Here is a 98955-nt window from a genome sequence, read left to right as displayed (position 1 = left end):
CATTATTTTTATGCCAATTATTATGAGGGTATCCCGAAATATCTGGATTAATATGTTTGTGGATTACGATAAGGACTGGGATAAAAAGTAAGTTACCATTTTACTTTTTTGAATCGCAGGATATCTGCAGAATTGTCTATCGGTTTTCCAAGTTCAATACTTTCAAATAATTGTTTTGCCATATCAGGCCCAATCATAACGCCCCTTGTGCCAAGCCCGTTCAGCAGGTGAAGGTTTGGATATTTTGGATGTGTTCCTACCAACGGCCTTCTGTCTGCCACTGTAGGCCTTATTCCGGCCAGATGTTCAACAATTTCAAAATCGCATTGCAGAATTTCTTTACTGTTCTCTAAAAGCTGCTTTTTGGCTTCTTCGGTCGGTTCATTGGTTTTATCCGCCCAATTGTATGTCGCACCTACTTTATACAAATCATTACCCAAAGGCAGCACAAATACCGATGCTTTGATTATGGCATCCAGATCTAAATTTTTAGCTTTAATAATCAGCAATTCACCTTTTGTTCCTTTTAAAGGTAAGTGTCCAAAATAAGGATTGGCTGTCATTCCATAACCTTCGGCAAAAACAATATTTTTGGCCGCAATATCCTTATATTGAATATAGCCTTCTTTAAATTCTATAGCCGAATAATCAAAAATTTCTTCCCTTAGCAAGTTATTTTCTTTCACATAATTGCGATAGCTTGACAATAGTATATCCGTATCGACATAGCCAGACTGCAAAACTTCGCCAAAATTAAATGGCGAATCAATTGCCTTATATTTTTTGGAAACCAATTTTGAAGAAAGAAAAGGTGTTAATCCAACCTTATCTGTTGCCAGAAACCAATCATTTTGTTCTTCTACAGAAAAGAATTTTCTGTAGACCGGAGTAGTGAAGTTAAATCGGGTATTCAGCTTTTTTTCCAGATTTCCATAAAAAACCTGAAGCAGGTCCAGTTGTTCCTGAGCCCTCCATACTCCGCTAAATCTTTTCAGAATAACCGGATTATACAATCCGCCTGCAACTTTAGAAGAACGTTGCGAATTATTCTCAAAAAACAAAATGGATTTATTATGCTGTGAGGCCGTTTCGCCAAACGCAATTCCGGCCAATCCGCAACCGACAATTAAATAATCAACCATGATGCAAAAATAAAAAACTCTTGCCTTTGAAAGGCAAGAGTTTTATTTGTATTGGAGAAATTTTTATTAATAATTCCACATATCCTGTTCGAAGTTGCGGATCTTATCTTTTACTCTTTCTGATTCTAACAATTGCATCTGTGCATTGTCTTTCATATATTCTTCAATCTTTCTGTCACCCATAACGTTTTCTTCCTGATAAATCACTCCATTAAAACGGCGCGAATTCAATAAGTGGTCAAATGTAATAGGAAGTGCAGAGTTTTTGTCGTTGAAAGCTTTTGCTTCATGAAGAACGTCACGTACTGCCGGGAAGTATACCCAAAACAATTCGATTGGATCTTCTTGCTCGGTTCCCATTGTATAAACGTCTGGAACTACAGGACAGATACCTTGCAAACGGTATTTCAATTCACCTTGACGCTTGTCAAAATACCAGTAACCTTTGATTTTGTAACCCATTACGTCAGCAGGCATAATATCTGTTTTAACGATATTATCTTCAGTAATTTTCTCACCTGCATTATATTGCTCACGACCTGCATCTGTTGTATCAATTTTTGACAATGATGATTCAATGTCTTTAAGTGATTTCTTAGTCGTAAAATAGCTGTCGTCATATACTTCGGCGATTTTTCCTGACTTCATATTATCCACAAGAACTGCATACAATGATTTTCTGTCTGGCCCAAGGTTACCCTCAACCGGAAAATACATTGGAAAATTGATTCTCTCATCAAGATCAATAAATTCCCAAACCATTTTGCCCATCAATACGTCACGATCGTGAACATATCCATAAGGTAGTGGTTTATCATTATCGGACTTAAGCTGAGCTTCTGTTTTCTTTCCGATTTCTTGAGGAGTTTTCGCATTCAAAAGATTAGACTGTGCAAAAGACACACCAGAAACTAAGCTTAATGCTACTACTAATGAAAAATTTCTCCAATTCATTTTCTTGTAATTTATTAGTTTGTTAAGTTTAAAAACTCAAACTTTCAATAATTATTGTGTTATTTCGTAAGCAACAGGTGCTGTTTTAGGAAGCATGATTGAACTACCTTCCAATTTAGTCTTAATTTCAGAAATAATGACTACATCACCTCTACCCGCTTTTTGGATTGCAGCTTTCGCTCTTCCATCCATTTTGTTACCAGAAACAACAATTGTAGGTTGTCCAGGAACTTTAATATTGAAACCAACTACATTCAAAGTAACATCAAAATCAAAGTCTTCAAGAATAGCATTAACAGTCTGAACTTCAAGGTTTGATTTAGGACCTTTAACAGTACCTGTTTCTCTTCCTCTCAAAGCACCTGTTGGCCCTGGAATATTTTTAATTCTGAATACTTTCTTAGAATTTACAGATGTTCCATCAGGTAATTTACCTGAAACATTGATAACCAATTCACGTCCAGCTCCAGGACTCATATTATAAGCACCAGCTTTACCAGCTTTTGTTAGACCAGGAGCAGATGCTGTAACATTATTATCAGATATACCAGCAAACGAAATTGTCATTGGGTTTACAACACCACGATAAACAACGTTCATTTTATCAGCAGAAATGGTAGCTTCGTTAGGTCTTGGAACTACAACGTAAGTACCTTTAAATGGTAAATTAATTTTCTTACCGTCTTCAATGAAGTTGAATGAACCTCCAATGTTTTGTTCACCAACTCCACCAGCAGTCAAATTAATTTTAGCCTGTCCGGTTGCATTATCTAAAACTGCACCTGTAACACTTTCAGGTTTTGTATTTTCGTCATAACGACCCAAAACTACTTTACCAGTAACTTTTTCACCTTGGAAATATGCATTTTTATCAAGAACAACAATCGCTTGGTAGTTGCTATATGAAGCTGCTTGTACAGCCGCTTTTCCTAAAGCAGCACTGTATACATCAGATTCCGCTTTTTTAACATCACTCTGCCATGCTGACAATTTAGCCAAAGAAGCGATTGCAGGAAAACCTTTAAAGTGGTAGTTCAAGAATTTATCTTTCAAACCATCTTTTGTAGTAACATCAGAAACATCAAATGATTTGTTTACCTGATTTAAGATAGCTGAGTATTTTTTCTCATTACCAAGTGCATTTTTCATCTCTGCCTTATAGGTTTCGATAGCACTCATAACTTCTTTACCTCTTTTAGTGTATCCATCACCAATAAACCAACTGTTATCAAGGTTATCACCTTTATCCATGGATTCATATGGTAACTTACCGTTTTCTGGCTGAACACCTTTAAGTGTTTCATTTTTCAAAGTACCGATAAAATCGTAAAATTTCTTCGTTGCAGCCTGAACTTTATGAGCTGTTTCTGCCGCTACAGCAAATTCTCCTTTAGCTTCAGCAGCTTTAGTATCTAATGATTGCAGCATCTGCTCGTTAGTTAATTTTGCCGCTTCGTTCGCTGTTTCAAATTTTTCATTCATTAGTCCAAAAGCAGATAAAACTTCTTTGGACATGTTTAGTGCCAACATCGCGATGAAAACCAGATACATCAGGTTAATCATCTTCTGTCTAGGGGTTAATTTTCCTCCTGCCATTTTTTCTAATTAGTTTATTTTTATTTTGTTAATGAAAAAATATAGTCTTAAACTAATTATCCTTTGTTACTCATTGCAGAAAGCATACCACCGTAAACATTGTTCAATGAAGCGATGTTTGCAGTCATAGATTGCATTTGTTCTTTTAATTTAGCAGCGTTGTCAGCGATTTCTTTGTTAGCCTCAGCATTTCTAGAAGCACTTTCCAATTGTACTTTGTACAAGCTGTTTAATGACTCCATTTGAGCTGCAGCCATAGATAATTCTTCGCTGTATTTTTTAGTAGCCGCAATTCCGTCAGCAGCCGGAGAAATTCCTTTAGCAGCAGATTCGAAATTTTTGATGCTGTTTCCTAAGCTAGCCATCAATTCACCATCGATTTTAGCTTCTTTCAACAGGTTATCTAATTTTTGAGACAATAGACCTTGAGCTTCTGTTGGGTTTTCTTTTTTAGCTTCTTTCTTTTTAGCTTCACCTCCTGCTAATTCAGGATATACAAGAGTCCAATCAATTTCGTTATCTACAGGCTCGAACGCAGACAAAGCAAAGATAATCGCTTCTGTTACAAGACCAATAGTTAACATTACGTTTCCTGTTAGTGGTCCTATTTCGAAGTGGATAATCTTAAATAATGCTCCTACGATTACAACTGCCGCTCCCATACCGTAAGCGAAATTCATTGCTTTTTTGCTTAAAATTGCCATAATAATAAATAGTTTTTAGTTAGTTAAGTAAATATAATAATTATAAAGTTGGTTAAATTTTCTTATTTAGGTGTGTTTCCTGTATTTTGAACACCCATGTAATCCTGTACGGTTCTGAAACCGATAAAGCTTCTTGCAGAATCAGCATATTCGAAGTCTCTTGTACTTACCTGCAAGAAATAAGCAACATCTTTCCAGGAACCTCCACGTGTTACTTTACGCTCATTTTTAGCATCCGGCACGTTAGGGTTCATTGTAGATACATATTCGTAAGATGATGCATCATAAGAAGAGTTTGTCCACTCCGCTACGTTACCTGACATATTATAAAGGTTATAATCGTTAGGCTCGTATGATTTCGCTTCTACAGTATACAAAGCTCCGTCAGCAGCGTAGTCACCACGGTTAGGCTTGAAGTTTGCCAGGAAACAACCTCTGTCGTTTTTAGCATAAGGACCACCCCAAGGGAAAGTTCCTGACTCAAGACCTCCTCTAGCAGCGTATTCCCACTCTGCCTCTGTTGGAAGACGGAAAGAGTTGATTTGGTTTCTTCCTTTTTTCTTCGCCTTGATGTATGCGTTTTTGTATAATGTTCTCCAAGCACAGAAAGCTTTAGCCTGTTTCCAGGTAACACCTACTACAGGATAATCATCATAAGCCTGGTGCCAGAAGTAATCATTATGCATTGGCTCATTATAAGAGTAAGCAAAGTCTTTAATCCATACTGTAGTATCAGGATAGATTTCAATTGGCTCCGTCTTTTTATAGAAATCTTTTCTTCCTTTTTTCTTAACCGCATCGTTTAGATTCGCTTCAGAGTAACGGAATTTCAATTTTGAAACATCAATAGTTCTTAATCCGTTGTATGATTCAGCAGCCGGCAAGTACATGGAGTCCATAACCTCAACATAATATTCATCCGGATATTTCTGAGGATCTGTAATCAATTTTACTTTTTTATTCAGCTTTCTTCCTGCATACGGATCATCTCCTGTACCAACACTATAGTAATTCTCATACATATATTTGTCATAAGGAGACATTGTAGCCGGATCTGTATCATCAAACGCAAACTCACCGATACCACCAGTTCCTTTGGTCTGACCTACTTCTTCAGCAAGAATAGCCAAACGCATTCTGATAGTTGAGTCTTTCACCCAATTCACAAATTGCTTGTACTCGCTATTCGTAATTTCTGTTTCATCCATATAAAAGGATCGAACGGTAACCGTTTTTGTCGGAGCGTCCTGTACGTTGGCTAAATCATCATCTGATTTACCCATAATAAAAGCACCACCTGGAACCAGAGTCATACCGTATGGTTTTTCTGGATGCCATTTTCTGCCTTTCACACCTACTAACTCCCCTTTATCGCTCGAACCACAGCTTGTCAATATTGATGCTAATGCTGCTAATGCAATGAACTTCTTCATATAAATTTGGGTTATGATATATTCTTATTTTTTAAGGGCGTAAACCTATTTATTATTTTTCTAAAAAACAATTTTTTTATTAAAAATCCTTAAATAAAGTATAACATTGACCTAAGGATGTGTTAAAAAAAATAGGAACGTGCCGTCTATACTATATTTTTCCTTTGTGCCTTCCACCATCTTTCCGGGATTTCGTTGGCACAAGCACCTAAATAATCTTCATAAGTGCAAGGTAATAACGTATTTCTTTTTAATTTATTATTAACATTTGAAATAAAAGGTATTTCTATCCACCAACGCTCTGTTTTGTGGCTTTTAAAAAATACCAGTTCCTCGTCTTCTAAAGGCACAATGTATTTTAAATAGTTATCTCTGCTTCCAAACGGATACTCGTTCGAACGATAATGATAACCTTCAATAAAATACCACACAATTTGGGCGATCAGAACTGCCTCCTGTTTTGAATTATTGTGATTAAAAATGCCAAAAATTGAAACTTTATCGCTGATTCCTGCATATCTTGATAAAGAACAGATTTCTTTCCCGTTAAATCCGTTGGGTGTAAAAGTAATAAAATTACCGGAATCAGAAGATTTCACACATGTTAAATCTACACTCACAATATCCGCATCTCTGAAAACCGGCTCGGCTATTGAGATATTATTGGAAACTTCACCCAAACGATAGGCATCAAAGAATAATTTTTCTATTAAATCAATCTCTTCCTGTGAGTTATAATAGGTTTGATAACCCAGGTTACTGTAATTAAAAAGATTGTTAGGTTCTTCAACAATCATTTTAGTAAGATAGGAATTTGCAGAAAGTGGTCTATCGGCTGCTCCAAAGTCAAATCTACTATCGATAGACGCAACATTTACCATTTGTTCCAATTCATCAAAGGCTCTGTATAGCGGATAAGTCAAATCCTGTGAACCGCCAATAACTATCGGAATGATTTTGTTTTTCAACAAATAGGCTGTCACTTTTTTTAAGGCGAAATAGGTATCTTCTATATCATTACCTGCCAAAATATTTCCCAGGTCTGCAATTGATGCTTCCCAGTTTCCCGGAAACAATCCATACAGTTCCTTACGGATATGCGACAGCTTTGTATTTTCAATTTCAATATGGGCACCTCTGTTTTCCTTCACTCCGACAATTGCGAGTCTGATTTTGCTTAAATCAGGAAAGTCTTCTCTGGTATGCAGTACTACCTTACTCCCTAAGTTCTGGGAAGACAGTCCGTTAATAAACTCCAGTATCTCTTCGTCTAAAGGAGTCAGAAAATCAAATTCCATATATTATTTCTTTTTTACAGTAGTTTTTTTAGCAGCCGGCTTTTTCGTAGCGGTTGTCTTTTTTGCCGCGGTCTTTTTTGCAGGAGCCTTCTTCTCAATCATATCTTTTACTTCGTCCAAAGTAAGCTTGGATGCATCAACATCTTTACTCAATTCTATCTTGACCTTTCCTTTGGTAATGACTGAACGTCCCCAACGCGCTTTTTCAACACGGATTCCGTCTTCTTTCCAATCATGGATTACCTTATCAATTTCTTTTTGAAGTTTATCCTCTATCAATTCAGTAATGTCGGATTGGGAAAGATTGTCGAAATTGTATTTTTTGCTGACATTAATAAACATGCCATTCCATTTGATAAAAGGTCCGAAACGACCCACTCCTTTTTGTACAGGCTCATTTTTATACGTTCCGATTGGAGCATCCGCCTGTTCTTTTTCGGCTATTAATTCTTTGGCACGGTCAAAAGTAACGTCCAAAGGATCTTCTCCTTTTGGAAGCGAAATGAACATTTTTCCAAATCGCACGTAAGGCCCGAAACGACCATTGTTAACTTCTACCTCTTCTCCTTTATAATCTCCTAATTTTTTAGGCAGCAGGAACAAATTCAAAGCTTCTTCCAGAGTGATATTTCCAATATTCTGGTCGGCCATCAGACTTGCAAATTGCTTTTCATCATCTTCTGCATCACCTATCTGGGCCATTGGACCAAATTTACCCAAACGAACACTTACAGGTTTTCCTGTTTTCGGGTCCGTTCCCAGAATTCTCTCTCCCGATTCTCTCTCTGCATTGGCTTCTACATCTTTTACATTAGGATGGAACTGGTCATAAAATTCCTGCATCATCTTTGCCCAGTTTACATTTCCTTCTGCAATTTCATCAAAATCCTGCTCAACTTTTGCAGTAAAATTATAATCTAATATTTTTTCAAAATTCTTTACTAAGAAATCGGTCACAATAACACCAATATCAGTTGGAACGAGTTTTCCTTTATCAGAACCTGTATTTTCCTTTAGTAGCTTTTCATCAACTTTTCCGGACTGTAAGGTCAATTGCGTATATTTTCTTTCCTGCCCGTCCAGATTTCCTTTTTCAACATAATTTCTATTAATAATTGTCGAAATGGTTGGAGCATAAGTCGACGGACGGCCAATTCCAAGCTCTTCCAGTTTTTTAACCAAAGAAGCTTCCGTATACCTTGCCGGCGGTCTGGAATAACGTTCTGTTGCAGTGATATAATTGTTCTGAAGTTTTTCATTCACTTTTAAAGCCGGAAGCATTCCTTCCTGTTCTTCGTCTTCATCATCATGCCCTTCCAGATATACTTTAAGAAATCCTTCAAAAAGCAAAACTTCTCCGGTTGCCGCAAACACCTCTGAATGGTTATTGGCTTCAATTTTTACATTGGTTCTTTCCAATTCGGCATCACTCATCTGCGAAGCCAATGTTCTTTTCCAAATCAGATCATAAAGTCGGGCCTGGTCTCTATCAATATTCACCGTATGTCTTGACATATCTGTCGGACGGATGGCCTCGTGTGCTTCCTGAGCACCTTTGCTCTTATTGGCAAAAGTTCTGGGCTTTGAAAACTCCTTACCATACGATTTGATGATTTCTGCCTCAGCAGCATTTATGGCTTCATTCGACAGATTGACACTGTCTGTTCTCATATAGGTAATCAATCCCGCTTCATAAAGCCTTTGGGCCAATTGCATCGTCACCCCAACCGGAAGGTATAATTTTCTTGCTGCTTCCTGTTGCAAAGTGGAAGTAGTGAAAGGCGCTGCCGGTGATTTTTTGGTAGGTTTCGTTTCTAAATCTGATACCTTATATGTAGAACCTATATTTTTATTCAGGAAATCTTCGGCTTCTTTTTTTGTATTGAAATTCTTTGGCAGTTTTGCCTTAAATGTTTTTCCGGCTTCATTTGAAAATTCTGCTACTATAGAGTATGAAGCTACGGCTTTAAAATTTTGGATTTCTCTTTCTCTTTCTACAATTAATCTTACCGAAACCGATTGCACTCTTCCGGCAGAAAGCCCGCCTTTTACTTTTCTCCATAAAACCGGAGAAAGCTCATAACCCACCAATCTGTCCAGGACTCTTCTTGCCTGCTGCGCATTTACCAAATCGTAATTAATTCCTCTTGGATTCTCAATCGCTTTTTGAATTGCCGTTTTGGTAATTTCATGAAAAACGATTCTTTTGGTTTTAGATGGCTCTAATTTCAATTCTTCTGACAAATGCCACGAAATGGCTTCTCCTTCACGATCCTCATCACTCGCCAGCCAAACCGTATCTGCTTTTTTAGAAAGATCCTTGAGTTTTTTCACCAATGCTTTTTTATCAGGAGAAACTTCATATTTTGGAAGAAAGCCATTTTCAACATCTACTCCTATTTCTTTAGAAGGCAAATCTGCTATATGTCCGTAACTGGACTCTACCTGATATTCGCTCCCTAAAAACTTCTCAATGGTTTTTGCCTTCGCAGGCGACTCAACGATCACTAAATTCTTTGCCATAATGCTTTTGTTTGTGTCGCAAAAGTATATGAATTTTTTAAATATTGCATTTCAGAAAATTTTAAAAGTAAAATTATTAACTCATAGCTGACTTCTGAAACAGAACAAAACACTGATTTTTAAAAGATTGAAAATACAATATGAATTTTAAGACTCCCTACCTTATATAGACATCCTTTACCTCCTATCGACATCCTTTTTATGTTAAACATTCGGATTTCATAACCGATTTTCATTTCTTATTTATAAATTTATGCAAACATATTACAAGATTTTTCCTACCATGAATCCAAACTAAAACGAAAACATCGTGATTTCAGTCCTTAAGAAATACCTAGAACAGAATCGGCATAGCAATCTGAATGAGGAATTTAAAGATATTTATCTCTCACACCCCAACTACCCAAGCTTGTTTTCCGTCACAGACACTTTGGAAGTATTGCGCATTGAAAACATGGCTGCCAATGTTCCTAAAAATCAGCTTGAAAATCTTCCGGAACATTTTATTGCAGCTATAGAAGTCAAGGATGCCCTAAACTTTGTCTTTGTCAGTAAGAACCATGACACTATTATTTATGAGACCGAAAACAATGAAAAACATACCGTAACCCTGGAAGAATTTCGGGAATTATGGAAAGGTTTGATTCTGGCAATTGAGAAAAACGAAAAACCATCTGATATAAAAAAATCAGAACACAAAATAGCCATTACTTTAGCACTATTGGCCACTGTTTATCTGGTTTCTAATTTTGCTTACGGATTTGAAATTTACGGCTTCCTGTTCAGAACCCTATCATTTATAGGATTGCTTGCCGGTATTTTTATACTTTTAGAAAAAAATGAGAACGGCAACGAACTCGTTTCTAAAATCTGTAGCTTTAATTCCAATACCTCCTGTGATTCTGTAATTAAGTCAAAAAACAGCCGGATTACCCAATGGCTTGATTTTACAGACTTGCCCATTTTATTTTTCTCCATCAATTTTATAGCCGGTTCATTAGCGGGGTTTGCTTTTGGCATTATCGGGTTACTTAGCCTGCTGTCATTACCAGTCTGTCTTTATTCAGTATACCTGCAACAGACAAAGCTTAAAAAATGGTGCATGCTCTGCCTTGTTGTGTCGTCTTTGGTTTTGGCACAATCATTATTGTACATTTTATACTTTGATAATTTCAAGATAAATCTAACAGCTGCCATCCATTACACTATTATAACTGTAATTTGTTCTGCCTTGTGGTTTCCGTTAAAAAAAATTATATCCGAAAGAAAAGACCTGGCAGACAAAAACAAGGAACTTTCCAGATTCAAAAGAAATTTCAAGCTATTCGAATTTCTTTCTTCAGATGTACAGGAGTTGCCGGAATTGACAAGCCTAAAACCTATTCTTTTTGGAAATCCGGAAGCTTCATTAACCTTAAGGCTTTTCCTTAGCCCTAGTTGTGGTCATTGCCATACAGCTTATCAAAAAGGGAAAGACTTTATGGAAAAATATCCCGAAAAAATCAGGTTGGCGGTTTATTTTAACCTGAATATAGACAATCTTGGAAATCCTTATGTGCCTGTCGCAACAAATCTGCAGCAGATCTATTTCAGCAATGGTAATATCAGGCAGGCTATTGAAGACTGGCATGTCCAAAATCTCAATATCGAAGACTGGTTAAAAAAATGGAAACAGCAAACCATCAGCGAGGAAGTAGCGACAGAACTCAATAGACAATACCAATGGTGTATCAAAAACGAATTCAATTATACGCCGGTAAAAATAGTAGACCATAAATTATTGCCTAAAGAATATGAATTGGAAGAAATAAAATATTTCCTGTCGGAACTGGAAGACCTAAAAGCCGCAATCGTTTAGACGTAAATTACAGACTAGTTGTTCATCCTAAGGAAATAAGAAATATATTTGACTAAATTCTGAAAAAATTAATGCAGAAATTCCCTTTTTTCAAACAAGCCGACCAAAAAGACTGTGGCCCTACCAGCTTGAAGATTATTGCCAAATACCATGGCAAAAATATCAACATACAAAAGCTTCGCAGTCTAAGCGAAACCACCAGAGAGGGAAGCAATTTGCTATCGCTAAGTGAAGCGGCAGAAAAAATAGGATTCCGGACACTGGGTGTACGGCTCAGTTTAGAAAAACTGGAAGAAGCCCCTTTACCGTGCATATTGCATTGGAATAACAATCACTATGTCGTACTGTATAAAATCAAAAAAGGAATTTATTATGTTTCTGACCCTGCCTTTGGGCTGCTCCAATACAATAAAGAGGATTTTTTAAAATCCTGGATTGGAAATAATGCAACCGAAGCAACCCAGGAAGGAATAGCCCTTCTTTTTGATACTACACCCAAATTCTACGAAAACGAATTTGAAAAAGAAAACAAAAGCGTTTTTGGTTTCGGACTGCTTTCAAGATATGTATTCCGGTACAAATCGTTTATTATTCAATTAGCGATTGGACTTCTGGCAAGCAGTTTATTACAACTGATTTTTCCATTCCTTACGCAAAGCATCGTCGATATTGGAATCCAAAACCAGAATATTCACTTCGTTTATCTGGTCTTGTTTGCCCAGCTTTTTTTGTTTGCCGGAAAAACAGCTTTGGAACTTATCAGAAGTTGGATATCACTCCATCTTTCGGCAAGAATAAACATTTCGCTTATTTCTGATTTCTTTATCAAACTGATGAACCTGCCAATTTCCTTTTTTGACGTCAGGATGACCGGAGACATCATGCAGCGAATCAACGACCATAACAGAATTGAGCGACTGTTAACAACCTCGTCTCTGGATGTGCTGTTCTCTATAATCAACATGATTATAATGGGAGGTGTTCTGGCCTATTATAATCTGAAAATCTTTTTGGTTTTCTTTGCCGGAAGCCTGCTCTATTTTCTTTGGATTATACTGTTTCTTAAACGAAGAGAAGCCTTGGATTACAAACGTTTTTCAGAAATCAGCCAGGAGCAAAGCAAGGTCATCGAACTCATAAACGGGATGCAGGAAATTAAGCTCCACAATGCCGAAAAGCAAAAACGCTGGAGCTGGGAATACATTCAGGCCCGCCTTTTTAAAGTTTCCATGAAAGGATTGGTATTGGAACAAACACAAAACATTGGTTCCTCAACCATCAACCAACTTAAAAACATCTTCATTATTTTCCTTTCTGCCAAATTGGTTATTGATGGAGAAATTACGCTGGGTATGATGATGGCAATTACCAGTATTGTAGGAAGTCTCGATGGCCCGATTACACAACTCATCCAATTCATCCGGGAAGTACAGGACGCAAAAATATCACTTTCCCGATTATCTGAAATCCATGAAAAAGAAGACGAAAGCCAACAGGAAGAAAATCAGATTCATGAATTTCCTGTTGATTCCGACATTGTGCTTAAAGACGTCAGCTTTAGATATACAGGAACAGACACTCCTGTTTTAGAAAATCTGAATCTTGTCATCCCTGCCAATAAGATAACGGCAATTGTAGGAACCAGCGGCAGTGGTAAGACAACGCTGATGAAGCTCCTGTTGAAATTTTACGATTGCGACAAAGGAGAAATTACGGTTGGAAACACGCTCCTTAAAAACATTGCCCAAAAAGCATGGCGTGCCAATATTGGCGCTGTGATGCAGGAAGGCTATATTTTTAATGATACAATAGCCAACAACATTGCGATTGGTGTTGACATTATAAACAAGGAAAGACTCGCCTATGCCAGCGATGTGGCAAATATCAAAGGATATATTTCAGGCTTGCCTTTGGGATATAACACCAAAATTGGCATGGAAGGCATTGGCATGAGTACCGGGCAAAAGCAACGATTATTGATTGCCAGGGCGGTTTACAAAAACCCGGAAATGTTGTTTTTTGACGAGGCTACATCGGCACTTGATGCCAACAATGAAAAAGAAATCATGGAAAAACTGGATGTTTTCTTCAAAAATAAAACTGTTGTGGTAATTGCACACCGACTAAGCACCGTGATGAACGCTGACCAGATAGTAGTTCTCGATAATGGAAAAATAATAGAACAGGGCAATCACGAAGCATTAGTAAAATTAAAAGGAAGCTACTACCAGCTTGTTAAAAACCAACTGCAACTCGGAACATAATATGCCAGACGATAAACACATAGAACTGCGAAGTGAAGAGGTTCAGGAAATCCTGACCAAAGTACCGCATTGGATGATACGATGGGGAAATGTGGTTATTTTAACCGTACTGTTATCCTTACTGGTCATGTCGTGGGTTGTAAAATATCCTGACATTGTCTCTTCAGAAATTACCATAACCACGCAAATCCCTCCACAAAGACTCATTACCAAAAGTTCGGGGCGTATTGAGAAAATTTTTATCAAAAACGGAGAAACTGTTTCGGCAAATACAGCTTTGGCCGTAATTGAAAACACGGCCCGATATCAGGATGTGTTTTTGCTAAAAAGCATTATCGACACCCTTAAAATAGATAAGGGTTTTATCCGGTTTCCGTTTGAATCGCTCCCTTCCATGCAGCTGGGTGAAATTGAAGGGCCGTTTGCCGTATTTGAAAAAGATTTTATTGCTTACAGCCTTAACAGAAAATTACAGCCTTATAAAGTAGAAGGCGCTGCACAAAATTATGAAGTCATTGAAATCAAAGAAAGGCTAAACCTTTTGCAACAGCAAAAACAAATAAGCGAAACAGAAATTCAACTTAAAAAGAAAGAGCTTGACCGTTATAAAAAACTTTATGATAAGGGCATTATATCCACACAGGAATGGGAAACTAAAAATTTAGATTATCTCCAGACAGAAAAAAACCTGCGTGGACTTAGTTCCTCTATTTCGCAAATGAAATCGTCGTTGAATGATTTGAACAAAAACAGCAAATCGACAAAAATTAACGAGACTAAAGACGATGTAAGTCTGTTCAGGAATGCCATCCAATCCTATAACCAGTTGAAAAAAGCCATTGCCGATTGGGAATTAGCCTATGTGCTCCGGTCATCAATTTCAGGCGAAGTCTCTTTCATGCAAGTATGGACAGAAAACCAAACCATTACGGCAGGCGATAATGTTTTTTCTATTATCCCGAAAGAATCTGACAATTACATCGGAAAGATAAAAGCCAAGGCTCAAAATTCAGGAAAAATCAAAATTGGCCAGAATGTAAATATCCGTCTCGCAAATTATCCTGACCGGGAATTTGGAGTCATCAGAGGGAAAATACAATCCATCTCTTTAACCCCTGATAAAGAAGGCAACATTCTTATTGATGTATCATTGCCAAACAAACTGGAAACTTCCTATCACAAAAAGATTGCATTTCGTCAGGAAATGAGCGGAACTGCCGATATTATCACCCAGGATTTGCGATTAATGGAGCGACTGCTTTACCAATTTCGGGATTTATTCCGAAGAACCTAAAAACGGTAAAAAACATTCCAAAAACATTGTTAAATCTAAATATGACATCTTGTCATATTACTTCAAATAATTGTATCTTTGCAAACTGATTAAATTTCTCTTTGGGAGACTATGGAAAAGATAATAGAAGAAAACAAGCAAGGAGAAAGCCTTGTATTAGAACATAAAACAGGAAACACCAAAAAGCTTTTTATTGAAAGTTATGGTTGTGCCATGAACTTTTCAGATAGTGAGGTTGTAGCCTCTATTTTATCTGAAAATGGTTTCAATACCACCCAAATTCTGGAAGAGGCCGATTTGGTATTGGTCAACACCTGTTCCATTCGGGACAAAGCAGAACAAACTGTACGAAAAAGACTGGAAAAATACAATGCTGTAAAACGCAGCGTGAATCCAAAAATGAAGGTGGGTGTATTGGGCTGCATGGCAGAACGCCTTAAAAGTCAGTTTTTAGAAGAAGAAAAAATTGTCGATTTGGTTGTCGGCCCGGATGCTTATAAAGACCTTCCAAATCTTTTGCAGGAAGTAGAAGCCGGAAACGATGCCATTAATGTTATTCTTTCCAAAGATGAAACTTATGGCGATATTTCTCCGGTTCGTTTGCACAGTAATGGCGTTACTGCATTTGTTTCCATAACAAGAGGATGCGACAATATGTGTACCTTTTGCGTAGTTCCTTTTACCCGTGGCCGTGAAAGAAGTCGTGAGCCGCAAAGCATTATGGAAGAAATCGCCGACTTGTCTAACAGAGGTTTTAAAGAAATTACTTTATTAGGACAGAATGTCGACAGCTATCTTTGGTATGGTGGTGGTTTGAAAAAAGATTTTGTCAAGGCAACCGAATTCCAAAAAGCTACGGCTGTTGATTTTGCCCAGTTACTGGAAATGGTCGCTACAGGATTTCCAAAAATGCGTATCCGTTTTTCAACATCGAATCCGCAGGACATGCACGAAAGCGTATTGCATGTTATTGCAAAATATCCAAACGTATGCAAACACATCCACCTTCCTGTACAATCCGGAAGTGACAGGATATTGGCAGCAATGAACCGACTGCATACCAGAGAAGAATATATCCAACTGATTGATAAGATAAACCGTATCATTCCGGGTTGTGGCATCACTCAGGATATGATTTCAGGATTTCCTACCGAAACGGAAGAAGACCACCAAGATACATTGAGCTTAATGGAACATGTCAAATACGGTTTCGGATATATGTATGCCTATTCTGAACGTCCGGGAACACTGGCCGGAAGGAAAATGGAAGATGATGTGCCGGAAGAAACAAAACTAAGAAGGCTTCAGGAAATAGTTGATTTACAAAGAAAACACAGCGCTTTCAGAACCCAGGAATTCTTAGGACAAACTGTAGAAGTGCTGATAGAAAAGACTTCAAAAAAATCTGAAGAGCAATTCTCAGGCAGAAATTCACAAAGCATAACAGTTGTTTTTCCTAGAGAAAATTATAAAATAGGTGATTTCGTAAATGTAAAAATCAATAGTTGTACCAGCGGCACTTTAATTGGAGAAGCCGTTGGGTATAGTGATATGAATTAATTTTTAGATTTATGATTTAAGATTGCAGATTTAAGATTGCAGATTTAAGATTGCAGATTTAAGATTTGAGAAGGCAGTTAAAAGAAAAAAAACATCATTTAAAATAATTTAAATGGAATCAGTTCAAGCCATAAAACAGCGATTTGAGATTATCGGGAATGACCCGAAACTGAATCGTGCAATAGAAAAAGCAATTCAGGTTGCACCGACAGACATTTCCGTCTTAGTGGCAGGAGAAAGTGGTGTCGGAAAAGAAAGCATTCCTAAAATCATCCACTCGCTTTCACACAGAAAGCATGGAAAATATATAGCCGTAAACTGCGGTGCGATTCCGGAAGGAACTATTGACAGTGAATTATTTGGCCACGAAAAAGGTGCTTTTACCGGAGCAACTTCAACCCGTGAAGGCTATTTTGAAGTCGCTGACGGAGGTACTATTTTCTTAGATGAAGTTGGTGAACTTCCTTTAACCACACAGGTACGTCTGTTACGTGTTTTGGAAAACGGAGAATTTATAAAAGTAGGTTCCTCTCAAGTCCAAAAAACAGATGTAAGGATTGTGGCGGCTACCAATGTCAATATGTTTGATGCCATCGAAAAAGGAAAATTCAGGGAAGACCTTTATTACAGATTAAGTACTGTCGATATTACGCTTCCGCCTTTAAGAGAAAGAAAAGATGATATCCACCTGCTGTTCCGGAAATTTGCAGCCGATTTTGCACACAAATATAAAATGCCTCCAATCAAGCTTGATGACAATGCAGTCCATTTCTTGTTGCAATTCCGTTGGAGCGGTAACATCCGTCAGCTTCGAAACGTGGCAGAGCAGATTTCTGTTTTGGAAACCAACAGGGATATTTCGGTGGCAACATTACAATCTTACCTTCCATCAGAAGGCAGTCAGTTACCGTCTGTAATCAAGGACAAAAAAAGCGAAAGTGATTTCAGTAACGAAAGGGAGATTTTATACAAAGTGCTTTTTGACATGAAAAGCGACCTGAATGACCTGAAAAAACTGACATTGGAATTGATGCAGAATGGAAATACAAAAGTTCAGGAAAACAACAAAAACCTGATTCAGAAAATTTACGGAAGCAACCCTTCAGACAGCGAAATTGCTTTTGAAGAACAGCCTAGTGTGGCCTTAATCACAAAGCCAAAAGCGGAAGAACATTTTGAAGAAAACGATGACAATTTCACATTTGCTGAAACCGTTGAAGAAGAAGAAATCCTGAAACTGGAAGAAAAGGAAATCGAACTTATCAAAAAATCATTGGAAAAAAACAAAGGAAAAAGAAAGGCAGCGGCAGATGAGCTTGGAATTTCCGAAAGGACACTATACCGAAAAATAAAGCAATTTGATTTGTAAAAACTGTCTATATTTGACAAACTAAAGCATGAAATACATTAAATACATCATCCTTCCGGTCTTATTCCTTGCCTTCAATGGCTGTTCTGTATATAATTTTACAGGAGCGAAACCCATTAACGCCAAGACCTTCCAGGTTAATTATTTTCAGAATAATGCCGACCTTATCGAACCCGGAATTGAACGTAAATTTACTCAGGATTTGCAAAACCTGATTCAAAACCAAACGAATCTGAGCCTGACAAATTCAGGAGGCGAATTGGTTTATGAAGGCGAAATTGTGGATTACAGGGTTTCTCCAATGACTGCCACGGCCGACCAAAGAGCTGCCCAAAACCGTTTGACAATCTCTGTAAACGTACGTTTTACAAATAAGAATAAAGAAGAAGATGATTTTGAAAAAAGATTTTCTTTCTTCTATGATTTCCCCGGAACAAGCCAGCTTGTAGGGTCACAACTGACTACTGCACTGGATGTAATTTTTGAAAGGATTACACAAGACATCTTTAACGAATCATTAGCCAAGTGGTAACAAAATAAACTATTGAATTTGAACCTTACTGAATTTACAACCTTACTAAGCCACCCAAATGCCGTCAGTGAAAGACAGGTATCTGCTTTGGAAAAAATAGTCGAAGAATTTCCCTATTTCCAAAGCGCAAGAGCTTTACGCCTAAAAGGATTGTACAATCAGGACAGTTTTAAATACAATGGCGAATTAAAAGTCACTGCCGCACATACAACAGACAGGAGCGTATTGTTCGAATACATCACCTCTGAAAATTTCATGGCCATCAACAAAGCTTTTTTTGCAGAAAAAGAAGCCCGAATCAATGCCATTAAAGTTCATGAGATTGAGATTCTGAATCCGGAGAAAAAAGAGGAGCCTGTGAAAATCGACCCTCTCGAACAATCTATTCTGACTTCAATACGCGAAGCTTCTGCCTCAAAACCGCAACAGGTTGAAGAAGAAAAAGCCATAGAAATTCCGCAGCAAGAAACAAAGCCGGAAATCCCGGAAGAAAGCATAGAAGAAAAACTGGAAATTGGGAAACCATTGGAATTTTCCCGTGGAGAGAAACATTCTTTTCAGGAATGGCTTCAATTATCGACTTTTAAGCCAATCCAGAGAGAAGAAACTCCAATCGAATCTGAAAAAACAGCTAATACGGAAGAAATTTCAGAAATAGATTCAGAAAAAAAGAAAAAATTAGAAATAATTGACCGGTTTATCGAAGCCAATCCAAAAATTTCTCCTGTTAAAAACACTACTCCTATTTCATTGGTTTCTGAGCGGAACTCCCAAGATAATTCATATCTGATGACAGAAACCCTGGCAAAAGTTTATCTCGAACAAAAGAAATATCAAAAGGCAATTCAAGCTTATGAAATATTAATTTTGAAATATCCAGAAAAAAGTCATTTCTTTGCAGACCGAATTTTGGATATTAAGACATTACAACAAAATAACAATAATTAAAACAATGAGCACATTTACAATTTTTTTGGTTTTAATCACAATCGTTTGTTTTCTACTAGTCGTAGTTATTATGGTACAAAACCCTAAAGGTGGCGGTTTGTCATCTACACTGGGCGGTGGCGGACAAATGGGTGGAGTTCAGAAAACTACTGATTTCTTAGACAAAAGTACCTGGACACTAGCCGGATTGTTAATTGTTTTGATTTTATTGTCTAGTTTGAGCTTCACAGGAACTTTTGGTGGCAATACATTAAAAACAATCGACCCAAAAGCAGCTCCGGCTCCAAAAACGGCTGCAGCTCCGGCAAAAACCAATGCAGCAGAAACTCCGGCTACAGCGCAACCAGCAGCTACAGCACAGGACACAGCAAAATAATTTTTTTGAAAAAATACATTCAAAATGCCAACACGTCAGATGTTGGCATTTTTTTTTGACCAAAATGTCATAAATAGCGATTGGCACAATTTCTGTCTAGTAGAAGAAAACTTCAAAAACACATATAAATATAAAATTTTATAATTATGGCTTTAAACATTAAACCTCTTGCAGACCGTGTATTGGTTGAACCGGCAGCAGCAGAAACAAAAACTGCTTCTGGAATTTTTATCCCTGACACAGCAAAAGAAAAACCTCAAAAAGGAACCGTTGTAGCTGTAGGAAACGGAACAAAAGACCACAATATGACCGTGAAAGTCGGTGATTCTGTACTTTACGGAAAATATGCCGGAACAGAATTAAAATTAGAAGGTAAAGACTACCTGATTATGAGAGAAGATGATATTCTTGCAATAATTTAAAGGCTATAAGCTATAAGCTATAGGCTGTAAGCCTTAAAAAACATATTCAATATACGCCAAAAAAACATGAGAGATTTTAAAAAGTATGATATTTGGCAATCAAGTCATTCTTTCACGTTAGAAGTTTATAAAATCACTTCACATTTTCCGAAAGAAGAAATTTATAATTTGACAAGCCAAATCCGAAGAGCTTCTTCTTCTATTCCAACTAATATCAGTGAAGGTTGTGGAAGAAATAGCGATAAGGAATTTAATCAATTTCTCAATATTGCATTGGGATCAGCTAATGAAACAGAATATCTTTTGATCTTGTCCAGAGATTTGCATTATATCAATACTGAAATTGCATTAGACTTTCTTGATAAAATCAATTCTATAAAAAGCAAAATATACAATTTAAAACAAAAATTAATTTCACCAACGGCCTAAAGCGTAAAGCTTAAAGCCTAAAAAACAAATACAAAAATGGCAAAAGAAATAAAATTTGATATCGAAGCACGCGACGGTTTAAGACGTGGTGTTGACGCTTTAGCAAATGCAGTAAAAGTAACCCTGGGACCTAAAGGACGTAATGTAATTATAGGGAAATCATTTGGCGGACCTACTGTCACTAAAGATGGTGTTTCTGTGGCCAAAGAAATAGAACTACAGGATACGCTTGAAAATATGGGAGCCCAAATGGTTAAAGAAGTAGCTTCTAAAACCAATGACCTTGCCGGTGACGGTACTACAACTGCAACGGTTTTGGCACAGGCTATCGTAAAAGAAGGCTTGAAAAACGTAGCTGCCGGAGCAAACCCGATGGACTTGAAAAGAGGTATCGATAAGGCTGTAGAAGCTATTGTAGCCGATTTGGCAAAACAAGCTACGGAAGTAGGTACAAATACAGACAAAATCAAACAGGTTGCCTCTATTTCGGCTAACAATGACGATGTAATAGGAGAATTGATTGCTACGGCATTCGGCAAAGTGGGTAAAGAAGGTGTAATTACTGTTGAAGAAGCTAAAGGAACAGACACTTATGTTGATGTAGTTGAAGGTATGCAATTTGACAGAGGTTATCTTTCTCCATATTTCGTAACGAACTCTGAAAAGATGGAAGCGGAATTGGAAAACCCTTACATCCTGCTTTACGATAAAAAAGTTTCTTCATTGAAAGAATTGCTTCCAATCCTGGAGCCAGTGGCACAATCCGGAAAACCATTACTGATTATTGCAGAAGATGTTGACGGTGAAGCATTATCTACTTTGGTTGTAAACAAACTAAGAGGTGCCCTGAGAATTGCTGCTGTAAAAGCACCTGGTTTTGGAGACAGAAGAAAAGCAATGTTAGAAGACATCGCAATCCTAACCGGAGGTACAGTCATTGCTGAAGAACAAGGCTATACTTTAGAAAATGCAACGCTTGAAATGCTTGGAACTGCAAAACGTGCAACTATTAATAAAGACAATACTACATTGGTTAGCGGAGCCGGTGACATCGAAATCATTAAAAACCGTGTCAACCAAATCAAGAGCCAGATGGAAACTACAACTTCTGACTATGACAGAGAAAAACTTCAGGAGCGTTTGGCTAAATTAGCCGGTGGTGTTGCTGTACTTTATGTAGGAGCTGCTTCAGAAGTAGAAATGAAAGAGAAAAAAGACAGAGTTGACGATGCTTTACACGCTACCCGTGCGGCAGTTGAAGAAGGAATCGTTGCTGGTGGAGGTGTTGCCCTTTTAAGAGCTAAAAGTGTTTTGAAAGACATCAAAGCTGACAATGCTGATGAAGCTACTGGAATCCAGATTGTTTCCCGTGCAATTGAATCTCCTTTGAGAACAATTGTTGAAAATGCCGGACTTGAAGGCTCTGTAGTTGTTGCTAAAGTAGCTGAAGGTTCAGGAGATTTTGGTTACAATGCTAAAACCGATGAATACGTTGACATGCTAAAAGCAGGAATCATCGACCCTAAAAAAGTAACCCGTGTTGCTTTGGAAAATGCGGCTTCAGTTTCAGGAATGATTCTGACTACAGAATGCGCTTTGGTTGAAATCAAAGAAGAAAATGCCGGAGCAAGCCCAATGGGTGGCGGCATGCCGGGAATGATGTAAAAATAAATTTTTTTTTTAAAAGGACGCTAAATAGCGTCCTTTTTTATTTCTGATAAACAAAATCATTAATTTAATACATATATTGCATCTATTAACTATTATACAACATTATTATGCAATCCATCTTTCGCCTCCATGTAGTTTTTATTTTTTTCGCTGCCACATTTTCCTGCTACTCCCAGGAAACAGATTCCCAAAAAAACTTTATTTCAAAAACCATTGAAGATTATTTCTTTTTGGAAAGAGAAAATATCCATCTTCAGCTTGACAAATCGGTGTTTCTTTCAGACGAAGACGTCTGGTTTAAAGGCTACGTATACCACAGAAAAGAAGAAGTTCCTTTTTTTACCACTACCAATGTCTATGCTTCCCTCTATGACGAAAACGGAAACAGGATAAAAGACAAATTATTATTCAGCAGCATGGGCAGCTTCTCCGGGAAATTTGAACTGGGAGATAGTTTCAAAAGCGGCAACTACTATATCCAGGTTTTTACCAACTGGATGAACAACTTCAAAGAAGACGAATCTTCTGTTTTTAAATTCAGTGTCATAAATAAAAACGACAGGACTGCCAGTATTAAAAGCTCACCCGATTATTCCAAAATAAACATTGAGTTTTTCCCCGAAGGCGGCTCTATCATTCAAGGCACTCAAAATACAGTAGGCATAAAAGTAAGCGATTGTCACGGTAATCCTTTGCCATCAATTGAAGGTGAGATTATCGGTCCGGAAGGCAAAAGCATTCAAAAAGTCAGCCTGAACAGATTCGGATTGGGGAAATTCCAGATTTTTGGTGATGGCAAAATCTCAAAAGCCTCTTTTCAGGTCAATGGCAAAAAAGTAGAAGAAAATCTGCCATTTGCAATACCAAATGGTCTGGCTCTTGAAATCAACAACTTTGCATTAAAGGATAAGACGATTGTCAAAATCAGAACCAACGAAAAAAACATTGCTTCCTTTAAATCAAAAAAACATTATCTGGTAGTACATCAGGACAACAAATCCACAATCTTCGACATCGATTTTAAGAACGCTTTCGAGCAGACTATCACTTTCACCAAAGACAACCTCTCCGAAGGCGTCAATACCGTCAGAATAATCGATTCTGATATGAAGCAACTTGCTGAAAGGTTTATTTTCAAATACCCCGAAGAATCCTTAAAGCTTGATATAAAGCTTTTGAAAAAAGGAAAAGATTCCATCCATTTTTCCGGAAACCTGAACTACGCCAACACTAGCATCAGTATTTCAGCCGTTCCGGAACAATCAATCGCAATAAACCAGGATTATTCAATCCGTGCTTCCTTTCTGCTAAATCCGTATTTATCTAAAAACCAGTCCAACACCAACTATTACTTTGAAGAAGTATCAAAAGCAAAAGAGTTTGAACTTGACCTTCTTCTTTTAACCCAAAGTGCCGGAAAATACAAATGGGAAAACATTGTGACTACACCTCCAAAAGACAACAACATCTTTGATTTTGGACTTACGATCAAAGGAACGATAAATCAGACCCTGGCTGACCGTAAAAAATTCAAGGTAAAGTTATTTTCATTACAATCCAGCATTAGCGAATCCACAGGAATCAATGATAAGAATGAATTTTATTTCAACAACATGGTTCTGGCCGATTCAACCTGGGTAAACTTCACACTAACCGACGACAAGAACAAGCCAATTGTTTTAAAATTATATCCGCAGATTTTAAACGGACGAAGAACATTCAACAAGCCCTTCAAAATAGAAAAAAAGGAATGTGCCTCCATTGAAGAAAAGGTAGAATATGAAACCCCAAGTTTTGTAAACGGAACAATTATGCTTGAAGACGTTGAAATTGCTGTAGAAAAGAAAAAGAAACTTAAATATTCGAATAGTTTAGGAAACGGAAATCTTAGAGGTTACAAAGTGGCAGAAAATGACCAGACAGACGTATTGAACTTTATTAGAAACAATGGCTTTGAAGTTCCAACGATTAACGGTTTTTCCAATACGGTAGAAATCTACAGCCGTTCCGTAACAACCATAAACGGGGCAAGAAGTACTCCGATACTTTTTATTGACGGACTTCAGCAAATGAGCTTTGATTTACTTCTGAATATGAGAATGAATGAAGTAGATGAAATTTACATCAATGCACACGCTATCGTTCCATCTGTAAACAACAATATCGGAATTATAAAAATTTACATGAAAAAAGGCGGTAGCGGTTTGCCACAAAAAAACAACGCTATTCCTTTTGAAATAAAAAATGCTTTTTCAAAGATTGAACCTTTTAAGAATAAGTTGTATACTTCAACTGAAAACAGAGGCTTTCAAAATTTTGGATTAATTCATTGGATTCCTGCCATATATACCCATGACAGCAAAGAATTTAAATTCCAGATTCCGAACATGGGACAAAAGAAGGTAAAACTACTTATTGAAGGTTTTTCTGCCGAGGGGCAATTAATTTCAGAAACCAGAACAATCACTTTGGAATAAAAAAATCCGAAGCCTAAACTTCGGATTTTACCAACTAAAAAAACCAACCAACTATTAAATAGAAACTTGATACTGTGCGATAAAAGCTCCTTTATGGTCTGTCAGATTACCCGATGTATTATATATCGGGCGATTCTGATAGGATACCGTAAACTTTGAAGTCTGTCCGTTTAACAGCCAATTCACGCCTATATCATAAAAACTCATATCCTTATTCAATCTTTCATAATGGGCATGCTGGATTGCAACATACGGCATCAGAGTTGTCATTCCAATCAGGTTATCTTTAAGTTTGTAGCCTAACTGTGCATACAAAACATTTCCGGTTCCATAGGCCGGGAAACCATTTCCGCTACCATTCAAAACAGTTGAATCACTACTTCCATTGGCAGGATTCATTGGCGCGGCATTACGGATGTAATTGGTTCCGAAATCATAATGCGTAAAATTTCCGTAGAAACTTATGGCTTCACCTCTTGAACCTATTGGCGCATCATAAAAAACATCTGCTGCCAAATGAAGCATATCTGTATAAATAGTATCATTGACCGCATTTCTATGCCACATGGCATCTTGCTGGTATACAATCCCGGCTCCTATATTGAAGACTTTCTTTTTCCCTAAATAACTTCCGGTAGCGTAAGGTGTCAGATTGGATTCCTGTTCCTTAAACTGGTACTGGAAATAACCATTGAATTGCATCTGTGGCGGCTTCGGAGAAAAATTAGATCTTTCACTTATTGCCGCAACATAGCCGGAACTTTTCTGTATGGCCAGTGGCTGTGCAAAAGCCATCCTATAGTCTAACTTACCCAGCTTGCCTTTTGCATAAAACGAAAGCTTTCTGACGAACTGGTCTGTTACATCGTTTGTTGATTCAAGAAATAACGGTATATCAATACCCATAATAGAACCTACGGAAGAAGCAGAAAATCTTGACAATCCTGTCCATGAAGACAAACCCGCTCCTAAAGACAGCTTTTCTTTATCAATGGCATATTCACCCAATGCATCATGAATAAAAAAACCCTGTTTCCTGTCGGAAACATTATTGAAGTTATTCTGGCCAATTTGCCCATAAAGAAAAACACGGTCTGCAACCTGTCCGTACATCTGAATCCTGAATCTTCGGATACCGATATCTGTTCCGGCCGTTTTAGGGGAATCAAAAATTGTAGTCCCCGGATTATACTCCTGATTTCTAATCCAAACCTGGGAAAGCATTGCAAACTTCAGATAGTTGGAACCGTCTTCATTCAGATATAATTTCTTATCGTGCCAAAATTCATGTTTCGGTTTTTCCGGTGCAGGCTGTTGTTCCTGTGCAATCGTTTTTTGCGACAGGAAAAGGACTGATAGTCCGCAAAAAGCCAGTGAATACTTCAATGATTTCATTCTATGTAATTATTTATTTCCAATCCTCAATATCTCAATCCCGACAACATTTTTCCAATCCGTCTGGCATTTGTTAATCCCACGTTATTTTGTCAGACCATTGATGTAAAAATACCTTGAAAAAATTCAAGGTATTTTTTTACTGTTTTTAGTTTCTTTCGTAAGCACAACAAGTATGAAGCTTGGCATAGTCTTCATCTGTCGCCTTTACTTTTTCAGTATCGTGCCCCACTTTGGCAATGGCTTTCTGCACTTCCTCTTCCGATGTTTTTTCTTCATTCAGAATAAGGTGTAGTTGCTTATCTCCAATATCCCAGCTGGCCGATTTTACACCTGCAACTGAAAAAGCAGCTTTTTCGATTCGTTTTTTACACATCTCGCAGTTGCCTTTAACTTCAACGGTATGTTTTGCATTTTTATTCTTTTTCTCTTGTGCCTGTACTGCAAATCCTATTAGGGAAACAAAAAGCACTATCATTAATTTTTTCATATTTTCTGTTTTTAATTATTTATCCTTAGTTTATTTTATCTTAAATCGCAATCCTGCATAATACATCTGTCCAAAAATTGGCGCATAGATTATGGAACTATCAAAATTTGGTCCAAACGGATTATCACTTCCTAAAATGGCCTTATCCTGTTTATAATTCCCTATGTTTTCACCACCAACATACACTTCAAAGGTAGAAGAAAAAGTTCTTGTGATTTGGGCATTCATCAGAGAAAAAGATGGCGAATAGTCTGGAAGCCTGTCAGATGCAGGATTTGATGCCGTATTTGGCAGCTGTTGTTTCCCAAGCCAATTGTATGTAAAATCGAATTTCCATTGCCGCCCTTTATCCGTGATATGTGTCTCATACTCTAAGTTACCAAAGAAACGATGCTTGGCCTGTAACGGTCTTTGTGCGCTTCCGCTTAGGTAATCGGTTTCAATTTCATAAAACTTATAAGCCGTTCTTAAATTAAAATGTGTTGCCAGTTCATAATTAAAATCAAGCTGTAAACTGTTGGCAAATGATTTTCCGTCCAGGTTATAAAACAAAGCCTGCTGTGGACTAGCATACAAATCTACAACAGCCTGATTTTGGAAATCAGTTCTGTAAAAATCAAAAGTAACTTCTGCCGGCCTGTTGAAAAGCGTAAAACCCTGCATAAAGCTGACTCCGTAATTCCATGCAATTTCCGCATCCAATCCGTAGATTTTGCCTCCCGTATTCAGAATATCAAAAACCCTTGAACTGGCAAAAAGCTGTTGGTTCTCTGCAAAAATATTCGCAGAACGTTTTCCTCTTCCTGCAGAAGCCCTCAATACTGCCCTATCCCACGGATTGTATCTTGCATGGATTCTTGGCGTAATAAAAGTTCCTAATCGGTTGTGATTATCAACTCTGGCACCGGCAACCAAACTGAAGTTTGTGGTATTATCATAAGTATATTCAAAAAAGGCACCAACAGAATTATCAATTCGGTTGAAGTCTCTTGCAATATTTGGTACGCCCACAAACTCATCGTATTTGTCATAGGTAAAATTCAACCCGGTTGCAAACTTATTCAGCGTATTGCTGATAATGGAATTAAAAATCAGGTTGGAATAAAAACTTTTCTGATTGATATCATACCTGTTCAGACCAAAATACGATTCCTGGTCATGACCATTAAAAGAAGTCTGGAACCCGATACTCTGGTAAGGCATATCAGGAAAAACATAACCCAATTTTGCCGAAACATCATAACGCTGTGTTTTGATTTCAGAACCCCAGTAATTTGTTGTGAATTTATCGCGGTCTTTATCAAAATCAACCTCTCCGGTCTGCTTTGCATCATTCATGTATCTGAAATTCAAAAAGCTTACCCAGCCTTTTTCCATGTCGGTATATTGCCATCTGTTCAATACGTTGATTTGTTTTGAAAGCGGATTATCCAAAAATCCGTCATCATTCATGTCGTTCTTTCCCAATCTGGCATTACCATGAAGAAATAAACTTGTACTCCATTTATCAGATACCTTTTTGTTGAAGTGGGTATTTAGTTCAAAACGGCTGTCTGTAGAACCATAGGCATTCAGGAAAAAAGGAATATCGTTTACAGGTTTGATAAGCTCTGTATTGATCTGTCCCGAAATACTTTCAAAACCGTTAACAACAGACCCCGCACCTTTTGTAATCTGGATGCTTTCCACCCAGGTTCCGGGCGTAAAAGAAAGGCCATAAGCCTGTGAAGCTCCTCTTACCGAAGGAAGATTTTCTTCCGTAATCATCAAATAAGGGCTTGTTAACCCTAACATCTTAATCTGCTTTGTTCCTGTCAAAGCATCAGAAAAGTTGACATCGATTGACGGATTCGTCTCAAAGCTTTCAGCCAGGTTACAGCAAGCCGCTTTCAGCAATTCTTTGCTGGACATTGTAGTAACGTTGGCCGTTTTCATATACGATTTCTGAAGGCTTTTTCGCTCTTTGTTAATCGTAACTTCTTCCAGCTCGTTATTCTGAACAAGGGAATGGTGAATAAAATTTGGAGAATTTACAGTAATCGTGTCTGTTGTGAATCCCACATAACTAATCACCAATTTTGTAAATTCCGGCTTATAAGAAATGGAAAAGTCTCCATTTACATCAGTAGTTGTACCTATCTGGGTGTTGAGCCATTGTATACTGGCTCCAATGATTGGCTGTCCTGTAGCAGTTCCTTCTGTTATTTTCCCTTTCAACTCTTGCGAAAAAGAAGCGGCAGAAACGATAAGACATAACAGCAGTATGAATTGTTTTTGCATAAAAAAAAGATTTAATAGTATAATTATAGTTAAGCCATCGAAGGCTTTACGGAATTATCTATCAAATCACGCGTAGAAAATATACTGGGAATATAGCTTGAATAAGGGCGGTGCATTCGCATCACAATAGTATTCAATATTTTCCTGCTTTGGAGCCTGAAGTGGCTTTCCAAAAACTTCCGGTTTCCAATCCTGGAATATAACAGCAGGTCCTGAATGAAATGAAAAGGTTTTTACAACAACCTGTTCTGATTTTTTCTTAAGTTCAACTTTCTTATCAGAGCAGCATTTTTTTCCTTCTTCTGCTTTTTTGGCACAACACTTCTTTTCAGTAGTTTCCTTTTTAGGCAGGGCACATACTTCAGAAGTTTTATAAGCCGCTGAAATGGAAGAAACTTTTCCGCCACAGAAATGCACATTGAAAGCAAATCCCATATTGGAAACCAACAGGAAAAGTGCTAAAATCAAACTTGTGCTTTTTCTTAAATTCATTAACTTATAAATTGTCTGGTGCAAAACTATTAAAATTGCCAACACAAAACTATTTAAGAATTGTTATTTTTTTTCGAAATCTTATTCTGATAAAAAAAGGCCGGAACAAATAACAACAAAAACAGCGGTTGGATTAAAAACCTTCGGACATAAAAAAGCAAAAGGTTGTTTTCCTGGTCGGAAAAATTGAGAATGGAAAAAAAGACCGCTATCAGCAGGATGAAAAAAACCAGATATAGTATACCTGCAAATTTTGACAACCCTAAATCTTTAAACAAAACCTGTATGATAGCAATTGAAATCAGACTATTTAATGCATATCTTAAAAAAAGGCTGAAAAACAACTTAAAGGAATCATACTGCGGAAAAGGCTTTTCCATATAATCACTTCTGAAATAAGCCAGAAACGGATCGTAAAAATATTCTTCAAACAGCCTGATTAAGGCCAGAAAAAAAACCAGCATTAGCGATAAAGCGATTTCTTTTTTATAATTAAGAAGCTTTTCCATGCAATGAAAATTTTTGAACCCACAATACCCAAAGACCAAATACTACTCCATAAATAAAGAGTGGAAAAACAACGCCGTGCAAAATATGCTCATATTCCGGATAATGATACAACGCAATGGCAAGCAATGCAATTCTAAGAATATTTAATATGTGGATAACCAGAATACTTATCAGGACAAACACTACTGTTTGCTTCATTCTCCCTTTAAAAGCAACAACAAATGCCACGAAAAGAATCATAACACTCATGGCATTGCAGCCTTCCACTACTCTTGCTATAAATTTGCCGTTAAGAAAAAGTTTTACAGAGGGCTGGGAGTCATGTGGAGCAATTGAAGTATCCTGCCCGAAAAGATGGAGTACATCATTAGTCTGTGAAGCTACAAGTTCTGTAAAACTGTCCGTTTCAAATTTTTCAGCATCAAAACTATTGAGATACAACTGATATGCAAACATCAGCACTCCATAAGTCAGAAAAAACTTTAGGAGAAATATAAAAAACGGCCGGTATTGGACGAAGTAACTTTTCAAAAAAATATTTTTAACAAAACTATACAATTTTAGCTTTCCGTAATTAAATACTTTTGTATAGTAAAAACCATCATTATGACTTTTGAAGAATTAAAACCTAAGGTTGAGGACATCCTCCACCACAAAGACATTTTAAGAGAAGACAAATTAATGCAGATTTGCCATCTCTTAAGAGACAACATTGACTATTATGACTGGGTTGGATTCTATTTCAGGAATGGTGATAAAGAAGAATTGATCTTGGGCCCTTATGCCGGCGAACCAACAGACCACACAGTTATTCCTTTCGGAAAAGGAATTTGCGGACAGGTGGCCGTTTCCAACCAAAACTTTGTAGTACCTGATGTAAAAGCACAGGACAATTACATTGCCTGCAGCTTTACGGTAAAATCTGAAATCGTAATTCCGCTTTTTGTCGAAGGAAAAAACATAGGCCAGATTGATATCGATTCCAACGTATTGGATCCTTTTACTGAAATGGACGAACGCTTCCTTGAATTTGTAAATGCTGAAGTAGCCAAATTATTTTAGGAACTCCAATCCCTAAGCAGATTCAAAAACAAGCTAACTGTCAGCCGTTTAAACAAAATAAACTCTACAAACCGTATTTTTTAAAATCTTTTTTCTGAAAATTATTTTTTCTGAAAATAAATATTACCTTTGCACTCGAATAAGAAAAACTTATTCATTACATAATAATCATTTAAACAAATATTGGCATGTACTTAACTAAAGAAGTTAAAGAGCAAATCTTCGCTAAACACGGAGGATCAGCTAAAAACACAGGTTCAGCTGAAGGACAAATCGCGTTATTCACGCACAGAATTGGTCACTTGACTGAACACTTGAAGAAAAATCGTCACGATTACAACACGGAGCGTTCGCTTGTCCTACTAGTAGGTAAAAGAAGAAGCTTGCTTGATTATCTTAAGAAAAAAGATATCAACAGATATCGTGAGATTATCAAAGAATTGAATATTAGAAAATAATTCAATAGAAAAGAGGTGCTCACGCGCCTCTTTTTGTTTTTACATATTGCCGAAAAAAAGTTTGGTTTTTCATTGGGTTTTAGATAACTACACACAACAACAACTACAACACAACTAAAACCCATTGTTTAATCAAAAGAGGAAAAATTTTATGATTCCAAAAGTTTCAAAAGAAATTATCGATTTAGGAGATGGAAGAAGCATCTCGATCGAAACAGGAAAACTGGCAAAGCAAGCCGACGGATCTGTAGTAGTAAGAATGGGAGATTCAATGTTGCTTGCTACCGTAGTATCTGCAAAAAAAGCAACTCCCGGAGTTGACTTTTTGCCTTTAACAGTTGACTATCGCGAAAAGTTCGCAGCTGCAGGTCGTTTCCCTGGCGGGTTTTTCAAACGTGAAGCACGTCCAAGCGACAGCGAAATTCTTACCATGAGATTAGTTGACCGCGTTTTGCGTCCGCTTTTCCCGGATGATTACCATGCAGAAACACAGGTAATGATCCAGTTGATGTCTCATGACGAAACCGTAATGCCTGATGCTTTGGCAGGTTTGGCTGCATCTGCAGCATTAGCCGTTTCAGACGTACCTTTCTCAACCCTGATTTCAGAAGTACGTGTGGCCCGAATCGACGGTAAACTCGTAATCAACCCAAGCCGTGCTCAATTGGAATTATCTGACATCGACATGATGATTGGAGCTTCAAAAGATTCTATCGCAATGGTAGAAGGTGAAATGAAGGAGATTTCAGAAAAAGAAATGGTTGAGGCTATCAAATTTGCACACGAAGCTATCAAAATCCAGATTGAAGCACAGGAAAGACTGCAAAATCTTGTTGGCAAAAAAGAGGTTCGTACTTATGAAGAAGAGCGCAATGATGAAGCTATCTACGAAAAAGTAAGAGAATTGGCTTATGACAGATGTTTTGCTATTGCTCAGGAAGGAACAGCCAAGCACGAGCGTTCTGAAAAATTTGCCGAAGTAAAAGAAGATGTAAAAGCTGCTTTTACTGAAGAAGAATTATTAGAAAACGGAGACCTGATCTCTAAATACTATTCAAAAGTTAATAAAGAAGCCGTTAGAGAAGTTATTCTTCAATTAGGATTGCGTCTTGACGGAAGAAAAACTACCGAAATCAGACCAATCTGGTGTGAAATCGACTATCTTCCATCTGTTCACGGATCTTCTTTGTTTACAAGAGGAGAAACTCAGGCGTTGGCCACTGTAACTTTGGGAACTTCAAGAGAATCCAACCAAATTGACACTCCATCAGAACAAGGTGAAGAGAAATTCTACCTGCACTATAACTTCCCTCCTTTCTCAACAGGTGAAGCAAAACCGCTAAGAGGAACTTCAAGAAGAGAGGTTGGACACGGAAACCTGGCGCAACGTGCCTTGAAAAATATGATTCCTGCAGACTGCCCATACACTGTAAGAGTAGTTTCAGAAGTTTTGGAATCTAACGGTTCTTCATCTATGGCTACCGTATGTGCCGGAACTCTGGCTTTAATGGATGCCGGTATCCAAATGACAAAACCTGTTTCAGGTATTGCAATGGGATTGATTTCTGATGATAAAACCGGAAGATGGGCTGTATTGTCTGACATCTTAGGTGATGAAGACCACCTGGGTGATATGGACTTTAAAGTTACCGGAACTGCTGACGGAATCACGGCTTGCCAAATGGACATCAAAATTGAAGGTCTTGCCTATGACATCATGGAAAAAGCCCTTGAACAGGCTCGCGACGGACGTTTGCATATTCTGGGAAAACTGACTGAAGTTATCGCTACTCCAAAAGCAGAAGTGAAGAAACATGCACCAAAAATCGTTACCAGAATCATTCCTGGCAACTTCATTGGAGCTTTGATCGGACCTGGTGGAAAAGTAATTCAGGAACTACAAAAAGCTACCGGCACAACTATCGTTATCAACGAGGTTGACGAGCAAGGCGTTGTAGAAATTCTTGGTACTGATCCGGACGGAATGGCAGCAGTATTGGCAAAAATCGATTCTATCGTTTTCAAACCTGAAGTAGGCGAAACATACGAAGTGAAAGTAATCAAGATGCTTGATTTTGGTGCGGTAGTAGAATATACTGCTGCTCCGGGTAATGAGGTATTGCTTCACGTATCCGAACTGGCATGGGAAAGAACTGAAAATGTTGCTGATGTGGTAAAAATGGGTGATGTATTCCAGGTAAAATACCTTGGGGTTGATCCTAAAACCAGAAAAGAAAAAGTTTCGAAAAAAGCTTTATTGCCAAGACCTCCTAGAGACGAAACAAAAAGACCTCCAAGAGAAGAGGATAAAAAATAATTAATTCTTATATAAGGTTAATTCAACTGAAGCCCCGTTTCATTTATTTGAAATGGGGCTTTTAAATTACTGATATTTTATTTCAAATGCCTCATACAGCAAACCCGACATCCCTAAGTGTGGGGTTTATTTTATAGCCATACCTCCTTTTTCTTGCTCCCATGACATGAATTCTCCTGCTCGTGCCTTTTCCTTCTAAAAAAAACCGGATTGCTTTTACTTTTACAAAGCAAAATAAGCAACAACGGCGGACACCGAAAAGCCATATGAGTAGGGACAACCACTAAATCTTAGAATCATGTCACAATTCAATTTAAAAATCGCATTTACACCGGAGCAATTAGGAATCCTATATGCAACAGGCACTAACGTTATCATTGCAAAACAATCTGAAGGGCGTTCCCCGGCTGTCGCATGGCAGGTTTTCAGGCCTATGCAATCAAACACTGTATCATGGAAAGAAGAATATGGAATTTATGCGTCAACTGCCGACATTAAAAATGGTGCAGTTTTACGCCAATTATCTAGCACTCCTACAGGAATCGAAACGGGAAAACAATACATACTTCAAAGTCATGGAGCAATATCCGGACCTCTGAATGGCGGATATCCAAATACATTTATTTTATCAAATCAATATTCAGGCAAACAATATATAGTAGCCGGACTCTATCAAAATGCTATTGTTAATGAAAACAGCGCTATTGGCAACGCGGTTTCAGCAACTCCTGTGCTCATGCAAAGCAATGCTTTTATGAATCCAAACACAACTATTCAAATCTGGCTGCAATCTCAAGTTATCAGCAATTCTATCGTTACGAATATAACATCGCCGGTAACTGAATTAAAATTTGGAGGTAGCGTCGCAGATATTTCCGTAATCTATGATTCGGCTAGTGGAAAATTTGTACCGGCAAAAAGCGGCGCCTTAAAAAGTTCTTCTGATCAACCCTTCAATTACATTGAGCCGTCTCTATAATTAAAAATCAAAAAAGTGGCTGCCGGGGCAGCCACTTTTAAATAAATTTATTCCTGATTAAAAATTCCAACTTCCGGACAAACCAATATTTAAGGAAGACCCTCCAAAATTTCGCTCTGCTTTTGAATTGAACAAACCGTAAGGTGCGTAATTATAATTGCAATGAACGCCAAATCCGTAGAACATGATTTTCACGCCTTGCGAGAAGGCAATTGTGTGAAGCGTAGGCTTAATATCCTTTTTGTCAAAATCTTCTCCTTCAGGCTTACTGTAATGCAGGTATTTCCAACCTATTCCGGAATTTGATTCAATGTGGAAATTTTCATTTGGAGATTGGTACAAAAACCATGTATATCTGAAACCTAATAAAAACGAAGATTTACTTCCTTACAGCGTTATATTTTCATTATTCCATTTATACGAAACACTTTTCCCTTTTACAATGCCGCTAAGTTCAGCACCAAAATCGATAAACTGGCGTCTTGCAATTTTTGTTCTCATATAATACGCCGTATTAATTGAACTTTCATATTTATCAGCCAAGTCACCTAGTGGAGTTCCGTAACTCACTTCCACAATATTTCTTTTATACAAGTCTACCTTTGGAAAAACAATAGTGTCTTGTGCACTCATCTGGAATGCAATCAAAACTAAAAAAAGCATTTTATTCATTTGGCAAAAGTTTAAATTTATTATCTGATCCGTGAGAGTTACCCCCTCCAAAAAACAGCACTGCTGCTTCATTTACACTGTACATTTCAAAGATTATTTCTTTGTCACCAGGCAAATAAATAGAATATTTTGTCATCTCTTTGGATATAAAAATGATTGGAAATGAAATCGTTTCATAGTTGGTATAAAAAACAAATTTGTTTTTATATCGCTTTCCATAAAATTTCAAGACATGCCGTTTTGCCTGGGCATCATCATAGCTTAAAAACAGCTCATTATCTTTTATATCGATCTGAATAGGCTTTGAATAATCGACATTACTAATATTGGATATCTTCTTCATCAAACTCGAGGTAGAAATCCGATTATCACACCGAACCTGAAGCGTATCCAATTGGCCATAGAATTTACCCGAAAATTTTGGGGGAATACTTTTATAACCATCTCTATTAATTTGGTTTTGTATCGAACAGGAAGTAATACAAAACACAAATAAAACTGGCCAATTTTGCTTCAAACAACTAAAGAGTCGTTTTTGGAAGCCGTAAAAATTTTCAATTCTTTTTTTCATGATTACACATTTTAATGATCCAAAATTCTTTTGTTTATCGCAAACAACATTGTGCTAAACAATATTTTGTACTTTAGCATTTGTGATAATCGCAAAAATTATGGACAACCAAACGATTTTATTAGGAAATATCAGGAAGCGTTTAGAGAAGAATTCTTCTCTGATTGAAGAAATAGCAGCAGTTTTACAAATAAGCTACGATGCTTCACACCGCAGGGTTTCTTCAAAAAGCAAATTTTCAATTGAAGAAACCGTAAAACTTTGCCAGCATTTTTCCATTTCTATGGATAAAATATTTGGCGGAAAAGAAAACCAGGTCATTGCAGAAAAGACAAAAGAAATACGCTCATCAGAAGATTTGGCACTTTATTTTAAACAGTCGGCACAAAACCTGAAATCATATGCCACCGACTCGAAAATGTATTATTCTTCGAAAGACATCCCTCTTTTTTATACTATTGGAGGAACATTGCTTTCAAAGTTTAAATTATACGTCTGGCTCAACTTACTTATAGGCATCGAAAATCAAGAACCTTTTGAAAAGTTTATTTTAGACCAGTCACTTTTGGCTTATAGTTCACAGCTTCAAAACGTATATGACAATACTGAAGTTCATGAGATATGGAACGACACAACTATCAACAGTACGCTGCAGCAGATCTTATACTTTTTTGAATCGGGATTGCTTTCTCAAACTAATGCGCAGCTACTGTATGAAGATGTGAGAAAGATTTTGCAGAAGGCAGAAGAAAAATCCAGCAAAAACACTTCAGGATATCATCTTTATTACAACGAGCTATTAATACTGAACAATAACGTGCTTTTATCTAATGCAGAAAAAAGATCATTGTTTATTCCTTACACTATGCTCGGGTATTTTATTACCGATGACGAATCGACTTGCCGCAATGCTTCTGAATATTTTCTACACCAAATCAAAAATTCAAAGTCTCTCAACCTTTCAGGAACCCGTGACCGAAAAATTTTCTTTGAAAAAGGACATCAAAAAATAGATTTTTATTTACAGAAAATCAATAAGTTAGACTTAGAAATATAACATCCCGATAAAAATAAAAATATTTTATTTACCTTTTTGTAACTTTTTTGCAACTCAATACGTATAACTACCTGAATACATAAATTAAGGAAAAACCAGAATGAGACAGCTCAAAATTACCAAGCAGGTAACTAACCGTGAAACTGCTTCCTTAGACAAATACCTACAAGAAATTGGAAAAGTTGACCTTATTACCGCTGATGAAGAGGTAGAATTGGCTCAGAAAATAAAAGCCGGAGACCAGAGAGCATTAGAAAAATTGACAAAAGCCAATTTGCGTTTCGTGGTTTCTGTAGCAAAACAATATCAAAACCAAGGACTTACACTTCCCGACTTAATTAACGAAGGAAATCTGGGTCTTATTAAAGCCGCACAACGTTTCGATGAAACACGTGGTTTTAAATTTATCTCTTATGCAGTTTGGTGGATTCGTCAATCTATCTTGCAGGCTTTGGCAGAACAGTCACGTATTGTTCGTCTGCCATTGAACAAAATCGGTTCTATCAATAAAATCAATAAGATGTATGCGTTATTGGAGCAATCTAATGAGCGCCCGCCATCTGCTGAAGAAATTGCAAAAGAGCTTGATATGACAGTAAACGACGTAAAGGAATCTATGAAAAATTCCGGACGTCACCTTTCAATGGATGCTCCTCTTGTTGAAGGAGAAGATTCTAACCTTTATGACGTTTTGCGTTCTGGCGAATCTCCAAATCCGGACAGAGAGCTAATTCATGAATCGTTGCGTACGGAAATCGAACGTTCATTAGAAACATTGACTCCAAGAGAAGCAGATGTTGTCCGTTTATACTTCGGTTTGGGCGACCAGCACCCTATGACTTTGGAAGAAATAGGTGAAACTTTTGACCTGACACGTGAGCGTGTTCGTCAAATTAAGGAGAAAGCAATCCGCAGGTTGAAACACACTTCGAGAAGCAAAATCCTGAAAACCTATCTGGGATAACAAATTGCAAAGTTTTCTAAAATCATTTTGATTCTTAGATTTTATTTGTATCTTGTTTTCCCAAAAAATTGACACCCTTATATTATAATATTTAACGTAACAACAGTTCAAAACTGTTCGTTTTTTGATTGATGATTGAAACTCCGGCTGATTACCGGAGTTTTGTTTTTTTATCAAACAAAACTGCCGGTCTGTTCGCTTCCGCTCGGGTTTCCGGAGTTTTGTTTTTTTATCAACCAAAACTGCCGGTCTGTTCGCTCCGCTCGGGTTTCCGGAGTTTTGTTTATATCTAACAAAGAACACAAAAAAACTATTTTTAATAGCTCTTTCACACAAAGTGCACAACCTTAACTACTCAGAACCCTAGAACCCCTTTACGCAGCCTTTGCTAAGATTCTCATTTTTAGCCACAGATTGAATGATTACACAGATTAAAAACAATTTCAATTACCCTCCATTCTTACACAAGAACAGAACCTTAGCACCTCAGAACCTTAATTCCTTAGCCCCATTAAAAAAATCTTGTATGCTTAGCTGTTTAACTGTACTTTTGCACAAAACAACACAACAACATGAAAAATACCCTGATTGCACCTTCTGTGCTGGCTGCTGACTTTGGAAACCTGCAGCGTGACCTTGAAATGATTAACAACAGTGATGCCGATTGGTTCCATGTCGATATTATGGACGGTGTTTTTGTACCTAATATTTCTTTTGGGATGCCTGTACTGGAAACAATACAGAAACATGCCAAAAAAACAATTGATGTACATTTGATGATTGTTGACCCTGATCGTTATATCAAGACTTTTGCTTCTCTTGGTGCTAACGTATTGAGCGTTCATTATGAAGCCTGCACGCACCTTCACAGAACGTTACAGACTATCAAAGCTGAAGGAATGAAAACCGGAGTTGCTTTGAATCCCCATACCAGTGTTACCGTATTGGAAGATATTATTAATGATATTGATGTGGTTTGTATCATGAGCGTGAATCCAGGTTTTGGAGGACAGTCATTTATTGAATCGACCTATAAAAAACTAAGACAATTAAAAGAAATTATTTCCCGCAATAAAGCGGAAACCCTGATTGAGGTAGACGGCGGTGTAACAGACAAGAATGCCAAACAACTGGCTGAAGCCGGTGCTGATGTTTTAGTAGCCGGAAACTATGTTTTCAAGTCTGCCAATCCAACCGAAACCATTTCCCATTTAAAGAAGACTGCCTCGCTTTAAAAGGCATTTCTATAACAAAAAACCTGTTCTGCGAACAGGTTTTTTTATGCAATTAATTCAGATATTCCTCTTTAAAATTAATCATCTTTTTTACCCTTTCATATAATTCAGGGTGTTCTTTCCTGAAAACCTGTGGAGACTCAAAAAAGTGTTCCAGCAATACGGCCAGGAACTCAAATTTATTTTCATACGCATATTCGCGAAAATAGCCTCTCTGAACCAATTCTAACGATAATGCGGCATCATCATAGTATTTTACAATTTCGTTGAACTCATCGTAAAATATGGACGCATTAGGGTCGCCATTTGTCTTTTTAGAATGGAAATGGAGTACATGCGCAAATTCGTGCAATCCTAAATTTACATTATCGTTTGTTGTATTGTGTCCTGAAAGAAAATCTTCCCAAGAAAAAACTACTGCTTTCAGCCGCAGGTTAAATTCCCCTTTATGGTTTTGCTGTGTTATGACAGACGTATATTGGCCAGGATAAATAATGATTTTTCTAAACAGCGGTGTAAGATAAAACCGCATTCCGAACGTCAGCATAACATAGGTTCCGGCAATCATGGCTTTCATTTCTTCTGTAACAGAAATGTCTTTGCCATGAAATTGGTAATTCATCAGGAATGACTTGACACGGTGCTCAAAATAGACTTTTCTCTTATCAGAAAGCTTTCTGTAAAAAGAAAATTCTCTTTCCAGAATCTGTCTTTGAAATGGTATTACTTTTTTAGGAACGGGATACCAATGAATATATAAAGGCTTATTAAAAATCAGCACGTAAGCCGGCTCAACAAATAGCCTTATAAAGCCTGCAATTACTAAAAGGATTACGATTGCCGCAAGCAAAAAAGTTAAAACAGTAAAAATGGCTTCACTCATGTCCTGAATTTATTTTTTGGAAATAAAAAAGGGACTAAATCAGTCCCTTTAAAAAATCTGTGACCCTGGAGGGGTTCGAACCCCCAACCCTCAGAGCCGAAATCTGATATTCTATCCAGTTGAACTACAGGGTCAGTTTAGATTTTAAGTTTTATGACAATAATTTCTTCACGATTGTAGAAATGGTCTTACCGTCAGCCTTGCCTGCCAATTCAGCAGAAGCCTGCCCCATAACCTTACCCATTGAAGCCATTCCTGAAGCACCTGTTTCAGCAATAATTTTAGCTACAACAGCCTCTACTTCTTCTTCGCTTAATTGGGCCGGAAGAAATTTCTCAATTACAGCAGCCTGCTGCAATTCCGGTTCTGCCAAATCAGGTCTGCCTTGCTCAGTAAAGATATTGGCACTGTCTTTTCTCTGTTTTACCAAACGTTGCAAAAGCTTGATTTCATCATCCTGAGTAATTTCTTTTGCTCCTGAGTCTGTTTGCAGAAGCAACAATGCAGACTTTACAGCTCTTAACGATTCAAGGCTTACTGTATCTTTGGCTCTCATCGCCGTTTTGATTTCTTCGTTGATTTTATCTTGTAAGCTCATTAGTATGATTCTTTTCTATTTACAAATTATCTAAAAATCAGGCAGATAAACTTTTCAGATTACAAAACATTATTATTTCACGCTCTAAATGCTTAAATGCTTCTTTTAAACTTGTTGCGAAGATAAAAAAAATAACCCGAAAATCAATTGAATTTTCGGGTTATCGGGTTTTGGTTTGAGTTAGTTAATCTACATTGTCGTGAAGAAAGGAGTTATTTGAACGCAATTGTAAATCGTCGTTACTGTCCGTTCCTAGTGACATCCTAGATTTGCTATTATCAGCCTGGGTATGATTCAAATCAATTCCCATTCTTTTGTAAGCTGGTTCTTTTTCGAACTCATCAACTCTTGATGGATTGTTATGGAATTTATAGTTAAATTCTTTCATCTTCAATCTTCTTTCATCAGCTCTCTTTTTCAAAGTCTGCTCGATAGTCATTTCAAGAGGCGATATTTCTTCAAAGGCAGTATTGTTGAATTTAGGCTCTTCTACCTTCATTTTCAAATCCAATTCTTTATCTACCGGCTCCTCAACTTTAGCTACCGGTTTTGACTGAATCAGTTCGTTTTCAACTTCCATATATTCTTCCAAAGAATATTTCACAATACCTTTTTCGTTCAATTCTGTTACAGGAACCACCTGAACCGGCTGGTTTACCTTAATATCCTTAGTCTCGTTTGACAATTCGAAAAGAATTCTGTCTTCTTTTGGCTCTTCTGCTTTTTTAATTGGCAGGTCAAAAGAGAAAGTAATCTGCTCTTCTTCTTTGTAGGCCACAAATTCCGGCTCACGAACTTCCATTTCTCTCACTTCCGGAGTCGTAATATAAAATTCATGCTCACTGATAGGTGATACTATTTGAAATTCAACATCGATATTTTTGATGAATTCAGTCGTTTTTATCAAATCAGAAACAATTTCCGGCTCTTCAACTTTTGCATCTGCTACTTCAAAATCTTCCAATGCAAAAACAATCTTTTCTTCAGTCTCTTTTTTTTCTTCTACTGGAGCCGGCGAAAAATTGAATGATGGCACTACTTGTTTTTGTGACAGGTCTCGCCCCATTTTTTGCTCATCCTCTAAAGCGTGGATAATTTTTTTTGGTTCCGTATTAACGATTTCGTTTTGCTGTTCTACATTAAATCCCGTAGCGATAATCGTTACAGCAATAGAATCTCCAAGTGCTTCATCTTCACCAACCCCCATAATTATGTTAGCATTAAAGCCTGCTTCCGTCTGGATATGGTCGTTGATTTCTCCGATTTCGTCAATAGTAATTTCATTGGTTCCAGAAACGATAAGCAACAATACGTTTTTGGCTCCGGTGATTTTATTATCATTCAACAATGGAGAATCTAAAGCCGCGATAATCGCTTCTTTGGCACGATTTTCACCAATTGCTGTAGCAGACCCCATAATTGCAGTACCGCTATTTGACAATACTGTTTTGGCATCTTTTAAGTCAATATTTTGAGTATAGTGGTGCGTAATTACTTCGGCAATACCTCTTGAGGCTGTTGCTAAAACTTCATCCGCTTTAGAGAAACCCGCTTTAAAGCCCAGGTTTCCGTATACTTCTCTTAATTTATTATTGTTGATTACGATAAGCGAATCTACTTGTTTTCTCAATCGTTCAACACCAACCAAAGCTTGTTCAGAACGGACTTTTCCTTCAAACTGGAACGGAATGGTAACGATTCCAACTGTAAGAATGTCTCTCTCTTTAGCCAACTGAGCAATTACCGGTGCGGCTCCTGTTCCGGTTCCGCCTCCCATACCAGCCGTGATGAAAACCATCTTGGTATTGCTGTCCAACATTTTTTCAATATCGGCAATACTTTCTATAGCTGACTGCTGCCCAACTTCAGGATTTGCCCCTGCTCCAAGACCTTCTGTAAGGTTCACACCTAACTGAATCTTGTTTGGAACGGCGCTATTTTGCAATGCTTGAGAATCTGTATTGCAAACGATAAAATCCACTCCTTTAATCCCTTGCTGAAACATGTGGTTGATTGCGTTGCTTCCGCCTCCTCCAACACCAATTACCTTAATTACATTTGATTGATTTTTAGGTAAATCAAATGAAATGCTTCCAAAATCTGAGTTGCTCATCATAATATTTGGTTTTAATTTCTTTTCCTTTTCTTTTTAATTTCTGTCTGGCAATTACGCCCTATTCTGCATTGTCTAAAAACTCTTTTATCTTGTCGATGTATTTGTCAAAGAATGACTTTTTCATCCTGCCTTCTGTAGAAACAGATTTGGCCTGTTCTACTTTTTTAGGCTGCTCTTCGATTACTTCTTCTTCATAATGGTTAGAAGTTTCTACAACCACTTCTTTATGAACCTGAACCGGAGGCGCTTTTTCAACTTCTACCTGATTCAACGGAACCGCGCTTCTGGTATTGTTTCTGATACTGTTCATCACCAATCCAACAGCAGTAGCATACAACGGACTTGAAATTTCCTCATCTGAATTTCCTGCCAGATGTTCATTTGGATAACCGATTCTTGTATCCATTCCGGTAATATATTCTACCAATTGCTTGATATGCTTTAATTGGGCTCCTCCACCTGTCAGAACGATTCCTGCTATTAGTTTCTTACGAGGGTCTTCGTGTCCGTAGGATTTGATTTCTGTAAAAACCTGGTCAATAATCTCCACCACACGGGCATGGATAATCTTTGATAAATTCTTCAAAGAGATTTCTTTCGGTTCTCTTCCTCTCAAGCCCGGAATCGAGACAATTTCATTGTCTTTATTTTCGCCCGGCCATGCTGAACCAAACTTCACTTTTAAAAGCTCTGCCTGTTTTTCTATAATGGAACATCCTTCTTTGATATCATCGGTAATTACATTTCCGCCAAAAGGAATTACTGCCGTGTGGCGAATAATTCCGTCTTTGAAAATAGCAAGATCTGTAGTTCCACCTCCAATATCAATCAGGGCAACGCCCGCTTCTTTTTCTTCCTGGCTCAATACCGCATCTGCAGAAGCCAATGGTTCTAATGTCAAACCTGACAAATCAAGACCTGAACTCTTAATGCAGCGCCCAACGTTTCTGATAGAAGAAGCCTGTCCAACCACAACATGGAAGCTCGATTCAAGTCTTCCTCCATACATTCCGATTGGTTCTTTGATTTCCGCCTGTCCGTCAATTTTAAATTCCTGCGGCAGGACATGGATGATTTCTTCACCCGGAAGCATAGCCAGCTTGTGAACCTGATTGATTAACAAATCAATATCATTTTCACTGATTACTTCTTCAGGATTGCTTCTGCTGATGTAGTCACTGTGCTGAATACTTCTGATGTGCTGGCCGGCTATACCCACCACCACATCTTTTATTTTATAACCCGAATCCACTTCAGCTTCATGCACAGCCTGTTGGATGGATTGAATTGTCTGTGTAATATTGTTAACAACACCTCTTGCAACACCCAGGCTCTTGGATTTTCCAACACCCAAAATTTCAAGTTTTCCGTATTCATTTTTCTTGCCAATCATAGCGACAATCTTGGTTGTCCCAATGTCTAAACCTACTGCAATGCTCTCTTTTTCCATATCCTAATTTTTGGTGCACACTACCTGTTGCGTAAACTTCAGATTTACTGTCTTGTATTTATTTATCAAACTGTCCTGAATTGCCTTTTGAAAAAAGGCTTTATAATTCTTGAACTTCCTATCTACATTGATGGTTCTTCCGAAATCGATAACATAATCAAAATTTCTGTTCATCATTTTCAGGCTTCCATTCGGCAAAACCTGTATGGCAATGATATTTTTATGCAAAAACTCATCGTCATAGATGTAACGAAAAACTTTGTTCAGTTCTTCTTTATTTTTACTGCTAATCACCCCCGTAACCATTGGAACTCTGGCAGTGAAATTATCAGATAACGGCATCTCATGTCCTTCATAATCAATATAAAAAGAACCGTTATCGTCAAACACCCGGGCTACCGGCGTCTTTTGTTTCACCACTGCTTTTAGGACACCATCAACACTCACAAATACGTCACACTTTTCGATCATATTGTGATTATTGAGGTTTTTCTCCAACTTATTCAAATCTAACTCATCTTTTTGAATGCTCGTAGGGGCTGCATTATTTTCTATTAACAATTTATTAACCGCTTCTTGTGTAATAAAAGGGCTGTTTTCATTGACAAATTCCACTACAGATTTTTTCAATTTTCGCTGTTCATTTCTCTTCGAAGTAAATGAATACAGAAAAATTACCAATGCGAACATCAGCACCAATTTAATGTTTGTCCAGTTAAACTTTTTCATGCAAAGCCTGCTTAATTGGTTTCACTAATTCTCCTATATCACCTGCTCCTATTGTAACAACAACACGGGCATCACTTTTCAAAATTTCCGAAATCAGGCTGTCTTTTGACACCAGTTTTTTATTCGGATTGTCAATCTTCCCCAGCAACCATGCTGAATTTACTCCTTCTACCGGAAGTTCTCTTGCGGGATAAATATCCAACAGGATTACTTCGTCAAAAGCCGAAAGACTTGAGGCAAAACCATCGATAAAATCCCTGGTTCTGCTAAACAGATGAGGCTGAAAAACAGCCAGAACCTTGTCTTGCGGATAGAGTTCAGAAACCGCCTGATGTACTGCGTTTATTTCCGTCGGATGATGGGCATAATCATCAATATAAACCCTGTTTTTTTCTTTAATCTGATAGGAAAACCTACGTTTTACACCCTGAAATGAAAATAATGCTTTGGCAATGGCTTCGGTCGGGGTGCCGTAGGTATATGCCATTGCCAAAGCGATAAGGGCGTTCGTTAAATTGTGTTTTCCCGGCAAATTGAACCGTATGTCTTTTATAACTTCTGACGGTGTCTGTACGTCAAAAACATAAGTGCTGTTTTCAATTCGTATATTGAAAGCTTTATAGTCTGCTTCATCATTAACTGCAACGGTGATTCCTTCAAGCGGAAGTCCTTTTGCAACAAATAGTTTTTTCTTGTCTTTTATCTTATCGGCAAATTCTATAAACGATGCTTCAATAGAAGCCGTATCGCCATAAATATCCAAATGGTCCGCATCCATAGATGTCACGCAGGCGATGTCCGGATATAGGTGCAGGAAGGAACGGTCGAATTCATCTGCTTCAACAACCGTTACGGTTTTTCCGCTGCCAATCAGGTTGGAATTATAGTTTTCTACGATTCCTCCCAAAAATGCCGTTACATCTGCGCCACTTTCATATAGGATGTGCCCTAAAATACTTGATGTAGTGGTTTTCCCATGTGTTCCCGCAACTGCAAAACAAAAGGTGTCTTTTGTAATTATCCCCAGTACTTCGGCTCTTTTTTTGACCTGATATTCTCTTTCCAGAAAATAGTTCCATTCTGAATGCGTTTTTGGAACCGCCGGGGTTATTATAATCAGCGTGTTTTCTGCATAATAGTCTTTGGGAATCAAAGAAATGCTGTCTTCAAAATGAATTTCGATTCCAAGAGCTTCCAATTCTTTTGTCAGCTCAGTTTCCGTCTTGTCATATCCAGATACGTTTTTACCGATAGCCTTGAAATAGCGCGCCAAAGCACTCATTCCGATGCCACCGATTCCGATAAAATAAACGTTATGTATCTGATTCAAATTCATTTTTTTTTATTTTTTAGTCTAATGTTACAAAGTCTTAAAGTTTTAAAGTCTTAAAGTTTTAAAGTCTTAAAGTCTAAAGATTTTTGCCTTTATGACTTTTGTCTTAACAACTTTTGTCTTAACAACTTTTGTCTTTATTACTTTTGTCTTAACAACTTTTGACTTTATTACTTTTGACTTTCAATTAATTTTATTATTTCATCAACAATGTCTTTTGTTGCATTTGGCATTGCCATTTTTTTTATGTTTTCCCCCAGGCTTTCCTGTAAGGCTTTGTCTTCCAAAAGCTTGTTAAAAGTTGAAGTGAATTGGGTATCCAATTCGTTTTCCTTCATCATCAGCGCTCCTTTTTTATCAACAATAGCTTTTGCATTTTTTGTCTGATGGTCTTCAGCCACATTAGGCGATGGAATAAAAATTACCGGTTTCCCTACCAAACACAACTCAGAAACAGACGACGCTCCTGCTCTGGATAATATCACATCGGCGGCTGCATATGCCAAATCCATCCTGTCAATAAATGCCTTTACCTGTACGTTTTCTTTTTCATTGAAGTGTTTGTATTCTTCAATATAGAATTTTCCGCATTGCCAGATTACCTGTACTTCTTGGGATATAAAATTCACCAATTCTTTTGCAATTAGCTGGTTGATTCTTCTGGAGCCTAAACTTCCACCCAAAACCAGTAACACTTTTTTATCCGGGTCCAGTTTAAAATAGTCCCTGCTTTCTTTTTTCTTTCCTTTTATGTCTATCAAATCCTGACGGACCGGATTTCCTGTGAAAACTATTTTGTCTTTTGGAAAAAACCGTTCCAGATTTTCATAAGCCACACATATTTTGCTGGCGTTGCCGCTCAGCCACTTGTTTGTAATTCCCGGATAGGAATTCTGTTCCTGTATTACAGTCGGGATTCCTGCCGAGCCTGCTGCCTTTAACAATGGCCCGCTGGCAAATCCTCCTGTTCCGATGGCTACATTTGGCTTAAATTGCTTTATAATTTTTCTTGATTTAAGCAAGCTATCCATAAGCTTAAAAGGAAACATCATGTTGTCAAGCGTTAGCCTTCTTTGTATTCCTGCAATCCACAATCCTTTGATAGGATAACCGGCCTGCGGAACTTTTTGCATTTCCATCTTGTCTTTTGCTCCTACGAATAGGATTTCACAATCCGGAAAACGGCTTTTTAATTCATTAGCAATGGCAATTGCCGGGTAAATATGCCCGCCAGTTCCGCCTCCGCTTAATATGAATTTTAATTTCTGCATTTTTATTTTCTTTTGTACAGATTACTCTGCCCTCTTAAATCTTATATCTCAAATCTTTTTTTTGCCACTGATTACTCAGATTACACAGATTCTCTTCAAACTGCTATCATAAATCTTAAATCAACAATCTCAAATCCCAATTTCTTTTTTTGCCACTGATTGCTCAGATTACACTGATTCACTTTTCAAACTGCATCTTAAATCTAAAATCTGCAACCTTAAATCTCGAATCACTTCCCCATCACCGCTTTCATCGGGTTGTCGCTGACATCTTCAATTGCATATTGCGGCTCTTTATTTTCAACAGCCGTATCTTCATCCGGATTGTTTTCACCATTCATTTCCCTTTCAATCAATCTTTGAAGCGCTTCTTCTCTTTGTGCCCTTTCAAGATTTTCCTGAGCAATTTCCTCATCTTTCTTGGTCACACTTAATATAATTCCTAACGAAACACAGGTCATCCAGATTGAACTTCCTCCGCTACTTATCAGCGGCAAGGTTTGTCCCGTTACCGGTAATAATTCAACAGCTACTGCCATATTTATTAATGCCTGGAATACAATTGGAAATCCTAACCCAACAACCAACAGTTTTCCAAACAGCGTATTTGCCTTATGCGAAGCAATCAGGAACCGGATGAAAAGCATGATGTATAAGAACATTACCGTGAGCGCTCCAAGCAATCCATTTTCTTCTACAATAATCGCATAGATAAAATCTGAAGACGACTGTGGCAGAAAATTTTTCTGAATGCTTTTTCCCGGACCTACACCATAAATTCCGCCTGTGGCTATTGCAATTTTTGCTTTTTCAATCTGGTAGTTATCTTCATCCGGCTTGTCGCTTGTAAAATTTTCAATACGGCTAACCCAGGTATCTACACGGTTGGGAAAGGCATCCGGAAATGCTTTTGCCATAAGGATAAAAAAGGTAAGACCAACGATACCGGCACCAATAACAAGCCCCAGATATTTCAAAGGATATTTACCTACAAAAACCAGCATAACCACCATCGAAAATATCAATGCGGCGGTAGAAAAGTTGGCAGGTAAAATCAGCATAATGATTGCAAAAACAGGAAGCCATAACTCTATTACGGATTTTTTAAACGTATCTTCTACTTCACGTTTTTTAGCCAGGTATCTTGCCACATAAATCATCAGCACCATAGAAGCCAATGTTGATGTCTGGAAACTGATACCCACAAACGGAATCTGAATCCAGCGGCTTGCGTTTGCGCCGCCTATTGTTTTCCCTTGCAAGAGCGTATACAGCAACAGCAATCCTACGATTGGCAAAGCAATCATAGAGATAGCTTTGAAATAATGATACGGAATTTTGTGCACCATATAGACTATCAGGAATCCGATTCCAACGTGTGCAAAATGCTTTATCAAAAAACTCATAGTGTTTCCTGACCCGTTTGCACTGTATGCCAAATTACTACTCGCGCTGTAAACAGGCATAAACGAAATCAAAGCCAACAGGGCGATGAATGCCCAAATGACCTTGTCTCCTTTAAGATTGTTTATAAACTCTTTCATAATTCCCTTTCTTTATTTTCTTTATCTAAAAACAGTAATCGTTACAGATTTTGGACTGCCTGCTTGAATTGTCTTCCTCTGTCTTCATAATTTTCAAACAGGTCAAAGCTGGCACAAGCCGGAGAGAGCAATACCGTATCGCCTTTTTCTGCCATTCTTTGTGCATATTTTACAGCATCTTTCATGTTCTGTGCTTCAATCAGCTCATCAACAACATCACCAAAAGCATCAATAATTTTTTTGTTGTCAATACCCAGACAAATAATTGCCTTTACTTTTTCGCGTACCAAAGGCATCAATTCCGAATAGTCATTGCCTTTGTCAACACCACCTACAATCCATACTGTTGGGGTGTTCATACTATCCAAAGCATAAAATGCAGCATTTACATTCGTCGCTTTTGAATCGTTCACATATTGCACGTTTTGAATTTTAAGCACTTTTTCCAAACGATGCTCTACACCCTGAAAATCAGAAAGGCTTTCACGGATTGTGGATTTTCTGATTCGCAATAATTGCGCAACCGTAGCGGCTGCCATTGCATTTTTCACATTGTGTTTTCCTTCTAAGGCTAGTTTGTCTTGTGGCATAACAAATTCTTCGTTATTGATGTTTATATTGATTGTATCTTCTTTTGCAAAAGCTCCGTTTTCTATTGTTTTTGTCATTGAAAAAGGCAGCAGTTGCGCTTTTGTTTTATTCATTTTAAGCCAATTATGGATGGCTTCGTCATCAGCATCATAAATCAGGTAATCTTCTTCTGTCTGGTTTTCCGTTATCCTGAATTTTGAGGCGATGTATTTTCCGTAATCGTAATCGTACCGGTCTAAATGGTCTGGGCTGATATTGGTGATTATGGCAATATGCGGCTTGTAATCTATAATTCCGTCGAGCTGAAAGCTGCTTAATTCAAGAACGTATATGTCATGTTTTCCTTCTGCTACCTGCCAGGCGAAACTTTTGCCTACATTTCCTGCCAATCCTACATTGAGTCCTCCCTGTTTCAGCAAATGATAGGTCAGCATGGTGGTAGTGGTCTTTCCGTTACTTCCCGTAATGCCAACCGTTATCGCTTTTGTGTACTGGGCTGCAAATTCAATTTCAGAAATGACCGGTATGCCTCTCTCCACAAGTTTTTTTACTATTGGAGATTTTTCAGGAATTCCGGGGCTTTTCATCACCACATCTGCATTCAGAATCAAATCTTCCGTATGCTTTTCTTCTTCCCATTTTATGCCATGAAGACCAAGAACTTCTTTATAATTGTTTTTTATTTTCCCAAAATCCGACACAAAAACGTCGTATTCTTTTTTCTTACCGAGAATTGCCGTGCCGACACCGCTTTCTCCACCTCCTAAAATGACCAGTCGTTTTTCCATTTACCTTAATTTTAGGGTTACGATTGACAGAATTGCCAATAAGATTCCCACGATCCAGAAGCGGGTTACAATCTTACTTTCGTGGTAACCCTTCTTCTGGTAATGGTGATGCAATGGCGACATCAAAAATATTCTCCGGCCTTCGCCGAAACGTTTCTTTGTATATTTAAAATAAGACACCTGTAATACGACGGAGAGATTTTCTGCGAGGAAAATACCGCACAATACCGGAATCATTAATTCTTTTCTGACTGCAATAGCTAAAACAGCGATAATTCCACCTATGGTTAAACTTCCTGTATCACCCATAAATACGGTTGCCGGATAGGTATTGTACCAGAGAAATCCGACGAGTGCTCCGACAAAGGAGGCGATATAGACCGTCATTTCGCCCGAATTCGGGATATACATTATGTTCAGGTAATTCGAGAAAATAATGTTACCTGATACAAAAGTGAAAATTCCGAGTGCAATGACCGAAATGGCCGATGTTCCTGCTGCGAGACCGTCAATCCCGTCTGTAAGGTTGGCTCCGTTTGATACGGCAGTGATGATAAAAATCACAACCGGAATAAAAATCAGCCAGGCATAATCTTTATAATTATCTCCTGCCCATGAAAGCAGTTCTGCATAATCAAATTCGTTGTCCTTGAAAAACGGAATTGTTGTAGCGGTAGATTTTTCTTCCAACGGAACAGCTGAAACGGTTGTCTGATTTGTAGCAAAAATATTAGTGTTGCCTGTATCCGTTCTTACCGTAACACTTGGATGGAAATACAAAACTGTTCCTACAATCAATCCCAAACCAACTTGTCCGATAACTTTAAATCTCCCTTTAAGCCCCTCTTTATCTTTCTTGAAAATTTTAATATAATCATCTATAAATCCGATGGTTCCCATCCAAAGCGTAGTGACAATCAGCAGCAGGATATAGATATTATTCAATTTGGCCAATAAAACGACCGGTACTAACGTAGCGACGATGATAATGAGCCCTCCCATGGTAGGTGTTCCTGCTTTTTCATTTTGTCCTGCAAGACCCAACTCTCTAACCGTTTCACCAACCTGCTGTCTTCTCAAAAAGTTGATAATTTTTTTACCAAAGACTGTTGAAATCAATAGCGAAAGTATGATTGCCAGTCCGGAACGAAACGTTATGTATTGGAAAACTCCTGTTCCCGGAATGTCCATCTGGTCTAAATAGTCAAATAGATAGTATAGCATAGATTCTCTATTTATTCAATTGTTCTAAAAGTTCTGTTACAATTTTCATGTCGTCAAAGTCATAGCGCACACCATTAATTTCCTGGTAGGTCTCATGTCCTTTTCCTGCAATCAGTATAATATCGTTTGGCTGTGCCAACTGGCAAGCTGTTTTTATAGCCTGCTTTCTATCTACGATAGCCAGTGTTTTTTTATAGTTTTGGGGCTCAACGCCTTTTTCCATTTCTAAAATAATTGCTTCAGGGTCTTCCGTTCTCGGATTATCTGAAGTCAGTATTGCCTTGTCACTCAATGTTGACGCAATATTGGCCATTATTGGGCGCTTGGTCTTATCTCTGTCGCCACCACAACCTACAATTGTTATGAGCTGCTCATTTTTAGTCCGGATATCGTCGATTGTCTTCAGTACATTTTCTAAAGCATCCGGTGTATGTGCATAATCAACAACAGCGGTAATATTTCCTTTAGAAACTATATACTGGAATCTCCCCGACACACTTTCCAGTTCAGACAACAACCTCAAAACTTCCATAGTATCCAGTCCTAATTCGACAGCCGTTCCATAAATAGCCAGCAGATTATAAGCATTAAAATTTCCTATCAACCGAACCCAAACTTCCTGTTCGTTAATTTTCAGCAAAAGTCCGGAAAGCTGGTTTTCTAAAATCTGCGCTCTGTAATCGGCATATGATTTTAGGGCGTAGGTCAGCTTTTTTGCATTGGTATTCTGCAGCATGACCGGTCCGTTTTTGTCATCGATATTTACCAGAGCGAAAGCACCTTTTGGCAACTGGTCGAAAAATGTTTTTTTGACATCGCGGTATTCTGCAAATGTTTTGTGATAATCTAAATGGTCATGCGAAAGATTTGTAAAAACTCCTCCTGCAAACTGTAATCCTTCAGTTCTTTTCTGTGCGATTCCGTGCGAGCTTACCTCCATAAAGCAATATTCTACTCCCACATCGTTCATTTCTTTCAGGAACTTATTAATTGTAATGGAATCTGAAGTAGTAAGCATCGATTTGTATTCCACATCGTCCACCACATTTTTTACCGTAGAAAGCAATCCTACTTTATAACCGGCTTTTTTGAACAATTGATAGAGCAGGGATGCAATGGTTGTTTTTCCGTTTGTTCCTGTAATACCTACCAATTTCAAATTAGCCGATGGATTTCCATAATAGTTCGAAGCAATAAAAGCCAAAGCTCTGTTCGTGTCTTTTACCTGCACATAAGTCACCCCTGAAACTATATTCTCCGGAAAAGTATCACAGATAATTGCTATTGCTCCTTTGCTTATAGCTGTTTCTATATATTCATGTCCGTCTGCAACAGTACCACGAATAGCTATAAATACATCATTATTTTCAATTTTTCTTGAATCGAAATTGATGGCATTGATAGCAATTTCCGTCGAACCTTTTACAGCTTCAATTGCAACTTTGTATAATATATCTTTTAGAATAATCACGATAATTCTAATATTATGGTTCTGTTTTTTACTATGGCTTCACCCGGCGGGATGGATTGTTTTTTCACTTTTCCGATTCCGATAACCTTAACTTTCATTTTCATGTTCTCAAAAAGCGCTACGGCATCCATTCCTGCCATTCCCTGCACATTCGGGATTGTTTCTTTCGAAACCAAATCGGAATATTTTGCATAATTCTTTTCCTGATTGATGCTTTTTCTATTCAGGTTTTTAATTTCATTGGTTGACGGTACATCGGTAAAAATCTTCTGAGCGATTCTTTTGAAAACCGGTCCGGACACATCACCTCCATAAAAACCTTTGCTTTTGCTTGGTTTGTGGATGATGACAATACAGGAATATTTTGGATTGTCTGCCGGAAAATATCCTGCAAATGACGAAGCATAATACATTGCATCTGTATGTTTTCCTTTGGCATAATCTACCTGCGCCGTTCCTGTTTTTCCTGCCATTGAAAAGTCTTTGGAATACAATTTGGAACCCGTTCCTTTTTTTACCGTATTTTCAAGAACTTTTCTGACTTTTTTCAAGGTTTCATCAGAACATATTTTTGGGTTGATGACTTCCTTGTCAAATTTTTTGATGGTTTTGTTCCATTCTTTGATTTCTTTTACAAAGATTGGCTTCACCATTTCACCATTATTTGCAACGGCATTATAAACCGTAAGCGACTGCAATGGCGTCATTGAAACCCCATAACCAAAAGCCATCCATGGAAGTGACGTACCATTCCATCGTTTTGTTTTTGGCTGTGGAATAAACGGAACACCTTCGCCTTTGAAAGGCAACCCTAACGGCTTGTTAAGTCCCATTTTATTAATTCTTCCGACAAACTCCATCGGGTTGTCCTTATAATTTTCATAGACCGCCTGCACCATCACTGTATTGGAAGAAAGTTCAAAACCTCTTGCCAATGAAACTTTTCCGTAGCCGCCTTTTTTCGAATCTCTTACGTGTCTGTTATGGTAGGTAATGTCACCACCACGACTGTCATATATCTGGCTTGTATCTACTTTTTTATCATCCAAAAGGGCAATCAGGTCTATCAGTTTGAAAGTAGAACCCGGTTCATGAGATTCTGCCACTGCATAATTCAGCGTTTCGGAATAGCTGCCGTCTTCTGTCCTTCCAAGATTTGAAATCGCCTTTACTTCGCCTGTTTTGGTTTCCATCACAACCACACATCCGTGTTCTGCTTCATAATACTCCAACTGCTTTAGCAAAGCATGGTGGGCAATATCCTGTATGTAAACATCAATTGTAGAAATAATGTCATATCCGTCCTGAGGCTCTACCTGGTTGTTATCGCTGATTGGCTTCCATTGTCCTTTGGCGATTTTCTGCTTCAGTACTTTTCCGTCCTTACCGTTGATATAATCTTTAAAAGCCCATTCGATTCCTTTTCCATCAACTCCACCGTCTACATATTCCCTTTCATAACCAATGGTTCTTTGGGCAATCATGCCAATTGGATGTTCCCTTACCGTTTTCTGCTCTGCAATCAGGCCACCTTTATTGGCTCCCAAATTAAACAGTGGAAAAGTTTTCACTCTCATATATTCAGTGTAACTCAATCCTCTTGCCAACAGCATATATCTGTTTTTATTGGCTTTTGCCTTACGGAATTCATTGAGATAATGAGAACTTGGCTTACCTAACAACACCGAAAGTGAATCGGAAAGCGCCTCAATATTTTTATTAAAATCTTCCTTTTTAGGTGCTACGGCATCAAACCGGATAGTGTAATTTGGAATGGAAGTAGCCAAAAGACTTCCGTCTGCAGAATACACATTTCCTTTGTTGGCAGGAATCACAAAATTTTTCACAGTGCGGTCTTTCGCCAGCTTCCTGTAATAATCACCCTCAACCCACTGAATATTGGTTAGCTTTACGATTATTCCAGTAGCCATCACCACGATTGCAAATGCAACGAGGTAAATCCTGTAAGAAATATTTTTTTCTTCTACTGCCATAACTTTTCAAAAAAGCCTTTTTCTTTTTCTTTTAATACCTTAATTTTTTTTGGGGGAACAGATGATGGAAAAATTCCTTTGACTTCCATTTTCTGGGAAATTGTCGATTCCATTTTCAGCTTCATCAACTCAGAGCGCCTGTCTACAAATTCCGAACGCAGTTCTTTTACTTCTTTATCCAACTCGGTAATCCTGTATGTTTTCTGCTCGTAATTGTGGGAATTTGCAATCATTATCAAAGCCAGTACAATCAAAAAGATGATGAACTGCCAATTTTTAGCCGCATCATCATTAATGAGAAATTTTGCTTTTAATATGCTGTAGATTCCACCTTTCATTTCCTGATTTATGATTTTGGATTTTTTGATTTATGATTTTGGATTTACGATTTTGGCTGGTTGGACCCATTAACTAAAATCTTAAATCATAAATCTTACATCTAAATACTATATCTTTTCTGCTATCCTCAATTTTGCACTTCTCGCCCTGTTGTTTACCCTGATTTCTTCTTCATCAGGAACAATCAATTTCCCTATTGTTTTGAATGGAACCGAGAAATTCCCGAAGAAATCACGTTCCGGCTCACCTTCAAACATTCCGTTTTTGATGTATCTTTTCACCAAACGGTCTTCAAGAGAGTGATAGGAAATCACGCTCAGGCGTCCGCCCGGTTTTAATATTTCCAGAGATTGCTCTAAAAACTCTTTTAAAACATCCATTTCCTGGTTTACTTCAATACGGATAGCCTGATACATCTGCGCCAAAATCTTATTGCTTTTGTGCGCCGGCAAAAAACGACCCAAGACTATCTTTAATTGCTCTGTATTTCTTATGTCACCGTGCTCTCTGGCTTCTAAAATCACTCTTGCAATGGCAGGAGCATTTTTCAGCTCACCATAGTCATAAAACACACGACGCAGGTTTGCCTCGTCATAACCATTAACTACAGCATAAGCACTCAAATCATTTTTTTGGCTCATTCTCATATCCAGCTCCGCATCAAAACGCGTTGAAAAACCTCTTTCCGCCACGTCAAACTGATGAGAAGACACCCCTAAATCAGCCAAAATTCCATCAACGCTTTTCACATTGTGGAATCTTAAAAACCTTTTGATAAACCTGAAATTCTCATTAATCAGTGTAAATCGGTCGTCATCAAGAGCATTCGCCAACGCATCTTCATCCTGGTCAAAAGCAAACAGCTTTCCTTCAGGCCCTAAACGCCTCAGGATTTCTTTTGAATGACCGCCGCCTCCGAAAGTCACATCCACATACACTCCATCTGGCTTGATATCCAAACCGTCTACAGTTTCTTTCAGCAAAACCGGATTATGATATTCCATTGTCGTCATCATTTATATTTCCCATTACATCTTCAGCCAAATCTGCAAAATCTACATCATCGCCTGAAATTGATTTTTCATACAAGTCCTTATCCCAGATTTCGACAATATTTACCGCCGAAGACAATACCAAATCTTTTGAGATATTTCCAAAAGCCGTCAGGTCTTTCGGAATCAGAAGCCTTCCCAGATTATCAATCTCCACCACTTTCACTCCGGCAGTAAAGCGTCTGATGAAATCATTGTTCTTCTTCACGAAGCGATTCAGCTTATTGATTTTCTGCATCATCAAATTCCACTCTGCCATTGGATAAAGCTCCAAACAAGGCTGAAACACGGAACGTTTCAACACGAAACCATCATTCAATGAATCCGTAAGCTGCTTTTTCAAAGGAGCAGGCAGAAGCACACGCCCTTTGGCATCTATCTTACATTCATATGTTCCGATAATGGTATTCAATGAGTTACGTTTTTCATTGTTTCATAGCAAATGTAGAAAAATAATTACCACAATTTACCACAATCTACCACTTTGTTGATAAGTTTTACCACATTGCATTCGAAATCGACACAAATCAGCTACTCAAATATCAGGTTTTATTGCTAATATTTTAGCTAAATTTAATTTTGCCGATAAATTCAATAAGAGATTTGTGATTTACATTAAAAATTTTACGCATTTTTAAAAACGAAACCACAAGAATAAAAAACCGAAATAATTGACTAATACCACTTTAGGTTCTGAAGACGCAGAAAAAACGTTTTCGTTAGAAATTACTTACAGCATTAAAAAATAAGCTGAAATTTTAAAAGTAAATTATCAATACAAAAATTCGTTTTTATCTATAAAATCATATATTTGTGTGAATTTGAAATGCCTAAAACAATCAATGGAAGAACACTTAATAAAAGAAGGTAAATACAAATATTTTGAAACCGGTGAAGGAACACCCATCGTTATCCTTCATGGACTTATGGGAGGATTAAGCAATTTTGACGGCGTTGCAGAATATTTCCCAAAACAAGGATATAAAGTCGTCATCCCCGAATTGCCCATCTACACGCAAAGCATCCTAAAAACCAATGTAAAAGCCTTTGCCAAATATGTTAAAGATTTTATTACCTACAAAGGTTTTGAGCGTGTGATACTTTTAGGAAATTCATTGGGCGGCCATATTGCCCTGTACCACACCAAAATGTATCCTGAAAAAATGCTTGGACTGGTAATAACAGGAAGCTCGGGTCTTTATGAAAGCGCTATGGGTGACAGTTATCCGCGCCGAGGCGATTATGAATACATCCAGAAAAAAGCCGGCGATGTTTTTTATGACCCAAAAATAGCCACCAAAGAAATTGTTGATGAAGTCTATGCCATGGCCAATGACAGAATCAAATTAATCAAAACCTTAACGATAGCCAAAAGCGCCATTCGCCATAACATGGCAAAGGATTTGCCAAAAATGCACGTTCCTACCTGCATCATTTGGGGGAAAAATGACAAAGTAACACCTCCGGAGGTTGCTGAAGAATTCCACCAGTTATTGCCAAACTCAAGTCTTTACTGGATTGACAAATGCGGACATGCCCCAATGATGGAACACCCGGATGAATTCAACAGATTGATGCACGATTGGCTGCAAAAGACACATCTATAATTTTTTAGCCTATATAAATAACCGCGGTTTTACGGATTCCTTTCCAGAAAACCGCGGTTATTTTTTTTGACTACCTTTGCAGAAATCGAATAACTGTTATGAAAATCAATTCCGCCGAATTTATTATAAGCAATTCCGAAGTCAGTAAATGTCCTCAGGAACGCCTTCCTGAGTATGCGTTTATTGGAAGGTCGAATGTAGGGAAGTCTTCCCTAATCAATATGCTGACCAATCATAAAAATCTGGCAAAAACTTCTGGAAGACCCGGAAAAACACAGCTTATCAATCATTTTAAAATCAACAGCAACTGGTTTTTGGTGGATTTACCGGGTTATGGTTATGCCCGGGTTTCAAAAAAGACCAAGGAAGTATTCCAGAAATTCATTACCGATTATTTTGAAAAGAGAGAGCAACTGGTCTGCGCTTTCGTATTAATCGACATCCGTCTGGAAGCACAGGCTATTGATTTGGAATTCATAACTTATTTGGGAGAAATTGAAGTTCCTTTCTGTATCATTTTTACCAAAGCCGACAAAATCAGCAAGACTAAAATCGATTCACACGTAGCTGCCTATCGCAAAAAGCTTCTGGCGAGCAATTGGGAAGAAATGCCTCCCTATTTTATCACCTCCTCTGCCGATGGAACCGGAAAGGAAAAGTTGCTAACCTATATAGAAGAAATCAATACGGAAGTATTCAAAGACCTGAATAATTTTTAAAAAAAAGCGGACTCGATATGAGTCCGCTTTTTTTGCATTGCGGCAATACTTATTTTGCTTTCAAATCCATTTTTTCTGCAAAATAATCGCAAAAATCTCTCATGGTATCTGACATTTTCTCATCGTCTGTAGCTCTTTGGAAAGTGTCTGCCATTGCAACAAGGCTTTGGTGAAAGAATTTCTTCATTTCATCAACCGGCATGTCCTTTGTCCAAAGGTCGATTCTCATCGTTTCCTGCACGTTGCTATCCCAGAATGAAAGCATCATCGCTTTGGATTCTTCCTGAACTACGCCACCATCCTGGGCTGCCCAGAAAAGTTTTTCCGGCACTCTGTTTTCATCTAGTTCAACTGTTATTTTTATTTCAGAGGTTATTTTTTTAGACATTACTTTTTAGGTTTGTATTTGGATTTATCAAAAATTTCTTTTGCATCGGTCTGCAATAATTGCTGCAAAGATACGTCATTGTTTTTCATATAAGAACGAACTATCTGCCATCCAATCCATCTTCCTATCTGTCCCGGAGATTCGTTATCTATTTCCAGATAAAATTTGGAGAATGGTGCCGGATTGATAAATCTTCCCGGCAATTTAGGGTCAGAATCGTATAATAGTTTCTCATCTACAAAATAACGCCAGATGTATCCTTCATTTTCCTGGCTCCATACAATCTGTTCCGGCGTATAGCCAATTTTATCTGCATCTGAAATCTGCGGAATCAACAGGTCTTTCATGTACAATTCTTTACCAAAGTAAATCATCTGCGAAAGCAATGTTCTGTCTGTTGGCGGTACAATTTTTCGTATTGCAAAACTCGAAACCACATCTGAAAGCAGTTGTGATTTTTCAAAAGTCTTTCTTTGATATTCCGGAAAACCAGTATAAAACTCATGGTCTTTGCCCAGATACACATCTAATGAAAGAATCAGAAGGCTGTCTGTATAGATGACTTTATTATCCGTATCTACTTCCGAAATCAGTGTTACGACCTTTGGCAGTCCCGTTTCCGGGAAATAATATTTAATATGACGGAAAAGCTCTTCTAAATCGCCTCTTTCTTTCTGAAAATTACCAAATTTTTTCTGAACCTCATCATGCACTTGCTTAAGCAACGGGTTTTTCATCTTATTGGTCCAAACCGTATCTTCATTTCCTGCGGGAAAAAAATACGGGAATTGGTGTTTTATTTTTGACAGCTCATTCGGGTCCGATTCATAAAAAATCTTATCAAAACGTTCTACAGTAAGCTCCACCGGAACTTCTTCTATTGCTTTTTCCACTTTATCTTTTTTGTCACAGGAGACGAAAAACACAGCGAACATCAATAAAAAGGCAAGTTTTCTCATTTATATTTTTGTTAGTATTTTTGTATTAAATCTTAACCTTAAATTATGAATTGTTTTTTTTAACTTTAATAGGCGAAATTTAAAGTGCAAATATACACTTCAACAATCTAATTAATAAAATTGTAATGCAAAAAAACAATACGCTTCAGGCTGAAAAGGTTACCACCCACATTGTAAATTGGCTTAAGGACTATGCTACAAACGCAAAAGTAAATGGTTTTGTTGTTGGAATTTCCGGCGGTGTCGATTCTGCTGTTACTTCTACACTATGTGCCGCTACCGGCATGCCAACCCTCTGTGTCGAAATGCCTATCCATCAGGCACCAAGCCAGGTTTCCAGAGGAAGGGAGCATATTGAGCAATTAAAAAAGAAATATCCGAATGTAGAAAGTGTTGAAACCAATCTGACGACTGTTTTTGAGATGTTTAAAAGTGTAGTTCCCGCCAGCAATGATGAAAAAAAATTACACCTCTCTCTCGCCAACACCAGGGCACGCCTGCGTATGACTACTTTATATTATCACGCCGGAATTCACGGAAGGCTGGTTGCAGGAACCGGAAATAAAGTTGAAGATTTCGGGGTAGGTTTTTACACAAAATATGGCGATGGCGGTGTAGACGTAAGTCCTATTGCTGATTTGATGAAATCTGAAGTGTATCAGCTTGCGGAATACATGGGGGTTCCTGAATCCATTCTGATTGCTGCTCCAACCGACGGGCTTTTTGGAGACGACAGAAGCGACGAAGACCAGCTTGGCGCAAGTTATGATGAATTGGAATGGGCCATGAAGGCCGTTGAACAAGGAAAAGAGGCAACCGATTTTACCGGAAGAAAAGCAGAAGTTTTTTCAATCTATAAAAGACTTAATTACGTAAATCAACATAAAATGATTCCGATTCCTGTTTGCGAAATTCCGAAACATTTGAAATGATTTTCACACAACTTTATTTGATTTGAAAAAATTTAACTAAATTTACTATAGATTTATCAGTTTAAATTTAAAAAAAATGAATTATGATTAAAATATGTTTAGCCGATAATCATCCCATCGTCCACTACGGGATTAAATCCTACTTTAAAGACAATTCAGAAATCAGCATTGTTGGCCATGCTGAAGACTTTACTACTTTAGAAGATATTCTTAATAAAAAGTCTGTTGATATTGTTATTTTGGATTTGGATTTGGAAGGTCTGTCCAGCATCAACCTTATAAAAGGAATGGTTAAAGATTATCCTTCAACAAAGATTGTGATTTTTACAAATCTTTCCGAGCAAATGTATGCCCCGAATGCTCTGAAAGCAGGTGTTTCAGCCTACATCCACAAAACTTCCAAGTTAGAAAATCTTGCATCCGCATTGATAAAAGTTTACGGAGGCGCTGTTGTTTTTAGCGAAACCGTAAAGAAAAATCTTGCCCTGATTGGAAAAAGAAACAAATCAGAGCGTTTGTACAGAAAACTTTCTACACGTGAAATTGAGGTATTACGCTATCTGAGCGATGGAAAAAAGAATAAGGAAATTGCCAAAATTCTTGACTTAAACGAAAAAACAGTGAGCACTTACAAATTAAGGCTTCTTACGAAATTAAATGTAACCAACCTGGTCGACTTGGTTAATAAGGCAAAAACGCTTGAAATAGTCTGATTTTAGCTATAACGCGACATTACTCTGCCTAGTTTGGATGAAAAAGAATTGATTAGTTTATAATAATCCATAGCCATAGATAAGGTTTCCGTATTATCTGAATCCGGACCCGATGTTATGCTCCCTTTCAACTCCTCTATAATCCTGTCAACAAGATACCACCTCAACGTCAGGATTGTTTCGGAAACATATTGTTCAATGGTTTGGTCTTTCTGCTTTACTATAATGTTTTGACCTTCCCAATTGTGAAGAACTTCCCTTTCTTCATGCATCAATATGTCTGTCACTTCTTGCGCTAATTCCGGCGCAAGATGCATGAGATAGTGTTCTGTATTAAATGATTCATTCTGGTGGAAATAATTCACCATATCGTTATATATTTCCCGGAATAACGGATTTGCCAATTCAACTTCGTCTTCCTGAAGACTCAGATAAATTCTTTGGTAGACCTTATACTCCTTTTTTTCCGTAACTTCTTCTATCTCACCTTCCTCATTTGCACGGAGTATCACATCTTCAAATTCTTCGGTCTTATTTCCATAAAGCAAAAGAATTTCTATTATTTTTCTTTCCAGTTCATAGAGTACATCTATTCTTTGTGACTGTTCCGTATTCTCATTTTTGACAACTTCAAAAGCCTTCTGCTCCTGTTTCTGCTTCTTACCTGTCTCAACTACGTCTTTCTGAATGAGCTGCGCCAGTGTATTGACCAAAACCTGTTCAGAAATATCCATGATTCTTGCCGTCTCCTGAAGGTAGATTTCGCGTTGGATTCTGTCCGGTATTTTTGAAATACTCGTAACCATATCACGAATGAGCCCCGCTTTTTTTACAGGGTCATTTTGGGATTCATCCATCAGGAGCGATGCCTTAAACTGAATAAAATCTTTTGCATTGGTATCCAGATAGCGGACAAGTTCCTCATAGGAATTTTTACGCGCAAAGCTATCCGGGTCTTCTCCCTGAGGAAACGTACAAACCTTTACATTCATTCCTTCTTCCAGAATAAGGTCAATTCCACGGATGGAAGCTCTCAATCCGGCTGCATCACCATCAAAAAGTACCGTAATATTTTTTGTCAATCGGTTAATCAGACGGATTTGGTCTGATGTCAGTGCTGTTCCTGACGATGCCACGACATTTTCTATGCCTGCCTGGTGAAATTGTATTACATCGGTATAGCCTTCAACCAAATAACAATTATCCAGTTTGGCAATGGATTGTTTGGCATAAAAGATTCCGTAAAGCACTTTACTTTTGTGGTAAATGTCGCTTTCCGGCGAGTTCATGTATTTGGCCGCTTTTTTATCGTTGCCGAGAATTCGGCCACCAAAGCCCAACGTTCTTCCTGACATGCTCTGTATAGGAAACATCACACGCCCTTTAAAACGGTCAAACTGCTTGTCTTCCTTAACAATAGTCAATCCCGTTTTTTCGAGATATTCCATCTTATAGCCTTTCCCTAATGCTTCTTTAGTCAAGGCATCCCAGGTATCAGGCGAATAGCCTAATTCAAATTTTCTTATTGTTTCGTTGGTAAAACCTCTTTCCTTAAAGTAAGAATAGCCAATTGCCTGTCCTTCTTCATTATTGAGAAGTATGTCGTGGAAATAGCGTTTTGCAAATTCAGAAACCAGATACATGCTTTCCTTTTCATTAGCTTCTGCTTTTTCTTCCTGCGACTGCTCTGTTTCTTCAATTTCTATGTTGTATTTCTTGGCAAGGTACCTGATGGCTTCCGGGTAGGTAAAATGCTCATGTTCCATTAAAAAAGCAACAACGTTACCTCCTTTTCCGGAACTAAAATCCTTCCATATCTGTTTTACAGGAGAAACCATAAATGAAGGCGAGCGTTCATCCGAAAACGGGCTCAGTCCTTTAAAATTACTTCCCGCTCTTTTCAATTGCACAAAATCACCAATGACCTCCTCAACACGGGCGGTTTCAAAAACGGTATCTATGGTTGTCTTGGCAATCAATGGCTAAAAAAATCAGGAATTAAGAGCCCAAAGATACGAAGATTTTGTCTTGCAGAATTCGGCAAACTATAAGAAAAGTGCTCATTTCCCAAAACAGGGAATGAGCACTTCTCAACGTATTCACTAACTTCAACTTTTCTAATTAAAATCAAATCTGATTCCTAAGGAGACATTATTCTGGTCAATTTCATTGTCGCGGAAAATCGTATTCAGGTCATATTTAACATACAAGCTCGTCTGTCCATAACCAACATAAGCGCTGAGTCCGTATATGAAATCATTAACATTAAAATCGCCTTTGGTTCTTTCTTTTACATTATGGTCGTCTATTTCATATCGCAAAATCTGTTTTGATTTCACATTTACTCCCGCATAACCACCAACACCCAATCGGAAACTTTCGTGTGAGCGGAAATATGTCCTCTTTTCTGTAACACGTTTTTTCGTAAAATCCAATTCCAGATGCAACGGAACTACCAGATAAACGTTTCTGAAACGGGAGTCTTTCAGATGAATCGGATTTCTTTCAAGGTTGGTCTGGTCGCCATTAACAACAAAGCTCCGATTGTCTGTAGGCCTAAGATTGTTGTACATCAAAGACAGTCCGTATTTTGCATGCAGGAGGTTATGGTTTTTAGCCAATCTCGTATTGAACGCAATTCCCCATTCATAAAAATGCGACCCCCACATTCTGTAATCTGAACCTTCTAATGAACCCAGGTCGCCTTTTGTGAGTGCATTGTTAAGTCCTATTGCAAAAACAAATTGTGAAGTTGTTCTTAACTCGCCTCTGTTGTTTCTTATAGAATCTCTTTTTGGCGAATCTTTTTCCCAATAAATGCTGAACGCTGTTCTTCTTCCTTCAGACGGCAATTTTCCGTCAACCTTTTCCCTAACCAGGTCAGTAAGTTTTGCCTCTTCGGCACCAACCCTGGTTTCTATATTTTTAGCCCGTACATCCGCTAATTCCATTTTGCGTTTGTCTGCTTCTTCAAGGTCAATTTCTCCTTTTTCGAGTAATTTATTTACCGCTTCTACTTCCTCTTTGAGCGCGTCTTTTTCTTCTTTGGTAATGGTTTCGATACGCAAGGCTATCGCTTTAGCTCTTTGCTCAAAAGTTTCCTGTGCTATTGCTTTAGATACTAAAAAACATAGCATTATCATTGCATAAAAAATAATTTTTTGCATGTCATTGGGTTTTAAAAAATTAAATCTGGTTTATTCGTTGTTTCTGTTCGCAAGGGATGTTTTGACAGATTCATAATTTCTGCCAATTGATTTGATTACTCTGTTTCTAAAACTTTCGTTCAATTCTCCTTCAACATCAGAAAGAAGGCCCTTAGAGTCTACTTTCACACTCGATTTTGCAACATATTTCTTCACTGATTGTGATTGGATTTTGTTTTCGGCTTCGGCCAAAAGCTTCTCTGATTCGATATACTTGTTTGCCTTAACCGTTTCTTTTTGCTCAACAGTAGCTATCGCTTCCGTTTTTTCAGGCATAACCTGCGAAGTTTTATCTTCCTGCGAAACAGCAGAAGATTTTATTTTTTGAACCTTCTTTTGTTCCGGCAATCTTGAAGCGATGGCTCCTGCAGCTGCTGTTGTGATTTGATTTGATGATTTTGTTTTGTATTCGTCTGCAGTTATTGCCTCTCCCTGTTTTTCTGTTGTTTTTTCCTGAACAACAACTCCTTTTTCTTTAGCGGTCTGGATTTCTACTTCTGGCTGTTTGAAGAAGATTGTCCCGACCAGCAAAAACCCTAAAAAACTGGCTGCAATATAGAGCCATGTGCGTTTTTTCGGCTTACTTTTCTTTTCTGCTACCGAAAGCATAGCATCCAGCCTGTCCCAAGACATTTCAGAAGGCTGAATAGTTCTTTCATTGAGCTTCTTCTTGAAATCCTGTTCTAATTTATTCAGTTCCATTTTGAAAATTCTTTAGTTTGTTAATTTGTTCCTGCAGCATTTTTCGTGCATGTGACAATTGCGATTTAGATGTTCCTTCATTAATTCCAAGCATTTTCGCAATTTCCTGATGCTTGAATCCTTCAATAGCATAAAGGTTAAAAACCATTCTGTAACCATCCGGAAGACTGTCTATCAAAAACTGAATATCTTCCACGTTAAACTGACTGTCTGTATTGTTATAGGTTTCCTCGAAATAGGTTTCGTCTTCTATGTACTTTACTTTTTTCTGAACTCTTATAAAGGAAATACATTCGTTAATCATTATCCTTCTAATCCAGCCTTCAAAACTTCCTTTGTGTTCAAAATTTTTCAGATTGGCAAAAACTTTCATAAAAGCCGTAATCATTACATCTTCTGCCTGATGAAGGTCTTTTATGTATTGCCTGCATACGCTTAACATTTTTGGAGCATGTCCGGCATATATCTTCTGCTGAGCATGCCTGTTGTTCGCTACAGCCTGGGCGATTATGTCTTTTTCTTCTTGATGTAAAGCGATAACTTTCATTTATATTTTTCGGGTCTTTTTGATAATCGAACCTTCCAATTAGTGTTCTATTGGTATAGACGAGTCTTGTTTGAAAATGGTTGCATGGATAGCAAAAAAAATTAAAAATCAGATATAATAAGCTGTAATTACTTATAATAGAAGAGCTAAATTAAAATATTTTTTGCTTCTCAAGTCTTATCTGCTGTGTTTTGCCATCCTTATCTAGGCTTATGACAATTTCATTTTTTCCTTCCAAAAGAATATTGTAAGTTTTTTTACATATACAAAAATCCTGACAATCTATTTTTTTACCATTTATTCCTTCAACAACATCATCTATCCGTAAGCCTGCTTTCTCAGCCGTGGAGCCTTTTAGTAAGGTTGCTATTTTTGTTTTTCCATTATCGTATTTGAGCGTAAACCCATAAGTTATCCATCCTTCATCTGCTGTTTCAACAGGAAGAAAATACATTTCATCATCTTTAAAGTTTAGGGTGACGATATAGTCTTTTATAATTGGGTTGCCAATCAGGGATTCATTATTTGATAAAGTATAAAGAATAGGCTTGTTGGAATAATAAAGATTTTTAATTTCAAGCTTGCCTGAATTCATTACATAAATTGATTCTTTGATAGTGCCATTCCCTCCTTCTGTTCCACCTCCTATAATCTCACAGATATTTTCTTTATCATGCTTTTTTGCTGCTTTTTCAGTCATGCTAAACAAAGTAGAACTTCCCAGGTCAAACATCATTTTCTCTTTCTTGCCGTTTATCCGTACCTCTATATAAGGCATGAGTCTGCTATTAAAAGTAACCGGAACTTTTATCGCTTTTTGCAGATTTGCTATTTTGCCAATCTGGTCAGTAACAATTATTTTTTTTCTCGTATAGTCAATCTGCCAGATATAATTTTTGATAATACTTGCCCCAATCAATCCGCCATCAATTGTGCATTTAATTGTGGGTGATTCATCAAAATTCATCTGCAAAGCGGCAAGGTCATGAAAAGCGAGGGGACCAATATGCAGGCTGTCCAGTTTTACAATATTGATTTCTTTTTTAATTTTATTGCTGCTTCCTACTGTCTGCCTGGTCAGTATCGGGAAATTGTTTTTTTCCTGTATGGCATCTGTAATATTGTTATAGCCTCCGGTGTCAAAAATATAATCGTAGGTATGATTTCCTATCCGAACCTGGATGACAATTTCATCATTGCGGTAGCTAAAAGGAATTTCAAAATAAAAGTTTTTGTTCTCTGATGGGGCAGTATTAATCCAATTCAGTACTTCTTTAGGCTTTTGGGCACAAACCTGTAGTGTGATAAGAAAGAAAGAGAAGTAGAGGAAACGCATGACTGACAGATTTTAGGTTCTACTGTCAAAGACGATATTACGGCTAAAAAGGTTGCATAGCAATAAAACAATCAGCAGCAACAGATTATTTTTTTCTTTCTATCACATAATTTACCATCAGGGTAAGTGCATCCTTGTAGGGAGAGTTGGGAAAATCCTGAATTAGTTGCAACGCTTCTTTCTGGAATTCGGTCATTTTTTGTTCTGCATAGGCCAGACCGTTATTTTCTTTTACAAAAGAGATGACTTCTTTTACCCGTTTTTTGTCCTTATTGTGATTTTTAATGGAGTTGATAATCCAGCTTTTTTCTTTTGGCGTACAATGATTCAGCACATAAATCAATGGCAGCGTCATCTTTTGTTCTTTAATATCGATTCCGGTTGGTTTTCCAATAGCATCATCGGTATAGTCAAACAAATCGTCTTTAATCTGGAATGCCATTCCAATGAGTTCACCAAATTTGCGCATTCTTTCAATAACCTCATCATTTTCCGGAGCTACAGAACAAGCTCCGAGTGAACAGCAGGCTGCAATTAAGGTTGCTGTTTTCTGCCGTATGATTTCGTAATAGATGTCTTCTGTAATGTCCAGCCTTCTGGCTTTTTCGATTTGAAGCAATTCTCCTTCGCTCATTTCTCTTACGGCTACAGAAATTATTTTCAGCAAATCAAAATCACCATTGTCAATAGAAAGCAACAGTCCTTTTGAAAGCAGGTAATCGCCAACCAAAACGGCAATTTTGTTTTTCCACAAAGCATTGATTGAGAAAAACCCGCGACGCCTGTTACTGTCATCAACAACATCATCATGCACTAAAGTTGCAGTATGGATTAATTCGATTACCGAAGCCCCCCGATAGGTTCTTTCGTTGACTGTACCACCTGAAACCATTTTGGCTGTCAGGAAAACAAACATGGGTCGCATTTGTTTTCCCTTACGGTTTACAATATAGTAGGTAATTCTGTTGAGCAAGGCAACTTTTGACGACATCGCTTCATGAAACTTTTTCTCAAAAAGTTCCATTTCGGCAAGAATCGGCTGTTTTATTTGCTCCGTGATTTTCATTGAGGACAAATATACTATTTAAGTGGTAAAGTACAAGAGGTGTTGTGAAACAAACGCTACCAGGGTTTAGAGCCAGGCAGCTTTTGTTTACTATTGTTTTTGTTGGAAAAAATAGTTACATTTAAAAATTAAGCAAACTATTTACCAACCTTTAATTAATCTATCCGCCATGTTTAAGAAAATAAAAAACATCAGTAAAAAAGATATTAACGCAATAATATCATATAGCTTACTTTATACTGTGTTATTAATTCAATTTTTTGACACTGATGACTCATTATTATACCTCCAGTATATCATTCTGGGCGTATCAATAGTGTTTACTATTGTTACAGTATCACTCCGGAAATCCCCGAATAAGTAAAGAAACAAACCCTGCCAGAGTTTGGAACTCTGGCAGGGTTGATGGAACTCTGGCAGGGTTGAAGTATTCTTCGATTTTTAATTAAGCTTCTTTATTTGCCAACTGTCCGCAGGCGGCATCAATATCTTTTCCTCTGCTTCGGCGTACTTTCACGACAATATCGTTTCTTTCCAAAGCTTTTATGTATTCGTTTATCGATTCTTCCGAAGCTTGCTGAAATTCACCATCGTCAATCGGGTTGTATTCGATAAGATTGACTTTGCACGGAACATATTTACAGAATTTCACCAAAGCATCAACGGAAGCTTTATTGTCATTAATTCCTTTCCAAACGACATATTCATAGGTAACCCGGCTTTTGGTATGGCTGTACCAATATTCTAAGGCTTCACGCAAATCAGCCAACGGAAAGCTTTTGCTAAAAGGCATGATTTGCGAACGGATTTCATCAATTGCAGAATGCAGGGAAACTGCCAGTTTGAATTTCACTTCGTCGTCAGCCAGTTTTTTAATCATTTTAGGAACTCCTGAGGTTGAGACCGTAATTCTTTTTGGCGACATTCCAAGTCCTTCCGGCGAAACAATCTTGTCTATTGCTTTCATGACATTGTTATAGTTCATCAACGGTTCTCCCATTCCCATAAAAACGATATTCGATAAGGGACGATTGTGATACAGTCGGCTTTCATTATCGATGGCCACTACCTGGTCATAAATTTCATCAGGATTCAGATTTCGCATTCTTTTCAGCCTTGCAGTAGCACAAAAATTACAATCAAGGCTGCAGCCCACCTGAGAAGAAACGCAAGCTGTTGTTCTGGTTTCCGTAGGAATCAATACTGATTCTACCACCAATCCATCATGGAGACGGACAGCATTTTTTACAGTTCCATCTTCACTTTTTTGCATTTGGTCGACCCTGATATGGTTGATGACAAAATTTTCTTCCAGCATCTGACGCGTTGCTTTGGCGACATTCGTCATGTCATCAAAATTATGCGCTCCTTTGTTCCAAAGCCATTCATAGACCTGATTTCCGCGAAAAGCTTTGTCTCCGTTTGAAACAAAAAATTCCCTCAATTGGTCTTTTGATAATGCTCTGATGTCTTTCTTCTCAATTTGCATGGCGCAAAGTTATATATTCAAAGTGAGATGTACCTAATGAGTGTTAATATTTTATAATTTTGTAAAAACTTTTTACCATGCATTTTATTTCTCCAGAGCTAGAACTTTATGTCGAAAAACATTCTGAAAACGAACCTGCACTCTTAGCAGCCCTTCACCGAGAAACTTTCCAAAAAATTATGCAGCCGAGAATGCTTAGCGGCCATTTTCAGGGAAGAGTCCTAAGCATGATTTCCAAATTGGTCAATCCGGAAAACATTCTTGAAATAGGAACCTACACGGGTTATGCCACTCTATGCCTTGCAGAAGGGATGAAGGAAAATGGTTCTATTGACACTATTGATATTAACGAAGAATTGCTCAGTATCCAAAAAAAATACTTCGACTTGTCGCCATGGAAAAACCAAATAACACAGCATTTGGGAAATGCATTAGAAATCATACCTACACTCGAAAAGAAATTTGACCTGGTTTTTATTGATGCCGACAAGGATAATTATCTGAACTATTTTGACATGATAGTACCTATAATGAATAAGGGAGGTATTATTCTTTCTGATAATGTGTTATGGAGTGGCAAGGTATTGGAAACACCAAATCCGAAAGACATAAGTACCAACGTACTTTTAGAATATAATAAAAAACTGAAAGACGACCCCAGAATTGAAACCGTATTGCTTCCTATCCGTGACGGATTAACCGTAAGCCGGGTTTTATAATCTAATTTCGTATAGGTTCATCATTAGTCGGATTGTCGACGTATTCTTTTTGTGGAAAGTATTTATCCCTTAAGTAGGCATATAATCGCAGCATTATCATTGCCATTAAAATTCCCCATACATATCCGCAAAGAATATCTCCCGGATAATGCAGTCCGAGATAAATCCTGCTATAGGCAAAAATCAGCGGCCACAAGAAGATAAAGCCCATATATTTAAGGTAAGGCTTCAATACTTTATAAAGAAAAAAGGCAGCAGCCATTGAGTTGGATGCATGGCCGGAAATAAAGCTAAAGGATTTTCTTGTCTGTACGGCACGAATCAGGCCTGCAAGGTCAGGGTCGCTTCCCGGCCGTAATCTTTGGAAGCCGTTTTTGAAAAGATTTGTTGTTTGGTCTGTCAATGTAATCAGTAAAGCCATAACTACAATTATCATCAGGGCATGCCTCCAGCCCAGATTTTTGAAAACCAAATAGAGTATGATAGCAAAAATTGGAATCCAGTTTATCTGTTTTGTAATAAATAACCAGAAACCGTCGAACGTTTCAGAGCCGAGACTATTGAGATAAATAAACAGGTTTCTATCAAGTTCTAACAATGTCTCCATTATCTATCCTGTCTTTTTATAGGTCCTTCCATCGTTTCGATATCTTCTTTTACTTTCGTAATTTCTGAATTGATATCTTGTGTTATTTTGTCCAAACCAAAACTGTTATCATTGGAGTTTTCAATAATTTTATTGAAATTTTCTTTTACCTTACTGATTTCTTCAGAAAAACCGCCTGTTAATGATTGGGTATCCAAACCATTTTCTGAAGCTGTTTTGTGAATTTCAGTTTTAATATCGTCTGTTGCATTTTTAAGCTGCTGCATTCCTTTTCCCAAAGTTCTTGCTACTTCCGGAATTTTATCTGCCCCAAAAAGCATTATGGCTATAAATATGATGAATACTAATTCCGATCCTCCGATACCAAACATAATATTGTATTTTATTCTCGCAAAGATACAGCAAAAAATAACCGCGGTCTTAGCTTTATTGCTTTACTGTTCTTTTTTAATATGATTTTAACTTAATCCTCCAGTTCGTCAAATTTAGATTTAGCCTTCTCTCTTGGCCATGAATTGTTCTCTAAATCAATATCTGCGGTCTGTAATTTTGGGTCCAGCTTAATCTTGGCTACTTTTTTATCTGTTGCAAAAACACGGGACACTACCTGATTGCCTTTTCTCCATATTTGTACCGGAAAATTAAAATTTTCCGTGGTACCGTCTTCATAAACCAGCTGTACCAAAATTGGCATTAGCATACCTCCTGGCTTGTCAAAAGCAACTTCGTAAAAATATTTTGGGGATTTAAGTTTGCTTCTTTCTTCCTGTGTATATTTTTCCTGAATAAAGTCAGACAACACTTTTATATCATTAACATCCAAAGGTTTTATATTCTTTTTATTAAAACCTTCAGAATCTGACGAAACCATATAAACGAACGGCCCTTCCTCTTTATTAAAACGGCCCTTTCTTATATTGACATCTTTAGTTTCTTTTGGTGCTTCTGCCGTAACATAATATTCTTTCACATTTTGGATTCCTATATCAACATAATCTGTAGAATAAAACCACCCTCTCCAGAACCAGTCCAAATCAACCGCCGAAGCATCTTCCATGGTTCTGAAAAAGTCTTCCGGCGTAGGGTGTTTAAATTTCCAACGATTGGCATAGGTCTTGAATGCATAGTCAAACAATTCTTTCCCCATAATGGTTTCACGCAATATGTTCAATCCTGTGGCAGGCTTGGCATAGGCATTGGCCCCAAATTGGTGTATTGTTTCTGAATTTGACATAATTGGCTCTAAAAAATTCTGCGGTCCGCTCATATACGGAACAATCTTAGCCGCGGGTCCTCTTTGTGAAGGATAGCTCGGGCTTAATTCCTGTTCTGCCAAATATTGCAGGAAAGTATTCAATCCTTCGTCCATCCAGGTCCATTGGCGTTCATCAGAATTGACAATCATCGGGAAAAAGTTATGCCCTACTTCATGAATAATCACGCTTTGCATGCCGTATTTTATCCTTTCGCTTACAAATCCGTTTTCATCAGGACGTCCGTAATTCCAGCAAATCATAGGATATTCCATACCCTGGTCTTCGGCAGAAATCGAAATTGCTTTAGGATAAGGATAGTCAAACGTGTGTGAGGAATAACTTTTTAAGGTATGGGCAACCGTTTTTGTTGAATATTCGCCCCAAAGCGGGTTGGCTTCCGGCGGATATAATGATATGGCCATTACTGACTTTTCCGAAAGCTTTACAGCCATGGCGTCATAGATAAATTTTCTTGAAGTTGAAATTCCAAAATCACGCACGTATTTTGCACTGAATTTCCAGGTTTTTTTCTTGTCTGAGAAACCTTTTGAAGCTGCTTCTGCCTCTTCCTGAGTAACTACCACAACCGGCTTGTCATAGGTTTTTTCTGCCAACTGATATCGCTTAAACTGTTCTGCAGTGAAAACTTCTTTCCTGTTCAGCAAGTCACCCGTCGCTTCCAGAATATGGTCTGCAGGAACGGTGATATTTACTTCAAAATTCCCAAACGGAAGGGCAAATTCTCCCGAACCCCAAAACTGCATGTTCTGCCAACCTTCTACATCATTATAGACGGCCATTCTTGGATAGAATTGGGCAAGTACATACAGGTTATTACCATCTTTATCAAAATGCTCATAACCGGAACGTCCTCCTTCTACCCTATAATTATTGATATTGAACCACCATTTTATAGAAAATGAGATTTTTTCTTTTGATTTCAAAGGTTTCGGCAAATCAATACGCATCATGGTATGGTTGATGGTATATTTCATCGGATTGCCCTTTGCATCTTTTACATATTCAATCACAAAACCTCTTTCCGGTTTTTCTTCCAGAAATTTTTTCGAAAACCCGGCCGGAGTCATTGCCTTATCCATTTTTTGATTATCTACCAAAGGTGATTCCGAGTCTTTCGCTTTTTGATTTTGGTCGAGCTGCACCCATAAATATTCCAAATTATCCGGCGAGTTGTTATGATAGGTAATGGTTTCCGTTCCATAAAGCCTTGCATTGCGGTCATCTAATTCGATGTTCATCTTATAATCTGCCTGTTGCTGATAATAGGCCGGACCTGGCGCTCCCGATGCTGTTCGAAACATATTAGGCGTAGCCATCAAATCATACATCTGGCTGAATTTGTTGGTATCGTATTTCCCAGGCTCGCGCTTCTTTTCCGTATTTTTTGTTTCTTGCGCAAAGAACACGGCAGGAAGCATCGCGAATAGAAAAATTATTTTTTTCATGGAGGAGTTGGGTTATTTTAAGATTGAAATTTAATCAATTTGATGTAATACCGGAAAAAAAATGCTAATAATTTAACTGACCCCGTATTTTGTCTGAAGTAAGAAGCAGGCTTTGCTTTTTCCCTAAAACGTGCGTATGGAAAATATGCTGCTGGTCATAAAGCTCCATTAAAATAGTGTCTTTTATTTCGATAGAACTGATTTTCTCGACATTCTTGATTGTGAAATAGCAAATCAGGACATTATCTTCTACTTCTTTGCCTAAAAAACGGATTTCTTTTTCCTGTTCGTTTACTTTAACGGCAAATTTTTCCTGAAAATATTTCTGAAGCAGTTCTTTACTTTCTTTTATCTCCTTACTTGTTCCCAGATATATTTTTTTGCCAAACCTTTTCTCCAGGGCCAAATCCATATCATCAATAAAAAGTCGGGATGTTATTTCTATGGCTTTCTTTTCCGGCACATAATCCAATTGGTTTACGGAAACATAAAATTTGTGAAGCGAAGCCGAAGTCAGCCCGGTAAACAACAGTAAAAGAAAAACTATTTTGATTGCCTTTTTCATTTTACAAAAGTACTATTCTTTTACAATTTCTTCATTTTGAAGTTCATTGTATTTTCTGGCCAGCTCGATTATTGCCAATTTGATTTTATCTTTTACCCTCAAATTGACAATTTTCATAAAATCCGGCTGTTCGGAGCAATAATATTTGAATGCCATGACATAATCAGGGTCAATCTTTAGTACTCTAATGAAATATTCATCACTATACAGGATTCCAATTCTTTCAATCAGCATTAGTTTTTTCTCACCTTCGAGCCTTGCTTTTCTTTCTGCCCTACTTCCTACTCTGGCTATCATCCTTCGTTCAGCAACCGTATAAACTTTTGGTTTAAATTTTATGATTCCTAAATCATAGGCCGTTATGTTGACATATTTTGTAATTTCGACTTCATCGAGCTGATTTATTTTAGGCTCCATTTCTATAATAATGATATCTTTTTGAAAATCATCCGCTTCAATGATTTTTCTTTTATAATGCATATTGACAGCTGAAAAAACGAGCAGGTCGTCAACCTTTGCCAGAATCGAAAAATCTCCATTGGAATCTGTGACGGCTGATTTTTCATTCACCAAATTCACCAGATTTATGCCTTCAACGTTATTGCCGTTTGCAACAACTCTTCCTTTTATTATTTTTTCTTGCGAAAGGGCGACATAAGAAACCAAAAAAGTAAGGAGTAAGATTTTATTACTTTTCATCAGACTGCAACTTATTGTATTCTACTGCAAGTTCATTGATCCAAAAAGTTGCCAGTGTTTTGTTTTTTCCCCTAACGGCACTTGCGAATTTAAAATCTTCGATACAGAAGTATTTGAATGCCATGATGTAATCAGGATTGATTTTAAGGGTTTGCGTATAAAATTCATCATCGAAAAGATCATTTACTTTTTCCAGAAGTATTTGTTTTTTCTCTACCGAAATATTCTGCTTAAGTCTTTTGGTCCTGCCCGACATTAAATTAATTAGCGGGTCGAGCAGTCCTGTGGTAGCCGTCCTCAATTTTCTTTCTGCCGGGGTGTAAACTTTTGCAGGCTTTGATAAAATGCCTAAAGAAACAGCATTAATGTTGTTGTATTTTGTGATTTCTACTTCATCCAGCTGATTGGCTTTGGGTATCATCTCAATGATAACTACTTCCGATTTCAGGTCGTCAGCATCAATAATTTTTCGCTTGTATTCGAAATTCAAAGCAGACAGAACCATCAAATCGTCTTCTTTTGCCAGAATGCGAAATTCTCCGGCTGCGTTTGTAACGGCTGATTTTTCATTAACCAGATTGACTACGTTAATTCCTTCAACATTGTTGCCACTGCCCGTAACCTTTCCGTGGATTATTTTTTCCTGTGAAAAAGTAAAGTGCACTACAAATAAAAAGGCAAAAAGGAAACTAGTTTTCATTTGAAATCAATTTAAGATATTCCTTTGAAAGCCTTGCCAGTTCAAACTCTGACTTTATCTTATTTTTGTCTTCTAATAACCTTACAAAATTTTCATCACCTATACTATATAATTTAAAACCCTGTATATAGTTTTCAGGTATTTTAAGATGTCCTAAAAAATAGTCATCCTGAAACATATCTTCTACCTTTTTCAACAAAAATTCCTGCTGTTCGATTTGCACTTCTTTCTTAAGACGTTTTGTTTTTCCGTTTATTGCATTCAGTACCGGATCCAAAGGAAATTGTCCAAACAGAAGGCCAACCAAATGGACCGGCTTAAAATCACCAGCCGTCCTGAGTCTGCGTTCTGCAGGAGTATATCTTTTTGCAGGAGTTTCCAAAATTCCCAATTCAAAAGCATCAAGATCCTTATACTTTGTAATCTCTACTTCGTCAAGGCTTGTTGTTTTTGGAATCACATTAACAGTAATCGCGCCAGCAAGGATGTCTTCTTTGCTAATGATTTTTCTTTTGTACTCGAAATTTATAGCTGAAAACACCAGTAAATCGTCTTCTTTTGCCGAAATAAAAAACTCACCCTTTTCATCTGTAACTGCTGATTTTTCATTAACCAGATTAACCACATTAATACCGCCTACATAGTTCCCATCTGCCATTACCTTTATTAGCAGAAGTTTCTCCTGTGATTGTGAAAACAACATTCCTGCTGATAGCAGAAAAAGCAAAAGCGTGTAATTATTTCTTTTCATCGGCAAGCAATCCCCTATATTTTTCTGCCAGCTTTATGATAGCTACTTCAAGAGCGGTTTTATTGTTTTGGTCTAATGCCTTGCTAAACTCTTCATCGCCTACAATGTAGTATTTAAAGCCATTGACATAGTCTTTCGGAATATCGAGGCTTTCTGTATAATAAGCCTCGTCAAAAAAATTATCCAGCTTTTCGAGCCTGGCTATTTCCCTCTCTACCTGAACTCCTTTTTTAAGCGTTTTTGTTCTACCTGATAAGAAATTAAGAATGGCATCGTTACTGATACCCAAACCTTGTATTAGTTCCACAGGCTTTGACGCCGTTCTCAGCTTTCTTTCTGCCGGTGTATATTTTTTCACTCCCTGCACTACCGAAAATTCATCACTTTTTTCAACCACAACTTCCTGAAGTTCTGTCACCTCAGGCTTCATCACAATTTGAACATTTCCTGAATTGAATTCGTCTTTTGTAATCGTTTTTCTTTTGTGTTCAAGATTGGCTCCCGACAAAATCAGCACGTCACCTGTTCTGGCATAAATGTAGAATTCTCCTTTTGCATTCGTTCTGGTCTGTGTGGCATTCGAAAAATTAACTACTTCAATATCATCAACCGGAACTTGTCCTGCTGTTATTTTTCCATATATTTTTTTATTCTCCTTACTCTGTGAAAAGACAATTTGAGAAAGCAGTATTAGTAGTATTAAAAAGTAATTATTTTTCATTGGTTATGGTTTGAATATATGTTTTGGCAATCTCTCCTAATAAAAATGTCGCCATTGCTTTATTTTTACTGTTCAGATTTTTTACTAATCGTTCGTTTTCAACCGCATAATACAAAAATCCTTTGACATTTTCGGCAGGGATTTTAAGTTTTTTCGTATAGTATTCTTCTTCAAACAAATCCTCCAGCTGGCTTATCCATTTCTCTCTTTTTTCTACTTCGAGTTCTTTCTTGAGCATCGAAGTCCTTCCGGACATCAGGTTTAAAAGCGGGTCGAGAGTAAACGAATTATTTAGCCCTACTTTAGGATCTACCCCTGTAGCCGTCCTTAATTTTCTTTCGGCTGGTGTATAGACTTTGGCGGGCTTGGGTATAATTCCTAAATCGTAAGCATTGATATTTTTATACTGCACGACTGTTACTTCATCCAATTGATTTACCATAGTTTCCAGCTTCACAAAGAACAATTCTTTCTCAAAATCAGACTGGCTGACTTCCACAATTTTACCTTTGAAGTGGATAGACGAAAACATTAATGAATCTCCTTCTTTGGCCTGAATCGAAAAATAACCGCCTTCTTTGGTTACTGTTTCTTTTTCTGAAGACAGGTTCAGGACATAAATCCCATCAAGATTGGAAGCAGATGCCATAACTTTCCCTTTCAGGTTTTTTCGCTCGGAAACCTGTGAAAGCACCGAAGGAGAAACAGCTATAAAAAAAGAACATAAAAATATTTTTTTCAGCATAATGAATTGAGGGATAAGTTTGTCAGGTAAAAATATCTTATCACCTCCCAAATTATTGCTAACGACCTAATAAATTTGTGTTAATAATAAAGTTCGCATTCTACTGCTTTATAATTTCCAACCTTGCTAACTTTACGTCATAAAATCATATTAAAATGAAAAATCTGATTATAGCGAGTACCTCAACATTACACAACGGAGGTTATCTCGAATATCTTTTGCCGGAACTTTCTGTTCACTTCAAAAATGTGTCTGAACTTGTCTTTATACCTTATGCCAGACCAAGTGGTATATCACATGACGAATATACTGAAAAAGTACGTCAGGCTTTTTCTAAAATCAACATTAAAGTAAAAGGCCTGCATGAATTTGAAGACCCGAAAGAAGCCCTAAAACAGGCAGAAGGAATTTTCACTGGTGGCGGAAACACTTTTTTATTGGTAACGCAGCTTTATCGTCATGACCTGATGACCTTGCTGTCTGAAACATTAAAAAAAGGCACTCCATATTTAGGAACCAGCGCCGGAAGCAATATAACCGGACTGACAATGCAGACTACTAATGATATGCCTATTATTTATCCACCAAGTTTCCAGACTTTGGGCATGATTCCATTCAACCTCAATCCGCACTATCTCGACCCGGACAGCAACTCAACACATATGGGCGAAACGCGGGAAACAAGAATAAAAGAATTTCACCAATTCAATACTTTACCCGTTTTGGGACTTAGGGAAGGAAGTTGGCTGGAAGTAAGAAATGAAACCATAACCTTAAAAGGAAGTCTGAAAGCACGCCTTTTCAGACAAAACCAGCAACCTGAAGAATTAGAAAGCGGAAGTGATTTGAGTTTTCTGAACTAGCAACATTGAATGCCTCCTGAAGTTCATATGAACTTTGCGCCTCTGCGTCTTTGCGAGTAATTATTTTCACGCAAAGGCGCAGAGGCACAAAATACAAACCCCTAAATTTATTGGAAATCTATTTCTGAAAAGTTTTGGAAATAAAAAAACCTCAAGCTTTCACTTGAGGTTTTATTTTTAGAGCGGAAGACGAGGCTCGAACTCGCGACAACCAGCTTGGAAGGCTGGAGCTCTACCAACTGAGCTACTTCCGCATTTCTACGGTGCAAATATAAGCAATAAGTTTTTTCAGTTGCAAGTTTTTTTTCAAAAAAAATGCAATCTTTTTTTCGCAATCTTTGCACAAATAAGCTTTTCGACCGCTAAGAGTTTTATTATTAAATTGTTATATTTTACAATCCCATCCAAAAAATTTTAAAAGAAAAATGGAAAGCATAAAAGAAATATCCGCATTAGATACATTTTCTGTCCGACATCCCGTTTTACGACCCGGAAAACCGATAGAAACCTGCCATTTTGAAGGCGATAATTCAGAATCTACAAAACATTTTGGCTTATTCAGCAATGAAAAACTTGCAGGCATTGCTTCCCTGTTCATACATCCCACTCCTTTCTTAGAAGAAAAATTACAATTTCAACTAAGAGGCATGGCCATATTGCCGGAATTTCAGAAAAAAGGATTTGGCGAAGCTTTAGTAAAGCATGCAGAAAATGATGCCCAGGCACGTTGCGGAAAAATTATCTGGTTTAATGCACGGGAAATTGCGGTTGGATTCTATAAAAAACTCGGATATGAAATTATTGGAGAGCCTTTTGACATAGCCGATATTGGCAAACATTATGTAATGTACAAAAAGTTAGATACCGTATAAAAATTCATCGGGTACTTCGCAACTTGAAACTTTTTGAGTAACTTCACACAAGTCCTTGTACAATTCTTTGGTTATGTATCGATTTTTTCTCATAACGGCATTATTGCTTCTTCTGGTTTCCTGCAAGGAAAAAGAAATCGCTTATACCCCACCTTTAAATAAGGATACAGGAGATTTGACCAAACACGAACCCAGAAGTTATGATATTGATTCCGCTTATGTAGCAAGCTTTGAGAATGATTCGCTTACTTCATTTTACAGGATGAATGATTTCAAAACTGTATGGAATACGTCAAAAAACAGACAGCTCATCATTGAAGAACTTTTAAGAGTCGACAAGGAAGGTTTAGAACCTAAAGATTACAATTCCTACGAGTTGGAGCGTCAGGAAAAAAGCCTGTCTTCATTAACCGAAAAAGAAATCGTAAGCTATGACGTGCAGATGACACTTGCCATTCAAAAATATCTTCTGCACCAGACTCGCGGCAAACTAAACCCAAAAGAACTTTATGAAGATTGGGATTTGATTCCTAACCAGGCAAAAATCAATCAGCTATTAACAGATGCCAGCAATGGTGATTCACTACAGACTATTATTGAAAAAGCAAAACCAAATCATATTGTCTATAAAAAACTAAAAGAGGCGTTGGTGCTCATCGATAAATTCCCAACCGATACGCTTAAAAAAATAGAAGTTGCCGGAAAATTAAAAGTAAATGATACCAGCCAATCAATCATAAACATTAAAAAAAGACTGATGTATTGGAGAGACATGACACCACAAGATTCTCTTACCAATCTTTACGACCCCGAAACCGAGAAAGGAATCAAGAGATTCCAGTCCAGACATGGGCTTGCAGCAGATGGAGTCATTGGTCCGAGTACGGTCATGGCACTAAATATTCCTAAAAATGTGCGGAAAGAACAAATCATTGCCAATCTGGAACGCTGGCGATGGTTCCCTAAGAATATGGGCGAGCACTATATTATTATCAATATCCCTGACTACAGGCTCTATACGGTTTTTAAAAATGATACGACCAGAACACATAATGTCATTGTTGGCACTTCTAAAAGGAAAACACCCATATTGAGTTCTAAATTGAGTTATGCCGTATTCAATCCTACATGGACTGTACCTCCTACAATTTTAAAGGAAGATATAATTCCTGCCACAACAAAAAACCGAAGCTATCTCACGAAAAAAAACATTACTGTTTATGACAAAAACGGAAAAGAGGTAAGTCTTTCGAACTGGAACCCTGAAAAAGCGCTAAACTATCGCTATGTACAAAGTCCCGGCACTTATAATTCATTAGGAATGGTAAAAATAATGTTTCCGAATAATTTTACGGTTTACCTGCATGACACGAATCACAGGGAATATTTTGACAAAACTAACCGTTCACTTAGCTCCGGTTGCGTCAGGGTTCAAAATCCACTGGAGCTGACAGAGTACCTGTTAGACGACAAGAAAAACTGGAGTCTTGAAAAGATTACCGAAACCCTGAAAAGAGAAAAAACTCAAAATGCGAAAATTAAAAAAGAAATTGCCATTCACCAGCTATATTGGACAGCATGGAGTAATGGCAATAGTTTACAATTCAGGCCTGATATCTACACCTTAGACGGCAGTCTGTATCTTAAATTACGAGATTAATTTAGTTGCTGCTTTATAATTAGCAGAAGGATGGTAGATAAAAAGGCACGATTTATCTTTAATCACATTGATAACTTCTTTTGTAATTCCAACCGGTAATGCAGGGCATCCCTGGCTTCTTCCAAGTCTTCCGTGAGTTTTTATAAAAGATTCTGCCACATAGTCGGCACCATGAACGACAACCGCTCTGCTTCTGGCGTTATCATTTATACCTTTCTCTAATCCGTCAAGGCGTAACGAAAGACCATGTTTTCCCTGATAAACTTCTCCGGTGGCATAAAATCCAAGACTGCTTTTGTTAGAAGAAGATGCATTTGAAAACTCTTTTGCATATTCTTCGCCTGTATTTCTGCCATGGGCAACAAGTGAATTATAAAGTACCGTATTGGTTGACATGTCAATAATCCACAATCTCTTGGAATTGGAAGACAGACTAAAATCGATAATTGTTAATATGTTTTTTGAAACCAGACCTTTCTCTTTCAGTTGGTAAAAACCCTGAAGCGCTTTTGAAAAACTCTCCAATTTTGGTAAAGAAAGATTATTTGAATGCAGTGTGTGGTATAGCTTTTCAGCTTTCATCGAAAAACTTGCTTCGGCTGTGGCTGCAATTAATTTTTCTGGCTCTGTAGGTTTGCTCACATTTGTTGTAAATGAAGCAAAAAAGTACATGAAGACGGGTAAAAACTTGTAAATCATTGAAATTCTAATGGGTTAAAATTGACTTGGGGAGCGCCAAAAGTATTAAAAAAAATTTATTCTCAAAATTTATTACTCTTAAAATGAGGTATTTAACAAAATTAACCTTTTTTTAATTTTAGTGTAACAGAGATTATAACGCACAAAATTCAAAAATATTGCAAAGTAATTGTGTATGTATATTTTATGGCTATTTTTGCTATATAAACACGCACAAATGGGCAAACCGTTTTCACTGATTTTACTTTTTTTCGCAATCATTTCTACTTTCGACTCCTATGGTCAGAGAAAAAACCTGCAAGCAAAATCAATTTCCGAAAACATTTCCATTGACGGTAAACTTAATGAGGCCATTTGGAATACTGCTCCGGTCGCTACCGATTTTTTAATGCTCGAACCCGATAACGGAAGGCCAATAAGTCCAAACAAAAAAACGGATGTTCGCATATTATATAACAATGACGCCATTTATGTAGCCGCCATACTCTATGACGATGAACCCCAAAAAATACTAAAAGAGCTAACCCAAAGAGACAATTTTGGAACAGCAGACCATTTTGGAATTTTTATCAACGGATTTAATGACGGCCAACAGGATTTCCGCTTTTTTGTAAGTTCGTCGGGCGTGCAGATGGACTGTCTTGCGACTGAAGGCGGTGAAGATTATAGCTGGGATGCCATTTGGGACAGCGAAGTTTCCATTACAGAATATGGCTGGGTCGTTGAGATGAAAATTCCTTATGCGGCACTGCGTTTTTCTAATGATGAAAAACAGACATGGGGTCTTAACTTCTACAGGGAAATAAAAAGAGACCGCCAGAAATATACCTGGAATCTGATTGACATGAAAATTGGAGCCGCACTTCCTCAAACCGGCCAGCTGGAAGGTATTGAAAATATAAAACCGCCCACGAGACTCTTTTTTATACCCTATTCTTCTTTTTATGTAGAAAACAATAAGGAAGGAACAGATAATAAATTTAAGGCCGGAATGGACATCAAATATGGCATCAACGATTCTTTCACATTAGACGCGATTCTGGTTCCTGATTTTGGACAGACAAAATATGATAATGTCGTATTGAATTTAGGACCTTTTGAACAGCAGTTCAATGAAAACCGACCTTTTTTTACGGAAGGAACCGACCTCTTTAATAAAGGAAACTTATTATATTCCCGCAGAATTGGAGGCAGCCCCTCCACTTACCTGTATTCTTCAGATGAAAATGTTATTGCCAGTAATCCATCTACTGTCAATCTCATTAATGCCATAAAAATTTCCGGAAGAACCTCTTCAGGACTCGGAATTGGCGTACTGAATGCTGTTACTGAAAAAACATACGGTACTTTAAGAAACACACAAACCAATGAAACCAACAGAGTGGTCGTAGAACCACTTACCAACTATAATATTTTGGTTTTAGACCAGAGATTTAACCAGAATTCATCTGTAGCACTCGTAAACACTAACGTAACCCGCAATGGTGAATTTCGTGATGCAAATGTTTCTGCTTTGGTTTATGACCTGAACACTAAAAACAACAAATTCAATCTTACGGGAGATTTTAAATACAGCTATATCAATGAATATGGCGATAATGACAATCTGAATGGCATCAATACAGCCATACAAATTGGAAAAAAAGGAGGAAAATGGAGATATAATACCGGAGTAACATATGTTTCCAAAGAGTATGACGCCAACGACCTCGGCATCACTTTTATTAATAATTTCCATTCGGGTTATGTAAACCTGGGCTATAGGATTTTGAATCCAAATTCCGTTTTCAATACTTTTAAGATTAACACGAATTATTACGCCGAATTCCAAAATACTACGGGCCGCCTGCAAAAAGGTGAAATAAATATTGACTTTACTTCAACAAGCATAAAGAATGATTATTATGCCATTTCTGTTTATATCAGCCCGCTGGAAACTTATGATTTTTATGAGGCACGTGTTGACGAACGCTTTGTAAATCTTCCTAAAAATGTTTATTCTTCATTTTATTTCTCCTCCAATTACAACAGGAAATTTGCCCTTGATTTGAATCCTTACTTTACCGTGACAAGTGAAGAAAACCGTGTATCCTATGGTTTGAAAATAGCACCCAGATATCGATTTAGCGACAAACTGCTTATGAATTACATGATTGAGGCTTACAACCAGAATAGCGACAGAGGATGGGTGGCCTTTGATGGCGATGCTATTATTTTTGCCGAACGTGACCGCAGGACATTGACTAACGAATTGGGTTTAAAATATTCAATGAATCCAAAAATGACTTTAAATCTGGCGGCCCGCCATTATTGGTCATATGCAGAAAATAACCAATATTTAACACTTCAAAACGACGGTAGCTTAACATCAAATAGTACTTTTACCGTAAATAAAAATTCGAATTTCAGCACCTGGAATTTTGACCTTTCCTATTCATGGTGGTTTGCTCCAGGAAGCCAGATTTCGGTACTTTACAGAAACAATGCTACTGATAGCAGAACAGAGATTGACAGGAGACTCGGAAACAATTTTAAAAACCTTTTCAACAACAACCTGAACAACATCCTTTCAATCAGCGTCAGATATTTTATTGACTACAATTCGATTAAAAACAAGTTTTAGATGAACAAAAAAGTAATCCTAATGATATTGGATGGATGGGGCAAATCTCCTGATCCAAAAGTTTCTGCAATAGACAATGCAAATACACCTTTCATTGACAGCCTGTATACAAAATATGCCAACGCTCAACTAAGAACAGACGGCCTTAATGTTGGCCTTCCGGAAGGTCAGATGGGTAATTCTGAAGTAGGACACATGAATTTAGGTGCCGGCAGGATTATCTACCAGGATTTGGCAAAAATTAATCTGGCCGTACAGCATAAAACCCTGCAACAGGAAAAAGCACTGATTGATGCTTTTCATTATGCCAAACAGAACAATAAAAAAGTCCACCTTTTGGGATTAGTATCAGACGGGGGAGTGCATTCCCATATTGACCATGTAAAAGGCCTGATTGATGCAACCCAGGACTTCGGACTTGAAAACGTATATGTCCACGCTTTTACGGACGGCAGGGATGTTGACCCGAAATCAGGAATATTTTTTATTTCGGCACTGGAAAAGCATATGGAAAACACTTCCGCAAAACTGGCCTCTATCGTTGGGCGCTATTATGCAATGGACCGCGACAAACGCTGGGAAAGAGTAAAAAAAGCCTATGATTTGCTGGTAAACGGAGTAGGAATCCATTCTCAAAATGCGGTTAGCAGTCTGCATGACAGCTATGAAAAAAACATAACCGATGAATTTATCGAGCCTATTGTTATGGTTGACGAGAATAACAATCCTATCGCAACCCTACAAAATGATGATGTGGTCATTTTCTTTAATTTCAGAACCGACCGAGGCAGGCAACTAACAGAAGTGCTCACACAGTTTGATTGCCATGAACAGAACATGCACAAACTCAATCTGTACTATGTGACAATGACAAATTATGACGATAGTTTTGTTGGAATACATGTAATTTATGACAAAGAAAACATCACCGAAACGCTGGGTGAAATTTTAGAGAAAAACCATAAAAAACAAATCCGTATAGCCGAAACTGAAAAATACCCACACGTGACCTTTTTCTTCTCCGGCGGCAGGGAGTTACCTTTTGTAGGCGAAACCCGAATTTTGAAAAATTCTCCAAAAGTGGCAACCTATGACCTGAAACCCGAGATGAGCGCTTATGAATTGGCAGACGCGCTAGTTCCTGAACTCGAAAAAGAAGAAGTTGATTTTGTGTGCCTTAATTTCGCGAACGGAGACATGGTTGGCCATACCGGCGTTATGGAAGCCGCTATCAAAGCATGTGAAGCGGTAGACAAATGCGCTGAAAAGGTCATCACAACTGCTTTAGCGCACAATTATACAACAATTGTTATTGCAGACCACGGAAATTGCGAGACGATGATTAACCCGGATGGTTCTCCTAATACCGCCCATACTACAAATCCAGTTCCGATTATTCTGGTTGACAAAGATTTAAAACACATAAACAATGGTATTCTGGGCGACATTGCTCCTACCATTCTGGACTTAATGGGCATTCAAAAACCAGAGGTCATGACCCAGCATTCACTGCTATAAAACAAGCTTTTTATAAAATAAAAGGGAATTCTATTTTTTAAGTGGAATTCCCTGTTTTTATTACAATCTATTTGTTAATTAACAGATAGACAGAAGAATATTGTTATGATTTATAAAAAAATAAAAATAAACTGACTATTTTCGCGTTGAAAACAATTAAATTTCACACGTTGTTTCTTTTCAAAGCATGAAATCATTGAACAGACTTTTACTTATTATTTTTTTTCTAACGGCAGAAATAGCCTACTCCCAGGGTGGTGCCCCATCATGCGCCGAATTACAGGCTAATTTTGAGCGCTATCAATCCTGCGCAACCAGTATTCCTTTTACTAATTCAACCAATAATACCAGTGGAGAAACTTTTGACACAACTTGTATTGGGGAAGATTTCAAAGGGCCAACTTGGTTTTTTATGAAAATAAAAACAAGCGGAAACATTTTTTTACGGATTTCACAAGTCAACAATGCCGGTATTTCGACTGATGTCGATTTCGTTTTATGGGGACCTTTTAATGATCTGAATAATATTTGCAGCCAATTAAACAGAACAAAAGAAGTAGATTGCAGCTGGCTACCAGATGGTATCGAAAATGTAGCACTGCCAAATGCAATAGCCGGAGAATTATACATTCTTTTAGTTGACAATTACTCTAACTCTCCCGGCCAGATTACAATTACGCAAACCGGGGGTACCGGAAGTTCCGATTGCAGCTTTCTTTCCTCAGTCAAAATAAAAGACAATACCGGAAACGACATTACACAATTAAATTACTGCAAACCTGACACCAAAGACCTTGTGGCTACGATTGATGTTACCGATTTTCCAGGAAACACAAGCGATTTAAGATTTAACTATAAATGGTATAAAGACGGAATATTGCTTACAACAATTGCAAATTCACTTTCCAACACCAATACACTCACCGTTTCTGATAGCGGACTTTATAAGGTCGAAACCACAGCATATGACAGTACGGATCCGACGGTCAATCAGAATGACCTTCAGGTAAGCGATGCTGAAATTGACCTGAAATTCTTTACAGCCCCAAACATGACATTGCAAAATACAAATACGCAATGTTTGGCCAGTAATCCGGTTCTACAAACCATTGACAACAACACAATAGTACAGACATATACTTACGAATGGTTTCGGGGTGGAATTTCGATACCGGGAGCAACCGGCTCTACTTTCACGCCAACCCTGCCTGGAAATTATTTTGTAAGGATTTCAAATCCGGGTTGTGCCCCATTTGACTCAAATATTATTGCTATATATGAATCTCCTCAGATTACTATAACAGACAATCAGACAATTTGTGAGAATGACACTTATCAAATAACTTCTGCAATCGCCAACGCTGCCAATCTTACCAATGTAACTTATCAATGGTATAAGGATGGGAATTTAATTCCGGGAGCAACATCAAGCTCTTATGTTGTTTCTTTAGCAGGACAAAATGCAGGCACCACATCATCTTATGTTTTGGAAGCAACAGAACAGGGGCTATGTGTCACAACTTCAAACCCGGTAGCTATTACTCTTAATGCAAAGCCACTTTTGAGCACGCCTGTAGCCTTGCAACAGTGTGATTATATTTCACCAAACAATGACGGGTTTGCCACGGTAAATCTTACACAGGCCTATAATGCCCTGACAAATGGTGATTCGGCACTTGTCTTAAGCTATTTTTTAGATGCAGGATTAACCCAGCAGATAACCACACCTAATTCCTTTACCAATACAGTTGCTTTTTCACAGAACATTTATGTTACTGCCATAAATCCGTCACATATTCCAATTTGTACTTCAAATGTGGCAATAATCAATCTTTCTGTTAATCCAACCAGTGTTGCGACTTATACAGACATGACACCTGTTTGCCCGGAATTGAATGCTAATTACGGATTCGTTGATTTCAACTCAAAAAGGGCTGCCATAAAAGCATCCTCTTTCCCTACAACTACTGTAGACATTGCTTTTTATATTAATGAAACGGACGCATCAGTAGAAGAAAACGCATTAACCAATACTTCTCAGATACCTGTCGGGATTTCAACAATTTATACACGAATAGAAACCAATAATAATTGTGCCGGAATAGGAACTTTTAAAGTACAGGTATATGCCGGTCCGGCACAGAATGCAATTACTTCAATCAATGCCTGTCAAACTGAAACCATTATTCTGGCGAATAAAGACAGCGAAATATTGGCCAGTCAAACTCCAACCGTGAGCGTTAGTTATTTTAATACGTTTGATAATGCACGTACCAATACGGCTGCCATAAACAAGAATACCGCCCTGCCTCTCACTGTAGGAACTAAAGCAATTTTTGTACGACAGTTCGATATGGCCACACAATGTGTTTCAGTGGTGAGTTTCGATATCAATGTGTTTGCAAATCCGACCATCACTACTCCTGACCCGATTACGATTTGCGGCAGCAATACCGCTGCTTTTAATCTTGACAGCAGAATTCCTCAAATTACTTCCGGAAACACAAATTACAGGGTTTTCTTTTACGAAACTCCTGCCGATTTAGCTGCCGACACGCCTATTTCTGCTACGAATCCATACAATTCGGTTTCAAAAACAATCTCGGTTAAAGTTGTCGACCCAACCGGAAATAACTGTTTCTCGACAACAACTCTTCGATTAAACGTTGTAGGAAGTCCGGGCAGCACGACCAATCCTGATATTATCCAGGCTTGTGATGACAGCGGATTCTATCCGTTTAATCTTACCCAAAGGCAGTCCCAGATGGCTGGAACAACTCCTTTGAATACGATTCAGTTCAGATATTACATTCGTGAACAGGATGCATTAAGCAATTCCAACAATGCGATTCCTGCTCCTGAGAATTTCACCAATACTGTTGCCGACTATCAAAAAATATATGTACGTCTGAACAGCACCGTAAATATTGGAAGCGAAAACGGGGAAGCTTGTTTCAGAATACTCGAATTGGAATTGTTTGTAAGGCCATTCCCGGCCAATAATATACAAGAGTATCCTTATAGAATATGCAAGGACATCTACAATAATGTAGTTACTCCGGCATTTATAGATACGCAATTATCTGAAACCGATTACGATTTTGAATGGTATACCGGTCATGATGCGGTTGCTTCCAACCGAATCTCTTCTGAAACAGGAAGTACCTTCACTACCTCAGTACAGGGAGATTATTCCGTTAAGATAATAAACACAACGAATACGGCTCTTTGCGCCCGAATTATCAATTTTACGGCCAAAAACTCGCTGATTCCTTTTTCAATAACAGGTGACCCTTCAGAACAAATTACCTTTGAGTCTGACAGCAAAGTTACTGCAATTGTTACACCACAATCACCCGATTTCCAATACATGATTGATGATAACGGGTGGCAGGACAGTAATGTATTCCATAATATTAAAGAAGGAATTCATTTCTTAAAAGTGAGAAACAGATATGGCTGCGGCGAAATCAGCACCCGCATTGTAATAGTCGATTATCCAAGATATTTTACTCCAAACGGTGACGGATTTAACGACACGTGGAATATTGGCGGAAGAACGTCATTAGGCATTTCAAACGTCTACATTTTTGACCGCTACGGCAAAATCCTGGCCGACCTACGTCAAAACGGTTTTGGATGGGATGGCACTTTTAATGGTCGCCCAATGCCTTCTGACGATTACTGGTTCAAAATCATTTATCAAAAAGACGGGGTAAAAAAGGAATTCAAAAGCCACTTCACTTTAAAACGATAAAATACACAAACTGCCTCAAGGGCAGTTTTTTATTTGCTCCGGTTTCTAATCAAATAAAAATAGTATTTTTGCAAACTGATAAAATTCCAATTTATGATTATCCAAAAAACCAGAGAAGAAATTGAGTTGATGCGCGAAAGTGCTCTTTTGGTTTCAAAGACACTAGGCATGATTGCAAAAGAAATCAAGCCAGGAGTCACAACCTTGCACCTTGATAAACTAGCGGAAGAATTTATTCGTGACCATGATGCTGTTCCTGGCTTTTTAGGATTGTATGGCTGTCCTTCTTCAATTTTAACCAGCGTTAATGACCAGGTTGTTCATGGCTTGCCTACTAACCGCCCAATAGAAGAAGGTGATGTTGTTTCTGTAGATTGCGGTGTTTTAAAAAATGAATTTTATGGTGACCATGCCTATACTTTTGAAATTGGAGAAGTAGCTCCGGAAACCAAAAAACTGTTACAGGTAACTAAAGAATCGCTGTATGTTGGAATACGCGAATTTAAAATTGGAAATCGTGTAGAAGACGTAGGAAATGCCATTCAGAAATATACAGAAGCACATGGTTATGGCGTAGTTCGCGAATTGGTTGGACACGGTCTGGGAAGAAAGATGCATGAAGACCCGGAAATGCCTAACTATGGGAAACGCGGTCGCGGAAAACTGTTTGTTGAAGGAATGGTAGTCGCTATCGAACCGATGATTAATTTAGGAACTAAAAATATCAAGCAGTTGAAAGACGGCTGGACAATTGTTACGGCCGACAGAAAACCAAGCGCCCATTTTGAGCATGATGTAGCATTAATTGACGGAAAGCCTGAACTGCTCTCTACATTTGCCTATATATATGATGCTTTGGGAATAAAAAGCGACGAAGAAAACGAATTCAGAAGACAGCCTTTGGTGATTTCCTAATGAAAAAAATTTTCAGATTTGTCTTAAACACTATCCCGAGGCCGGTATTAATCCGTCTGAGTTATGTCATTCGCCCAGTTCTTGCTTTTGCCTTAAAAGGAAAAAAATATACGGACCCGATTGATGGAAAAAGCTTTAGGAAATTCCTGCCTTATGGTTATGGTACACAACGTAACAATGTGCTTTCTCCAAGCACTTTATCATTGGAAAGACACAGGCTCCTTTGGCTCTATCTGAAAAACGAAACCGATTTTTTCACCGCACCTAAGAAAGTATTGCATTTTGCTCCGGAACAGGCATTTTACAAAATCTTCAGAAACCAAAAGAATCTGGACTATACAACAACCGATTTACTGTCGCCTTTGGCCGATGTAAAAGCGGACATCTGCAATTTGCCTTTTGAAGACAATTCGTATGATGTAATTCTTTGCAATCACGTTCTGGAACACATTCCTGACGACACCAAAGCAATGCAGGAATTATTCAGGGTACTGAAACCCGGAGGAATGGGGATTTTCCAGATTCCGCAGGATTTGAAAAGGGCAACTACATTTGAAGACGATTCCATCACCGACCAAAAAGAACGCGCGAGAATTTTTGGCCAGTATGACCACGTACGCGTTTATGGAAGAGACTATTTTGACAAATTAAGAAGTATCGGATTTACTGTAAACGAAGAAGATTATACCAAAAAGATAGGTCCGGAACTGGCAGAAAAATACTGTCTGGCTCCCGGAGAAATAATTCCCGTGTGTTATAAATAACAATAACCGAATACCATAAAAAAAGCCTGATGGAAATCCATCAGGCTTTTTGCTTAATCCAATCAAGATTTAGCTTTTTTCAGGCATTAATATACCCACAACCTTATCTTTTGTAAGATACTTTTTCGCTACATCCTGAATGTCTTTTGCAGTGATTGCATTCACCTTCTCTTCTACTTTCAAGATGTCTTCCGGATTGGTTCCGTTAACATAAGAGCGGTTAAAATTAGACAGCCAATACCTGTTTTCCTTAATATCTTTTTTATAATCCAACAGTTCAGCCTCCTTGAATTTCGTTACATCGGCAGGCAGTGGTCCGTTATCAATTATTTTCTGCAATTCTCTTAACGCAGAAGCCGTAAGTTTTTCAGCATTATCAGGTCCGCATGGGAAGTTAATTGAGAAATTATAAGAACCATTCGGAACTTTACTCATGCTTCCTCTGGCACTGATTCCATATACGCCACTTTCATTCTCTCTCAATTCTTCAACCAATTTAATAGAAAGCACTTCACCCAGCGCCTGCATTGCCAAAGCTTCTTTCGGGCTATATACTGCATCACCATAGAACATGATGTTAACAGTACTTTTTGGGTCTGTACCTTTATTTACAATTTTCTTATGCTCGCCTTTAAGCATTCTGTAACCAACATCAACAGCCTTTTCTTTCTTGTCGTTTGAAGGTAAAGCAGCCAGATATTTTGCAGAATACTCTTCAATCTTTTTATCATCTATATTACCTACAAAGAAAAATTCAAAATCTGCAGCATTTGCAAAACGCTCTTTGTATTTGTTATAAGCCAATTGGTAATCTGTAGTTTCCCATGCTTTTTCGTCCGGTATCATACCAAAGAATCTTGGGTTGTCTTTAAGCAGGTATCCGTATAATTCCTGTTGGAAAAAGAAACCAGGCTGTGATGCCATGTTTTTGAAAAATGCAGATTGCTTTTGCTTGTAACCTTCGAAGGCATCTTTGTCATAATTCAAATCTGTAATATAAGCCACAGTCATCTGGAACAGATATTCCAAATCTTTTGGCGTAGCGCTTCCTCTAAGTCCTTCGGTTGTATTTCCAATATATGGATTTACGTTTGCTACTTTTCCAGACATAAATTTATTGATGTCATTCTCTTTCAATCCGGAAAAACCTGCCTGAGTCAATCCACCATTTGCGAATTGTGTTTTCTTCAACTCGTCAACCGAATACAGGTTTGTTCCTCCAAAGCTAACAGCATCCATCAAAACCTCATCATTTTTGAAATCGGTTTTCTTGTAGGTTACTTTTGCACCATTGGAAAGGAATAGTGTCGTTGTTCCGATTTTGTCATTTTTCTCTTTTTTGACAATGGTTCCCGGCTTCAGCTCTTTTCTCAAAAGGCTCGATGCCACTTCTGAATCTGCATATGGAGTAATCTCGGCAGTATTCACCTTTAATGCTCCCAACACTTCCTGCTCTGTCGGTTTTTTCAATCCGTCTTTTTCCGGACCTGTCAAAATCACAACTCTGTTATCTTCCTTCACATAGTCTTTAATCAAACTGTTTACATCCTTCAATTCGATAGCAGGCAATAGTTTTTTAGTGGCATTATAAGTCCATTCAATACCCGGAACCGGTTCTTTTTGCAAGAAATGCGATTGATATTCCCCTACAAATCTTCTGGATTCTGTTTTGTCCCTGTCGTTATAATCAGATTCGATATTCGCCAGGATTTCTGATTTGGCACGTTCCAATTCACCTTGTGTGAAACCAAACTTTTTAACTCTCTCGTTTTCTGTAACCAAAACTTTTAAGGCATCTACCTGTTTGTCTTCCTGCGACATTGCGAAAGACTGGTAAGCCTCTTTCGTTCTCGCCCATGTTCCGCCATGATAGGAATATCCATAAGTAAATGGAGGTGTAGGAGAATTGGTTAGTTCGTTTAACCTGTTGTTAATCATAGTAGAATACAAACCTTCTACAAGCGATTTTCTAAAGTCATTTACAGTTACGACCGGCTTTGCATTTTCATAATCTTTATAAATCAACTGTACCTGCGCAGCAGAAGCTTCTTTATCGCTTTCAACCGCTACAAAAGTTTCTTTGTGATTTGGCACATCAAAAATCTTTCTTGGTTTTTCGTTTTTAGGATTCTTGTAGGCCGCAAAATGATCTTTGATTTTCTTTTCCATTGCAGCCACATCAATATCTCCCACCACAATAACACTCATCAAATTAGGACGGTACCAATCTTTGTAGAAATTGATTAGTTTGTCATATTTGAAGTTCTCAAGGATTTCTTTTTTACCAATTGGAAGACGTTCTGCATAATGCGATTTGTACATCATTTTTGGCATATAGCGCCCCATCATTCTTTTACCGGCTCCAAGTCCAATACGGTACTCTTCCAAAACCACTCCTCTTTCCTTGTCAATCTCTTCCGGTGTCAGAACAGCATTGAAAGCCCAGTCTTCCAGAATCTGGAAACCTTTCTCCAGTTTTTCCGGGTCATCAGAAGGAATTGGAAGGAAATAAACAGTCTCATCAAAACTGGTGTAAGCATTCAAGTGCTGACCAAACTTAACACCTATGCTTTGCAAATAATCTACCAGTTTGTTTTTCGGGAAACGTTTGGTTCCGTTAAAACACATATGTTCCATAAAATGCGCAAGACCTTGCTGGTCGTCGTTTTCAAGAATAGAACCTGCATTGATGACAAGTCTTAAATCTACCTTGTTTTCCGGTTTTGCATTTCTCTTAATGTAATAGGTCAATCCGTTTTCTAATTTTCCTGTCTTCACAGAGGGGTCAAACGGAATTGGACCATCGCCTTTAAGTTCCTGTGCAAAAATTGACACTGGAAAGGCCAACAGAAGCACGAATAGTTTGCTGTAATGTTTCATTAGGTTTGTTATTTATTTGAGTTATAAAACTAAAATTATAACTAGAAAACCACCTATTTATTGTAAAATATTTAACACATTTTATACAATATCTGTTATTTTAGGGGTATTATTATTTGTTTTTCTACTTCTCAGAAATTTGGCATAATTCTCGCACAATTTTATTTGTCTTATATTTGTTATTATATAAATCCGAAAATCTTTCCGACAGATGAAGAAGAATTATTTTATTATTTTGCTGGCCTGCCTGTTCTCCGGTCTGGTCAAAGCACAAGTTCAAAATGAAATCGACCCGCCATTCAACATAAAAACTGTTTCCTTTGTCCAAAACGGGCAAAATGTAATTCCAATATTCAATCTTCAGGAAGGATTCCAACTGCAATTTGATGACCTTTATGGAAATGAAGCCAATTATTATTATGAAATTGTACACTGCAATTATGATTGGACACCATCACAACTGGTCAAAAGCGAATACATTCAGGGATTTGACAACCAGCGAATACAGGATTACGAAAATTCCTTTAACACGTTACAGCTTTACTCCCATTACCGACTCCCATTTCCAAATAAATTTACACAGTTTAGGGTGAGCGGTAATTATATCATCAAGATATTGAATGAAGACAGGGATGTTGTTTTTTCAAGAAAATTCATCCTGTATGAAGATCAGGTGTCGGTTCCTTTACAGATAAAAAGAGCCCGGGATGTACGCGACATCAATTACATGCACAATCTTGACTTTGCTATTAAGTCGGCCTCCATTACGTTTATCAATCCGCTGCAAAGTGTGAAGGTCATGCTATTGCAAAACGGGCAGTTTAAGGAAGCCATCTACAATATCAAACCGCAATATACCATCGGAAATGACTTGATTTACAAATACGATAAAGAAACACAATTTTGGGCCGGCAATGAATTCTTATATTTCGACAATAAGGAAATCAGGGCTGTTGTCAACAACATCAATTACGTAAGAGCAAAAGACCTTTATGAGCCGCATCTTTACATTAACAGAGCAAGAGCCAATCAGGTATATACTTATTATCCGGATGTCAACGGAAATTTCGTAGTGCGTAATTTCAACACCCAAAATAATGAAATAGAAGCCGACTATGCCTGGGTGTATTTCACATTAGATGCTCCGAACTACTTTGGAAAAAGCGACATCTATATTAATGGAATGTTTAACAATTATGCGCTGAATGATGAAAACCGAATGGATTTCAACCAGAAAACCGGCATGTATGAAAAAGCAATTGTAATCAAACAAGGATTTACCAATTACCAATATGTCATTGCAGATAAAAAAGGCAAAATAGACCATGCCAATGCCGTTGATGGTAATTTTTACCAAACCGAAAATAACTATCAGGTAATTGTTTATTATCGGGGCATTAATGAAAGATATGACAAAGTGATTGGAAGAGGAACTGCCAATTCTGAAAATATTGTAAATTAAAAAAGCTAAAAAACTGTTTTTAAAACCATTAAGCAAAATTTAGCAACAAAAACGCCAATCCAATAGGATAAATTTGTACTTTTGAAACATTATTAGCATTCTATGGTTACGCAAATAACTCGAGGTATTAAAATTTCTGTTTTGACTAGTTTTGAAGGAACTTACTTCAAAAACTACAAGATTCATTTTGCCTTTAGTTATGAAATCACCATTGAGAACCATAGCAAGGATTCCGTACAGCTAATGTCCCGCCATTGGGAAATCTTTGATTCCTTAAACAACAAAGACTTTGTGGATGGTGAAGGCGTCATTGGGAAAAAACCGGTTCTTAAACCTGGCGAATCGCACACCTACAGCTCAGGCTGTCTTCTTTCCTCTCCTTTTGGCGCTATGAAAGGCTATTTCAATATGATTAATTTTACCTCAACAAAAAGTTTCAGGGTTATTGTTCCTACTTTCAGACTAAGTGCGCCGTTCGCCCTGAATTAGCCTAAGTCTGTAAAAAATTATAAATTCCATAAATCCGGAAGAGTACCTGCATGATTGTTATCAAAATGGTAATTCTTTCAAAGTTCCCCATTCATTTCGTATCTTTGCCGTGCAAAAATTTGATATTATTAAATATAAAAACAAATCAGTATGCCAAAAGGAATTTACAATGTCCCTAAAGCGGTTAACGAAGTAGTTAAGTCTTACGCTCCGGGAAGTCCAGAAAGAGAACAAATCTTAAAAACGTATAAAGAATTATATAATTCAACTGTTGATGTCCCTTTGTTTATTGGTGAAGAGGAAATCAAAACCGGAGACACCAAAAGACTGTTCCCTCCATTTGACCACCAACATACTTTGGGTCAATACCACCAGGCTGACAAAGCTCTTGTAGAAAAAGCTATAGCATCAGCTTTAGAAGCGCGTAAAAAATGGGCTACCATGCCATGGGAACACAGAGCTGCTATCTTCTTAAAAGCTGCTGAATTATTGGCGGGTCCATACCGTGCTAAAATTAATGCGGCAACCATGATAGCTCAAGGAAAAACCGTTCACCAGGCAGAAATTGATTCCGCTTGTGAATTCATTGATTTCTTGCGTTTCAACGTGCAGTATATGACTGAAATTTATGCTCAGCAGCCTGTTTCTTCAGAAGGAATCTGGAACCGTTTGGAGCACCGTCCGCTAGAAGGTTTTGTTTATGCTATTACACCTTTTAACTTTACAGCCATTTCAGGAAACCTTCCTTCATGTGTTGCCTTGATGGGTAACGTGGTAGTATGGAAACCTTCTGCAACTCAAATCTATTCGGCAAACGTAATCATGGAAGTTTTCCAAAAAGCAGGATTGCCAAAAGGCGTCATCAACATGATTACCGGAGATTCAGGAATGATTACGGATACCATTTTAGACAGTCCTGATTTTGCCGGAATCCACTTTACGGGTTCAACGGGTGTATTCAACAGCATGTGGGCAAAAATCGGACAAAATATCAGCAAGTACAAAACCTATCCTAGAATTGTGGGTGAAACCGGAGGAAAAGATTTCGTATGGGCACACCCTTCATCAAATCCGATTGAAGTAGCAACAGCACTAACACGCGGTGCTTTTGAGTATCAGGGACAAAAATGTTCGGCTGCTTCAAGAGCTTACATTCCTGTTTCCATCTGGAATGCCGTAAAAGACCGTCTGGTTGCTGATGTAAAATCATTCAAAATGGGCTCACCGGAAGACACTTCAAACTTTGTTTCTGCTGTAATTTCAGAATCATCGTTCGATAAATTAGCTAAAGCTATTGATGAAGCCAAGGCATCATCTGAAGCTGAAATAATTGTTGGTGGTGGTTATGACAAATCTAAAGGATGGTTTATTGAACCAACGGTAATTGTTACTACCAATCCAAAATACGACACTATGGAGACAGAGTTGTTCGGACCTGTATTGACAGTATACGTTTATGAAGACGCTAAATGGGAAGAGTCACTTAAACTGGTTGACGAAACTTCAATATATGCCTTAACCGGTGCTATATTCTCTCAAGACCGTTATGCGATTGATGTTGCTACTAAAGCCCTGGTAAACGCTGCCGGAAACTTCTACATCAATGACAAGCCAACCGGAGCGGTTGTTGGACAACAACCTTTTGGTGGCGCGAGAGCTTCCGGAACAAACGACAAAGCCGGTTCTATTTTGAACCTACTTCGTTGGGTTTCTCCAAGAACCATCAAAGAAACATTTATTCCTGCAACTGACTACAGATATCCATTTCTTGGGTAGTGGATAGTTGACAGTCGAAAGTTGTAAAGTCGAAAGATTTAAAGATTTAAAGATTTTTGACCACACATA

At 37.8% G+C, this 98955-nt stretch carries 86 protein-coding genes, 2 tRNA genes and 1 pseudogene; 36 read left to right on the top strand and 53 right to left on the bottom strand.

From position 1 onward, the window contains the following. Positions 1–91, top strand: a pseudogene (locus ASG38_RS18255) (DUF983 domain-containing protein); the annotation flags it as partial. A 1-nt stretch (position 92) separates the two neighbouring features. On the opposite strand, the gene ASG38_RS06675 reads toward ASG38_RS18255, so the two are convergent. The 7 genes from ASG38_RS06675 to topA form a co-directional block, all read right to left on the bottom strand. Further along, positions 93–1142: an FAD-binding oxidoreductase gene (locus ASG38_RS06675; protein ID WP_056068396.1), complete on the bottom strand. Its 1050-nt coding sequence runs from the start codon at positions 1140–1142 to the stop codon at positions 93–95. 66 nt (positions 1143–1208) lie between these two features. After that, positions 1209–2096 (bottom strand): gliding motility protein GldN, encoded by an 888-nt coding sequence (gene gldN / locus ASG38_RS06670; protein ID WP_056068394.1) that lies wholly within the window; start codon positions 2094–2096, stop codon positions 1209–1211. Between the two features lie 51 nt (positions 2097–2147). Further along, positions 2148–3692 carry a gliding motility protein GldM gene (gene gldM / locus ASG38_RS06665; protein WP_056068392.1) on the bottom strand — a complete coding sequence of 515 codons (1545 nt, stop codon included), beginning with the start codon at positions 3690–3692 and terminating at the stop codon, positions 2148–2150. Between the two features lie 56 nt (positions 3693–3748). Continuing rightward, entirely contained in the window at positions 3749–4396 is a 648-nt protein-coding gene (gene gldL / locus ASG38_RS06660) for a gliding motility protein GldL (protein ID WP_056068390.1), read from the bottom strand. Between the two features lie 62 nt (positions 4397–4458). After that, positions 4459–5829 (bottom strand): gliding motility lipoprotein GldK, encoded by a 1371-nt coding sequence (gene gldK, locus ASG38_RS06655; protein WP_056068388.1) that lies wholly within the window; start codon positions 5827–5829, stop codon positions 4459–4461. 146 nt (positions 5830–5975) lie between these two features. Beyond that, positions 5976–7127 carry a formimidoylglutamase gene (locus ASG38_RS06650; protein WP_056068386.1) on the bottom strand — a complete coding sequence of 384 codons (1152 nt, stop codon included), beginning with the start codon at positions 7125–7127 and terminating at the stop codon, positions 5976–5978. Positions 7128–7130: 3 nt separating this feature from the next. After that, on the bottom strand, positions 7131–9650 hold the full coding sequence (gene topA, locus ASG38_RS06645) for a type I DNA topoisomerase (protein WP_056068383.1): 2520 nt from the start codon (positions 9648–9650) through the stop codon (positions 7131–7133). A gap of 310 nt (positions 9651–9960) precedes the next feature. Between topA and ASG38_RS06640 the strand changes: the two genes are divergently transcribed. From ASG38_RS06640 to ASG38_RS06585, 12 genes are all read left to right on the top strand, one after another. Continuing rightward, positions 9961–11508 (top strand): vitamin K epoxide reductase family protein, encoded by a 1548-nt coding sequence (locus ASG38_RS06640; protein ID WP_157486062.1) that lies wholly within the window; start codon positions 9961–9963, stop codon positions 11506–11508. A 71-nt stretch (positions 11509–11579) separates the two neighbouring features. Continuing rightward, positions 11580–13772, top strand: a complete 2193-nt coding sequence (locus tag ASG38_RS06635) for a peptidase domain-containing ABC transporter (RefSeq protein WP_056068379.1) — start codon at positions 11580–11582, stop codon at positions 13770–13772. Position 13773: 1 nt separating this feature from the next. Continuing rightward, positions 13774–15066: an HlyD family secretion protein gene (locus tag ASG38_RS06630; RefSeq protein WP_056068377.1), complete on the top strand. Its 1293-nt coding sequence runs from the start codon at positions 13774–13776 to the stop codon at positions 15064–15066. A gap of 111 nt (positions 15067–15177) precedes the next feature. Then, entirely contained in the window at positions 15178–16626 is a 1449-nt protein-coding gene (miaB, locus tag ASG38_RS06625; RefSeq protein ID WP_056068375.1) for a tRNA (N6-isopentenyl adenosine(37)-C2)-methylthiotransferase MiaB, read from the top strand. A 112-nt stretch (positions 16627–16738) separates the two neighbouring features. Further along, a complete protein-coding gene (locus tag ASG38_RS06620) occupies positions 16739–17995 on the top strand; it encodes a sigma-54-dependent Fis family transcriptional regulator (RefSeq protein ID WP_056068373.1) in 1257 nt (418 codons plus the stop codon). A gap of 28 nt (positions 17996–18023) precedes the next feature. Next, entirely contained in the window at positions 18024–18527 is a 504-nt protein-coding gene (locus ASG38_RS06615; RefSeq protein ID WP_056068371.1) for an LptE family protein, read from the top strand. Positions 18528–18545: 18 nt separating this feature from the next. Then, entirely contained in the window at positions 18546–19475 is a 930-nt protein-coding gene (locus ASG38_RS06610; RefSeq protein ID WP_056068482.1) for a tetratricopeptide repeat protein, read from the top strand. Positions 19476–19479: 4 nt separating this feature from the next. Beyond that, positions 19480–19851 carry a preprotein translocase subunit SecG gene (gene secG, locus ASG38_RS06605; protein WP_056068481.1) on the top strand — a complete coding sequence of 124 codons (372 nt, stop codon included), beginning with the start codon at positions 19480–19482 and terminating at the stop codon, positions 19849–19851. 146 nt (positions 19852–19997) lie between these two features. Further along, positions 19998–20273, top strand: a complete 276-nt coding sequence (gene groES / locus ASG38_RS06600) for a co-chaperone GroES (RefSeq protein ID WP_056068368.1) — start codon at positions 19998–20000, stop codon at positions 20271–20273. Positions 20274–20339: 66 nt separating this feature from the next. After that, positions 20340–20702, top strand: coding sequence for a four helix bundle protein (locus ASG38_RS06595; RefSeq protein ID WP_056068365.1), 363 nt, complete (start codon positions 20340–20342; stop codon positions 20700–20702). 36 nt (positions 20703–20738) lie between these two features. Then, positions 20739–22367 (top strand): chaperonin GroEL, encoded by a 1629-nt coding sequence (groL, locus tag ASG38_RS06590; RefSeq protein ID WP_056068363.1) that lies wholly within the window; start codon positions 20739–20741, stop codon positions 22365–22367. Positions 22368–22480: 113 nt separating this feature from the next. Further along, complete coding sequence (locus ASG38_RS06585) at positions 22481–24850, top strand: hypothetical protein (RefSeq protein WP_056068361.1); 2370 nt, start codon at positions 22481–22483, stop codon at positions 24848–24850. Between the two features lie 54 nt (positions 24851–24904). On the opposite strand, the gene ASG38_RS06580 is transcribed toward ASG38_RS06585, so the two are convergent. The 6 genes from ASG38_RS06580 to xrtF all read right to left on the bottom strand — a co-directional run bounded on the left by ASG38_RS06580 (position 24905) and on the right by xrtF (position 30548). Continuing rightward, a complete protein-coding gene (locus ASG38_RS06580; protein WP_056068359.1) occupies positions 24905–26245 on the bottom strand; it encodes a hypothetical protein in 1341 nt (446 codons plus the stop codon). Between the two features lie 148 nt (positions 26246–26393). Further along, a complete protein-coding gene (locus tag ASG38_RS06575; protein WP_056068357.1) occupies positions 26394–26735 on the bottom strand; it encodes a heavy-metal-associated domain-containing protein in 342 nt (113 codons plus the stop codon). Between the two features lie 30 nt (positions 26736–26765). Next, a complete protein-coding gene (locus ASG38_RS06570) occupies positions 26766–29015 on the bottom strand; it encodes a TonB-dependent receptor (RefSeq protein ID WP_082482166.1) in 2250 nt (749 codons plus the stop codon). Positions 29016–29081: 66 nt separating this feature from the next. Next, complete coding sequence (locus tag ASG38_RS06565; protein WP_056068354.1) at positions 29082–29507, bottom strand: hypothetical protein; 426 nt, start codon at positions 29505–29507, stop codon at positions 29082–29084. Between the two features lie 53 nt (positions 29508–29560). Beyond that, complete coding sequence (locus tag ASG38_RS06560; protein ID WP_235498570.1) at positions 29561–30016, bottom strand: exosortase F system-associated protein; 456 nt, start codon at positions 30014–30016, stop codon at positions 29561–29563. Beyond that, positions 30000–30548 (bottom strand): exosortase family protein XrtF, encoded by a 549-nt coding sequence (gene xrtF / locus ASG38_RS06555; RefSeq protein ID WP_056068475.1) that lies wholly within the window; start codon positions 30546–30548, stop codon positions 30000–30002. The genes ASG38_RS06560 and xrtF overlap by 17 nt, the downstream gene beginning before the upstream one ends. 75 nt (positions 30549–30623) lie before the next feature. On the opposite strand from xrtF, the gene ASG38_RS06550 reads away from it, so the two are divergent. The 4 genes from ASG38_RS06550 (at position 30624) to ASG38_RS06535 (ending at position 34833) form a co-directional block, all read left to right on the top strand. Further along, a complete protein-coding gene (locus ASG38_RS06550; protein WP_056068352.1) occupies positions 30624–31079 on the top strand; it encodes a GAF domain-containing protein in 456 nt (151 codons plus the stop codon). A gap of 188 nt (positions 31080–31267) precedes the next feature. Beyond that, positions 31268–31537: a 30S ribosomal protein S15 gene (gene rpsO / locus ASG38_RS06545; RefSeq protein ID WP_056068350.1), complete on the top strand. Its 270-nt coding sequence runs from the start codon at positions 31268–31270 to the stop codon at positions 31535–31537. A 151-nt stretch (positions 31538–31688) separates the two neighbouring features. Then, positions 31689–33854 carry a polyribonucleotide nucleotidyltransferase gene (locus ASG38_RS06540; protein ID WP_056068348.1) on the top strand — a complete coding sequence of 722 codons (2166 nt, stop codon included), beginning with the start codon at positions 31689–31691 and terminating at the stop codon, positions 33852–33854. A gap of 298 nt (positions 33855–34152) precedes the next feature. Further along, complete coding sequence (locus ASG38_RS06535) at positions 34153–34833, top strand: hypothetical protein (protein ID WP_056068346.1); 681 nt, start codon at positions 34153–34155, stop codon at positions 34831–34833. Between the two features lie 57 nt (positions 34834–34890). On the opposite strand, the gene ASG38_RS06530 is transcribed toward ASG38_RS06535, so the two are convergent. The 3 genes from ASG38_RS06530 to ASG38_RS06520 are packed head-to-tail and all read right to left on the bottom strand — an operon-like array spanning position 34891 to position 36076. Then, positions 34891–35175 carry a hypothetical protein gene (locus ASG38_RS06530; RefSeq protein WP_056068345.1) on the bottom strand — a complete coding sequence of 95 codons (285 nt, stop codon included), beginning with the start codon at positions 35173–35175 and terminating at the stop codon, positions 34891–34893. Between the two features lie 45 nt (positions 35176–35220). Continuing rightward, the gene (locus tag ASG38_RS06525) at positions 35221–35505 is read right to left on the bottom strand and encodes a hypothetical protein (RefSeq protein WP_056068342.1); all 285 of its coding nucleotides are present in this window, start codon (positions 35503–35505) and stop codon (positions 35221–35223) included. Beyond that, the gene (locus tag ASG38_RS06520; RefSeq protein WP_056068340.1) at positions 35498–36076 is read right to left on the bottom strand and encodes a hypothetical protein; all 579 of its coding nucleotides are present in this window, start codon (positions 36074–36076) and stop codon (positions 35498–35500) included. Before ASG38_RS06520 ends, ASG38_RS06525 begins: the two co-directional genes overlap by 8 nt. A 100-nt stretch (positions 36077–36176) precedes the next feature. Between ASG38_RS06520 and ASG38_RS06515 the strand changes: the two genes are divergently transcribed. The 3 genes from ASG38_RS06515 to rpe all read left to right on the top strand — a co-directional run bounded on the left by ASG38_RS06515 (position 36177) and on the right by rpe (position 39332). Then, positions 36177–37133, top strand: a complete 957-nt coding sequence (locus tag ASG38_RS06515) for a hypothetical protein (protein WP_056068338.1) — start codon at positions 36177–36179, stop codon at positions 37131–37133. Between the two features lie 100 nt (positions 37134–37233). Further along, complete coding sequence (locus ASG38_RS06510; RefSeq protein ID WP_026707723.1) at positions 37234–38097, top strand: RNA polymerase sigma factor RpoD/SigA; 864 nt, start codon at positions 37234–37236, stop codon at positions 38095–38097. Between the two features lie 572 nt (positions 38098–38669). Next, positions 38670–39332 (top strand): ribulose-phosphate 3-epimerase, encoded by a 663-nt coding sequence (gene rpe, locus ASG38_RS06505; RefSeq protein ID WP_056068336.1) that lies wholly within the window; start codon positions 38670–38672, stop codon positions 39330–39332. Positions 39333–39384: 52 nt separating this feature from the next. On the opposite strand, the gene ASG38_RS06500 is transcribed toward rpe, so the two are convergent. The 16 genes from ASG38_RS06500 to mraZ all read right to left on the bottom strand — a co-directional run bounded on the left by ASG38_RS06500 (position 39385) and on the right by mraZ (position 57127). After that, positions 39385–40215 carry a zinc-dependent peptidase gene (locus tag ASG38_RS06500; RefSeq protein WP_056068334.1) on the bottom strand — a complete coding sequence of 277 codons (831 nt, stop codon included), beginning with the start codon at positions 40213–40215 and terminating at the stop codon, positions 39385–39387. A gap of 60 nt (positions 40216–40275) precedes the next feature. Next, positions 40276–40349, bottom strand: a tRNA-Arg gene (locus ASG38_RS06495). A gap of 17 nt (positions 40350–40366) precedes the next feature. Then, positions 40367–40813 carry a GatB/YqeY domain-containing protein gene (locus ASG38_RS06490; RefSeq protein ID WP_056068332.1) on the bottom strand — a complete coding sequence of 149 codons (447 nt, stop codon included), beginning with the start codon at positions 40811–40813 and terminating at the stop codon, positions 40367–40369. Positions 40814–40997: 184 nt separating this feature from the next. Beyond that, a complete protein-coding gene (gene ftsZ, locus ASG38_RS06485) occupies positions 40998–42929 on the bottom strand; it encodes a cell division protein FtsZ (protein WP_056068330.1) in 1932 nt (643 codons plus the stop codon). 58 nt (positions 42930–42987) lie between these two features. Then, complete coding sequence (gene ftsA / locus ASG38_RS06480; RefSeq protein ID WP_056068328.1) at positions 42988–44379, bottom strand: cell division protein FtsA; 1392 nt, start codon at positions 44377–44379, stop codon at positions 42988–42990. 3 nt (positions 44380–44382) lie between these two features. After that, positions 44383–45108 carry a cell division protein FtsQ/DivIB gene (locus ASG38_RS06475; RefSeq protein WP_056068326.1) on the bottom strand — a complete coding sequence of 242 codons (726 nt, stop codon included), beginning with the start codon at positions 45106–45108 and terminating at the stop codon, positions 44383–44385. Continuing rightward, on the bottom strand, positions 45095–46444 hold the full coding sequence (gene murC, locus ASG38_RS06470) for a UDP-N-acetylmuramate--L-alanine ligase (RefSeq protein WP_056068323.1): 1350 nt from the start codon (positions 46442–46444) through the stop codon (positions 45095–45097). The genes ASG38_RS06475 and murC overlap by 14 nt, the downstream gene beginning before the upstream one ends. A 167-nt stretch (positions 46445–46611) precedes the next feature. Next, positions 46612–47712 (bottom strand): undecaprenyldiphospho-muramoylpentapeptide beta-N-acetylglucosaminyltransferase, encoded by a 1101-nt coding sequence (gene murG / locus ASG38_RS06465; protein WP_056068321.1) that lies wholly within the window; start codon positions 47710–47712, stop codon positions 46612–46614. Positions 47713–47942: 230 nt separating this feature from the next. Next, a complete protein-coding gene (locus ASG38_RS06460; RefSeq protein ID WP_056068319.1) occupies positions 47943–49256 on the bottom strand; it encodes an FtsW/RodA/SpoVE family cell cycle protein in 1314 nt (437 codons plus the stop codon). A 41-nt stretch (positions 49257–49297) separates the two neighbouring features. Next, positions 49298–50635: a UDP-N-acetylmuramoyl-L-alanine--D-glutamate ligase gene (gene murD / locus ASG38_RS06455; RefSeq protein WP_056068317.1), complete on the bottom strand. Its 1338-nt coding sequence runs from the start codon at positions 50633–50635 to the stop codon at positions 49298–49300. Continuing rightward, positions 50636–51859, bottom strand: coding sequence for a phospho-N-acetylmuramoyl-pentapeptide-transferase (mraY, locus tag ASG38_RS06450; protein WP_056068314.1), 1224 nt, complete (start codon positions 51857–51859; stop codon positions 50636–50638). 7 nt (positions 51860–51866) lie between these two features. Next, on the bottom strand, positions 51867–53330 hold the full coding sequence (locus ASG38_RS06445) for a UDP-N-acetylmuramoyl-L-alanyl-D-glutamate--2,6-diaminopimelate ligase (RefSeq protein WP_056068312.1): 1464 nt from the start codon (positions 53328–53330) through the stop codon (positions 51867–51869). Then, positions 53327–55324 (bottom strand): penicillin-binding protein, encoded by a 1998-nt coding sequence (locus ASG38_RS06440; RefSeq protein ID WP_056068309.1) that lies wholly within the window; start codon positions 55322–55324, stop codon positions 53327–53329. The genes ASG38_RS06445 and ASG38_RS06440 overlap by 4 nt, the downstream gene beginning before the upstream one ends. Next, positions 55315–55662, bottom strand: a complete 348-nt coding sequence (locus ASG38_RS06435) for an FtsL-like putative cell division protein (RefSeq protein ID WP_056068307.1) — start codon at positions 55660–55662, stop codon at positions 55315–55317. The genes ASG38_RS06440 and ASG38_RS06435 overlap by 10 nt, the downstream gene beginning before the upstream one ends. A 108-nt stretch (positions 55663–55770) precedes the next feature. Next, a complete protein-coding gene (gene rsmH, locus ASG38_RS06430) occupies positions 55771–56679 on the bottom strand; it encodes a 16S rRNA (cytosine(1402)-N(4))-methyltransferase RsmH (protein WP_200937029.1) in 909 nt (302 codons plus the stop codon). Continuing rightward, the gene (mraZ, locus tag ASG38_RS06425; protein WP_056068305.1) at positions 56654–57127 is read right to left on the bottom strand and encodes a division/cell wall cluster transcriptional repressor MraZ; all 474 of its coding nucleotides are present in this window, start codon (positions 57125–57127) and stop codon (positions 56654–56656) included. The genes rsmH and mraZ overlap by 26 nt, the downstream gene beginning before the upstream one ends. Positions 57128–57557: 430 nt before the next feature. Here mraZ and ASG38_RS06420 point away from each other — a divergent pair, with 430 nt between their 5' ends. Next, on the top strand, positions 57558–58322 hold the full coding sequence (locus ASG38_RS06420) for an alpha/beta fold hydrolase (RefSeq protein ID WP_056068303.1): 765 nt from the start codon (positions 57558–57560) through the stop codon (positions 58320–58322). Between the two features lie 98 nt (positions 58323–58420). Next, a complete protein-coding gene (gene yihA, locus ASG38_RS06415; protein WP_056068301.1) occupies positions 58421–59041 on the top strand; it encodes a ribosome biogenesis GTP-binding protein YihA/YsxC in 621 nt (206 codons plus the stop codon). 49 nt (positions 59042–59090) lie between these two features. Here yihA and gldC read toward each other — a convergent pair whose 3' ends face one another. Continuing rightward, positions 59091–59429 carry a gliding motility protein GldC gene (gldC, locus tag ASG38_RS06410; protein ID WP_056068299.1) on the bottom strand — a complete coding sequence of 113 codons (339 nt, stop codon included), beginning with the start codon at positions 59427–59429 and terminating at the stop codon, positions 59091–59093. Further along, positions 59429–60388 carry a gliding motility lipoprotein GldB gene (gldB, locus tag ASG38_RS06405; protein WP_056068297.1) on the bottom strand — a complete coding sequence of 320 codons (960 nt, stop codon included), beginning with the start codon at positions 60386–60388 and terminating at the stop codon, positions 59429–59431. The genes gldC and gldB overlap by 1 nt, the downstream gene beginning before the upstream one ends. Before the next feature lie 125 nt (positions 60389–60513). Between gldB and nadE the strand changes: the two genes are divergently transcribed. After that, entirely contained in the window at positions 60514–61320 is an 807-nt protein-coding gene (gene nadE, locus ASG38_RS06400) for an NAD(+) synthase (RefSeq protein ID WP_056068295.1), read from the top strand. 83 nt (positions 61321–61403) lie between these two features. Continuing rightward, a complete protein-coding gene (locus tag ASG38_RS06395; protein WP_056068294.1) occupies positions 61404–62033 on the top strand; it encodes a response regulator transcription factor in 630 nt (209 codons plus the stop codon). A gap of 2 nt (positions 62034–62035) precedes the next feature. Here the strand turns inward: ASG38_RS06395 and dnaG are convergent, their stop codons facing one another. The 7 genes from dnaG to rlmN all read right to left on the bottom strand — a co-directional run bounded on the left by dnaG (position 62036) and on the right by rlmN (position 70379). Continuing rightward, positions 62036–64012 (bottom strand): DNA primase, encoded by a 1977-nt coding sequence (gene dnaG / locus ASG38_RS06390; RefSeq protein WP_056068291.1) that lies wholly within the window; start codon positions 64010–64012, stop codon positions 62036–62038. Positions 64013–64150: 138 nt separating this feature from the next. Next, positions 64151–65200: a hypothetical protein gene (locus tag ASG38_RS06385; protein WP_056068290.1), complete on the bottom strand. Its 1050-nt coding sequence runs from the start codon at positions 65198–65200 to the stop codon at positions 64151–64153. 30 nt (positions 65201–65230) lie between these two features. Beyond that, positions 65231–65941, bottom strand: coding sequence for a hypothetical protein (locus ASG38_RS06380; protein WP_056068288.1), 711 nt, complete (start codon positions 65939–65941; stop codon positions 65231–65233). Further along, positions 65928–66488 carry an RNA polymerase sigma factor gene (locus ASG38_RS06375; protein WP_056068286.1) on the bottom strand — a complete coding sequence of 187 codons (561 nt, stop codon included), beginning with the start codon at positions 66486–66488 and terminating at the stop codon, positions 65928–65930. The genes ASG38_RS06380 and ASG38_RS06375 overlap by 14 nt, the downstream gene beginning before the upstream one ends. Positions 66489–66639: 151 nt before the next feature. Continuing rightward, a complete protein-coding gene (locus ASG38_RS06370; protein ID WP_056068284.1) occupies positions 66640–67824 on the bottom strand; it encodes an aspartyl protease family protein in 1185 nt (394 codons plus the stop codon). Between the two features lie 85 nt (positions 67825–67909). Next, on the bottom strand, positions 67910–68890 hold the full coding sequence (locus tag ASG38_RS06365; RefSeq protein ID WP_056068282.1) for a polyprenyl synthetase family protein: 981 nt from the start codon (positions 68888–68890) through the stop codon (positions 67910–67912). A 445-nt stretch (positions 68891–69335) separates the two neighbouring features. Next, positions 69336–70379, bottom strand: coding sequence for a 23S rRNA (adenine(2503)-C(2))-methyltransferase RlmN (gene rlmN / locus ASG38_RS06360; protein WP_056068279.1), 1044 nt, complete (start codon positions 70377–70379; stop codon positions 69336–69338). A 77-nt stretch (positions 70380–70456) separates the two neighbouring features. Here rlmN and ASG38_RS06355 point away from each other — a divergent pair, with 77 nt between their 5' ends. Further along, positions 70457–71098, top strand: a complete 642-nt coding sequence (locus ASG38_RS06355; protein ID WP_056068277.1) for an O-methyltransferase — start codon at positions 70457–70459, stop codon at positions 71096–71098. A 1-nt stretch (position 71099) separates the two neighbouring features. Here the strand turns inward: ASG38_RS06355 and ASG38_RS06350 are convergent, their stop codons facing one another. The 9 genes from ASG38_RS06350 to ASG38_RS06310 form a co-directional block, all read right to left on the bottom strand. Then, positions 71100–71705 (bottom strand): phosphatase PAP2 family protein, encoded by a 606-nt coding sequence (locus tag ASG38_RS06350; protein WP_308842162.1) that lies wholly within the window; start codon positions 71703–71705, stop codon positions 71100–71102. After that, complete coding sequence (locus tag ASG38_RS06345; protein WP_056068273.1) at positions 71705–72076, bottom strand: twin-arginine translocase TatA/TatE family subunit; 372 nt, start codon at positions 72074–72076, stop codon at positions 71705–71707. The genes ASG38_RS06350 and ASG38_RS06345 overlap by 1 nt, the downstream gene beginning before the upstream one ends. A 92-nt stretch (positions 72077–72168) precedes the next feature. Further along, complete coding sequence (locus ASG38_RS06340; protein WP_056068271.1) at positions 72169–74427, bottom strand: M1 family metallopeptidase; 2259 nt, start codon at positions 74425–74427, stop codon at positions 72169–72171. A gap of 64 nt (positions 74428–74491) precedes the next feature. Then, the gene (locus ASG38_RS06335; protein WP_056068269.1) at positions 74492–74992 is read right to left on the bottom strand and encodes a DUF6702 family protein; all 501 of its coding nucleotides are present in this window, start codon (positions 74990–74992) and stop codon (positions 74492–74494) included. Positions 74993–75004: 12 nt separating this feature from the next. Then, positions 75005–75691, bottom strand: coding sequence for a carboxypeptidase-like regulatory domain-containing protein (locus tag ASG38_RS06330; protein ID WP_056068267.1), 687 nt, complete (start codon positions 75689–75691; stop codon positions 75005–75007). Then, entirely contained in the window at positions 75681–76391 is a 711-nt protein-coding gene (locus ASG38_RS06325) for a carboxypeptidase-like regulatory domain-containing protein (protein ID WP_056068264.1), read from the bottom strand. The genes ASG38_RS06330 and ASG38_RS06325 overlap by 11 nt, the downstream gene beginning before the upstream one ends. After that, entirely contained in the window at positions 76381–77142 is a 762-nt protein-coding gene (locus ASG38_RS06320) for a hypothetical protein (RefSeq protein ID WP_056068262.1), read from the bottom strand. The genes ASG38_RS06325 and ASG38_RS06320 overlap by 11 nt, the downstream gene beginning before the upstream one ends. Further along, positions 77129–77863: a hypothetical protein gene (locus tag ASG38_RS06315; protein ID WP_056068261.1), complete on the bottom strand. Its 735-nt coding sequence runs from the start codon at positions 77861–77863 to the stop codon at positions 77129–77131. The genes ASG38_RS06320 and ASG38_RS06315 overlap by 14 nt, the downstream gene beginning before the upstream one ends. After that, on the bottom strand, positions 77853–78608 hold the full coding sequence (locus ASG38_RS06310; protein WP_056068259.1) for a hypothetical protein: 756 nt from the start codon (positions 78606–78608) through the stop codon (positions 77853–77855). The genes ASG38_RS06315 and ASG38_RS06310 overlap by 11 nt, the downstream gene beginning before the upstream one ends. A 155-nt stretch (positions 78609–78763) precedes the next feature. Between ASG38_RS06310 and pepE the strand changes: the two genes are divergently transcribed. Then, positions 78764–79471: a dipeptidase PepE gene (gene pepE / locus ASG38_RS06305; RefSeq protein WP_056068257.1), complete on the top strand. Its 708-nt coding sequence runs from the start codon at positions 78764–78766 to the stop codon at positions 79469–79471. Positions 79472–79652: 181 nt separating this feature from the next. Here pepE and ASG38_RS06300 read toward each other — a convergent pair. Next, positions 79653–79725: transfer RNA gene (locus ASG38_RS06300), tRNA-Gly, on the bottom strand. Between the two features lie 171 nt (positions 79726–79896). Here ASG38_RS06300 and ASG38_RS06295 point away from each other — a divergent pair. Together ASG38_RS06295 and ASG38_RS06290 are read left to right on the top strand one after the other, a co-directional pair. Beyond that, positions 79897–80343, top strand: a complete 447-nt coding sequence (locus ASG38_RS06295; RefSeq protein WP_056068255.1) for a GNAT family N-acetyltransferase — start codon at positions 79897–79899, stop codon at positions 80341–80343. 73 nt (positions 80344–80416) lie between these two features. Continuing rightward, positions 80417–82003 carry a murein L,D-transpeptidase gene (locus tag ASG38_RS06290; RefSeq protein WP_056068253.1) on the top strand — a complete coding sequence of 529 codons (1587 nt, stop codon included), beginning with the start codon at positions 80417–80419 and terminating at the stop codon, positions 82001–82003. Here ASG38_RS06290 and ASG38_RS06285 read toward each other — a convergent pair. After that, positions 81992–82702, bottom strand: coding sequence for a murein L,D-transpeptidase catalytic domain family protein (locus tag ASG38_RS06285; protein ID WP_056068251.1), 711 nt, complete (start codon positions 82700–82702; stop codon positions 81992–81994). The two genes, ASG38_RS06290 and ASG38_RS06285, sit on opposite strands and share 12 nt — an antisense overlap. 217 nt (positions 82703–82919) lie before the next feature. Between ASG38_RS06285 and ASG38_RS06280 the strand changes: the two genes are divergently transcribed. From ASG38_RS06280 to ASG38_RS06260, 5 genes are all read left to right on the top strand, one after another. Beyond that, positions 82920–85325 (top strand): DUF5916 domain-containing protein, encoded by a 2406-nt coding sequence (locus ASG38_RS06280; protein WP_056068249.1) that lies wholly within the window; start codon positions 82920–82922, stop codon positions 85323–85325. Continuing rightward, complete coding sequence (gene gpmI, locus ASG38_RS06275) at positions 85326–86843, top strand: 2,3-bisphosphoglycerate-independent phosphoglycerate mutase (protein ID WP_056068247.1); 1518 nt, start codon at positions 85326–85328, stop codon at positions 86841–86843. A 187-nt stretch (positions 86844–87030) separates the two neighbouring features. Beyond that, positions 87031–90600 (top strand): T9SS type B sorting domain-containing protein, encoded by a 3570-nt coding sequence (locus tag ASG38_RS06270; RefSeq protein ID WP_056068246.1) that lies wholly within the window; start codon positions 87031–87033, stop codon positions 90598–90600. A 93-nt stretch (positions 90601–90693) separates the two neighbouring features. Further along, positions 90694–91515: a type I methionyl aminopeptidase gene (gene map, locus ASG38_RS06265; RefSeq protein ID WP_056068244.1), complete on the top strand. Its 822-nt coding sequence runs from the start codon at positions 90694–90696 to the stop codon at positions 91513–91515. After that, positions 91515–92279, top strand: coding sequence for a class I SAM-dependent methyltransferase (locus ASG38_RS06260; RefSeq protein WP_056068241.1), 765 nt, complete (start codon positions 91515–91517; stop codon positions 92277–92279). The genes map and ASG38_RS06260 overlap by 1 nt, the downstream gene beginning before the upstream one ends. Positions 92280–92348: 69 nt before the next feature. Here the strand turns inward: ASG38_RS06260 and ASG38_RS06255 are convergent, their stop codons facing one another. Then, on the bottom strand, positions 92349–95159 hold the full coding sequence (locus ASG38_RS06255; protein WP_056068239.1) for a pitrilysin family protein: 2811 nt from the start codon (positions 95157–95159) through the stop codon (positions 92349–92351). Between the two features lie 211 nt (positions 95160–95370). Here ASG38_RS06255 and ASG38_RS06250 point away from each other — a divergent pair, with 211 nt between their 5' ends. The 3 genes from ASG38_RS06250 to pruA all read left to right on the top strand — a co-directional run bounded on the left by ASG38_RS06250 (position 95371) and on the right by pruA (position 98886). Continuing rightward, positions 95371–96621 carry a DUF5103 domain-containing protein gene (locus ASG38_RS06250; RefSeq protein ID WP_056068237.1) on the top strand — a complete coding sequence of 417 codons (1251 nt, stop codon included), beginning with the start codon at positions 95371–95373 and terminating at the stop codon, positions 96619–96621. A gap of 102 nt (positions 96622–96723) precedes the next feature. Continuing rightward, positions 96724–97110: a Co2+/Mg2+ efflux protein ApaG gene (apaG, locus tag ASG38_RS06245; protein ID WP_056068235.1), complete on the top strand. Its 387-nt coding sequence runs from the start codon at positions 96724–96726 to the stop codon at positions 97108–97110. Positions 97111–97260: 150 nt separating this feature from the next. Beyond that, positions 97261–98886, top strand: a complete 1626-nt coding sequence (gene pruA / locus ASG38_RS06240; protein WP_056068233.1) for an L-glutamate gamma-semialdehyde dehydrogenase — start codon at positions 97261–97263, stop codon at positions 98884–98886. Positions 98887–98955: the final 69 nt, after the last annotated feature.

Origin of the sequence: Flavobacterium sp. Leaf359, assembly GCF_001423985.1 — a bacterium.
GTDB classification, from domain to species: Bacteria; Bacteroidota; Bacteroidia; order Flavobacteriales; family Flavobacteriaceae; genus Flavobacterium; species Flavobacterium lindanitolerans.
This window is presented reverse-complemented; position numbering and strand designations above follow the sequence as displayed.

What these genes read in the sequence shown, in the direction of transcription:
- ASG38_RS06675 (WP_056068396.1), bottom strand. Translation starts at nt 1,142, where the DNA reads ATGGTTGATTATTTAATTGTCGGTTGCGGATTGGCCGGAATTGCGTTT.
- gldN (WP_056068394.1), bottom strand. Translation starts at nt 2,096, where the DNA reads ATGAATTGGAGAAATTTTTCATTAGTAGTAGCATTAAGCTTAGTTTCT.
- gldM (WP_056068392.1), bottom strand. Translation starts at nt 3,692, where the DNA reads ATGGCAGGAGGAAAATTAACCCCTAGACAGAAGATGATTAACCTGATG.
- gldL (WP_056068390.1), bottom strand. Translation starts at nt 4,396, where the DNA reads ATGGCAATTTTAAGCAAAAAAGCAATGAATTTCGCTTACGGTATGGGA.
- gldK (WP_056068388.1), bottom strand. Translation starts at nt 5,829, where the DNA reads ATGAAGAAGTTCATTGCATTAGCAGCATTAGCATCAATATTGACAAGC.
- ASG38_RS06650 (WP_056068386.1), bottom strand. Translation starts at nt 7,127, where the DNA reads ATGGAATTTGATTTTCTGACTCCTTTAGACGAAGAGATACTGGAGTTT.
- topA (WP_056068383.1), bottom strand. Translation starts at nt 9,650, where the DNA reads ATGGCAAAGAATTTAGTGATCGTTGAGTCGCCTGCGAAGGCAAAAACC.
- ASG38_RS06635 (WP_056068379.1), top strand. Translation starts at nt 11,580, where the DNA reads ATGCAGAAATTCCCTTTTTTCAAACAAGCCGACCAAAAAGACTGTGGC.
- ASG38_RS06630 (WP_056068377.1), top strand. Translation starts at nt 13,774, where the DNA reads ATGCCAGACGATAAACACATAGAACTGCGAAGTGAAGAGGTTCAGGAA.
- miaB (WP_056068375.1), top strand. Translation starts at nt 15,178, where the DNA reads ATGGAAAAGATAATAGAAGAAAACAAGCAAGGAGAAAGCCTTGTATTA.
- ASG38_RS06620 (WP_056068373.1), top strand. Translation starts at nt 16,739, where the DNA reads ATGGAATCAGTTCAAGCCATAAAACAGCGATTTGAGATTATCGGGAAT.
- ASG38_RS06615 (WP_056068371.1), top strand. Translation starts at nt 18,024, where the DNA reads ATGAAATACATTAAATACATCATCCTTCCGGTCTTATTCCTTGCCTTC.
- secG (WP_056068481.1), top strand. Translation starts at nt 19,480, where the DNA reads ATGAGCACATTTACAATTTTTTTGGTTTTAATCACAATCGTTTGTTTT.
- groES (WP_056068368.1), top strand. Translation starts at nt 19,998, where the DNA reads ATGGCTTTAAACATTAAACCTCTTGCAGACCGTGTATTGGTTGAACCG.
- ASG38_RS06595 (WP_056068365.1), top strand. Translation starts at nt 20,340, where the DNA reads ATGAGAGATTTTAAAAAGTATGATATTTGGCAATCAAGTCATTCTTTC.
- groL (WP_056068363.1), top strand. Translation starts at nt 20,739, where the DNA reads ATGGCAAAAGAAATAAAATTTGATATCGAAGCACGCGACGGTTTAAGA.
- ASG38_RS06585 (WP_056068361.1), top strand. Translation starts at nt 22,481, where the DNA reads ATGCAATCCATCTTTCGCCTCCATGTAGTTTTTATTTTTTTCGCTGCC.
- ASG38_RS06580 (WP_056068359.1), bottom strand. Translation starts at nt 26,245, where the DNA reads ATGAAATCATTGAAGTATTCACTGGCTTTTTGCGGACTATCAGTCCTT.
- ASG38_RS06575 (WP_056068357.1), bottom strand. Translation starts at nt 26,735, where the DNA reads ATGAAAAAATTAATGATAGTGCTTTTTGTTTCCCTAATAGGATTTGCA.
- ASG38_RS06570 (WP_082482166.1), bottom strand. Translation starts at nt 29,015, where the DNA reads ATGCAAAAACAATTCATACTGCTGTTATGTCTTATCGTTTCTGCCGCT.
- ASG38_RS06565 (WP_056068354.1), bottom strand. Translation starts at nt 29,507, where the DNA reads ATGAATTTAAGAAAAAGCACAAGTTTGATTTTAGCACTTTTCCTGTTG.
- ASG38_RS06560 (WP_235498570.1), bottom strand. Translation starts at nt 30,016, where the DNA reads ATGGAAAAGCTTCTTAATTATAAAAAAGAAATCGCTTTATCGCTAATG.
- ASG38_RS06550 (WP_056068352.1), top strand. Translation starts at nt 30,624, where the DNA reads ATGACTTTTGAAGAATTAAAACCTAAGGTTGAGGACATCCTCCACCAC.
- rpsO (WP_056068350.1), top strand. Translation starts at nt 31,268, where the DNA reads ATGTACTTAACTAAAGAAGTTAAAGAGCAAATCTTCGCTAAACACGGA.
- ASG38_RS06540 (WP_056068348.1), top strand. Translation starts at nt 31,689, where the DNA reads ATGATTCCAAAAGTTTCAAAAGAAATTATCGATTTAGGAGATGGAAGA.
- ASG38_RS06535 (WP_056068346.1), top strand. Translation starts at nt 34,153, where the DNA reads ATGTCACAATTCAATTTAAAAATCGCATTTACACCGGAGCAATTAGGA.
- ASG38_RS06525 (WP_056068342.1), bottom strand. Translation starts at nt 35,505, where the DNA reads ATGAATAAAATGCTTTTTTTAGTTTTGATTGCATTCCAGATGAGTGCA.
- ASG38_RS06520 (WP_056068340.1), bottom strand. Translation starts at nt 36,076, where the DNA reads ATGAAAAAAAGAATTGAAAATTTTTACGGCTTCCAAAAACGACTCTTT.
- ASG38_RS06515 (WP_056068338.1), top strand. Translation starts at nt 36,177, where the DNA reads ATGGACAACCAAACGATTTTATTAGGAAATATCAGGAAGCGTTTAGAG.
- ASG38_RS06510 (WP_026707723.1), top strand. Translation starts at nt 37,234, where the DNA reads ATGAGACAGCTCAAAATTACCAAGCAGGTAACTAACCGTGAAACTGCT.
- rpe (WP_056068336.1), top strand. Translation starts at nt 38,670, where the DNA reads ATGAAAAATACCCTGATTGCACCTTCTGTGCTGGCTGCTGACTTTGGA.
- ASG38_RS06500 (WP_056068334.1), bottom strand. Translation starts at nt 40,215, where the DNA reads ATGAGTGAAGCCATTTTTACTGTTTTAACTTTTTTGCTTGCGGCAATC.
- ASG38_RS06490 (WP_056068332.1), bottom strand. Translation starts at nt 40,813, where the DNA reads ATGAGCTTACAAGATAAAATCAACGAAGAAATCAAAACGGCGATGAGA.
- ftsZ (WP_056068330.1), bottom strand. Translation starts at nt 42,929, where the DNA reads ATGATGAGCAACTCAGATTTTGGAAGCATTTCATTTGATTTACCTAAA.
- ftsA (WP_056068328.1), bottom strand. Translation starts at nt 44,379, where the DNA reads ATGGAAAAAGAGAGCATTGCAGTAGGTTTAGACATTGGGACAACCAAG.
- ASG38_RS06475 (WP_056068326.1), bottom strand. Translation starts at nt 45,108, where the DNA reads ATGAAAAAGTTTAACTGGACAAACATTAAATTGGTGCTGATGTTCGCA.
- murC (WP_056068323.1), bottom strand. Translation starts at nt 46,444, where the DNA reads ATGAATTTGAATCAGATACATAACGTTTATTTTATCGGAATCGGTGGC.
- murG (WP_056068321.1), bottom strand. Translation starts at nt 47,712, where the DNA reads ATGCAGAAATTAAAATTCATATTAAGCGGAGGCGGAACTGGCGGGCAT.
- ASG38_RS06460 (WP_056068319.1), bottom strand. Translation starts at nt 49,256, where the DNA reads ATGAAAGAGTTTATAAACAATCTTAAAGGAGACAAGGTCATTTGGGCA.
- murD (WP_056068317.1), bottom strand. Translation starts at nt 50,635, where the DNA reads ATGGAAAAACGACTGGTCATTTTAGGAGGTGGAGAAAGCGGTGTCGGC.
- mraY (WP_056068314.1), bottom strand. Translation starts at nt 51,859, where the DNA reads ATGCTATACTATCTATTTGACTATTTAGACCAGATGGACATTCCGGGA.
- ASG38_RS06440 (WP_056068309.1), bottom strand. Translation starts at nt 55,324, where the DNA reads ATGGCAGTAGAAGAAAAAAATATTTCTTACAGGATTTACCTCGTTGCA.
- ASG38_RS06435 (WP_056068307.1), bottom strand. Translation starts at nt 55,662, where the DNA reads ATGAAAGGTGGAATCTACAGCATATTAAAAGCAAAATTTCTCATTAAT.
- rsmH (WP_200937029.1), bottom strand. Translation starts at nt 56,679, where the DNA reads ATGATGACGACAATGGAATATCATAATCCGGTTTTGCTGAAAGAAACT.
- ASG38_RS06420 (WP_056068303.1), top strand. Translation starts at nt 57,558, where the DNA reads ATGGAAGAACACTTAATAAAAGAAGGTAAATACAAATATTTTGAAACC.
- yihA (WP_056068301.1), top strand. Translation starts at nt 58,421, where the DNA reads ATGAAAATCAATTCCGCCGAATTTATTATAAGCAATTCCGAAGTCAGT.
- gldC (WP_056068299.1), bottom strand. Translation starts at nt 59,429, where the DNA reads ATGTCTAAAAAAATAACCTCTGAAATAAAAATAACAGTTGAACTAGAT.
- gldB (WP_056068297.1), bottom strand. Translation starts at nt 60,388, where the DNA reads ATGAGAAAACTTGCCTTTTTATTGATGTTCGCTGTGTTTTTCGTCTCC.
- nadE (WP_056068295.1), top strand. Translation starts at nt 60,514, where the DNA reads ATGCAAAAAAACAATACGCTTCAGGCTGAAAAGGTTACCACCCACATT.
- ASG38_RS06395 (WP_056068294.1), top strand. Translation starts at nt 61,404, where the DNA reads ATGATTAAAATATGTTTAGCCGATAATCATCCCATCGTCCACTACGGG.
- ASG38_RS06385 (WP_056068290.1), bottom strand. Translation starts at nt 65,200, where the DNA reads ATGCAAAAAATTATTTTTTATGCAATGATAATGCTATGTTTTTTAGTA.
- ASG38_RS06380 (WP_056068288.1), bottom strand. Translation starts at nt 65,941, where the DNA reads ATGGAACTGAATAAATTAGAACAGGATTTCAAGAAGAAGCTCAATGAA.
- ASG38_RS06375 (WP_056068286.1), bottom strand. Translation starts at nt 66,488, where the DNA reads ATGAAAGTTATCGCTTTACATCAAGAAGAAAAAGACATAATCGCCCAG.
- ASG38_RS06370 (WP_056068284.1), bottom strand. Translation starts at nt 67,824, where the DNA reads ATGCGTTTCCTCTACTTCTCTTTCTTTCTTATCACACTACAGGTTTGT.
- ASG38_RS06365 (WP_056068282.1), bottom strand. Translation starts at nt 68,890, where the DNA reads ATGAAAATCACGGAGCAAATAAAACAGCCGATTCTTGCCGAAATGGAA.
- rlmN (WP_056068279.1), bottom strand. Translation starts at nt 70,379, where the DNA reads ATGCAAATTGAGAAGAAAGACATCAGAGCATTATCAAAAGACCAATTG.
- ASG38_RS06355 (WP_056068277.1), top strand. Translation starts at nt 70,457, where the DNA reads ATGCATTTTATTTCTCCAGAGCTAGAACTTTATGTCGAAAAACATTCT.
- ASG38_RS06350 (WP_308842162.1), bottom strand. Translation starts at nt 71,705, where the DNA reads ATGGAGACATTGTTAGAACTTGATAGAAACCTGTTTATTTATCTCAAT.
- ASG38_RS06345 (WP_056068273.1), bottom strand. Translation starts at nt 72,076, where the DNA reads ATGTTTGGTATCGGAGGATCGGAATTAGTATTCATCATATTTATAGCC.
- ASG38_RS06340 (WP_056068271.1), bottom strand. Translation starts at nt 74,427, where the DNA reads ATGAAAAAAATAATTTTTCTATTCGCGATGCTTCCTGCCGTGTTCTTT.
- ASG38_RS06335 (WP_056068269.1), bottom strand. Translation starts at nt 74,992, where the DNA reads ATGAAAAAGGCAATCAAAATAGTTTTTCTTTTACTGTTGTTTACCGGG.
- ASG38_RS06330 (WP_056068267.1), bottom strand. Translation starts at nt 75,691, where the DNA reads ATGAAAAGTAATAAAATCTTACTCCTTACTTTTTTGGTTTCTTATGTC.
- ASG38_RS06325 (WP_056068264.1), bottom strand. Translation starts at nt 76,391, where the DNA reads ATGAAAACTAGTTTCCTTTTTGCCTTTTTATTTGTAGTGCACTTTACT.
- ASG38_RS06320 (WP_056068262.1), bottom strand. Translation starts at nt 77,142, where the DNA reads ATGAAAAGAAATAATTACACGCTTTTGCTTTTTCTGCTATCAGCAGGA.
- ASG38_RS06315 (WP_056068261.1), bottom strand. Translation starts at nt 77,863, where the DNA reads ATGAAAAATAATTACTTTTTAATACTACTAATACTGCTTTCTCAAATT.
- ASG38_RS06310 (WP_056068259.1), bottom strand. Translation starts at nt 78,608, where the DNA reads ATGCTGAAAAAAATATTTTTATGTTCTTTTTTTATAGCTGTTTCTCCT.
- pepE (WP_056068257.1), top strand. Translation starts at nt 78,764, where the DNA reads ATGAAAAATCTGATTATAGCGAGTACCTCAACATTACACAACGGAGGT.
- ASG38_RS06295 (WP_056068255.1), top strand. Translation starts at nt 79,897, where the DNA reads ATGGAAAGCATAAAAGAAATATCCGCATTAGATACATTTTCTGTCCGA.
- ASG38_RS06290 (WP_056068253.1), top strand. Translation starts at nt 80,417, where the DNA reads ATGTATCGATTTTTTCTCATAACGGCATTATTGCTTCTTCTGGTTTCC.
- ASG38_RS06285 (WP_056068251.1), bottom strand. Translation starts at nt 82,702, where the DNA reads ATGATTTACAAGTTTTTACCCGTCTTCATGTACTTTTTTGCTTCATTT.
- ASG38_RS06280 (WP_056068249.1), top strand. Translation starts at nt 82,920, where the DNA reads ATGGGCAAACCGTTTTCACTGATTTTACTTTTTTTCGCAATCATTTCT.
- gpmI (WP_056068247.1), top strand. Translation starts at nt 85,326, where the DNA reads ATGAACAAAAAAGTAATCCTAATGATATTGGATGGATGGGGCAAATCT.
- ASG38_RS06270 (WP_056068246.1), top strand. Translation starts at nt 87,031, where the DNA reads ATGAAATCATTGAACAGACTTTTACTTATTATTTTTTTTCTAACGGCA.
- map (WP_056068244.1), top strand. Translation starts at nt 90,694, where the DNA reads ATGATTATCCAAAAAACCAGAGAAGAAATTGAGTTGATGCGCGAAAGT.
- ASG38_RS06260 (WP_056068241.1), top strand. Translation starts at nt 91,515, where the DNA reads ATGAAAAAAATTTTCAGATTTGTCTTAAACACTATCCCGAGGCCGGTA.
- ASG38_RS06255 (WP_056068239.1), bottom strand. Translation starts at nt 95,159, where the DNA reads ATGAAACATTACAGCAAACTATTCGTGCTTCTGTTGGCCTTTCCAGTG.
- ASG38_RS06250 (WP_056068237.1), top strand. Translation starts at nt 95,371, where the DNA reads ATGAAGAAGAATTATTTTATTATTTTGCTGGCCTGCCTGTTCTCCGGT.
- apaG (WP_056068235.1), top strand. Translation starts at nt 96,724, where the DNA reads ATGGTTACGCAAATAACTCGAGGTATTAAAATTTCTGTTTTGACTAGT.
- pruA (WP_056068233.1), top strand. Translation starts at nt 97,261, where the DNA reads ATGCCAAAAGGAATTTACAATGTCCCTAAAGCGGTTAACGAAGTAGTT.